Raw genomic sequence first — 111,451 nt, 5'->3', positions numbered from 1 at the left:
CCTCACCTCCAGCGGCGTGGTGGCCGACGCGGCCCTCGCCTTCTGCATCGGGGCCGCGCTGATGGTCGCCGCGGGGCTGGTGGCCGTCTTCTACGCGGTCGCCGCCGAGGGCCGCTCCCTGGAGGACATCGCGACCCCCCTCTCGGTCCGCACGCCGGAGCCGTCCGACATGGCGAAGGACCCGGCGTGACGGAGGGACGCTCGCGCCGCCGCGAAACGGTGTGAACCTCGACGCGGGGGGCCCGGTGGGGCGCGGATTCCGCGCCCCACCGGGCCCTTTTCGTGGGCGTCGCGTCGTCAGCGCCGGGTCAGGTCCCTGAGCGCGGTGTTGAGTTCGAGCACGTTCACGCGGGGCTCGCCCATGAAGCCGAACGTACGACCCTGGGTGTGGTCCGCGACCAGCTTCGCCACCCGGTCGACGTCGAGGCCGCCGCGCTCCGCGACGCGGTGGACCTGGAGCGCGGCGTACGCGGGGGAGATGTTCGGGTCGAGCCCGGAGCCGGAGGAGGTGACGGCGTCGGCCGGCACGTCCCGGGGGCTGACGGTGTACGAGGCCGTGGTGTTGTCCGCGACGACCGCGGCCTTGGCGTCCTCGACCAGCTTCACCAGGTCCGGGTTGTCGGCGGCCTTGTTGGTGGCGCCGGACAGGATGAGTGAGTACCGGGTGTTGACGCTGTTGGTTCCGAGGCCGTGGGACGGGCGCGGCTGGAACCACCGGAGGTCCGGCTCGGGGGCCTTGGCCGGGTCGCCGGTGTCCTCGTCGGGCAGGTCGTAGGTCTGGCCGATGAGCGCCGAGCCGACGACCCGCCCGCTGCCGTCCTCGATCCGCGAGCCGTTCGCCCCTTCGTGGAAAGCGGCCTGCGCGATGCCGGTGACGGCTAGCGGGTAGAGCACCCCGCACAGCACCGTCAGCACGAGGAGCGCGCGCAGGCCCGCGCCGAGGAGCCGTGCGGTGTTTCCTGCAGAACTGTTCATGGTGTCAGCACGTTCCTGTTTCAGCGCAGTCCGGGGACGAGGGAGAGGAGCATGTCGATGAGCTTGATCCCGATGAACGGGGCGATCAGGCCGCCCAGCCCGTAGATCCCGAGGTTGCGGCGGAGCATCCTGTCGGCGCTGGTGGGCCGGTACCGGACGCCCTTGAGGGCCAGCGGCACGAGCGTGATGATGATCAGCGCGTTGAAGACGACGGCCGAGAGGATCGCGGACTCGGGGGAGGCCAGGCCCATGACGTTGAGCTTGTCGAGGCCCGGGTGGACCACGGCGAACATCGCCGGGATGATCGCGAAGTACTTGGCGACGTCGTTGGCTATGGAGAACGTCGTCAGCGCGCCGCGCGTGATCAGGAGCTGCTTGCCGATCTCGACGATCTCGATGAGTTTGGTGGGATCGGAGTCCAGGTCCACCATGTTCCCGGCCTCCTTGGCGGCCGAGGTACCGGTGTTCATCGCGACGCCGACGTCCGCCTGAGCCAGGGCCGGGGCGTCGTTCGTACCGTCCCCCGTCATCGCGACGAGCTTGCCGCCCGCCTGCTCCCGCTTGATCAGGGCCATCTTGTCCTCGGGAGTGGCCTCCGCGAGGAAGTCGTCGACGCCGGCCTCCTCGGCGATGGCCCTGGCCGTCAGCGGGTTGTCGCCCGTGATCATGACGGTTTTGATGCCCATGCGGCGCAGTTCCTCGAACCGCTCCCGCATGCCGTCCTTGACCACGTCCTTCAGGTGGACGACGCCCAGGATCCGGGCGCCCCGCGCGTCCTCGACGGCGACCAGCAGCGGCGTACCGCCGGCCTCGGAGATCCGATCGGCCAGGGGCCCGGCGTCCTCGGCGACCTGCCCGCCCCGCTCCCGCACCCAACCGATGATCGAACCGGCCGCGCCCTTACGGGTTTTCCTGCCGTCGGCGTCGACGCCCGACATCCGGGTCCGGGCGGTGAAGTCGATCCACTCGGCGTGCGCGAGCTCGCTCCGGTGGCGTTCGCGCAGCCCGTACGCCTCCTTCGCGAGGACCACGATCGAGCGACCCTCGGGCGTTTCATCGGCCAGCGACGACAACTGCGCGGCGTCCGCCAGTTCGGCCGCCGTGGTGCCGCTGACGGGGACGAACGCGCAGGCCCGGCGGTTGCCGAGGGTGATCGTGCCGGTCTTGTCGAGCAGCAGGGTCGACACGTCACCCGCGGCCTCCACGGCCCGCCCCGACATCGCCAGGACGTTGCGCTGGACGAGCCGGTCCATGCCGGCGATGCCGATGGCGGAGAGCAGCGCGCCGATCGTGGTCGGGATCAGGCAGACCAGCAGCGCGGTGAGCACGATCATCGATTGCTCGGCGCCGGCGTGGATCGCGAACGGCTGGAGGGTGACGACCGCGAGCAGGAAGACGATCGTGAGGGACGCCAGCAGGATGTCGAGTGCGATCTCGTTCGGCGTCTTCTGCCGGGCCGCGCCCTCCACGAGGGCGATCATGCGGTCGATGAAGGTCTCGCCCGGCTTGGTGGTGATCTTGACGACGATCCGGTCGGAGAGCACCTTGGTGCCTCCGGTCACGGCGCTGCGGTCGCCGCCCGACTCCCGGATGACCGGCGCCGATTCGCCGGTGATGGCCGATTCGTCGACCGAGGCGACACCCTCGACGACGTCGCCGTCGCCCGGAATGACGTCGCCGGCCTCGCACACCACCAGGTCGCCGACGCGCAGTTCCGTACCCGGAACCGGCTCCTCCCCGCCGCCGGGGAGCAGTCGCCGGGCCACGGAGTCGGTCTTGGCCTTGCGCAGGGTGTCGGCCTGGGCCTTGCCCCGGCCCTCGGCGACGGCTTCCGCGAGGTTCGCGAAGATCGTGGTGAGCCACAGCCAGACGGTGATCGCCCAGCCGAACCAGTCCGTCGGGTCCGCCAGGGCCAGCAGCGTCGTGACGACGGAGCCGACGAGGACGACGAACATGACCGGGGACTTGACCATGACGCGCGGGTCGAGCTTGCGCACCGCGTCGGGGAACGCCTTGACCAGCGCTTTGGGTTCGAACAGGCCCGCGCCGACGCGTCCGGCCGGCGTGCGACCGGCGGGCCGGTCCTCGTGCGGGGCACGGGTGGGGGTGATGGTGCTCATGACGCGAGCCCTTCGGCGAGCGGCCCCAGCGCGAGGGCGGGGAAGTAGGTGAGTCCGGTGATGATGAGGATCGTGCCGACGAGGAGGCCCGCGTAGAGCGGCTTGTCGGTGCGCAGGGTGCCCGCCGTGGCCGGCACCGGCTGCTGCTCGGCGAGCGAGCCGGCCAGTGCCAGGACGAAGACCATCGGCAGGAAGCGGCCGAGGAGCATCGCGATGCCGATGGTGCTGTTGAACCACTGGGTGTCGGCGTTCAGGCCCGCGAAGGCGGAGCCGTTGTTGTTGGCGCCCGATGTGTAGGCGTAGAGGATCTCGGAGAAGCCGTGCGCGCCGCCGTTGGCCATCGACCGGCCCGGCGTCGGCAGCGCCATCGCGGCGGCGGTGAAGCAGAGCACCACCGTCGGCGTGACGAGGATGTAACAGGCGGCGAGCTTGATCTGGCGGGTGCCGATCTTCTTGCCCAGGTACTCGGGGGTGCGGCCGACCATCAACCCGGCGATGAACACCGCGATGATCGCCATGATCAGCATGCCGTAGAGGCCCGAGCCGACGCCTCCGGGCGCGATCTCGCCCAGTTGCATGCCCAGCATGGTGATCCCGCCGCCGAGGCCGGTGTAGGAGGAGTGGAAGGAGTTGACCGCGCCGGTCGAGGTCAGCGTGGTCGCGACGGCGAAGATCGACGATCCGGCGATGCCGAAGCGGGTCTCCTTGCCCTCCATCGCCCCGCCGGCGGCCTGGAGCGCCGGGCCGTGGTGCGCGAACTCCGTCCACATCATCAGCGCGGTGAAGCCGATCCAGAGGGCGGCCATCGTCGCCAGGATCGCCCAGCCCTGGCGCAGGTTGCCGACCATCCGGCCGAAGGTGCGGGTCAGCGAGAAGGGGATCAGCAGGATCAGGAAGATCTCGAACAGGTTGGTGAAGGGAGTCGGGTTCTCGAAGGGGTGCGCGGAGTTGGCGTTGAAGTAGCCGCCGCCGTTCGTCCCGAGTTCCTTGATGACCTCCTGCGAGGCCACCGCCCCGCCGTTCCACTGTTGCGTGCCGCCCATGAACTGGCCGACCCCGTGGATCCCGGAGAAGTTCTGGATGACTCCGCAGGCGACCAGGACCAGCGCGCCGATCACGGACAGCGGCAGCAGGACGCGTACGGTCCCGCGCACCAGGTCGGCCCAGAAGTTGCCGAGTTCACCGGTGCGGGAGCGCGCGAAGCCCCGTACGAGGGCCACCGCGACGGCCATGCCCACGGCCGCGGAGACGAAGTTCTGCACCGCCAGGCCGCCGGTCTGCACGACGTGGCCCATGGCCTGCTCGCCGTAATAGGACTGCCAGTTGGTGTTCGCCACGAAGGACGCGGCGGTGTTGAAGGCCTGGTCCGGGTCGATCGACACGAAGCCGAGCGACCCGGGCAGGCTGCCCTGGAGGCGCTGCAGGCCGTACAGGAAGAGGACGCTCACGGCCGAGAACGCCAGCACGGCGCGCAGGTAGGCGGGCCAGCGCATCTCGGCCCCCGGGTTGGCGCCGATGGCCTTGTACATCCACTTCTCCGGCTTCCAGTGCTTCTCGGAGGAGTAGACCCGGGCCATGTGGTCGCCGAGCGGTCGGTAGGCCAGTGCGAGGGCGGCGATCAGCGCGAGCAGCTGGAGCACACCAGCGGTTACGGGGCTCATGGCGGTGCTCAGAACCTCTCCGGGAACAGGAGGGCGAGGATCAGGTATCCCAGCAGGGAGACGGCGACGGCGAGGCCGACGAAGTTTTCCACGGTCACAGCTTCGTCACCCCCTTGGCGATGAGGGCCACCAGCGCGAAGACCGCGATCGTGGTGGCGACGAAGGCCGGATCGGCCATCGTGAGCTCCTGGATGAAGTGATGAAATGGAATGGGCCTGTGTGGCCGAAGACGAGCAAACCGCGAGCTCAGCCGGGTGTTGAGCCACCTTGACGGGCTCCATACGGGGGTACCGGAACTCTTGACGCGGCCCTGACGCGACAGCCGGCCGGGCGGAGTCGAAGGGGCAGCTCAGTGCCCGACGTCCCGGCTGCGGAAGTCGGCCAGGGCCTCCCGGCGGACCAGCAGCCGGGCCCTGCCGTCCCCGACGGCGACCACCGGGGGACGGCCGACCATGTTGTGGCCGGACGCCATCGACAGCTGGTACGCGTTCGCCACCGGAACGGCGAGCAGGTCACCAGGGTCGACGTCGCGCGGCGGCGACCGCTCCGCTCCGGCGCGGCTTCGGAGATCCACCACCACGGCGGCACCCGAAACGGCCACGAGGACGATGCCGACGTTCGCGGTCCGGCCGATGCGCTCGCCGAGGATCAGCAGCCCCACCAGGGCCCCGTGTCGATGTGACGCGGGTCACAAAGCCTGGTCGATGAGTTCTCCGCGCGGGCCGGGTCAACCCTGGGACCGCACCGACAGCGACAGCGAAGGACACGACGCCATGACCGACACCGTGAAGGGCCCCGCCTCCTACTTCCCCTCCATCGAGAAGAAGTACGGCCGCCCGGTGGCCGAGTGGAAGGCGCTCATCGGCGCGTCCCCGCTCACCCGACACATGGAACTCGTCTCCTGGCTCAAGACGGAGCACGGCCTGGGCCACGGCCACGCCAACGCCCTCGTCGCGCACACCCTGGCCGAAGCCGACGGAAAGTGACGCGGCGCCTCCCGTCGGCGGCACCGCCGGCGACCGTCAGGGGCATTGGAGTGGCGCCGGTACGGCCGATGGCGTGGCTTCCGCGCCCGCCGGAACGCCTTCCTAAGGTCGGCGGGTGACGGGGGCCGGTCGCAACAGGTGGGTGAGTCGTGGAACGCATGACGGCACGAGCACGAGCACGAGCAGGAGCAGGAGCACGAGCGGGTACGCGCGGACGGCTTACGGCCGGTACCCGCCCTACGGCGACGTGGACACGGACCCGGCGGCTGGCGGCCGTGACCGGCCTGCTGATGCTCTGCGCCCTGCCGACCGCACCCGCCGGCGCGACGGACGCGGTCGACGGACGCTCCCCGGCAGGTCCGCCGCTGTACGTCAGCGACTACGGCAACAACCGGGTCGTCACCCTGCCGGTGGACGGGGGCGAGCAGATGACCGTACCCCTCGACGGGCTGGTGCGCCCGACCGGCCTCGCCTGGGACGCGGCCGGCGCGCTCTACGTCTCCGACACCGGGAACAACCGGGTGGTGACACTGCCCCCGAACGGTGGCGGGCAGGTCACCGTGCCCACCGTCGACCTGTCCCGCCCGCTCGGCCTCGCCGTCGACGCCGCCGGGAGCCTCTACATCGCGGACAGCTTCAACGACCGGGTGGTGAAGGTGCCCGCCGGCGGCGGCCCCCAGACGACCGTCCCCACCAGTGGCCTCCTGCACCCCTGGGGCCTGGCGCTGGAGCCCGACGGTGACCTGTACGTCTCCGACTTCGTCAACGACCGCGTCGTCAAGGTCGCCGCGGACGGCAGCGGCCAGACCACGGTGCCCACGGTCGGTCTGTCCCAGCCGACCGGCCTCGCGCTCAACGCGGCGGGCGACCTCTACGTCTCCGACAGCGGCAACAACCGCGTGGTGAAGGTGTCCGCGGCCGACGGGCAGCAGAGCACGGTTCCCGTCACCGGCCTGAGCGATCCGCTGGGTCTGGCGCTCGACGGCTCCGGCGGCCTCTACGTGGCCGACGGCTTCGACAACCGGGTCGTCCGCGTACGGGAGACGGGCGGCGGCCAGGTCACCCTCGCCTCCGACGGGCTCAACACGCCGACCGGCCTCGCCTTCCCGCCGAGGAAGCCCCGGCCGGGCGCGGACGGTGCGCGGGGCACGGTGGACAAGGGGCTCTCGAAGCTCCGCTGACCCGTCTCCGCACCGCGGGGCACCCGGGCCGGTACCGAACGTCCGGTCAACGGGCCGGGCGGCCCCCCTCGCGAACCGCGTCGGGGGCGTCCGGAAGCCGCACCGTGACGAGGAGTCCCCCGGACGGCCGGGGGACCAGGTCGAGGCTTCCGCCGTGGGTGCGGACGATGCTGTGCACGAGGGCGAGACCGAGGCCGACACCGGCGTGCTCGTCGGTGCGCACGCGTTCGGCTCCCCGTCGGAAGGGCTCGGTGAGGGTCGGGACCACGTCGGCCGGCACCGGACGGCCGGTGTTCTCGACCCGCAACACGCTCGCGTCGTGCTCCGTCCCGGTGTGGACCGTCACGGAGCCGCCTGCGGGCAGATTGTGGACGACGGCGTTCTGCACGAGGTTCGTCACCATGCGCAGCAGCAGTTCCGCGGAGCCGGGCGTCCGGGTCGCTCCACCGGTTACGTCGAGCGTGATGCCGCGCTGTTCGGCGAGGGGGAGCACGGTTTCGGCGGCCTCCTCGGCGACGAGGGAAAGGTCGACGCTCTCGCGGGCGAAGTTCCCGCGGTCGCTGCGGCTGAGCAGCAGGAGGGCCTCGATGAGGTCGATCGCGCGCGTGTTGACCACCTGCAGGCGTGCGAGCAGCGCGTCCCGGTCCCGGGTGGGATCCCGGCGGGCGACGTCGAGCAGCGTCCGGGAGACGGCCAGCGGGGTGCGCAGTTCGTGCGAGGCGTTCGCGGCGAACCGCCGCTGCTCGGCGTCGTGCGACTCCAACTGTTCGAGCATCGCGTCGAACGTGTCGGCGAGTTCACGGAACTCGTCCAGGCGGCCCTCCATGCGGACCCGGTGGGACAGTGACCCGGAGCCGGCCGTCCGGGCCGCGGCCGTGATCCGGTGGAGCGGCGCGAGCATCCGTCCGGCGAGTACCCACCCCCCGACGAGACCGAACACGAGCAGGAAGGCCATCGCCACGGCCGCCGCGGGCGCGAAGGTGCGCACGAGGAGGTACCGGTTGGGCGAGATCCCGAGCAGGCCCTTGGTGTTGTCGGGTACGTACCGCAGCAGGAACACCCACACCACGGCCAGCAGGAGGGCCCCGGCGACGGCGAGGAACCCGGCATAGCTGAGGGTGAGCTTCAGCCGAGCACTGGGCCCCGGTCGCCTAGGCATCCGTACCGTCGGGGCCGGTGATGTCGTGGTCGGCCGCGATGCGGTAGCCGACGCCCGGCGCCGTGGCGATGGCCCATGGTTCGCCGAGCCGTTTGCGCAGGGCGGAGACGGTGATGCGGACGGCGTTGGTGAAGGGGTCGGCGTTCTCGTCCCAGGCCCGCTCCAGCAGTTCCTCCGTACTGACGACACCCCCCTCGGCGGCGACGAGCACGTCGAGCACGGCGAACTGTTTGCGGGTGAGCGCGACGTACCGTCCGTCGCGGAAGACCTCCCGGCGGAAGGGGTCGAGCCGCAGGCCCGCGATCTCGCGCACCGGGGGACGGGCGTACGCGCGCCTGCGGTCGAGCGCCCGCAGCCGCAGGACGAGCTCCCGCAGCTCGAACGGTTTGGTGAGGTAGTCGTCGGCACCGAGCCCGAACCCGGACGCCTTGTCGTCGATCCGGTCGGCAGCGGTGAGCATCAGGATCGGGATGCCGCTGCCGGAGGCGACGATGCGCCGCGCGACCTCGTCGCCGGAGGGGCCGGGTATGTCGCGGTCGAGGATCGCGAGGTCGTAGGAGTGGACGCCGAGCAGTTCCAGGGCGGAGTCGCCGTCGCCGGCGATGTCGGCGGCGATCGCCTCCAGCCGCAGGCCGTCACGGACGGCCTCGGCGAGGTACGGCTCGTCCTCCACGATCAGTACGCGCATGCCGCCAGCCTAGGTGGTCGCCCCCGCCCGGCTGCGCCACCAGCGGCGTGACGCCAGCCCGGCGAGGACGGCGCCGACGGCGTTGACCAGTACGTCGTCCACGGAGGACACCCGGTCCAACCGCAGGACGTACTGCGCGGTCTCGACCACCACCGAGCAGCCCGCCCCGAGGGCGAGCAGTCGCGGTACGGACGCGACGGCCGCGCACCGCATCGGGGCGAAGAACCCCAACGCCGCGAAGACCAGCAGGTTCCCGGCGATGCCGAGCGGCCCCATCGTGACCAGGTCCAGCAGCGGCACCAAACTCACCCGACCGGGGACGACGCCCGCGCCGGCGCCCGGCATCAGGATCATCCAGACGAACGGCACCGTCCCGTGGACCATCCCCACCTCGGCCAGCGACGTCCGCCACGCCGCCGTGATCCCGGCGGCGCGCCGCCGGCGGGCCAGCGCCCACACCAGCAGCAGGGACAGCGGCAACGTGAGCAGGGTCATGAACACAACACCGTTGAAGGTGTCGAAGCAGCCGTGCCACCGACCGGACAGGCACCTCGGGGCGGACATCAGGAGCATTCGCCGCATCAGGAACGCGGCGCCGACCACACCGAGGAACGCCAGGCCGAGGAACACGAACCCGCGCCGGCGGCGGGGAGGCGCGGACAGGGACAGGGACACGTCGTGGGTCATGGGCCCATGGGACACGAGGGGTCGTTGCCCGGGCGTATGCGGTTTTCGATACGCCCGCGATACACGGCCGCCGCGTGCGCCGGGGACGCACCGCCTGCGACCTTCAGCCGCGCCCGGTCAGAACGTCCACCGGGTGTGGCTGTACACCCCGTCGTCGCGGCCGAAGCCGTACGCCGCGGTCGGCGCCACCGCGAACACCACGGCGTTCCCCGTGCGGAACGCGTCCCCGATGCCGTGGAAGGTCCCCTCGGGGGAGGTGATGTGCGCACCGTACTTCGCCTCGTACGCCGCGATCACCTCCTCGAGCGCCGCCGGATCCGAAACCGGCTCCGCCATCCCCTCGATGACCAGGTCGAGCCCCTCGGAGAGGGAGTTCCCGCCGGTGGTCACCGCGCAGTGGCCGTCGTGGGCGAGGTTCCTCGCCTTCTGTTCCCCCGGACCGGTCGAGAAGTACAGCACTCCCTCGTGCCAGGCGGCGATGACGGGGGTGACGTGCAGGCGGCCGTCGGGCCGCACCGTGGACACCCAGAAGATCTCGGCGGCGGCCAACTGCCGACGCGCCCGCTCCCAGTCGGTGGCGGTGACGTCCTCCGCGCCCGGGCGGGGGTTGAGAGCCGAGCTGTAGCGCGCGTCGAGTTCGGTGGTGCGGGGGGTGTTGGGTCCTTGATCCGGCATGGCGGGCTCCTTCCTCACCCCATGGTCGACCGACCGTCCCCGCGGCGGCCACCGACACGCCCGCGCCCGCCCTCCTCGCGGACCGTCCGCCGCTCCGATCCGCATGCCCGCGCCGACCGACTCGCGGGTAGGTTGGACGCGTGATCGATTTTCTGCGGGACACCCCGGTCGAAGGCCGCCTCGACGTCGTCTGGCACGCGGGGTGGCCCTCGCCCCGGCATGACCCGGCGCCGGAGATCCAGGTCCACGCGTACACCGAGCACACGGTGATCCTGCGCCAGAACAAGTCCGTGCACTACGAGGCTCCGTTCCTGTTCCTCCTCTTCGGCAATGACCGCGCCCTGCTCCTGGACACGGGCGCCTCCGCCGAAGCCGCCCACTTCCCGCTGCGGGCAACGGTCGACACCCTCGTGGCGGACTGGTTGGCTCGCCACCCGCGGCCCGGATACGGCCTGCTGGTCGCCCACACCCACGGGCACGGCGACCACACCGCGGCGGACGGCCAGTTCGCGGACCGGCCGCTCACCACGGTCGTGGGCGCGGGCCTGGACGAGGTCACGTCGTCCTTCGCGCTGGTGGACTGGCCGCACCGGACCGGGGAGCTCGATCTGGGCGGCCGGATCCTCGACCTGCTGCCCGGCCCCGGCCACCAGGAGGCCGGACTGGTCTTCCACGACCGGCACACCGGGCTGCTGCTGACCGGCGACTCCGTCTACCCGGGCCGGCTCTACATCGAGGACCGGGCGGCGTACTCGGCCACCGTCGACCGGCTGTTGGACTTCTGCGCGACCCGCCCCGTCCGTCACGTCCTCGGCTGTCACATCGAGATGACCACCAGGCCGGGCGAGGACTACCCGCGCGGCACCACGCACCAGCCGGACGAGCCCCCGCTCCAGCTCACCACCGGCCACCTGCACGCGCTGCGCCGGGCCCTCGACGAGACGGCGGACGGCCGGGGCGCCCACCCGTACGACGAGTTCGTCCTCGTCTACCGGGACTGACGGGACCGGCCGGCGGGCCCGGCCGCCACGCGGTCCGCCTCCGGTGCCGGTTCGGTCGCGTCCCTGTCGGCCGGCCTCCCCCCGGTCGATGCCGGCGCGTCCGGGCCCTCGTACACACCGGGACGCTCCGTCCAGAACGCGCCGGACACCGCGCGCCGGGCCAGCATCACCACGGTGCCGACGAGGCTCAGGCCGAGGGCGATGACCAAGGGCGGCCCGAGGCCGAACCAGGACGTCCCGCCGGCCGAGTTGGCCGGGTCCGCCATGTCGGCGACCGCTTCGACGAGCAGCCAGATCAGCATCACCGCGCCGATGACGGGACCGGCGCCGATGAACAGGAACTCGCGTACTCCCGCCGTCAGCCGGCGCCGGTGGTAGACGGCGCAGGCGATGCCGGTGAGGGCGTAGTAGAAGGCGATGAGCAGGGAGAGCGCCGTCAGGGAGTCGGCGAGGGCGTTCTCGCTGATCCGGTGGATGAGCAGGTACCAGACGGTGGCCGTGCCGGCGACCCACCACGTGCTGACGGCAGGGGTGCGGTAGCGGCCGTGGATCCGACCGAACCGGCTGGGCAGGGCGTGCCTGCGCGCCATGGACAGCGCGGTACGGGAAGCCGGGATGATCGTCGTCTGGGTGGAGGCGAGCGCCGAGGTCGCCACGGCGAGGAGGACGACCCAGTCCCAGCCGCCGAGGACCTCCCGGGCCAGCGAGGCGAACACGGCCTCCTCGTCGTCGGCGTGCGCGCTCAGATAGGCGGTGCCCGCGAAGGCGACGACGGCGAACGCCACCGAGACGTACGTGGCCAGCAGCACCACCGTCGACCAGATGCCGGCCCTGCCCGGGGTGGAGGAGGGATCCGTCGTCTCCTCGGAGAGGTTGACGGCCGACTCCCAACCCCAGTACACGAACACGCCGAGCAGCAGCCCGCCCGTCAGCGCCGTGCCCCCGGCCCCGAACGGGTTGAGCCAGCCGGCGGCGGGACGTACCGCGTCGAGGGAGCCGGTACCGGAGAAGACCTTGTGGAGGGCGACGGCCGCGAAGACGAACAGGCAGACGGTCTGCAACAGGACGAGGACGTTCTGCAGACGCGCCGCGGTCTGGGTGTCCCGTACGCACAGCGCGGCCATCGCCACGATCAGCAGCACGGTCAGCGACTGGCGGACCAGGGTGTTCGCGGCCCAACCGTCGAGTCCGACGGCCAACAGGCCGAAGTTCACGGCCACGTCCGCCAGCGAACCCACCACCAGGACGCCGGTCATCGTGATCGCCCAGCCGCCGAGCCAACCGGCCGTCGGCCCCAGGGCGCGGGTCACCCACGAGAAGGTCGTGCCGCAGTCCGGATCGGCCCGGTTCAGGTAGTAGAAGGCGGAGGCGATGAGCACCATCGGCACGAATGAGGCGAGCATCACCCCGGGAGCGTGGACGCCGACCAGGGCGACGATCGGTCCGATGACGGCGGCCAGTGAGTACGCCGGCGAGGTGGCGTTGAGCCCGATGGCGAGGGCGTCGACGAAACCGATCGCATCGGGTCTGAGCGTGGCGGCCGGCGTCCGCGGGGTGTCTTCGACCATGGTCCCTCACTGTGCGGTGTGAACGGGGCGTGAATGCGACGAGGAAACCCGTGTCCCGTACAGGGGGTCAATGGTGTTGGCATAAGCGAGCCCCGGCTCAGCGCGCGGGCAGGTCGCCCAGTTCGCGCGCGGCGCTGTCCAGGAGCATCTCCAGCGCGACCGGGTAGGCGCTGTGCGGCATCCGGGCGGCCAGCAGCCCGACGGTGGCCGCGATGTTCGGGTACGCGTCGGCGGGCAACCGGGCGTACGTCGACTCCCAGCGCTCCTCGTCCGCCTCGCGGGCTTTCGCCGTCAGCGCGAACGGGCCGGCGTCGAGCGCCGCGAAGGCCAGGCACTGGTCGATGTAGGCGTGGTAGATCCGTACGGCGTCGTCGTCGGGGAACCCCGCGCCGCGCAGGCTGCCGAGGATCGCCTCGTCGGCGGCGATCTCCCGCGGCCGACCGGTCACCCGGCTCGCGGTCAGCAGCGCCGCCTGCGGATGCGCGAGGTACGCGCCGTGAATGCGGAGCCCCAGGGCGCGCAGGTCATCACGCCACCGCCCGGTCGGCACCCACCCGGAGAGCGCCCGGCCGATCAGCTCCTCGCCCATGGCCAGGGTCAGGCCGTCCATGCCGTCGAAGTACCGGTACAGGGTGCTGGGGTCCGCGCCCAGGGCGGCGCCGAGCCGCCGGGCCGACAGCCCCGCGCTGCCGTGCTCGCGCACCATCCGCAGGGCGGTTTCGACGATCAACCGCTCGGAGAGCACCGTCCCCTGCCGGGTCGGACGCCGCCGCCTGCGCGCGTCCTCCGGGACCACGTCCTTCGCCATCGCCCGCCCTCTCCGTCGTTTTCCCTACGGCCGCGCGCCACGCCGCGGGCGCCCGGCCGAGCTTATGCCAACAGCATTGACCTTAGCTCGTGGCGGCGGGTTCCATCAGACCCCGAGGCACACGCCTCACAGAGAAAGGACCTCGCCATGCGTGTTCTGCTCGTGGGTGCCGGCGGTGTCGGCAGTGCGATCACCCGGATCGCCGCCCGCCGCGACTTCTTCGACCACTTCGTCGTCGCCGACTACGACCTCGGCCGCGCGCAGGCCGCCGTCGCGGCCCTCGGGGACGCGGAACAGCGCTTCAGCGCCTGCCGCGTCGACGCCTCCGACGAGGCGGCGGTCACCCGACTGCTGACCGAGCACGGGTGCGACGTCCTGATGAACGCGACCGACCCGCGCTTCGTGATGCCCCTGTTCAACGCGGCGCTGGCGGCGGGCAGTCACTACCTCGACATGGCCATGTCCCTCTCCCGCCCGCACCCCGAACACCCGCACGGCGAGTGCGGGGTGAAGCTCGGCGACGAGCAGTTCGAACGGGCCGAGGAATGGGAGAAGTCGGGCCGGCTGGCGCTCGTCGGCATGGGCGTGGAGCCGGGACTCTCCGACGTCTTCGCCCGCTACGCGGCCGACGAACTCTTCGACGAGATCGAGGAGATCGGCATCCGTGACGGGGCGAACCTGGCCGTCGAGGGCTACGACTTCGCCCCGTCCTTCAACATCTGGACGACGATCGAGGAGTGCCTGAACCCGCCCGTGGTGTACGAGCGCGAGCGCGGCTGGTTCACCACCGAGCCGTTCAGCGAGCCGGAGGTCTTCGACTTCCCGGAGGGCATCGGTCCCGTCGAGTGCGTCAACGTCGAGCACGAGGAGGTCCTCCTCATCCCGCGCTGGGTGGGGGCGCGTCGGGTCACCTTCAAGTACGGCCTCGGCGACGACTTCATCGGCAAGCTGAAGACGCTCCACGCCCTGGGCCTGGACTCCACCGAGCCGGTCACCGTCCGCGGCGAGCACGGCCCGGTCCGGGTCTCGCCCCGCGACGTGGTCGCGGCCTGCCTGCCCGACCCGGCCGGTCTCGGCGACCGGATGACCGGCAAGACCTGCGCGGGCACCTGGGTCAAGGGCACCAAGGACGGCCTGCCGCGCGAGGTCTACCTCTACCACGTGGTCGACAACCAGTGGTCCATGCGCGAGTACGGCTCCCAGGCCGTCGTCTGGCAGACCGCCGTCAACCCGGTGGTGGCCATGGAACTCCTGGCCGGCGGCGTGTGGTCCGGGTCGGGCGTCCTCGGCCCCGAAGCGCTGCCGCCCCGACCCTTCCTCGACCTGCTCACCGCGTACGGCTCGCCCTGGGGCCTGCGCGACCAGGCCGCCGCGACCCCGGCGGCGCCGGGCCGGTGAGTCGGGCGTAAGGATCTCGTCGTCGTTTCCCTGTGGCGACGCCGTCCGCCCACCCCGTTGAATGGGGGAAACGATCAGTGGGTTCGGCAGGGGAGCGGCAATGGTGAACGGCAAGCGGCGCGGACGGTTCTTCATCGCGGGACTGGTGACGGCCCTGGTGCTGTTGGGCGTGGGCGTGTACTGGTTCCAGCCGTGGAAGCTCTGGCAGGACGACCGCGTGGACGAGGCCCTGCCGACGGCCATGAAGCCCGCACCGTCCGCGCCCGCCCCACCGTCGGGCGCCGCCGCCCCCGCCGCCCCGCCGCTGCGGACCGTGGCCCGGGGTGACCTGATCAGCCACGAGCACACCACCACGGGCACGGCGAAGCTCATCCGCCTCGCGGACGGTTCGCACACGCTCCGGCTGGAGAACCTCGACACCAGCAACGGGCCGGACCTGCGCGTGTGGCTGACGGACGCCCCGGTCAAGGAGGGCACGGCCGGCTGGCGCGTCTTCGACGACGGCAAGCACGTCAGCCTCGGCAAGCTGAAGGGCAACAAGGGCGACCAGAACTACGAGGTACCGCCCGACCTCGACCTGTCCGCGTACAGCAGCGTCGCCATTTGGTGCGACCGCTTCGACGTCTCCTTCGGCGCGGCGGAACTGACCCGGGCCTGAGGACTGCGGTTGCGGAGGAGCCGTGGGGGCGACAGCGTGGAGCCGCAGGCAACCCATCCCAGCCGTTGCGAGGAGTCGCCGATCATGGGCGGTATGCAGGACAAGCGTCAGGAGCCCGGCAAGGGCCGCGAGGAGCAGCAGCAGGAGCGCACCGGGCGGGAGCGCACGGACCGCCCCGAGCAGGACCCCGTTCACCCCGGCACGAGCGCGGTGAAGGCCCGGGGGAAGAGCCCCGAGGAGCTCAAGTACCCCCGCCAGGACGAGAACCCGCGCGAGCGGGACGAGGACGAGAGGCGCGACGGGGAATCCTGACCCCGCACACGGGCCCGTACCGTCGTGCCGTACCGGTGAAGCAGTCATCGGCACGGCACGACGGCGTTCGGGGACCGCTACCCGGTCGCCGGGGCGCCCGGGTTGAAGGTCACCGGCAGGCTCTGGGGGCCGCGCAGGCCGCCCGGCCGCCAGGGGATCTCGTCCGGCGGTACCGCGAGGGCGAGGCCGGGGAGCCGGCGCAGCACCGTACCGATCGCGATCTGGCCCTCCAGTCGGGCCAGGGGGGCGCCCAGGCAGTAGTGGATGCCGTGCCCGAACGCCAGGTGGGCGTTGTCCTGTCGGGTGATGTCCAGGCGCTCGGGATCCGGGAAGCGCGCCGGGTCGCGGTCGGCGAGGGCCGAGCCGATCAGTACGGTCGCGCCGCGCGGCACGCTCACGCCCGCGATCTCGACGTCCTCCCGCGCGAACCGGGCGATGCCGGGGCTGACCGGGCCGTCGTAGCGCAGGAACTCCTCGACCGCGTCCGGCAGCAGGGACGGATCCGAGCGCAGCAGGTCGAGCTGGTCGGGGTGGGCGAGCAGGGTGGAGATGCCGCCGCCGATCAGGTTGACCGTGGTGACGTAGCCCGCGGCGAGCAGCAGGAACACCATCGCGACCAGCTCGTCCTCGGTGAGCCGCTGTTCCTCGTCCCGGGCCGCCACGAGGTCGCTGAGCAGGTCGTCGGCCGGGCGGGCCCGCTTGTCCCGGATGAGTTCGGTGACGTAGGCGCGCATGTGCAGCCACGCCTCGTTCACCACGGCGGGATCCGGCGGCCCCGCACCCCGCATGATCAGGCGATCGGTCCAGTGCTGGAAGTCGTGGCGGTCGTCCACCGGCACCCCCAGCAGTTCACTGATCACCGTGACCGGGAGCGGCAGCGCGAAGTCCGCGACGAGGTCGGCGCGGCCGGTCGGTACGACCGCGTCCAGCAGCCGGTCGGTGAGGGCCTGGATCCGCGGCCGCATCCCGGCCACGCGACGGGCGGTGAACGCCTTGGAGACCAGGCGGCGCAGGCGCGTGTGGTCCGGCGGATCGCTGCGGAGCATGTTGCTCAGCATCGACTCGCGCTCGGTGCCGGGCAGCTGCCGCAGCAGCCGGGTGTCGGCGGCGTCGCGTACGTCGCTGCTGAGGCGGGGGTCGGACAGGGCCGCCAGGCCGTCCTCGTAGCGGGTGACGAGCCACGCCTCCAGGCCGCCCGCGATGACGGTCCGGCGCACGGGGCCGTCCTCACGCAGTTGCCGGTACAGCGGGAACGGGTCCGCGACGAAAGCCGGGTCGGCGTAGGGCAGGTGGACCGGCCGCTCAGTCATGGTGCCTCCCAGGGTGTCTTCCACGGATCAGCGGGTGCGTCGGTTCGGTGGGCGCCGGGCAGCGGGCGTGCCGGCTCAGCGGAGCGACTCCTTCGGGGGACGCTCGCGCAGGGCCCCGTAGGCGAGGAAGTACGCCGGGACCCGGTTCAGCCACCGGGAGTCGGTGATCAGATCGGTCATCCGCCGGGCCCGCCGGGGGTCACCGAACGCGGTGCGGCCGGCCAGCAACGGCTCGATGACCTGCCGGTGGGCCATGCGCTGGAGCCCCTGGGTGACCACCGTGGTGGGCAGCCGGCGCTGCTGTACGCGGCGCACGTCCCGGAGCCCCACGGCGCCCTCCCGCAGCGGCCGTACGAGGTGGCGGGCGGCGGCGACGGCGTCCTGGACGGCGAGGTTGATGCCGATGCCGAAGACCGGCGACATGGCGTGGGCGGCGTCACCGATGCACAGCAACCCGGGTCGGTGCCAGCGCCGCAGCCGCTCCAGCCGGACGTCGAGCAGTTTGACCTCGTCCCAGGACGTGAGGGCGTGGGCCCGGTCCGCGAGCCAGGGGGCCGCCTGCGCGAACCGGGCGTTGAACCGCTCCAGGCCCTCGGCGCGCCGCCCGGCATCGGTCCCCTTGGGAATCAGCGCCGCGCACTGCCAGTAGTCGCCGCGGTCGATGAGCGCGGTGAAGAACCGGTCTCCCACGCCCCCCACCAGCCCGCTGGGATCGTCCTCGTGACGCGGCAGGCGGAACCACCAGGCGTCCATGGGGCACGGAAAGCGCTCCAGCCCCAGTTCCGGCAGCGCCCTGGCCAACGAACCGCGGCCGTCGCAGGCCACCGTCAGATGGGCCCGGATCTCGCCGGCTCCGCCGTCCGCGGTCCGGTACCGCACGCCCACGACGCGTCCGCCCTCCATCAGGAAGGACGTCGCCCCGGTGTTCATGCGCAGCCGGAAGGAGGGCTCGCGGCGTGCCTCGTCGGCGAGGAGGGCGAGCAGGTCCCACTGCGGCACCATCGCGATGTAGTTGTACGGGCCCGGCAGCGCCCCGATGTTCCCGACCGTGACGAGCGAGCCGTCCGGGCCGAGGGGCAGCAGGACGGAGGTCACCCGGCGCTGCGGCAGCCGGGCGAACCGTTCCGCGAGACCGATGTCGTCCAGCAGCGACAGGGTGGAGGGGTGCACGGTGTCGCCGCGGAAGTCGCGCAGGAAGTCCCCGTGCTTCTCCAGTACGGTCACCTCCACCCCCGCCCGCGCCAGCAGCAGGGCCAGCACCATCCCGGCCGGTCCGCCTCCCACCACGCAGCACGTCGTGCGTTCCACGGCCATCACTCCCTCCGCGGGACCGGGCGGGCCCCACAGGACATATACCGCAATCGGGGCTACTGGGCCCGTAAGGCGGTGGGGCCGGGCGGCCCGGTGCCGTGCCCGACCGCACCCGGGAGGCAGCAGGCCGCCCCGGTACGGAACCGAGGCGTGCCGGGGTGGGGCGTGGGTAGGCGCCGGGCATCCCGGGCTCTCGGAGCCACCCGCGTCAGCGCGGGGCGCGTCGCCGAGGGTGCGGGGAACGGACGTGGCCGTCGAGATGAGGAGGACCCATGTCCGCACACATCCCGGACCCGGAGCCGTCGGACCCGGCGTCGTCGGATCCGGCCGTGGGGCCCGCGTCCCCCCTGCCCACCGCTGGTGGGGTGCCGCCGGGAGAGACCCCGCCGGGGGAGTCCAGCACCGGCTCGGGGGCGGGTCCGTACCGGCCGCTCACCCGCGGCTGGGGCATGGGGCCGCTCGTGGTGATCTGCCTGCTGGCGTTCGCCTGCGCCCTGTTCTTCCTGGCCTACGCGGTCTTCCTGGACCTCTGAGCAGCGTCGTCCGCCGCGTCCGAGCCCGAGACCCCCGGTTCGCCACAGGTCCGGGACGGATGAAGCCCGTGCCGCGTACCCGATCGCGGCGGACCCCGGCATATGTTTCATGAGCACCCGGAGCCCGGGAGCCCCGGAGCATCCCCGCCATGCCCGCCATCCCGGACTCCCCCCGCTGCCGCCTCGGAACGAAAGGGCAACGCATGTCTGAGCCCGGTCTTCGGACACAGCAACCCGCCCCCGCGCCGGCCCGATCGGCGAAGCCGTTCCCGGGACACTTCCCGGGCCACGACGCGGTCGCGCGCGCCCTGGGCCTGCTGATGGCGTCGACGCCGTGCACGGCCCGGCACGCGCGCCTGATCCTCGCGACGGCCGCAGACCTCGCCCAGGTCACCGTCGCCGAGCTGGCCTGCGCGATGGCGACGGCGCCCGGCGAGGGCCCCGCGTCCGCACCGGGACGCGTCGTGCGCGCCCTCCACCGCGCGGTGGCGGCGGCCCGCACCCCGGCCGCGCCGACGCCGGGCGCTACACCGCCGCCCAGCCGGACCCGGACCGAGGAGGTCCTCTCCCGGCTGCGGGGCTGCCAGGCCCGCCTCACGCACACCCCGCACGACCCCGGCGCCCTACGCGCCATGGACGACGCCGCCCACACCCTCTGCGTCCTCATGGGCCGCCCCAGCGCCCACGAAGCGGTACTGGCGGCGGAGCGCCACCTGGCCGAGGCGACCTGAAACGCGCCACCGCCCCATGAGCCCCCACCCGGCGGCGCTCAGAACGTCAGTCGGAACAGCGCGCCCCCGACCGGTGGCCCTCAGAACGTCAGTCGGAACAGCGCGCCCCCGCCCGGAGCGGCCTCCGCCGTCAGCTCGGCGGCGTGGGCCCGGGCGATCTGCCGGGCCATGGCCAGGCCCAGCCCCGACCCCGGCAGGGCGCGGGCCGCCCCGGCCCGGTAGAACCGGTCGAATACGTACGGCAGGTCCTGCTCCGAAATCCCCGGCCCGTGGTCGCGGACGGTCAGCTCCGCGCCCCCACCGGTGCCGGCCGCCACCAGCTCCACCTCCACGGGCAGCCCCCCCCGGCTGAACTTCGCCGCGTTGTCGAGCAGGTTCCCCAGCAACCGGCTCAACCGCGCCGGCACCCCCGGCACCACGACCGGCTCGGCGGGCACCCGTACCCGGAACGGGACGTCCGGCCAGTGCGTCCGCGCGGCCTCGGCGCAGTACTCCACCAACGCGCCGAGCCGGACCTGCTCCACCAGCGGCTGCGGCTCCTCGTCGCGCGCCAGCTCGATCAGGTCGTTGACCAGCCCCGTCACCTCCCGGAGCTGGCGGCCCAGCGCGGCCGACGCCCGCTCCCGCTGGTCCCCGGTGAGCCGATCGCCGCGCGCCAACAGCTCGGCGTTGGTGCGCAGCGCCGTCAACGGGGTGCGCAACTCGTGCGAGGCGTCCGCGACCAGCCGACGCTGGGCGGTGACCGACGCCTCCAGCTCGCCCAGCATGGTGTTGAAGCTCCCGGCCAGCCGGGTGATCTCGTCCTCCCGCCCCGGTGGCGGCAGCTCGATCCGGTGCCGCGGGTCCCGGGTGGCGGCGATCCGCTCGGCCGTCGCGGTCAGCCGGGTCACCGGCGCCAGCCCGGTCCGCGACACCCAATGGCCGAGGACGGCGGCCAGCAGCACCCCGGCCGCCGCCGTCGCCACGAGCCACCGGGCGGCGTCCTCGATGCCGTCCTCGACCGTGTCCGCCCGCAGCGCCACCTGGAGCGCCCGCCCCTTGGCGTAGTCGGTGGTGAGCATCCGGGCGGGATACCCGGACAACGTGATGTTCGTGTAGTACGGGGCCCGCCGACCGGCGGCGACCTCCCGCGCGGCCGGGCTCACGGGCAGCAACCCCCGCGCGGCCGGGTCGGCGGCGGGATCCGCGGCCACCACCTCCGCGCACGCCGGAGCCGCCAGGTAGCGGCACTCCCCGGCCAGGGTGCCCGGCGCCGCCCCCGGGTCGCGCTGGGCGGCGAGCCGCGCCGACTGGGTCAGGCTGAGGTCGAGCTGCTGGTACAGCGCGGAGCGCACCACGACGAACGCCGCCGCGCACACCCCGACGGCCACGAAGGCAACGGCGGCGGTGACGGCCAGCGCGAGCCGGGTCCGCAAGGGACGCCGCCTGCGCCAGGCACCGCCGAGCCGCCGACGCCCGCCGCTCACGCCGCGTCCAACCGGTAGCCGACCCCGTGCACGGTGTGGACCAACCGCGGCTCCCCACCGGCCTCCAACTTCCGGCGCAGGTACCCGACGTAGACGGCCAGCGAGTTGGAGTCCGGCCCGAAGTCCCGCCCCCACACCAGCTCCAGGATCGACTCGCGCGGGAGCACCTGACCCGGGTGACGCAACAGGAGTTCCAGCAGGGCCGCCTCGGTACGACTGAACTCCAGCGGCCGCCCACCCCGCCGCCCGGTCCGGGTCGCCGGATCCAGGACGAGGTCGGCGAACCCGAGCGGGGCGCCCCCCGCCGGCCCGGGTGAGGCCCGGCGCAGCAGCGCCCGTACCCGGGCGACCAGCTCGTCCAGCGCGAACGGCTTGACGAGGTAGTCGTCCGCCCCGGCCTCCAGCCCGTCGACGCGCTCGCTGACGGAGTCGAGCGCGGTCAGCACGAGGACCGGCGTACGGTCACCCAGCGCCCGCAGCCGCCGGCACACGGCCAGCCCGTCGAGCACCGGCATCATCACGTCGAGGACGACCGCGTCGGGCTCCCAGGTCGCCACCCGGGAGAGGGCCGCGAGACCGTCCGCCGCGCCCCGGACCTCGTACCCCTCGACGGAAAGACCATCCTCGACGGCCGCCCGCACCTCGGGCTCGTCATCGACGACGAGGATCCGCGGCCCGGGGGCGCCGCCCGCGCCGCCGGCGACTCCCGTACTGCCGGCGACTCCCGTACTGCCGGGCTCGTCCGTGTTGTCCGAACTGTTCATGGGGGACAGCCTGCCAAAGCCGTCTGAGAGAACCTCTTAGAACCTTCTTAGGGCGCACCGGGAGTGTGCGGCCATGACCACACCACAGACACCCGCGGCACTCTCCGTCGTGATCGGTGCGGGCGGCACCGGCGGCCACATCTATCCCGGCCTCGCCCTCGCCGAGGCACTGCGCGCCGCCGTGCCGGGCGCCGTGGTCTCGTTCATCGGGACCGAGCGGGGCCTGGAGACCGAGCTGATCCCAGGCGCCGGATACCGCCTGCACACCGTCGACATGATCCCCTTCGACCCCGCCCTGGGGGCCAAGCGCTACCTGTTGCCCGCCGCCCTGCTGCGCTCCGCGCACCAGGCCCGCGCCGTGATCCGCGCCCAGGGCGCCCAGGTCGCCGTGGGCATGGGCGGCTACCCCAGCGCGCCCGCCGTCCTCGGGGCCCGCCTGGCCGGGCTGCCGGCCGTGATCCACGAGTCCAACGCCGTCCCCGGCCGCGCCAACCAGTTCGCGGCCCGCCTCACCCCGCACATCGCCGTGGCCTTCGACCGCAGCCGCGGCCACCTCTCGGGCGGCGCCGGGGCACTCACCACCGGAATGCCGATCTCCGCCGCCCTCTCCGGCCTCGCCGAACTGCCCGGAGCGGACCGGACGGCCCTGCGCGCCGACGCCCGGCGGGCGCTCGGCGTCCCCCGAGGGCGACGGCTCGTCGTCTTCAACGGCGGCAGCCTCGGCGCCGTCCGCCTCACCCGCGCCGCGACCGCGCTCGCCGGGTTGTGGCAGTACCGCGACGACGTACAACTCCTGGTCAAGACGGGCCCGGCCACGCTCCCCGACACGATCGCCGACCTCGCCGCCTCCGGCGGGCAGCGCATCGCCCGCGCGGTGCCGTACCTGGACCGGATGGACCTCGTCTACGCGGCCGCCGACCTCGTGGTGTGCCGCGCCGGCTCGGCGACCGTCGCCGAGCTGGCGGCCACCGGCGTCCCCGCCGTCCTGGTGCCCTACCCGCACGCCCCCGGCGACCACCAGACCCACAACGCGCGGGTCCTGACCGACGCCGGCGCCGGACTGCTGCTGTCCGACGCCGAAACCACCGCCGAACGCCTCGCCGGCCTGATCGGCCCGCTGCTGGCCGACCCGGCCCGGCTGAGGGCGATGGCCGGCGCCGCCGACCCCGGCCCGCACGCGCGGGCCGCCGAACTGCTGGCCGCGGAAGTCCTCCGCGTCGCCGGCTTCGTCCCCACCCCCCACCTGGAGCGCATATGAACCAGAACAGCTGGACCGGCCGCACCGTCCTCGTCACCGGAGCCGAAGGCTTCATCGGATCGACACTGGTGGACCTGCTGGTGGCCCGGGGCGCACGCGTACGGGCCTTCGTGCACTACAAGCCGTACGCCGAGAAGGGCCACCTGGCCCGCTACCTCGCCGACCCGGACGGCCCCGTCGAAATGTGGGCCGGTGACGTCCGGGACGCGGGCCGGGTCAGCGACGCCGTCGAAGGCTGCGACACCGTCCTCCACCTGGCGGCGCTGATCGGCATCCCGTACAGCTACGCCTCACCGGGCGCGTACGTGCAGACCAACGTCACCGGCACCCAGAACGTCGCGGAGGCCTGCCGCCGGCACGGCGTACGCCGCCTCGTGCACACCTCGACCAGCGAGGTCTACGGGACGGCGCTGACCGTCCCGATCTCCGAGAGCCACCCCCTGCAACCGCAGTCCCCGTACTCCGCGTCGAAGATCGGCTCGGACATGATGGCACTCTCCTTCCACCACGCCTTCGAACTTCCGGTGACGGTGGTGCGCCCCTTCAACACGTACGGGCCGCGGCAGTCGGCCCGCGCGGTCATCCCCACGATCCTCGCCCAACTCCACGCCGGCTCCCGCGAGATCCGCCTCGGCTCGCTCACCCCGACCCGGGACTTCACGTACGTCACGGACACGGCCGAGGGCTTCCTGGCGGTGGCCGAGTGCGACCGGGCCCTGGGCGAGGTCGTCAACCTCGGCACCGGCGAGGAGATCTCCGTCGGCGACCTGGCCGAGGCCCTGATCAAGGCCTCCGGCCGGGACGCCGAGGTGGTCGTCGACCCGGCCCGACTGCGCCCCTCGGGCAGCGAGGTCCAGCGCCTCCTGTCGGACAACCGCCGCGCCCGGGACTGGGCGGGCTGGCAGCCCCGGGTCGGCCTGGAGGAGGGCCTGCTGCGCACCTCGGACTGGATCGCGGCGAACCCCGGTCTCTTCGCCCCGAACCGCTACGCGGTGTGACTCCGCGGCGGGGCCGACGCCGACCCCCGTGCTTGACGACTTGTCAGATCGCCGGTCAAGCTGCGGGGCCTCGGGTGCTGACAAGCTCGGGGCACGGCCGACGGCCGCGTCCGCCCGGCCCCTGCTCGGAGCGGGGTACGTCTCATGACGGGCGCCGTCGGCCGCTCGCCGCCCGCGCCGCGTGACCAGGTGGCAACCGCGCCGGGCGGGCCGCCGGGCTCAGAGGGGCTTGAGGCGGGTGCGCAGGAGGCAGAACTCGTTGCCTTCCGGGTCGGTCAGGACGTGCCAGCTTTCGGTGCCGCTCTGGCCGACGTCGGCGGGCCGGGCCCCGAGGGCCAGGAGTCGTTCCAGCTCGGCGTTCTGGTCCCGGTCGGTGGGGTTGACGTCGATGTGCAGGGGGAGTTTCCCGGACCGGGGGTTGCTGCTGGGGCTGAGGACGAGCGTGGGCTGCGGACCACCGAAACCGGTGCCGGGCGGCCCGATCTCGATGCTTCCGTCGTCCTCCCGGCCCAGTTCGACGTAGCCGAGGACCTCGCCCCAGAACGCGGCGAGCCGCTCCGGGTCGGCGGCGTCGATGACCAGCTCACTGATGCGGGATGCCATGACGGCCAGTGTAGGTGGTCGGGGTCCGCACGTGCCGTTGGCCGACGGCGACATCGCGGCGCGTGCGGCACCCATGGTTCGACCCGTGCGGCGCGGCACGGCGCGGGACGATACGGCGGGGTGCACGGCGGCCGCGGGCGGCTGAAGCGTCGCGTGCGGTCAGGAGTTCCCGAGACACGTCTCCGTCCCTCCGGGGTCAGGACGGAGGAACTGAGCCCCGGGCGGGCCCGGTTATGGGTGGGCCCGCCCGGCGGTCGGACGTCCGGTCAGTCGTCCAGGGCGTCCAACACCCGACCCAGGTCCACGAACTTGAAGCCCGTGGCGGTGCGCGGCCCGTCCTCGGGGCCGTCGTGGCCGTCCTGCACCACGAGGAGACCGCGGGGGAACGCGCGGCCGAGGGGCTGGTTCAAGGCCGCGGCCCCGTCGCATTCCTCCGAGCCGTCGAGGGTGCGGGAGCGTGCGGTGATCCGTACGCCGCCCTCGTAGGCGTGCTCGTCCTCGCGCTCACGGTCGTAGAAGGCGAAGGTGTCGTCGCCCTGGCTCGACGCCATGAGGTAGCCGTCACCGTCGCCCTCGTCGACGATGGTCAGCCCCTCCACGTCCGCGGACAGGCGACGGCCGCCGAAGCCCGGGTCGGCGCCCGCCGTGCACTCCTCGGTCGCCTCGTCGTAGACGGCGGGAACGCCGTACTCGCGGACGCGGTCCACCAGCACCGGCGCCGACGTCAGATCGGCGGGCATCCGCCAGATGCCGACGTCCTCCTGGCCGGCGTAGAGCGTGCCGTTGGCCGGGTCGACGACCATGCCCTCGACCTGCGGCCGTTCGCCCGGCTCACCGCAGGGGGTCCAGGACGATCCGTTCGGCAGCCGGAAGGAGGAGGGCAGGTCCAGGGTCCGCACCAGGCGGTATCCGACCGTCCCGCCGGCGGAGGCCGTCAGTTCGAGGAGGGCGACGCGGGTCTCGTGGCGGCGGCTGACCAGGGCGTAGACGCGGCCGGTGGCGCGGTCCGTCCAGGTCGCCAGGCCGTACGCGGTGCGCTGGTCGTTGATCTCCTCCTGCGAGCCGGAGAAGACCGCGGGGACGCCCGGAGCGGTGACGTCGGTCAGCGGGCCACCGGGCCGGTCGCGGTCGACGCGGTAGACGCGCAGCCGGTCGTTACCGCGGTCGGTGACGACGGCGAGGTCCGCCCGGCCCGTGGACAGGCGCATCCTGTGGACCAGGTCGACGTTGTTGAACCGCCCCGGCGCGTCGTCGGTGCCCGGCCCGCCGGGCGCGGCCAGCGCCTGCACCTGGCGCGCGGCGAGGTCGTAGACGCGGAGCCCGCCCTCCTTGGCCGTGGCGACGACCAGGCTGCGACCGGGATCGGCGTCGTTGCGCCAGATGGCGGGGTCGTCGGCGTTGGCGTTGCCGCCCTCCTCGTCGTCGAACAGCGTGGCGGTCTCGGCCACCGGGGTGACGGCGGGCAGCGAGCCGCTTCCGCGCCCCTGCGCCGCGGCCGGGGCGGCCACGGTGAGACCGGCGAGCACGGCCAACGCCGCGGTCAGCGCGAGGGCGGTCGCGACGGGGCGGGCGGGACGGGTACGACGAGGGCGATCAAGACGGTGAAGTTCCACCAGGCGTCTCCAGCGGTCGGTCGACACGTACGGGCAATGGCGGCTGAAGACTGGAGCCCGCGCGTTACGGGCTCGTCGTCACCGGGCGACGAACAGCCAAGTACGACATGAACATGACGTGCCGGGGTGCCGTGTCCCTTGCCGACGCTGCGGACCACCCTCGGTGCGAGGCCGCGCGGTGGGTCATGCCGCCGGCCGAAGGGCTGCCCGGTGGCTCCGTACCCACGACGCCCTCGCCCGCGCCCTGGGCGGCCGGCCCGACTGAGCGTACGCACGAACCACGGGGGCTCCGCGCCCCCGTGGTGTCCGTCCGTCCGGTTCTCAGTACGTGTGTCCGACGTGGGCGAGGGCCTGCTTCAGCAGCACCCCGTGGCCGCCGGGCATCTCGTTCTGCACGGCCGGGGAGGCCGCCTCCTGGGGGCTGAACCAGACCAGGTCGAGCGCGTCCTGGCGGGGGCGGCAGTCACCGGTCACCGGGACGATGTAGGCGAGGGACACGGCGTGCTGGCGCGGGTCGTGGTACGAGGTGATGCCCGCGGTGGGGAAGTACTCGGCAACGGTGAAGGGTTGGAGGGAAGAGGGGATCCGGGGGAGGGCGACCGGTCCGAGGTCCTTCTCCAAGTGCCGCAACAGCGCGTCCCGTACCCGCTCGTGGTGCAGGACGCGGCCGGAGACCAGGGTCCGGCTTACCGTTCCTGCCTGACCCATGCGCAGCAGCAGCCCGATGCTGGTGACTTCGCCGCTGTCGTCCACACGTACGGGCACGGCCTCCACGTACAGGATCGGCATCCGGGTCCGGGCTGTTTCCAGTTCGTCGGAGGTCAGCCAGCCGGGCGTGGTTTCGGTCGTGTCAGACATTGCTTGAGCATACGTTCCTGGTGGGGCGCCCGCAGTATTCGGGGCCGGTTCGCACAGGGCAGTTCGAGCAGCGTTCGGGCGGCGCCGAATTCGGCCTGACGGAGCGGCAGCCGCACGGCGCTCGCTCGCCGCCCTTGCCTCGCCCGGCCCGGGCGCCGACGTGGACCACGACGTGCCGGTGGCCCGCACGGGCCGTGACGGATACGGCCGCACGAGCCGGGCCCGGCCGTACGTGATGACGCGGCCGCCCCTTGACTACCGGGTCTCCGTCGACACGGGGTCGAGGAAGAAGAGGCACTGCTTCGCGTGGAACTCGCCCACCACGGCGACGAAGCGGAACGTATCGCCGGCACGGATGGCGGTGGGGACGTTCCCGCCGGTCAGCTTCAGTTCGAGGACGTTGACGTCCTCGAACTTGAAATCCGGGCCGGTCACCGTCTTCGGTCCCTGGTCGCCGGGGCCCAGGAGGACGTCGTAGCGCGTGTCGTGGTCACCGTGGGGCGCCATGTGCACGATCGAGCCGTCGAAGGCGACCGTCCTGCCCCTGTACTTGGTAGCGAAGTCCGGGTTCGCGCTGTCGCAGGAGTCCGCCGTCTTCAGCAGCGCCGCGAACTCCGGGTTGTTCTGCGGCGTGATCACCTCGGGGGCAGCCGACCCGGCCGGGGTCGGAGTCGACGTGCCGGACGGTCCCGCGCTCGCGGTGGCCACGGCCGGCTGCTTCGACTCGTCCTTCTTCCCGCCTCCCCCCTCGAACGCCGCGCCCACGCCGATGACGACGGCCAGCAGCACGAAGCCGCCGATCGCGGCGCCGATCAGGAGCCGCGGCAGGGGCTTCTTCGGTCGGCGGAACTCGAGGGTGGAGCGGAGCATGCCGGGGGTCTGGTCGACGAGTTCCCAGCCGTCCTTCCGCAGTTTCGAGATCACCGAGCCGTCGGTGCCGCGAACCGTCTGCACGGTCTTGTACTCGTACCTGATCTCGTCGGCCATGCGGCTCCGCGCCCCCTGAATGAACTGCTCGTACCAACTGCCACGCGAGCATAGGGGACTTCGGGAGGAAGGCGGCATCGTCGGATCGCATTCCACCCCGAGCTCGCGTTGCGATCGAGGAGCACCCGGACGCCATTTCACCCCCCGGATGCCTCCGGGCGGGGTCATGCCGGTCGGGGGTCATGCCGGGCGGGCCGGAGCGGGTGCGGCGAGTTCGGTGTCGGCCCGGGCGGTGACGTGGGTCAATGCGCGGGCGGCGACTTCACGTTCGGACGTCGGGAGGTCGCCGTACAGCCGCTCGGTCAGCGCGGCCACCGCGTCGGTGAACGCTCGCTGGAGCTCGGCGCCCCGATCGGTGAGGGACGGCCGGGCGCCGGCGAGCAGCCCCGCATCGGTGAGTTCGTCGAGCAGGGTGTGAGCCCGCGCCGGGTCGATCTTGAGCGTGGCGGCCACGCGGTCGACGGCGCCGGCGCGGTCGAGTCCGTCGGCGATCGCCTTGAGGGCGACGGACCGGTGGAAGGTCAGGCCGTGGGAGGCGAGGAGCCGGTCCCGCACGGCGGCGATCGCGTGGTAGGCGATGCCGATGGTCCGGCCGTCGAGGAGAGGAACGGGGGAGGGGGAGGTGGAGGGGGAAGGGGAAGGGGCCGTGGTCATGGGGCGAATCTCCCTGTGGGCTTGGCTTGTTGGAATGCCGGTGTCCCCAAGCGGAGGAATCTCCGGTTGGCTGGTCGCCACTCTAGGTGGAGAGTTCTCCGATTCTCAAGGGGGAACCGGAGAACTCTCCGCTCCGTCCGTTAGGCTGCTCCGCATGACCGCCCCCACCGAGCGCGCCGATGCCGCCCGCAACCGCCTGCGCATCCTCGACGCCGCCCGGCGGCTGCTCGCCGCGGACGGCTTCGCCGGTCTGTCCCTGGACGAGGTGGCCAAGGAGGCCGGGGTCGGGGTCGGCACCGTCTACCGGCGGTTCCACAACCGCGCCGGGCTCGTCTACGCGCTGATCGAGGACAACGAGACCGCCTTCCAGGAGGCGTTCGCGCTGCGCTGCGCGGACGGGTCCGCCCCGTCGGCCCCCGATCGCCTGCGCGCCTTCCTGCACGGCATGGTGGAACTCGTGGACGACAACCGGGAGTTGTTGCTCCTGGCCGAGGCGAGCGCGCCGGCGGGACGCTATCGCAGTGCCCCGTTCCGTCGGCACCACGAGCAGGTCGTGGGCATGGTCACGGAAATCGCCCCCGGCGTGGACGCCGCCTACCTGGCCGACCTGCTGCTCATGGCGTACACGCCGGGCCTCTTCAACCACCAGCGCACCGCGCGCGGTTGGGACGCGGACCGCGTCAAGCGCGGACTCGACGTGGTCGTCGCGGGCATCGGGGCCGTCGGAGCGGGCGATCCCGACCAGCCGCGGTAGCGGCCGGCCCGGCGGAGGTCTCCCGGACCAGCGCTCCGCGGCGCCCGCGGGAACGGAGCGGGCCCGGGAGGGCGAGTGATCCGCCTTCCCGGGCCGCGAGCCGCGACGGGTCAGCAGGCGAGGGTGCCCTTGCGGAGGGCGTGGCCGCTCGTGTTGCTGTCGTCGGACCAGTGGACGGGCTTGGTACCGGCGACGCATTCGGATGCCGGGGCGATCGCGAAGCCCTCGTTGTTCAGGTTCGACAGGCCGGTGGGCCGGTCGTGGACGGCCGTCGTGGCGAAGGCGCCCGAGGCGTCGACCCGCAGGGTGCGGTGCCGGCCGTCGCAGGTGTCGTCACAGACGGCCCACAGCCGGGAGGCCTGCGGTTCCCACTGTAGTTCCATCACCGCGGACAAGCCGCTGGGCAAGGCCGCCACCCGGGTGTAGCCGCCCGAGTCGGCGAGGACGTAGCCGTAGATCATGCCGGTGCCCTCGACGCCGACGAAGAACACGCCTCCGGAGTGGGCTCCGTAGCGGGCGGGGTCGTACGCGGCGCCCGTCGAGGCGTCCTTGAAGCCGGTGCCGGTCAGGTAGCCGTCCGGGACCCAGGTGACCGCTTCGAGGCCGAGGTTGGAGCCGACCGAGGGCAGGTCGGAGGTCAGGTTCCACTCCCGGCCGGCGGTCAGGGTGGCCGCCGAGCCGCTCACGTCGTAGCGCAGGACGGACAGCCGGCTGGTGCCGGAGGCGTCGCCGTTGCGCTCGGAGGCGACGTACACCCCACCCGCGGCGCCCGAGCCGGTGACGGTGACGCCCTCACCGTCCGGCGCGCCCGAGCCGCCGGGGAAGCGCAGGGTCTTGCCGGCGGACCAGCCGCCGGTGGTGTCGGGGGCCCAGCCGCCCGAGCCGTTCGGCACCAGGCGCCACAGCTTCCCGGAATTCTGGGCCCCCCACATCACGGCGCCGTCCTGCTGGAGTCCGCTCAGGTCCTGGCCGAACACGTTGGAAGCGTCGGCGTTCGCCACCGAGGCACCGCCGGGCCAGGCCGTCGGGGTGGTGCCGCCGCCGGTGCCGCAGGAGTTGGCCGCGCCCAGGGTCGGGGCGGCGGCCTTGAACGCTCCGGTGCCGTCGGGGCAGCGCGACCACGACGGATCCGAGTGCTTGCTCCAGGTGAAGCTGTCGACGAGGTTGCTGCCGTCCGGCAGGTACAGGCGCGCCTTGTCGGAGGAGCCGAGACCGAAGGCCGAGTGGACGTCGAAGGAACGGAAGGCCCCGGCAGCCAGGGTCGTGCCCGAGGCGATCTTGTACTTCGAACTGTTGCTGTCGTCCTTGAGGATCCAGCCCGAGACGTCGACTGCGGCGGCGCCCTTGTTGTACAGCTCGATCGAGTCGTCGACGTCGCCGGTCGTCACCACCTCGTTGACGCGGATGTCATCGGCGGGCGCGGCTTGGGCGGGGGCGCCCGTCAGGGTGACGGCCAACGCCGGGGCGGCGACGGCGAGCCGGAGGGCAAGGGTGCGGCGCCGACGGGGTGCGCGCGATGCGGTCACGGTGTACTTCCCGAGGATCGAAGAGCTCGTTCGTGAGCTCAGGACCGCCCGAGGTTCGCGGCCCGGACCGAACAACCGCCCCCCGCGACATGGGCGGATCATGAACGCCGACGGAACGCGTCGTACGGCGGCATGACCCCCGCTCTTCTTCGGGACGGACGCGGCGGACGCCGGCCGGCGCCGTGCGCCCTGACGTGCGCCCGCGCGCCTCCGCACGCCCCCACGGGAGGGATGGCCGCCGTACGCAACCGCCCTGACGATGAACTGCCGTCGCGTTCCGGCCGGCCGGAACGCGACGGTTCGCCTTCGGACGGTTCGCCTTCCGACCGCTCGCCGCCCGGCGGTTCGCGCGGCACGCCGCGATCCGGCCCGCCGGGCATCGCGGCGCACCACTCCTTCCGGCACCACGACCACGACGGGGGAACGATGGGACGACGCTGGCTGATCACGGGATGCTCCTCAGGACTCGGGCACGCGCTGGCCACGGCCGCCGCCCGGGCCGGGGACGAACTCGCGGTCACCGCCCGCAAGACCGCCGACCTGGAGGAACTGGCCGCCGCCTGGCCCGGCCGCGTCATCCCGGTCCCGCTGGAACTACGGGACGCCGCCTCCTGCGAGGACGCCGTCCGTACGGCGCTGGACCGTCTCGGTGGCATCGACATCCTCGTCAACAACGCCGGCGTCGGACTGTTCGGCGCGGTGGAGGAGGTGTCGGACGCCGAACTGCACGATCAACTGGAGACCCTCGTCGTCGGCCCCTGGCGGCTCACCCGCCTCGTCCTGCCCCTCATGCGGGCGCAAGGACACGGCCACATCGTCAACGTCTCCTCCGTGGTCGGCCGCATGGCCTTCCCCGGCCTGGCCGCCTACGTCGCCGGGAAGCACGCCCTCGAAGGCATGAGCCTGGCCCTCGCCGTCGAGGCCGCCCCGCACGACATCCGCGTCACCGTACTGGAACCGGGCATGTTCGCCACGCGCTACGGAACCTCCATGGCCGAAGCCCGCCACCGGGTCCCCGCCTACGACGCCACCAACCGCGAGATGCTCGAAGGAGCGCGCGGCCTCGCCGACAACCCGGAGACCGGCCGTCCCGAGGACTTCGCGGCGCGGGTACTCGCCATCGTCGCCGCCGACACCCCCACACCCCTGCGCATCCCGATCGGCGACGACGCGTTCGGCTACCTCGACCTGGCGGAGCAGGCCGCCCGCGAGGAGTTCGCCGCGGCCCGCACCCTCGTACAGGGGCCGCCGCCGGCGTGATGGCCGTCGCGACGCGCCGGGGCGCTCAGCCCGCGGTCCCGCCCGGGCCCCCGCCCGGCCCCGGGAGCCCCTTCCCGCCCGTCCCGCGGCGCCGCTCGGCCGCCCGCGCCGCCCAGGCGGCCGAGTCGACCTCCGGGCGGGCGCCGCCCTCGCGCTCCGACGCGTCCAGCTGGACCGCCCACACCCACATGACGAAGGCCGCCGGCAAGAAGGAGCCCGCCAACCCCAGGCTCGAATCGATGTCCTCGGACAGGGACTCCAGACCGGCCACCGGCCTCACCTCCTCACCCGATCGGCCCCCGGGCGTTTCCCCCAGGACGGCCTCCCTCCAGCCTGCGTCCCCCACGGCGGCCCTACCGCTCCGCACGGCCGATCGGGTGGGCCCGGGGAGGAACACCGCCTCCACCGCCCCGGCGTCCGTACGACGGGCTGCCCGTGCTCTGGGAGGATGAGCCCCATGGGTGTCCGGAGCAAGAACCATGTGAAGGTCAGCGGCCGCGCGGGGGGCCCCGTCGTGGTGCTCGCGCACGGCTTCGGCTGCGACCAGAACATGTGGCACGCGGTACTCCCGGACCTGGAGCGCGACCACACGGTCGTCCTGTTCGACCACGTGGGGGCCGGCCGGTCCGACCCGTCGGCGTGGAGCCGGGAGCGGTACTCGGCGATGGACGGGTACGTCGAGGACGTACTGGAGATCTGTCGGGAGGCGGCGGCAACCACCCCCGTGGTCTTCGTCGGCCATTCGGTGAGCGCCATGATGGGCGTCCTCGCCGCCGCCCGCGAACCCGAACTGTTCGCGGGGCTGGTCCTGTTGGCCCCCTCGCCGTGCTTCATCGACGACCCGGCCACCGGTTACCGGGGCGGGTTCAGCGCCCCGGACATCGAGGAACTCCTGGAGTCGCTCGACGCCAACTACCTCGGCTGGTCGGGGGCGATGGCCCCCGTCATCATGGGCAATCCGGAGCGCCCCGAGCTGGCGGAGGAGCTGACGAACAGCTTCTGCCGCACCGACCCCGAGGTCGCCCGCGTCTTCGCCCGGGTGACCTTCCTCTCCGACAACCGGGCCGACCTCGCGCGGGTGACCGTACCCACGCTCGTCGCGCAGTGCTCCCACGACGCGATCGCCCCGCCGGAGGTCGGCCAGTACGTCCGCGACCGGATTCCCGGCAGCCGGCTGGTCACGCTGACCGCGACGGGACACTGCCCCCAACTCAGCGCTCCCGCCGAGACCACGGCCGTGATCAGCGCCTTCGTGGACTCCCTCCGCTGATGCGCGGAGCCGCCTGATGCGCGCGGAGGGCGATGCGGCGGCGGACCCCGGGCCCGGGCCCGACGCGTCCGGGAACCCCGAGCCGCAACCGTTCTCCGCTTTCCTGGAGGACAGCGTCGAGGACCTGTACGAGAACGCCCCCTGCGGCTACCTCTCCACCCTGCTCGACGGACGGATCGTCAAGGTCAACGGGCGGCTCCTGAGCTGGCTGGGCCACGCCCGCGAGGAACTGGTGGGCCGCCGGACCTTCTCCGACCTGCTGACGGTGGGCGGCCGGATCTACCACGAGACGCACTTCGCCCCGCTGCTCGCCATGCAGGGCGAGCTCAGCGGGATCGCCCTCGAACTCAAGAAGGCCGACGGCGGCCGGCTGCCCGTCCTGGTCACCTCGACCGTCAAAACGGGCAGCGACGGACGGCCGCTGCTGATCCGCACCACCGTCTTCGACGCCCGCGAGCGCCGCGCCTACGAGAGCGAACTGTTGCGGGCGCGCCAAGAGGCCGACCGGGAACGCGAGCGCCTGAAGCGCCTCAACGCCATCCTCCAGCAGACGTTGCTGCCCCCGGCCCTGGCGAACGTGCCCGGTCTCGACGTCTGCGCCCACTACCACGTGGCCTCCGCCGACGAGGTCGGCGGCGACTTCTACGACCTCTTCCCCCTCGCGGCCGACCGCTGGGGCATGTTCCTCGGCGACGTCTGCGGAAAGGGCGCGGGCGCCGCGGCCGTGACCTCGTTGACGCGCTACACCCTGCGCGCCGCAGCCGTCTACGACTCCGATCCTGCGGGGGTGCTCGGCAACCTGAACACGGTCCTCACCCACGAGTACAACCAGCACGACCCGCGCTTCTGCACCGTCGTCTTCGGCCTCCTGACCCCCGACACCGCCCGGGGCGGATTCCGGATCACCCTCGCCGGCGGCGGACACCCACCGGCCCTGCTGATGCGCGCCGACGGCGGCGCCGACTACGTACCCACCCCCGGAGGGCAGCTCATGGGCGTCCTGCCGGACGCCCAGATCGTCACCACCGAGGTCCACCTGGCGCCCGGCGACACGCTCCTGCTGTACAGCGACGGCCTGACCGAGGCCCACACCGCCCTGGCCGGTGACCGCCACGGGGACCGGCACGACGACCGCTACGGCGACGAGGCCCTCCTGGACTTCGCCGAGAGCCTGGCGCCCACCACCGCCGACGAAGCCGTCGCGGCGATCCGCGGCCTGCTCGACACGTTCGGCGCCGGGGTGGACGACGACACGGCCGTCCTCGCCGTCCACGTACCCCGACCCACCGACGAAGAGCAGCCGTGAACCAGCTGATCATCCGAACCCGCGCCACCCCCGCCGGTCCGGTCGTGGAGCTGACCGGAGCCCTGGACCACCGCAGCGCCCCCGAGGTACGGGCCCTGCTGCCCGGCCTGGCGCTCGACGCGGGGCAGCAGCTCGTCATCGACCTGTCCGGCCTGACGTTCTGCGACTCCAGCGGCATCACCGTGATGATCGCGGCGCGCAACCACGCGGTGGGAGCCGGCGCCGGCATCGCCCTGGCGGCCGTTCCCGACCGGGTCCACCGCGTCTTCCGCATCGTCGGCCTGGACCGGGTCTTCACCACCTACCCGACGGCGCGGGCAGCCGAGGCCGCGTGGCGACCGCCGGGCTGCTGAAACCCGTCGATCAGGTCGCCGGGTACGGGGCGGCCTTGAGGCGGCGCGCCAGGTGGGCCGTGTTCGCGGCGAGGGTGGCCGTGGTGCCGGCCGTGGCCTCCGGGGTCTTGTCGAGGTCCTGGTAGTCGGTGCCCTGCATGGCTTCGCCGACCCAGTAGGTGACGGCGTTCGGGGCGAGGCTGAACCCGACGTCGTTGAGGCCCTGGAACAGGTCGGCGCTGACCTTGTGGGCGCCGTCCTCGTTGCCGACGACGCAGACCGCGGCGACCTTCCCGTAGGTGAGCAGCCGGCCCTCGTCGTCGGTCTCGGAGATCTCCGCGTCCAGGCGCTCCAGGACCCGCTGCGCGATGCTGGAGGCGTGCCCCAGCCAGATCGGCGTCGACAGGATCAGGATGTCGGCGCCCAGGATCGTGTCCCGGATCCCCGGCCAGGCGTCACCGTCGCCCATGTCGGTCTCCACCCCGGGCTTCACGTCGTGATCCGCGATCCGGATCGTCTTGCCCGTCACCCCGTGCTCGGACAGGGCGGCCATGGTCTGCTCGGCCAGCAACTGGGAACTCGACGGGGCCGGGGACGGGGACAGGGTGCAGACGAGCGCGACAGCGCGCAGCGGAGTGGTTCCAGTGGTGTCCATGGGGCGCGGCTACCCGCGCCCCGGGCAAAGATGTCAGCCGGTGGGGGAGTGCCCCATGAAGGTCAGCCGCACCTGGCGCCGCGGATTGTCCCGGTTGGTGTCGACCAGGGTGACCGACTGCCAGGTACCCAATTGGAGGACCCCGCCCATCACGGGAAGCGTCGCGTGGGGCGGGACGATCGCGGGCAGGACGTGGTCCCGTCCGTGCCCGGCCGACCCGTGCCGGTGCCGCCACCGGTCGTCCGCCGGCAGGAGGGTGCCCAGGGCGTCCAGGAGGTCCTCGTCGCTGCCCGCGCCCGTCTCGATGACGGCGAGGCCGGCCGTCGCGTGGGGCGTGAAGACGTTGAGCAGCCCGTCCCGGTCCGGGGCGACCTCCCGGAGGAAGGAGCCGATGACCTCGGTCAGGTCGAGGACGGTCTCCCGGCCCCCGGTGGTCACGTCGACGGTGCGCGAAACGAAGCTGTCGGCCATGGATCCATCCTCGCGGCACGGGCCCGTACGCGTACGGAGCCGCGGCCCGTGTCGACCTACGGGGTGCGGGCTTCCCACGGGGGAGGGGCGCTCTGGTCCGTCCAGGCGGCCAGCCCGTCCGCGTCGACGCACAGGATGTCGCACGTCGCGGCGTACTCCGCCGCGGGCGAGGTGAAGGAGCTGGTGGTGACGACGATCGCGACGTCCGCCTCGTGGACGGCGAAACAGGTGCCGCCGAAGCGCTGGAGGTCCTGCGAGCCGACCCGGTTGTCCTCGGCGTAGTGCTTGCACTGGATCACGATCCGCTGGCCGTCCGCGGCCGTGGCGATCACGTCGGCGCCCAGGTCACCGGCCCCGCCGACCACCTCCACCGGGGAACAGCCGTCGCGCGCGCACAGCGCGGCCACCGTGTGCTCGAAGCCGTCGGCGTCGACCGCGGCGTGGTCCAGCGCCTCGCCCCCCACGTCCGGGAGGTCGGCGAGCGGGGCGACGTACGGGTCCGGGCCGTTCGGGAACCGCCGGCGCGGGCGGCGGCGGACGGGTGCCACGCTCCACTTCGCCAGGGCCACGCCGATCACCAGGACGGCGACCGTCGCGACCGGGACCAACGGCAGCCCGGTCCCGGCCGAGGCCGTGGTCTTCAGGAAGACGGCCAGCCCGCCGGCGCATATGCCCAACAGGCCCACCGCGAGCACCATGTCCCGGCCCACGGAAGCGGATCCCCGCACGGACGCCCTCGCGTCCTCCTCAGGTGTCGTCATCCGGAAGTCCCCCATCTCGATCACGCGCACCAGGAGGGCGCACTTCCTCGTGTGACCGGGAAGCCGCCGCTGAAACGCGGAGGAGGAGGAATCAGCGCAGGTCGGGGAAGTCCGCGGGACGGTCCGCCGCGTCCAGCGGCATGACGACCTCGATGCGCTTGCCGCCCTGCGGCGTCGGCCTGATCGTCACGCTCCGCGTCAGGCGGCGGATCAGGGGCCAGCCGAACCCGCCGGCGCCGACGGAACCGGGCGGCCTGCGCAGCGTGACGGGGTGGTCGGCGTTGGCGTCCGTGACCGCGAGCCGGAGCCCGTCGGGCGCGACGGCGGCATGGAAATCGACGATCCCGCCCCCGTGCCGGATCGCGTTCGTCACCAGCTCCGACGTGACGAGCAGCGCGTCGGTCAGGGTGTCGGCCGCCGCCCCGCCGTCATCCACGATCCCGGACGCCTCGATGAGCGACCGCACATGGTCCCGAGCCTGCATGGCGTTGATCGGTACCGGGTACGGCGGTGTGCCGTTGTCGGACAGCACCGTTCACCTCCTCATCGGGCTCGTCACGGGCGGACCGTGTCCGTCTGCCCCGCACCGGCCCCGGCAATCGCAGAGGCAAACACCTTCGCCGCCGCGCTCGATGCGGACACGGCTCAGCCCCGGCGGGGCGGGAGCGTCACGACCGTCGCCTCGGCCACGCTGGGAGAGGTGGCGAACGCCCGACCGGCGCCCGTGACCTCCAGCAGCCGTGCGAGGCGGCTCGGCACCGTCCCCGCCAGTACGACCGGCCGGTTCAGGGCGGGTTGCAGCATGATGCTGAGGGCGGTCGAATCCACGAAGGTCACACCGGATACGTCCAGGACGAACCGTTCGATGCCGACGACCTCGGGATCCATCGCCGTCCGCAGTTCCCCCACCGTGTCCATGTCGAACTCGCCGGCCATCACGACGATCCGTACGTTTCCGTCGGCCCGCGTCTCCACGTAGTTGCGGGCGTCGCCGCTGTGCGTGTCCATGTTCCCCACTTCCGTTTTCCTCGCTTTCAGATGGCCCGGGGCAACTTCACCACGGTGACGAAGAAATCGTCGATCTGCTGGATCGCCTGAATGAACTGGTCGAGGTCCACCGGCTTCGTCACGTAGGCGTTGGCGTGCAGCTTGTAGCTGCGCAGGATGTCCTCCTCGGCCGCCGAGGTGGTGAGCACGACCACCGGGATGTGGCTCAGCTCCGGGTCCGTCTTGATCTGTTCGAGGACCTGCCGACCGTCGTACTTGGGCAGGTTCAGGTCCAGCAGGATCAGGTCCGGGCGGGGCGCCCCGGCGTGCGCGCCGCGGCGGTAGAGGAAGTCCAGCGCCTCCAGCCCGTCGCGTACGACGTGCAGGACATTGCCGATCTTGTTGTCCTCGAACGCCTCGCGGGTCATGAGTTCGTCGCCGGCGTCGTCCTCGACGAGCAGGATCTCCGCGGGCGCCGTCGACTCCCTGGAGGGGGGTGTGGTCATCAGTTGGTTCCTTCGTCGACTGCGGATTCGGGTGCGGAGGACGGTCCGGTCACGACCTCGTCCGCGGCGAGCACGGGCAGGGTGAACAGGATCCGGGTGCCCGGAGCGTGGGCCGTGTCGATCCAGATGCGCCCCCCGGAGTGCTCGACGATCTTCTTGCAGAGCGAGAGACCGATTCCGGTGCCACCGTACGTCTCCCGGGCGTGCAGTCGTTGGAAGATGACGAACACCTTCTCGGCGAACTCGGCCGGAATGCCGATGCCGTTGTCCGTGACGGCGAAGGTGTGGAAACCCGGCTCCGTCGCGTCCCCTTCGAGCAGCGAGACCTCCACGTGCGGGACGAGCCCGGGGGAGTGGAACTTGACGGCGTTGGCGACCAGGTTCTGCCAGAGCATCGTGAGCAGGGTCGGATCGCCCAGCACCTCGGGGAGCCGCTCCGGCCGGGTGACCTCGGCGGAGTGTTCCTCCACGGCGGCGGCCAGGTTGCGCATGGCCCGGTCCAGGGTGGAGTCCAGGGCGACCGTCTCGCGGGCGTCCTGGACCCGACCCACCCGGGAGAAGGCCAGCAGGTCGTTGATGAGCACCTGCATCCGCTTGGCACCGTCGACGGCGAACGCGATGTACTGGGTACCGCGCTCGTCCAACTGCTCCCCGTAGCGCTTCTCCAGCAGCTGGCAGAACGAGGCGACCTTGCGCAGCGGTTCCTGCAGGTCATGGGAGGCGACGTACGCGAACTGCTCCAACTCGGCGTTCGAGCGCCGCAGCTCGCCCGCCTGCGCGTCGAGTTCCGCGGCCGTGCGGTTCAACTCCCGTTCGTTGAGCTGCGAAGCCGTCAGCTCCGTGACGGTCCGCCGGCGCATGGCCTCGACGGCCTCGGCGAGCGAACGCAGATCGGCCGGGCCGCGGACCGGAATCTCCTCGTCGAAGGCGCCGTCCGCCACCCGCTGGGAGGCCGACCGCACCAAGGAGAGGGGACGCAGGACGCCCACGTGGAGCAGGAACCCGAGGCAGGCACCCGCCAGCAGGAACAGCACCACCATCGCCAGCAGGACGCGGTCGCGTTCGGTGCGGGCCTCACCGAAGGTGGTGCGGGCGTCCGTCTGGACCCGGTCCAACCGGGCCTGCTGCTCCGCGAGCCGCACCCGGACCGCGTCGAACTTCTCCTTGCCCACCTGGACCGAGGGCGGCTCGCCGCCGCCGCGCACCGCGGCGATGGCCGGGGTCGCGAACTCGTCCTGCCAGACGCGCACGGCGTCCTGTACGGCCACCAGGTCGTCCCGCACCCCGCCGTCGTCGTCCAGGACCCGTGACAGCCTCCTGCTCGCCTCACGCCCACTCTCCAGGCCGCGGTCGTACGGATCCAGCAGGGCCGGATCGCGGGCCAGCAGGTAACCGCGGACCCCGGTCTCCTGGTCCAGCAGGGCCGCCTCCAGCCGGAGCGCGTCCCGCTGGGCCGGGAGGATCCCGTCGACGAGCCGGTTACCGGCCTCGGTGGTGTTCGACAGCAGGGCCGCTCCGACCATGCCCGTACCGACGACCATGAGGGCCAGCACGGCCAGGACGGTCGTGAGCCAGGCCCGCAGGCTCGGACCGCCGTGACCGGACCCGGCGGGCGCGGCCCCGGCCGGTGCGGCGCCCGCGGCGGGCGGCTCGGTGACAGGGGTCTCGGCGTCCGGGGTCTCGGCGTCCGGGGTCTCGGTTCGTTCTCGGGCGTTCACGAGGGGGTGTTCCATTCGAGGTGGAGTACGGCGACGTCGTCGGCCAGCCCGCCCCAGTCCGCGGCCGCGCTCTGCGCCGCGTGGATGACGGTGTCGACGAAGGTCTCGGCGGGCAGCCCGGTGTACTGGCGGGCGATGGCGAGCAGACCCGTCTCGTCGAGGCGTTCCGAGCCCGGGCCGACGCGCCCCTCGATCAAGCCGTCGGTGAAGAGCACCACGGCGCCGTCCGGCTCCATGGCGACCTCGGTCACGGGCCAGACCGCGCCCCAGCCGGGCATGATGCCGAGGGCGGGCCCCCCGGGCACCTCCAGCAGGTCCACGCCGGCCGCCGACCTGACCAGGAAGCCGGGGTGCCCGGCGCGCTGCACCGAGATGCCGGTCGCGCCCGGAGAGCGGGTGACGGCGATGAGTGTGGCGAAGATCTCGGGACCGGACCGCTCCGCCAGGAGGATCTCCTCCAGCAGCTTGAGCAGTTCCTCACCCCGTGCGCCCGCCATCACGAAGGCGCGCCAGGCCACGCGCAGGCACACCCCGAGGGCCGCCTCGCCCGGCCCGTGCCCCGAGACGTCGCCGACCACGGCGTGGGTGGCCCCGTCGCGGGTCTGGACGACGTCGTAGAAGTCCCCGCCGAGCAGTGCCTGGGCTCGGCCGGGCCGGTACCGGGCGCACACCGTGACGGCGTCGTCCAGGAGCAGCGGCGTCGGCAGCAGGCCACGCTCCAGACGGGCGTTCTCCTCGGCGCGCAGCTTGCTCGCCTGGAGGGAGACGGCGGCCAGCTCGGTCCGCTTGCGCTGGATCGCGTACCGGATGGCGCGGACGAAGACGTCCGCCTCCAGGCGGCCCTTGACCAGGTAGTCCTGGGCCCCGGCCGCCACGGCGGCGAGCCCCGCCTGTTCCTCGGAGAGACCGGTGAGGACGACCACGGCGGCCTCGGCGGAGGCGGCCAGCACCTTCGTGAGGCCGTCGAGCCCTTGGGCGTCGGGGAGGTGCAGGTCGAGCAGGACGCACTGGGGCGGTTCGTTCTCCAGCAGCGACAGGGCGTCCGCGAGGGACCGGGCCCGGCCGAGACGCAGGTCAACCCCGCTGTCCTCGACCAGTTCCTCGACGAGGAGGGCGTCGCCCTCGTCGTCCTCGATCAGCAGGACGTACGGCGGGAGGCCGCTCCACAGGGCCAGGGACCGGTCCTCCTCGACGGAGGTGGCGGGCCGGGGCGGGGTCGCCGCAGGCGGCGTCTGGCCGGCGGAATGCGTTGATCCCAGGCCGATCGTGCTCCCCATGGCGCGCCTTCCCCTTCTCGCCACGGAGCGCGTGCGTCCGGGGGACGCCCGGTTGCGTCGGGGGTGAGCTTAGAATGATCATTTGCCGTTAGGCAATATTTGAACCGGTCAATTACCCTGTGCGCTGCTCCCGTGCGCCCGCGCGCCGGGGCGGCCGTGCCAGTCGAGGCAGAGGACCAGGGCGTCGTCCGAGGCCTGGATCTCGCCCCGGTGCCCGGCCAGCTCCTCCAGGATCGCCTGGGGCACCTGGGAGGGCGGAAGCAGCCGGGTGTTCATGATGGCCCGGCCCAGCGCCTTCAGACCGTACGGCTCCCCGCCCGGCGAAGCGACATCGTAGACGCCGTCGCTCAGCAGGAAGAGCCGGTCCCCGGGTCGTACGCGGAAGCGCTCGCAGGTGTAGACGGTGTCCTCGAACATGCCGAGCGGGAGCTGGGCCTCCAGCTCGACGCGCTCCACCACGCCCTGCCGGAGCCGCCAGATCCGCGGTGACCCCGCGTCGATGACCTCGACCGCCCCGGTGGCCAGCTCGAAGCGGAGCAGGAGCATGGCCAGGTGCAGGCGCCCCCGGTACTGGCCGTGGATCGCCTGGTCCGCGAGGGAGGCCTGGTCGACGAGGTCGAGGCCGCTCCGGCGGGCATTGCGCACGGCGCTGACGGCGAGGCTGGTCAGCAGGGCCGCGTCGATGCCGTCGCCCATGCCGTTGTTGACGGTCAACGTCAGGTGCTCGGCGGACGCCGACCAATCGAAACAGTCACCGAAGATCGCGTAGGCGGGCTCCAGCTGGCCCCCCAGCGCGTACTCGGGCCGGGAACAGGACCGGCCGGGCAGCAGCTCCCACTGCATCTCTGCGGCCAGGGTGAGCCGGGTGGCCCGTCTCGCGCGCAGGAACACGTCCGTGTCGCGATCGGCGACGAGGATCTCGTGTCCCAGGGCGTCGGCCACGTCCCGCAGCCCGTCGAGCAGCCCGGGCGCGTACGCGTCCGCCGGGAAGTCCACGCTCAACACCGCGAGGCGGTCGCCCCGCACGCTCACCGGCAGGTGGACGCTCACCTCGGCCCCCCGGGTGACCACGTGTGCCTCCTGCGAGCCGAAGGCCCGCCCCGGAGCGCCCGTACGCACCGACACGGATCGCGCGTCGTCCGGGCCGTCCGAGACGGGGCGCAGGCGGGCCAGGGCGTAGTCCGCCATCAGCAGCTCGGCGGCGGACGCGCGGTAGCGACGGGCCAGCAGCTCGCGGACCTCCTCGACCAGCGCGTGCGGCGCGGCACGCCGCAAAGTGCCCTCCACGTCCTCGGGTCGTACCACCGTCCTGGATCCTGCCTCTCCGGTGAGCTGTTTAGATGGGGGAGCCACGAAGCCGCCGGGTCCGCCCGTGAAGGGCCGCCAGTACGTCCGGTAGGGAGTGTCACATGAGCCAGGGGCCGAACCACTCCCCCCGCGCCCCGTCGGCGGTCGTGGGGATGAGCGATCTGATCGAACTGCTGGAAATCGTCTGGGAACGGGGCCGCGACTCGGTTTGCGCGCCTCCGGTCTCCTCCTCCCAGGCCAGGGTCCTGTTCCTGATCGAGCGGAACGAGGAGATGAACCTGCGCATGCTCGGCGAACTGCTGGGCGCGGCCCCGCCGTCGGTGACCCGACTGTGCGACCGCCTCCAGGCCGCCGGGTTCCTGGAACGGCACACGCGGGCCGACGACCGCCGCGAACTGCGGCTGGAGCTGACGCCCGCGGGGCGCAGGTACCTCGACGAGCTGCGGGCCCGGCGGGAAGCCGCCCTGACCGAAGCGATGGCCACCATGCCGGCTGCCTCCCGCGCCGCCCTGGCCCTCGGTCTCGCCGACTTCCACGCCGCCGTCGCCGGACCGCTGCGGCTGGCGCCCCCGCAGAGCCCGACGGCCCGGAGCGCCTGACGGCGCGGACCGGGCCGCTCGTCGCGGAGGACCGACGGGGGCTCAGTCGGCGGTGCGCAGGCCCTGGGTGTGCTCCCGTACCTGCGCCGGCGTCAGGTAGCGGTCGGTCCGCTCGAACTCCCGCAGCGTGGGCGGCCGACCCGACTGGAAACCGGTCCGCACGAAGTCGTCCCCGGCGACCGCGTTGAGCAGCCAGTTGGTCATCACCCGGGTCTTGGCCACGTTCGTACGGAGCGCCGACCAGTGGTACCCCCGCGCCACCGCCTGGGCGGCGATGCCGCGCAGCGGGATGCCGAGCGGCTTGGACACGGCGTCGGTGCCCCCGAGGTCGACCACCAGGCCGAGGTCCTTGTGCACGTACGGCCGCAGCGGCCGGTCGCGCAGCGAGGCGATCACGTTGTCGGCCAGGGTGCGGCCCTGCCGCAGGGCGTGCTGGGCCGTGGGCGGGCAGATCGCGGCGCTCCCGCCCTTGGCGAGGTCGGGTACGGCCGCCGCGTCGCCCAGGGCGAAGACCCCGGGAGCGTTCGGCACGGTCATTTCGGGGGTCACCACCAAGCGTCCCCGCTCGGTCTCCGCGTCCAAGGTGGCGATCAGGGGGCTCGCGGCAACGCCGGCCGTCCAGATCAGGGTCCGGCTGGGCAGGACGCGCCCGTCGGTCAGCGTCAGCTCCTCGGGCCCCGCCTTGGCGACGCTGACCCCCAGCGACACCTCGATGCCGCGGCGCCGCAGGATGTCCAGGGCCGCCTGCCCCAACGACTCGCCCAGTTCGGGCATCAGCCGGGGCGCCATGTCCAGCAGGTGCCAGCTGATCTGCCGCCGGTCCAGCCGCGGGTAGCGCTTCACCGCGTGGTCGGTCAACCGCTGGAGGCACGCCGCCGTCTCGGTGCCCGCGTACCCGCCGCCGACCACGACGAAGCACAGCCGGGCCGCCCGCTCGGCCTCGTCCTGGCTGGCGTCCGCCAGGTCGAGCTGCGCGATCACGTGGTCGCGCAGGTACGCGGCCTCCGCGAGGGTCTTCATGCCCCGCGCGTGCTCCAGCAGCCCCGGGATGTCGAAGGTGCGGGTGACGCTGCCGGGCGCCAGGACGAGGTGGTCGTACGCGTGGTCGGTCACCTCGCCGGTGATCTTGCGGACGACGCAGACCTTGGCCCTGGTGTCGATGCCGATGGCCGTCCCCGGGACGATCCGGGTCCGGTGCCGGCTGCTGCGGCGCAGGGAGACGGCGATGGACTGGGGCGTCAGGACCCCGGAGGCCACCTGGGGCAGCAGGGGGAGGTACAGCTGGTAGGAGTTCGGCGTGACGACGGAGATGTCGGCCTCACCGGGGGACAGCTTGCGCTCCAGCCGGCGTACGCATTCCACCCCCGCGAAGCCTGCGCCCACCACGAGGATCCTCGGTCGTGTCACGGTTCGCGTCCTTTCTCGGGGCAGCCGGGTCACCGCACGCCTGCCCAGTCCCACGGGGTTCAGTTGTCGAACGGCACCACGAATGCGACGGCGCCCACGGGACCGCCGCGCCGGAAGTGCAGGACGAACGGGACGGTGTCCCCCACGCGCAGCGGGGTCCGTACCTTCACCACCAGGTCCAGGGAGTTCGGCGTCATGGTGAGGGTGCGGCCCGCCGGGACGGTCACCGACGTCACCGGGCGCGCCCCGTCGGCCCGCTCGCCCGTCCCCGCGTCGACCTGATCGTGGCGGGTCAGCACGGCCTCCTCGGCGGCCGGGGAACTCACGGAGAGCAACTGGTCGGGGGCGTCACCGAGGTTCGTGATCCTGAAGACCGCGGTACTGCGGTCGTCGTCGGCCCGCGGGAGACGCAGGTGACCGACGCCGGCTTCGATCCGCGGCGGGCTGCCCGCCGCCCCCGCCGTGGTCCACGCCGTCAGACCGACCAGCGCCGCCAGACAGACCGTCACGGGGACGACGGCCGCGACCAGACCGTCGCGTACGCGACGGCGGACGAACGGCCGCCCGTCGGTCGTCGGCGTCGAGTCGGGGGAGCCGGTCGTCGTTCCGGGGGAGTCGGTGGTCGTCGCGAGGGGCTCGGTCGTCGTTCCGTGCGGGTCGGTCATCGTCCCAAGGCCTTTCGTACGGGGGCCGGCAGGCGGTGCGGCGTGGGCTGCCAGGCCCGCAGGCGCAGGCTGTTGGCCACGACGAGCAGCGAACTGGCGGACATGGCGGCGGCGGCGACCATCGGCCCCAGCCACCCCACGGCCGCCAGCGGGAGCGTGACCGCGTTGTAGCCGAACGCCCAGACGAGGTTGAGGCGGATCGTCGACAGCGTGCTGCGGGCCAGCCGGACCGCGGCGCCGACCACCTCGACGTCACCCCGTACGAGCGTGACGTCGGCCGCTCCGATGGCCGCGTCCGTGCCGGAGCCCATCGCGATCCCGAGATCGGCCTCCGCCAGCGCCGCCGCGTCGTTGACGCCGTCCCCGAGCACGGCGACCCGGCGGCCCCGCCCCTGCAACTCCCGCACCAGGGCCGCCTTGCCCTCCGGGGAGCAGTCGGCGTGCACCTCGGTGATGCCGAGCACCGCCGCGACGGCGCGCGCGGCGCCCTCGCGGTCGCCGGTGGCCAGGACCGGTTCCACGCCGAGCGCCCGCAGCCCGTCCACGGCCCGGCGGCTGCCGGGGCGCAGGACGTCGCCCAGCGCGATGAGGGCCTCGTCGACACCGTCCACCCGAACCAGGACCGGGGTCAGCGCGGCGGCCTCCGCTTCGGCCAGAGCCGCCGCCAACGCGTCGGACAGCCCGTCGCCCGGGGCGCGGACCTCGACGTGGTGACCTTCCACGACCCCGGTGACGCCGGCGCCGGGGGTGGCCAGGAAGCCGGTGACGGCGGGCAGCGGGACCCCGGGCAGGGCGCGTCGCGCGTATGCGACGAGGGCGCGGCCCAGCGGATGTTCGGACCCCTGCTCCACCGCCCCGGCGAGCCGGACGACCTCGTTCCCGGCGGTGCCGCCGGCCGGGACGGCCTCGTTCCCGCCGGTCGGGCCGCCGTCGGCGCGCGTGACGCGCACGACCGACAGTCGGCCGGTGGTGAGGGTGCCCGTCTTGTCCAGGACGATCACGTCGACGTGCCGCAGGGCCTCCAGCGCCCGCGGCCCCCGGATCAGGATGCCGAGCCGGGCGCCCCGGCCGGTGGCGGCCATCAGCGCGGTCGGGGTGGCCAGGCCCAGCGCGCACGGGCAGGCGACGACGAGGACCGCCACGGCCGCGGTGACGGCCGCCTGCGGATCCGCGCCGGCGCCGAGCCAGAACCCGAGGACCGTGGCGGCCAGGGCGAGTACGGCCGGGACGAAGACGCCCGCCACCGTGTCGGCCAGCCGCTGCGCGCGCGCCTTGCCCGCCTGCGCCTCGGTGACCAGGTGCGTGATCCGCGCCAGCCGCGTGTCGGCGCCGACCGCGGTGGCGCGTACGAGGAGCAACCCGCCCGCGTTGACCGCGCCCCCGACCACCGCCCGGCCGGGGCCCACCTCGACGGGGTCGCTCTCCCCGGTGACCAGCGAGAGGTCCAGGGCCGAGTTCCCCGCCACCACCACCCCGTCCGTGGCGACCCGTTCGCCGGGCCGGACGACGAACTCCTGGCCCCGCAGCAGCGCTTCGATGGGCCGCCGGTGCTCCTCGCCGCCCTCCCGGACGATCACGTCCTTGGCGGCGAGCCCCGCCAGGGACCGCAGGGCCGCGCCGGTGCCGTGCCGGGCCCGCGCCTCCAGGTGGCGGCCGAGCAGGACGAACAGGGGGACGCCGACCGCCGCTTCGAGGTAGACGTGCGCGACCTCCGACCCCGCCGAGGGGAGGAGGGTGAACGGCATCCGCATGTCCGGCTCACCGGCGCCGCCCAGGAACAGCGCGTACAGGGACCAGCCGAACGACGCGAGGACCCCGAGGGAGACCAGGGTGTCCATGGTCGCCGCGGAGTGCCGCAACCCGCGCGCCGCCCGGCGGTGGAAGGGCCAGGAACTCCACACCGCGACGGGGGCGGCCAGCACCAGGCACAGCCACTGCCAGGAACGGAACTGCAGGGCGGGCACCATCGACAGGACCAGGACGGGCAGGCAGAGCGCGGCGGTGATCAGCAGGCGTTCGCGCTCGGCGCGCGCGGGGTCGTCGCTGCCGTCGCCGTCGCTCTTGCCGTCGCTCTCGCGGCTGTCGGGCGGTGCGGTGGGCGGGGCTGCGGACGCCACCGGTTCCGCGGTGTACCCGGCGCGCTCCACGGCGGCCACCAGCTCCGCGACGGTGACGTGCGCCGGGTGACGCAAACGGCCCCTCCCCGTGGCGAGGTTGACCGTCGCCGTGACGCCGTCGAGCCGCGCCAGCCTCTTCTCCACCCGGCTCACGCAGGCGGCGCACGTCATGCCCCCGATGACCACGTCGGTGGTCATCGGGGTCGCGCGCGTCGCTTCCGCGCGCATCGCTTCCCCGGTCGGCGCCGTCGCCGCGGTACCCGCCGCCCCCGTGGTGCCCGCCGTGTTGGCCGTCACCGCTCACCGCCGGCGGAGCCCGTACCGGCCGGGCCCGCGCCGCCCATGTCGCCCTCGTGCGGGACGGAACTCCCGGGGGTGCCGGTGCGGTCCGGTCGGATGCCCGGCGCCACGGGGCCGGCGGCCGCTCCGACCCCGTACGACAGGGCGAACACGGCGAGCAGCAGCAGCACGAACCCGGTCAACGCGGGTGGTGGCGACCACCGTTGGACGCGAGCGGACAACCGGGCTGCCGCTACGGACAGTTGCTCTTCGACCATCGACGTTCCCAGCTTCGAGGACACGAACGCGGAGCCCCCACCCGATGGGCTCCGCGCAGGTGGTCGTCCTGTGGCGGCGAGGAGTTCCCGGCGGGGTTCAGCCGATGCCGCGGCCGTCGACGGCCGCGGCGGTGGGATCGGCGATGAACCAGTAGTCGCCCGCGGCGAGCGGCCGCTCACCGCGGCCCGCCTCGCGGGGCAGCCGGAGGGTGACGGCGCGGGTGTCTCCCGGTAGGACGACGGTGATGGCGGTGGGCTGGTCCTCGTACGGCTTTCGTTCCGGCACGCTGTGCTCCTCGGGGACGCAGGAGAGACCCAATGGTCACTCCGGGTGTCGTTCCAGTGTGCGCCCTGTGACTTTCCGTGTCAGTTTGGAGGTCTGGACCACCGGCACACCAAGGAGAGTCCGATGGGCGGCACGCACGACGCGCTCACCGACGACATCGTCGACGACGCCCGGCGTCGCGACGACGACGATCTTCCCCCCGACGACCCGGAGGACGGCGCGGAGGATCCCTACGACGCCCCCTGAGGCGTCCCGAACCGGGTGTCCGGCCGGCGTCGACCACCCGGCCGGGCATCCGCTCCGTCACCCGCGCGGCGGCTCCGGTGTCCCGAGTCGGCGAACCGCCGAACTGCCGAGAATAGGTGACGTGAACTGTCACCTTTGGCGTTCACCGTGGAGACATGCAGACCCACAAGGACACCCAGCACACCGACGGCCACGGCCCGCTCACCGGCCGGATCGCGCTCGTCGCCGGCGCCACCCGCGGAGCGGGACGCGCCCTCGCCGTCGAACTCGGCCGAGCCGGCGCCACCGTCTACGTCACCGGCCGCACCACCCGCGCGAGCGTCAGCGAGGTCGGCCGGAGCACGGAGACCATCGAGGAGACGGCGGAACTGGTCACGGCGGCCGGCGGCGTCGGCATCGCCGTCCCCACCGACCACCTGGCCGAGGACCGGGTGCGCGCCCTCGTCGAGCGGATCGACCGCGAACAGGGCCGGCTCGACATCCTCGTCAACGACCTCTGGGGCGGCGAACACCTCCTGTCCGGATCGGTCTTCGGCAAGAAGAGCTGGGAGACGCCGCTCGCCGACGGGCTTCGGATCCTCGAACTCGGCGTGCGCTCGCACGTGATCACCGCGGCCCTCGCCCTGCCGCTCCTGATCCGCTCCGACGCACCGCTGCACGTGGAGGTCACCGACGGCACCGCGGTCTCCAACCGTCGCTACCGGGAGAACCTCTACTACGACCTCGCCAAGAACGCCCCGATCCGCATCGCCTTCGGGCTGGGCGAGGAACTCGCGGAGTACGGGGGCACGGCGGTCGCCGTCACCCCGGGCTTCCTGCGCTCCGAGCAGATGCTCAGTCACTTCGGCGTGACCGAGGCCAACTGGCGCGACGCCCTGGCCCAGGAGCCCGCCTTCGGCATCGCCGAATCACCGCACTACCTCGCGCGCGCCGTCGCCGCGCTCGCCGGTGACCCGGACCGGGCCGCCCGCTGGAACGGGAAGTCCACCTCCAGCGCGGAACTGGCCAAGACCTACGGCGTACGGGACGTGGACGGTAGCCGACCGGACGCCTGGGCGTACTTCGAGGACGTCGTGTACGGCGGCGGGAGCGGCTCGCCGGACGACTACCGCTGATCGGCCGGGTCGGCCGGCTCGACCGGGTCGGTCGGATCCGCCGGAACCTTCGGATCCGCCGCGTACAGGGCGGTGAGGGCCCGGGCGCGCTCGCGGAAGCGGGCCCGCAGGCCCTCCGGGGCCAGTACCTCCGCGTCCGCGCCCAGTTCGGCCAGCGTGGCGAAGGCGACGTCCTCGGACTCCACCGGCAGATCGAGCGTGACGCGCCCGGCCGGGTCGGGGGCTCCCGCGCCGGCCAGCGCCTCGCCGATGCCCGCCGGGTCCGCCACGGCGGGCAGTCGGCGCAGCCCGCGTTCGCTCAGGCGCAGGGTGACGGTCGCCCGCAAGAGCGCCCTGGCGAACCCGGCGGAGTGGGCCTCCCAGTGCGCGGCGAGGTCGAAGGACGGGTCCCGGACGAAGGGCGCGGCAGGATCGGCGGCGCCGGTGGGGGAGGGTTCGGTGAGCGCCGTGACGCGGTCCACGCGGTACGTGCGCCAGGCGCCGCCGGACCGGCCCGCGCCGGCGCCGTCCGCCTCGTCCGGTACGCGGCCCACGACGTACCAGACCCCCGCCTTCAGGACGAGCCCGTACGGCTCCAGCAGGCGGGTCACCGCGCGGGGCGGTGCGGCGTCCCGGCCCGGCCGGGCGTACGCAAGCTCGACGCGGCGGTCGGACCACACGGCGCGGGCCAGCTCCGGCAGCAGTTCCGGCGCGGCCGGCTCGCGGAACCAGGCGGGCGCGTCGAGGTGGAAGCGCCGTGCCGAGGACTCGGCCGCCGCGCGCAGGGACGGCAGCATGGTGGCCGACAACTTCAGCCGGGCCGTGCTCGCGGCGTCCGACAGCCCGAGATCGCGCAGGGCCGAGGGCAGGCCGGAGAGGTAGAGCGTTTCCGCCTCGGTGGGGTGGAGCGTGGTGAGTCGGGTCCGGTGGCCCGGTGCCAGGTGGTAACCACCCGACCGGCCGCGCTCGGACCGGATGGGGACACCGGCCTCTTGGAGGGCCTGCGCGTCGCGGATCACGGTGCGTTCGGAGACCTCCAGCTCCCGCGCGAGGGCGGCTGCGGTCAGCCCGGGGCTCGACTGGACGAGGAGGGCCATGCGGATGAGACGGGCGGCACGCATGCTCCCCATGATCGTCGAAGTGGGGGCCGGGGGCCGGGGGCGGCCCGGCGCGGCTCGCGGCCAACGCCTCCTGTTCGATGACCGGGGGTCGTCGGCGATGTCCGGGAAGCGGTGCGCGAGCCGATCGGCGACGGACAGCGCAGCCGGGCGTACGCCATCCGGGCGAGGCCGCCGCGCTTCACCGGGAGGCGCCGCTTCGTGACCGTGCCGCGCACTCCTCGTTCCGCGCACGGTGGCCGGGACCGGACGGCGAACGCGTCCTCCACGACCGGACGCGGACGCCGGTCGAGTGCCCACCGGGCGGCGGGGTGGCCCTCGTGCCGGATCGGGGTCCCGGCCGGCGGGTTGTCCCGACCCACCCGCTTGCCCCGCCGGACGGGAGTCGGGCGCCCGTCCGGGCGGTGCGGCACATATGTCGGGCGGTCAGGGGCAAACGGGCGGTAGTGACGGTCGGTTGCTGAGGAGGTGGCGGCGGTGCGCCGTGCGAAGGTGTTGGAGTCCTTTCCCGCCGGTGATCCGTACGGCAGTTGGCCGGCGGAGGAGTACGCGGCCCGCTGTCGATCGCGGGGCGAGCGGGCGAGCGTCGTGATGGATCTGGAGCGGGACGCCTTCCTCGTCGTCGCCGCCGACGTGGACGCGGCGGAAGCGGCGGCCGCGTAGCGAACGAACCCCGCCCCGGTCCTGCCGGGGCGGATCTCTTCTCCTCGGTCAACTCGCCCAGTGCGCCCGTCCAAGGTGGATCAGACGGAGCTGCTTGCGGGCGGTGCCGGTGACGGTCGCCCAGTCCTCGCCGCGCAGTGACGCGGCCAGGCACGCCGAGGCCGTCATGAACATGTGGTCCACCAGGAGCCGCGACAGCATCGTCAAGTCGTCGGCGTTCCAGTCCGAGCTGACCGGATCGGCCGCCAGCGCGGAGCCGATCTCGCCTGCGAAGGCGTCCAGTTGACCGGCGATGGCCTCCCGTACCGCCGTGACTCCACCGTGCCGCTCGCGGACGAGGAAGCGTACGTGCGTCGGCCGGCTGCGGACCAGCTCGGCGACCAGGCGCACCGCGGCATCGCCGCGCTGGTCCGCGTCGCCGGTCGAGTCGAGGATGTCCCGCACCGTCTCGTGCAGGCGGGCCAGCGCTTCCTCCACCAGTGCGATTCCGAGCTCGCCCATGTCCCGGAAGTGGCGGTAGAAGGCCGTGGGGGTGACTCCGGCCGCCCGGGTCACCTCCCGGAGTCCGAGGCTGCTCAGGCTCTGCTCCTCCAACTGCGACAACGCCGCGTCGAGCAGGGCGCGTCGGGTGCGGCGGCGCTGGGCCTCGCGGACACCGGTGTTCTGGCTCATGAGGGTAGTCAACCGCGTCACACTCGCGGTCCGCCGGCATGAGTCGTACTGTACTGGGTAGTCAGTGGACAACTGTTACCTCGAAGTGGGAGGAACTCTCGTGCTCTTCCTCGTAGCCGCACTGCTCGTCATGGGCGTCGCCCTGGGAGCAGTGGCCCACGTACCGGTGCCGGTCAGTTTGGCGGCGGGCCTCGCGATCGCCACCTGGCTCGCCCTCTTCGCCGCCCGCGAGCGCCTGTCGGGCCGCCGACACGGCCGCGTCCGCCACAGCCGAGGAGGTCTGTGATGCACACGGACACCGACATGCACGCGGACGCGGACACGGAAACGCGCCCGGACGCGCGGACCACGGGCGAGGCCCCGGCCGCCCCTCTTGCCAGCACCCGCACCCGCACCCGCTCCCGTGCGCGTGACGCCGACGCGATGGCGGTCACCGCGTTCGTGCTCGGTTTGGCCGGGCTCCTGGTCATGAACCTGATACTCGGTCCGACCGCCGTCGTCCTCGGCTCCCTCGCCCTGTGGCGGAACACCGCACGGCCCGGCCGCGCCCGCCTCGGCATCGCCCTCGGCGTCGCCGACCTCGTGATCCTGGCCTGTCTCGTCACCGCCGACGGCACCTGGTCCTGGAGTCTGTCCTGACCCCTTGCGCCCCCGCGTGCGTCAGGCGCCGTTCCTGAGCCGGTCGCGCTGGACCTGACGCGCGCGAGCGCGCGGCGTACGGGGGCCGCGCCGGCCCGCGAGGGGGTCACTCTTCGATGCGCGAGGGGAGTCGAGCGGTGTCGGAGAGCGGGCTCAGGCGTCGGCCGGGCGGCTCCGCGCGCGGAAGGTGCGGCGGTAGGCGTCCGGAGGGACGCCTACCGTGCGGTTGAAGTGCCGGCGCAGCGTGGTGGCGGTGCCCATGCCGGTCGAGTCCGCGATGGCGTCGACGCTCGCGTCGGTGGTTTCCAGCAGCTCCTGCGCCCGGCGGATGCGTTGGGTGAGCAGCCATTGCAGCGGGGTCGTCCCCGTCGCCACCTTGAAGTGCCGGCCCAGGTTGCGCGAGCTCATCCGGGCCCGCCGGGCGAGGTCCTCCACGGTCAGCGGCCGGTCGAGCCGCTCGATCGCCCACGGGAGCAGCTCGGTCAGCGGGTGGTCGTCCTGGGCGGGTACCGGAGCGGTGACGAACTGGGCCTGGCCCCCGGCCCGGTGCGGGGGTACGACCAGTCGCCGGGCGACCTTGTTGGCGACCGCCGAACCGTGGTCGAGGCGCACCAGGTGCAGGCACAGGTCCATCGCGGCCGCCTTGCCGGCGGAGGTGAGGACCCTGCCGCTGTCCACGTAGAGCACGTCCGGATCGACCTCGACGCGGGGGTGGCGGGTTGCCAGGACCTGCGTGTGCGCCCAGTGCGTGGTCGCACGTCGGCCGTCCAGCAGCCCGGCGGCGGCCAGCACGAACGCTCCCGTGCACAGGGAGGCCACCCGCGCACCCGCCTCGTGGGCGGCGCGCACCGCGTCGACCAGATCGGCGGGCGGATCCACGTCGACATCGGCCCAACCCGGGACGATCACCGTGTCCGCGCGGGCGAGTCGGTCCAGCCCGTGGTCCGGCTCCAGCCGGAACCTGCCGAACCGGACCGGGCCCGGTCCGCAGACCGTGACGTCGTACGCGGGGTCGGCCGCGCCGGCGGAGTCGGCGCCGAAGACCTCGTAGGCAACGGAGAGTTCGAAGTGCAGCATCCCGTCGGTGACGGCCAGCGCGACAGTGTCCATGTCCGAAAGTGTACGGGTCACGGCGTTCCGGACACTGGTGGAGGATCATCCCCGGCGAGAGGATGTTGACAGTTGAACAAGCGGGACCGGGCGAGCGAGAACAGTGGGAGAACGCGATGGGATCCAGTCACACGGTTGCGGTGTTCGGCGCCTACGGGCACACCGGACGCTTCGTGGTGGCGGAGTTGCTCAACCGGGGATTCGTCCCCGTCCTGACCGGACGGGACGCGGCCGAGCTGCGCGCCTTCGCGGCGTCCCTCCCGGGGCCGGAGGCCGACGTCCGACCGGCCGCGGTCGACGACCCGGCGGCCCTCGACCGGGCGCTGGCCGGAGCCGCCGCGGTCATCAACTGCGCGGGGCCCTTCGCCTCGACCGCCGCCCCGCTGATCGAGGCGGCGCTGCGCGCCGGGATCCCGTACGTGGACGTGGCCGCCGAGATCGAGGCCAACCTCGACACGTTCGCGCACTTCGCGGACCGGGCGAGCGCCGCGGGAATCGCCGTCATCCCCGCGATGGCCTTCTTCGGCGGCCTCGGCGACCTGCTCGTCACCGCCGCGATGGGCGATTGGACGACGGCCGACGAGGCGCACATCGCGTACGGGCTCAGCGGTTGGCACCCCACCGCCGGGACCCGCACCGCGGGCACGGTGTCCCGGGAGCGCCGGGACGGCCGACGCCTCGTGTACGGCAACGGGCGGTTGGAGTACCGCGACGACGCCCCACCGATCATGCGGTGGGCGTTCCCCGAGCCGATGGGAGTCCGCTCCGTGATCGGGGAGTTCACCATGGCCGACGTCGTCACCGTCCCCAGTCACCTGGCCATCCCCGAGGTGCGCACCTACATGACGGTCGAGGCGGCGCGCGACCTGGCGGCTCCGGAAACACCGGCACCGGCCGCGGTCGACGACCACGGGCGCTCCGCCCAGACGTTCCTCGTCGACGCCGTCGTCCGCTCGGGCGGCGAGGAACGACGCGCCGTGGCCACGGGGCGGGACATCTACGCCGTCAGCGCGCCCCTCGCGGTGGAAGCGCTCCACCGGGTCCTCACGGGCCGGACCAAGGCGGTCGGCGTGGCCTCCGCCGGCGCGATGTTCGACGCACCCGCCTTCCTCCGCGCCCTGGCACCGCACATCACGCTCGCACCGCCCGGGGTGACCGGTGCCGCCGACCCGGCCGGGTCGATCGCCGACCTCCCCTCCACCGAGGCGCCCGAGGCGCCGTGAATCTCGCTGGTGGGGCCCGGCACCCCCGGCTAGCATCCGACGATGATCACGCCGGAGCACGGACCCTTCCACGACGCGGTGTGCCGAGCCGACACCAGCCGGCTGACCGACCACCTCGATCCGCGGCTCTGCTCGCCGGCCGCCTTCGAGACCCTCGTACGGCACGAGGACCCACACGTGCGGCACCTGGGGCTGGTACTCCTCGCCGAGCGCGTCGCCTCCGGCAGCGCCGGCGGTGAACGGGAGACGGTCGAACTCGCGGAGCTGCTGCCCGCGCAGGTCGACGGACCGCCGGAGGCCGCCCTCGTCCTGGCGCGGCTGCACGAACGACTGTGGCCGTACCTCCCGCCGGAGCGCCGGCCGGCATGGCGCACGGCCGATCTGCCGGCGCGGGTACGGATGGCGTGGCTGCGCGCCGAGTTGCTGAACGAGCCGACCGTGCTCCGCCGGGAGCCGCCGAGCGAGCTGCTGCACCAGGCCGTACGGGAAACGAAGGCCACCGAAGCCCGCCGACCCGAGCAACTCGTCGGCGAGCTGCTGGCGACCGGCGATCCCGAACTGCACGCCGCGGCGCTGCGGCTGGCCCGGGAGGGGCTGCACGCCGGAGTGCTGGGTCCCGCCCTGGTCCGCGGCCACCTGATCGGCCTGCTCGGCGCCGACGGCGCATCCCTCGTCGTCGCGGCCCTGAACGAACTCGGCGAGCCGTGGGCGGTGTTGGAAACCCTGCCGGCCGGGCTCCTGTTCCCCCTCCTCGCGGCCGACGCGGTGGCCGCACGCCCCCAGCCGGCCGCCGCAGCGCTCGTGGCCGCGGCCCGGCACGGGCACAGCGAGCTGCTGTGGCAGGTCATCGAGGACACGCAGTCGCCGCCGGCGCTCCGTCGGCGCGGGATGGAACTGCTGGGCGACCTGGCGGACCGCGGTGACATCGACGCGTTGACGGCCGTCGCCGCCCGCGATCCGCTGTTGTTCGGCGGCCCCGCGCTGACCTGTCTGCGCGGGCTCCACCGGCGCGGGCACTTCCCCGACGCGCCGCTCGTCCCGTCCCTCATCGACCTGGCCCTGGCCGACCACTCGATCCCGGCCCAACAGGTCGCGACGATCCTGTTCACCTGTCGACGGGCGCTGTTCCAAGCCCTCGTGGAGGCGCCCGCGGACGACCCGAACTGGCCCCGCCGACTGGACCTGTTGGTGGCACTGGCGGGCCAGGGGACCGGCGAGCTCCCGATCGGGGACGCGATCACCCGACTCCTCGCCTCGGCGCCCGCGCCCGTACCCTTCCTCCGTGCGATCCGCGCCGTACGCCACACGGACGCCGAGGACGCCGTGATCGCCCTCCTGCCGACAGCGCCCGCGGCGGCCCTGGACGCCCTGGAGGCCATCGGCGGCGACCGTACGGTGACGGCGCTGCGCGACGGACTCGGCCTGACCGCGCAGGACGGCGCGGGCGTGATCGCGCCGCACCTGCGCACCGTCCGCAACCGGGCCCTCGAAGTGCTGTGGCACCTGACCCACGAACCGGCGCAGCGACGCGCCCTTCTCGTACGCCTCGATCCCACCGACCTCCCGGTACGCGTCGCGGCGGACCTCGCAGGCCCCGACGAGCGGGAACTCGCCCTCCTCAGCTCCCACTTGGACCCGGACGAGCCGGTGGCGTCCCTGTGTCGACTGGCCGCCCACGGCAGCGCCGCCACCCTGCCCGCCATCGCGGACCTGCTCCTGCGCGTCGTGACCGATCTGGCCGCCGCCGCGGAACCCGGAGCGAGCGAACTCCCGCGCCCCGAGAACGGCGCGCCGGCCGGGGAACCGGTCGTACCCCGGGAGATCGTGGACGCCGTCCACGGCCTCGGACGCCGTCTCCACGACCGGGGACGCGTCAGGCCGTCCTGCCTGCTCGACGTGTCGACCGCGCAGGAGGCCGGACACGCGATCGTCGCGACGACGGCCCTGGACCTGCTGGACCGGCCCGGACTGACGAACGCCGAGCAGGCGATCCTGTGCGAACTCCTGCTCCGCGCCCCTTGGACGGGCACCCGGGCGCGGGCGCACCACCTCCTGCGCCACCGCGACCGCCACGTGCGCAAGCACGTCATCGCCCTCCTCGCCCGCGACGCCGACGGGGACGGCGCGCAGGCACTGTCGGCGTCCCTGATCGCGCTCACCGCCGCCGGCGACGTCCAGACCGTCCGGCAGGCGCTGTGCGCCCTCGGGCAGGCAGGGGCCCGCTGGGCCGCCGGCGCGATCGCCGCACGTCTCGACCACCCGAACATGAACATCAAGAAGACCGCCGCCGAGGTCCTGGTCCACGCGGGAGCGCCCGACGCGGTACCGGCACTGCTCCGGGCGCTCGGACGATACGACAATCCGGCTCTGCGCGACGCGCTCGTCAAGGCGTTGCGCGCCGTTCTCGGTCCCGCGTACCCGGCGACCGTCCTCGCCGCCGCCGAACACGGCGAGGGCGGCCGCGGTCGTGAACGGCTGCTGGAAGGACTGGACGGCGCACTGTCGGCCCGGGCGGTCCTCGCCCTGCACCGCCAGGCGTCCCCGGTCGCCCCCGGTCTGCTCGCCCTGGTGGCCGAAGCCCGGCTCACCCTCGCGTCCGGGAGGGTCGAGGAACTGTCGACGGCCCTGGCCGGGCACGGGATCAGCAGGCCCGCCGCACCGTGGACGGCCCCGCGCTGGGCAGCGGACCCCGACGTCGACTCGCTACGGACCGCGGGTTGGGATCCGCTCATCGCCCTCCGCATCGCCGCGAGGGACGAGCTGCCGCGTTCCGGGCGGCTCTACGGGCTGCGGGACATGCTGGCGGACTGCCTCCGCCTCGCCGCGTCCGAACCCCTGACCCGGGGCCGCGTACTGCGCCTCACGCTGCGGCTCTGCTCCGCACCGTGGACGACGGACGAACTGGCGGCCTTCGCGCGGTGCGTCGGCGTCCTCCTCGACGGACTCGCCGAGGTCGGGGCCGCCGACCGGGACGACCTCGTCGACGTACTGGAAGCGGTCGCGCCGACCCTGCCGGCGGTCGCGCGGCCGGCCGTCGTCGAAACGGTACGCGCGTTGCCCGCCGTACCCGGGGCACGCCGGTCCACCCTGCCGCTCCTGCGCGGCCTCGGCGCCGTACTGGTCCGCGCCGACCTGGACCGGGCCCTCGCCTCGGCCGCGCTGGACACCGACCCCCGGCGGGCCGGGACCGCCGTGCTACGGGAGGCGTTCGCCACCGCGCAGGAGACCGCGCAGGAGACCGCGCACGCCGGGCCCGCCCCGGCCGAGGCCGACGCCGCAGCGGCCGCCCGGACTCGGGCGTGGCGGGCCGCGCTGGCCGGCGCCGCGCGCACCCCCGCCGCCCTGGAGGAATTCCGTCGCACCTGCCGCCCGGGGGAACAGGACGAGGTCCCGGGCTCCAGGGACCGCCTGGCCGCCCTGATCGAGGCGCACGGCTCCGCGGGCCCCGAAATCCGCTCCGCCCTCGTCGACTGGATGACCTCCCTCCAGCCCCTCGACGCACCACCCTGGACCCTCACCGAGCCCGTCCGCGCGCCGGCCCGCCGACCTCGTACCGTGCACATCGACGACCTGGACCAACCCCGATCGACCGCCCTGCGGGAGCGGCTGCTGGCCATGCTCCGGGCACCCGACCCGGACCGCCGGCACACCGCGGCCCGGACGCTCATGGAGTGGCCCGAGCCCGCCGCCGGGCTCCCCGTGCTCCGGGCGTTCCTGCGCGGCGACATCGACGTACCCGTCGGCGCCGACCTCGCCCGCCACCTGCACGCCATCGGCGAAGCCGAACTCCGCGCGGACGGCGTCCTGCACGACAGGGTGGCCCTCGTGGCGGGTCGCCTCGACCCGGAAGACCTCGAACCACTGGTCCCGCTGCTGCTGCAATGGTGGGAGTCCGATCCACCGGCCACCGGCGCCGCCGCCGGCCTGGCCCTGCGCCAAGTACCCGCCGACGCGCTGGCCGAACACCTGCGGCCCCGCATCGACGCCGGCGCCCGGGGACTCCTCGACCTGCTCCGCGGACGCCCCCTGCTGCGCACCCCCGCGCTGACCCGGACCTGCCGGCGGCTGCGCGCCGAGGGCCGGGACGACCTCGCGGACGGACTGCTCCTCGTCGACGGCCCGCTGCGCCACCCGGACTCCGCCCGCCAGGACGCCGCCGCGCAGGCCGCGCTCCGGGACCGGACCGCGGCCGCCTCGGCGGCGAGCCGACAACCCCCCTCCCGGCAGGAGCTGTTCGAGCTGGCCCGCACGGGCGACCCGGTACGGATACGCCGCGCGCTCACGCGACTGGCCGAGGGACACAGCGGCCCGGACGCCGACTTGGACCCCGAACTGCGCGAGCTGATCGGCGTGTTGCTGCGGCACCCTCAAGCCAAGGTGCGCGTGCACGCGCACCGGACCTCGCGGGCCATGCTCGATCGGCCGACCCACCTCCACCACACGTCGATCCTGCTGGACGATCCCCGACCGGATCTGGTGCGCACCGCGATCCGCACCCTCTGCCACGCGACGTGGGAACCCGCGATCCCCGCCGTGACCGGGCTGCTGGACCACCCGCATCCCGTCGTGCGCAAGGCCGCGGTCGAGGGACTGGTCGCCCTGGGCGGGCCGGCGGTCCCCGCCCTTCGCTACGCGGTGGACCACGCCCGTCCCGACAAGCGGCCCCGCTACACGGACGTGCTCGACCGGATCACGGGCGCCGAGGATCAGACGCCGGGAGTCATGTCGTAGGTGACCCACATGGTCCGCGTGGCCACCTGGTCGTACTTCGACCGCGCCCGGTGGTTGTCGTCGGCGGTGATCCAGCGCACCACGCTCCAGCCGCGCTCGGCGGCGATCCCGCGGAGCGCGCCGAGGAGCAGGTCGGCGGCGCCCGAACCGCGGTGTTCGGGCGCCACGAACAGGTCGTCGAGGAAGCCGCCCACGGTCGCCGACAGCGGCCGGGCGTACGGACGGAAGTGGGCGAGTCCGAGGAGCCGTCCGTCGGCGTCCTCGGCGACGAGCGCCTCGACCTCGTGGCCGGGATCGTTCACCCACGACCAGACCGTCCGGGCCGCCTCCTCGGTCTGCTCCACCCGGTAGAAGTCCGCGTAACCGCGGTACAGGGCGCGCCACTGCGCGAAGTCCTCGGATCGGACGGCTCGGACGGTGATCTGCGGCATGTGCGGGACTCCAGGTGGGACGGGTGGGGCATGACCTCCCCTTCGGCAAGGGCAATCGATCATCCTGCAATCGGTGTGCCGCCGGATGTGCCACGGTGTCGAAAGGCCGCCCGCGCAAGCACCTGAATGGACAGGTGAGGGGCCCCTCCCGCGGTGTCGTCGACCGTCCCGCGCGTCAAGGTACCCGGCCGTCGGGCCCCACACCGGATGGCAGGATGGAGGGATGCCGTCGAACCCGCCCTGGACAGGAATCCACGACGACTTGATGGAGGCGAAGTCACGGGTGTACGACCCCGGTGGCTTCACCTGCTCACCGCCGGTGTCCGAACCGGAGGGCGCCGAGTACGCGGCCCGGGCCTTCACGCTCGACGGGCTGGCCGTGAGGTTCCGCGTGGCCAGGACCACTCCGACGAAGGCAGGCCAGTTCGTCACCGTGTGGGTGAGGTCCGTCGAAGGACCGATCCGGCCCTTCGACGCCGAAGACGGAGTCGATCTCGTCGTCATCAGCTGCCGGGACCGGGGCGGCTTCGGACAGTTCGTGTTCCCGAGGGACGTGCTGTGCGAGCGCGGCGTCATGTCGCGGAACCGCATCGGCGGCAAGCGGGGCTTCCGCGTCTACCCGCCCTGGGTGACGACGACCAACCGCCAGGCCGACAGCACTCGGAGTTGGCAGGTGGAGCACTTCCTGGACCTCGGCGGACAGGGCCCCGCCGACCTGGTACGTGCCCGGAGTCTGCACCGGTCGTAGCCACGTGCCCCAACGCTCCTCACGCCCCCGGGATTCGGTGGGGAGCTGCGGGGTAGACGACGCCCGGCGGGGCGGAGCGGTGCGGACGGAGGGATCGGTCATGGCGCGGACGGGGCTCGACGCATTCGCCGAGGTCCTGGACGGCCCCGTGTACGTGGTCACCGTCGCCTCGGCCGGCGAACGGTCCGGTTGTCTGGTGGGCTTCGCCTCGCAGTGCTCGATCCGCCCGCCGAGGTTCATGGTGTGGCTGTCCACGCTCAACCACACGTTCCGCGTGGCCCGCGGCGCCTCCCACCTGGCGGTGCACGTCCTGGACCAGGACCAGCGCCCGCTCGCGGAACTGTTCGGTGGCGAGACGGGCGACGCGGTGGACAAGTTCGCCGGAGTCGACTGGCGCCCCAGCGCCGACGGAAGCCCCCTGCTGGCCGACGCCTGCGGCTGGTTCGTCGGCCGGATCGAGTCCCGGATCGACGGGGGAGACCACGTGGGCTTCCTCCTGTCGCCCACCGAGGTGTCCGAGCCGGCCCCGACCGCGCCGACCCTGCTGCGCTACGGCGACGTGCGGGACATCGCCCCGGGTCACCCCGCCTGACAGCGCCCCCGCCCGCCGGCGGGCGCTGCCCTCGGCTCCACAGGGGCTCCGTCGGCTTCTTCTACCTCGCGGGGCGCTGCGACTCGTCGTGGAACAACGGGCCCAGGAGCGCGCCACCGAACACGACGACGCCGACCCCGACGAGCCAGTACGTCGGCATCCGACCGCCCCGGGCCCGGCGTCGGAAGGGGCTCAGATGCCGATGTTGGCCAGACTGACGCCGAGGTTGCGCAGGGCGGCCGACAGCGAGGGGTGCTTCACCTCGAACCGTTCGGCGCTCTGGTTCAGCGACTCACCCACACCCGTGTGGCTCGCTTCCCGGTCCGCTTCCCGGTCCGCCTCCAGCTTGTCGAGGAGGGCTTCCAGGTGATCGCGTTCCTGCGGGGGGAGGTGGGGGCCCGAGGTCAGGAGTTCCGCGCGCAGGGCCCTCAGCCGCTCGTCCGTCGTCATCACGTGCTCCGACACGGTGTCTCCTCGTCGTTCTCCGCCCGTGCGACGGGGTCTGTCCCCGGGGCGGCTACGGCTCGCATGCCCCGTCGCGGGGTCCGCACGCGCGGCCGGCCCGTACGGATCACCCGGTGGCCGGGTCTGGGCCCGTGCGGGTCAGGCCACCGTCCGCGCCCGGGCGTACGCCGTCGCAGGCACGCCGACCAGGGCGACCGGCCAGGACGGCGGGGGCGCACTGGACGCTCCGGGGACGGAGAGGGGTCCCACCGCCGGCAGGTGCAGATGTTCGCGGAACCCTTCCGGGCGCCGACCGGAGCGACGGCGCATGGGCGCGCGGACGGGGCGGAATCGCTCGCCCCGTACGGCGGGGGGTGCGCCGGTCCGGGCCCGCGCGGGTTCGGCGGCGTCCGGGGGCCGGCCGACAACGGCCGCGCGCCGGGGCCGCCGGCCGGGCGCGCGGGCGCGCGTGCGCCCGCGTCCCGGCGCCCTCCGTCGCGTCCGGTCAGCCCGGCCAGGTTCCCGTCACGCGCCGGGTGGCGACGGCGCCCGACCGGTCGACGGCGGCCTTGACCACCGCGAAGATCGCGCCCTGGATCGCGGCGGCGATCAGGATCTCCTGCCAGCTGCGGTCCTCGTCGGTGGCGTCGGGGGCGTCGCCCTCCCCTTCGATCAATTTCCAGGCCTGCTTGAAGGCCATGCCGGCGAGCATGCCGCTGACAGCGCCCAGGGCCAGCCCGACCGGACGGTAAGCGATCTTCGTTGCGTTCACTTGCGGCCCCGGCCGCGGCGGATCAGCAGGAACACGACGACAACGGCGCCGACGGCGAGCAGCGGGGTCCGATTGGCCCGCACCGTCGTCGCGGCGTGACCGGCTCGTTCGAGGATGGGATCGGGCGTCTTCTCGGACGCCAGCGCGCCGGCCCGGGCCGTGGTCTCGCGGACCTGCGCGGCAGCCCGGGAGGCCTTCTCCAGGATCGGGTCGGGCGTCTTCTCCCGTACGAGGTCCGCTGCCTGCTCGGCCTTCTCCCGGATCTGTTCGGTGACCAGTGCCGCCTTCTGCGCCGCCTCGTGCTTCACCGCCGCCGTCTTCTCCTTCGCCTGGGCCTTCACGTCCGCCTTGGCCGCCAGGGCCTCGACGGTCTGTCCCAGCTCGTCGCGCGTGTGCGCGATCTGCTCCCGCAGCTCGGCGGGGGTGGGAGCGGCGGTCGTGGTGGGCTCGTTGTGGGCCTGTGCCCGGTCGAACTCGTTGCTCATCGGTGTGCCTTCTCCCTGATCACGGCCACATCGGCCTTGACGCTGTCGATGGTCTGTTCCGGCGCGGCCGGGACGGCCCGCGCGATCTGCTTCTTGCCCGCCAGGCCCAGCACGGCCGCTGTCGCGGCCAGCACCACGGCGACGATCAGGGCGGAGAGCCACCAGGGCATCACCAGGGCCAGCGCGGCGATGCCCGCCGCCACCAACGCCTGCGCCGCAAGGATGCCGAGGAGGCCGGCCCCGCCGAACAGGCCGCCGCCGGTTCCGAACCGCTTGCCCTTCTCCGTCATCTCCGCCCGGGCCAGGCGCATTTCCTCCCGGACCAGTTCCGAGATCTGTTGTGAAGCCCGCGAGACCAACACGCTCACCGACGGATCGGCGGCGTGTGCCCGCTGTTCGGTCGTAGTCACGATTCGTCCCTCTCGTCCTCGTCTTGTTCCGGCCCCGCTCGACCGCCGGACGGTACGGGCCGAGGGGCGCGGGGTGGTGCGTGGCGTCATGTGCCTGTTCATCACGCGGCTACCCGGTAACCGGGCGGCCATCCGTCCGGTTACCGGCAGGTGCGGGTGCATCGCCGGCCGGCTCGTGGGTCACTCCATGCGGCGGCGTTGCGCGTCGCTCCACGCGGCGGTGTCGCGGGGCCGTACGTAGGGCTCCTCGTCCGCGGGCAGCCCGCCCGCGATGGCGCGCTGGCGGGCCAGCTCCGCGTCGAATTCGAGGCCCAGGAGAACGGCCAGGTTGGTGATCCACAACCAGACGAGGAAGACGATGACGCCGGCGACCGTGCCGTACGTCTTGTTGTAGGAGGCGAAGTTCGCCACGTAGAAGGCGAAGCCCGCCGAGGCGAGCATCCAGATGGCCAGGGCCAGGAAGCTGCCGGGGGTCACCCAGCGGAATCCCCGGCCCTTGGCGTTCGGGGCCGCCCAGTACAGCAACGCGATCATGATCGTGACGAGGAGCACCAGGACCGGCCACTTGGCGATCGACCACACCGTCAGCGCGGTGTCGCCGATGCCCAGGGCGGAACCCGCCCGCCGGGCCAGACCGCCGGTGAAGACCACGATCAGCGCGGCGGCGCAGGCGAGCAGCATCAGGATCACCGTCAGCGCGAGGCGCAGCGGCAGGACCTTCCACACCGGCCGCCCCTCGGGCACGTCGTAGACGGCGTTCGAGGCGCGGATGAACGCGGCGATGTATCCGGAGGCCGACCACAGGGCGACGACCAGACCCACCACGGCCATGAGCGAGCCGATGCCGCTGCGGCCCCGCAGCTGCGTCACCGCGTCGCTGAGCACGTCGTTGACCGAACCGGGAGTCAACTGCTGCACGTTGTCGAGCACCTGCTGGGTCGTGGACTCGCCGGCGATGCCCAGCAGGGACACCAGGACCAGCAGGGCCGGGAAGAGCGCCAGCACCCCGTAGTACGTCAGCGCCGCGGCGCGGTCGGCCAGCTCGTCCTCGGTGAACTCCTTGACCGTCCCCCGCAGCACGGCGCGCCACGACCGTTTCGACAGCGAGGTCGGCTCGTCGGGAGCCCGGCGTTCGATCTCGTCGTCCGGCCCCGCGCCGGTGCTCCCGGCGGTGTCCCGGTCCGCGCCTGCGGTGTCCCGGTCCGCGTGTTCGCCACCGCGGCCTGTCTGCGAGATGCGTGTCATACCGCGCGGCTGTCCACCATCTCGCCACTCATGCCGCCCGGTGGAGCCCCGAACGTGCCGAGCGGGCTCGGGCACCGCCGCCATACACCCGTACGGGGAGACCCGTGAAGCCGACGGTGTTCGGGCGGCCAGGGCGGGCATACGCGGTCCGGGGACGACGGTCACCCGCGACGGCCGCCCCGCGGCCCGCGGACGGAGCCGCTTCCCCGCACCGAACGGCAACTCAACGCACACAGCAACGCAACCGCACACAGCAACGTCAACGGTCGGGGTGATGAGAGTGAACACGACGGGAGCAGCCAAGGGCGGACCTCCGGGCACGGTGGTACCGGTCATGGGCCAGAGCCGCAGGCTCACCCTGTGCAGCATCCGGGGCGCGGTCGGCAAGGGCCGCGACTTCACCCGGCGGACCCTGCGGGACTGGGGGTGGGACCACGAGGAGAGCGCCGAGGACGCCCTGCTCGTCGTCTCCGAATTGGTGGCCAACGCCACCCTGCACGCCGGTGGCTGCCACGAGCTCGTCCTGACGGCCGGCGAGACCCTGCGCATCCACGTGGTCGACGGTGCGCCGGTGCCGCCCCGCCCCCGTCCCGTGGCCCGGCCCGGCGTACCCGGTGGGCACGGCCTGCGCGTCGTGCAGGTGCTCTCCGACCGGTGGGGTTCCTACCGGCACGGCAGCGGCAAGGTCGTCTGGGCGGAGATCGACGGCTCCCGGTTGGCCGGCGGCCGGGGCCGGGCGGTGCCGGCCCCGGCGTGAGCCTCGGGAGGTTGCCCGAGGGGTTCAGGCGGCCCGCTGGAGGACTTGCGGCGTCCGCGCGCGTTCGGCGTTGAACTGGGCTCCGGTGAGCAGGGCCAGGTTGGCGAACCAGAGCCAGACCAGGAACACCACGATGCCGGCCAGCGAGCCGTAGAGCCTGCCGTACGTGCCCAGCTCCGTGTAGAGCGTGAAGAACCCCGAAGCGGCCAGCCAGAGCAGCGCGGCCAGGACGCCGCCGGGCAGTCCCCGCCGGGTACCCCGGCTCTGGGCCGGGCCGGTCCGGAAGAGGATCAGCACCAGGAAGGTCACGACCACCAGCAGCACGGGCCAGCGCAGGAACGCGACGACGTGCGGACTGTCCCCGCCCGTGGCCCGCACCACCCAGCGGCCCACCGGCCCGGACACGACCAGACCCACGGCGCCGGCGACGAGCAGCACCAGCAGCGACAGGGCGTTGACGATCAGCATGTGGGCGGCCCGCAGCGGAGGCCGCGTCTCGGGGACCCGGTGCATGGTGTGCAGGGCCCGACGGAACACCGCCAGGTAGCTGCACGCCGACCACACCGAACTGACGAGACCGCTGATCAGCAGCGCCACCATCGAGGAACGTTCCGCCAGCAGGCCACTGAGGGCGTCGCGCAGCACCTGCGCCGATTGCGGCGGTGCGTACGAGGTCAATCCGGTGATGAGCCGGTCCGTCGTGGCCCCGCCCAGCAGCCCCACCAGGGAGACCGCGATGGCGAGCGCGGGCAGCAGCGCGAGGACCGCGTAGTACGTGAGGGCGGCCGCGTGGTCGGCCAGGTTGTCGTTCCAGACACGGACGGCCGTGCGCCGCAGCTCGGCGCGGGTGCGCGCCGCGAGGCCGGCGGTGGGCCGGCCGACGGGGCGCGGGGCGGTGCGGGGGATCTCGGTCACGCTGCGCAGGTGCCCGACAGGGCCCCGCGCATGCGTCCGGTACCGGGCCCGCGCCGCCCCGGGGATCAGACCTCGCGCCAGCGGGCCATCGCCCAGGAGAACACCCCGAAGAGCATCAATCCGAGAGCGACCGCCACCAGCAGCCAGGGTCCCGCCGCGGTCTGGGTGAACGACCTCAAGGTGTCGTCCATCCCCTTGGCCTGCGACGGGTCGTAGCGGACCGCCGCGTACACGATGAAGCCGCCGACGGCCGTGAACACGGCGCCCCGGGCCAGCCCACCGGCCACGCCGACGAAAATGACGGCCTTGCGCACGCCCGGCGACACGCCGGTCATGGAGAGGTGCTTGCGGAAGTGACGCCGGGCCGCCTGCACCGCGATGACCACGCCGGCGATGGCGATGCCGAGTCCGGCCGCGCCGACCAGCCACTGACCGGCGGGCAGGTCGAGCGCCTTGGCGGTCACATCGCGCGACTGCTGGTCCCCGTTGCTGCCGCCGCGGCCCACCGCGAACGCCAGGACGGAGAACGCGACGACCGCGTAGAAGACCGTCCGACCGGCCGACGCCAGTCGCTTCGTCGCCTTGCCGCCGTCGGGTCCGGCGGCGCCGAACACCGCCTCGGACAGGCGCCACAGCATCATTCCGACCAGCCCGATGCCGATGGTCCAGATGAGGACGATGCCGAAGGGCTTCTCCGCGAGTTCCTGGAGGGCGCCCTGCCGGTCGGCTTCCTGGCCTCCGTCACCGAAGGCCACGCGCAGGGCCAGCAGCCCGATCAGCGCGTACAGCACCCCGCGCGCCACCAGTCCGCAGCGCGCGGTGACTTCCCTGCCGCCCCCGCCGCGAGCGGCGCTGCGCAGGCCCTTGTTCGCCGTGGTGTTTCTCATCCCTGTCGGACCTCGCCCCGCCGTGCGCCGGTTTCGGTTCCGCGCGCTTCGATGAACATCTTGAACCGCTTGAGATCGCCGGCCACCTGCCGCTTGACGACGCCGAGCTTGTCGGCGGCGGTCTCGGCGAGCCCCTCCGGCATCCAGGTCATGTGCAGGACAACCTTGGTGGTGGTCGCGTCGATCGGCTGGAAGGTGACCATGCCGGCCTGCCGCGGTTCACCGTCCACCGTCATCCACGTGACGCGCCGGTCCGGGAGCTGGTCGGTGATCTGTGCGTCGAACTCGCGGTGCACCCCGTTCACGTTCGTCACCCAGTGGGTGAGGGTGTCCGTGTGCTGCTCGACCCGCTCGACGCCTTCCATGAAGGCCGGGAACGCGTCGAACTGCGTCCACTGGTTGTAGGCCGTGCGTACGGGGACGTTGACCTCGACGTACTCCTCGACGTGCGACATGCGCACCCCTTCCGTGTCGTCGGCGACCCGCACCCGTGGTGCGGACAGTCGCGCTGAGGGTCCTCTCAAGGCCCGGCTACCCGTCCCGGTCCGCCGCATGCGCAGGTGGCGGGCCTCCGGGGCCCGGGTCGGCGTACCGGCGACGTACGTGCCCGGAACGCAGGACGGCGGCCGCACGCGGTGCCCGGGGGGACGGGACACCGGCGTGCGACCGCCGATCTCGGCGACTCGCCGCCCCGCTCGAGCGGTGACTCGCCGACATTGACCCGTATGGCCCCGATCCGCGGGGCCAAACGGCGGCACGGAAAAAAGATTTCGTGCCGATCTCCGCCTGATCCGCCGCAGTCCTCGCGCGCGGAGGGGCGTCCGCACCGTGTCGCGGCGCCCGCGGGCCGCGGCCGGACCCCCGGTATCGGCTCCGCTCGGACCGCCCCCCGGTGTCGGCCGCACTTGGTGGGGCAAGCGCGTGGAAGTCCATGCCGCCTACATTCGCTGAGGAGATATGAACGACGCTCTTCGCCTGCTGACCGTCCTGGGGGGCTCGCTGCTGCTGACCTTCGTGGCCGGCTGGGCCGTCGACCTGCTGCTGCGCCGAGCCGACGGGCGCCACCCCGAAACACCCCTGTGGAACCTGCTGCGCCGCTGCCGCCGCTCCCTGCAGATCGTGCTGCTCGCCGCCCTGCTCCGGGGCGCGTACCGGCAGATAGCCTGGCCGCCGCTGCAGGACAACGCCGCCACCGTCGGCCGGATCCTCTCGCTCACCCTGATCGGCGCGGGCGCCTGGTTGATCGTGGCCATGACCTCCGCCGTCGTCGAGTCGGCCTACGTCCGCTACGCGACCAGCACCCGTGACCCGGCCCGGGTACGCCGGGTCCGCACCCAGGTGACGCTGATCATGCGGGTCGTGACGGTCGTCGTGGCCGTCGTCGCCATCGCCGCGATGCTCCTCACCTTCCCGAGCTTCCGCGCGCTCGGCACCTCGATGCTCGCCTCCGCCGGAATCATCGGCATCGTGGCCGGCATCGCGGCCCAATCCACCCTCGGCAACCTGTTCGCCGGTTTCCAGATCGCGTTCGGCGACATGGTCCGCATCGGGGACACGGTCGTGGTGGCCGGTGAATGGGGCGTGGTGGAGGACGTCACCCTCACCTTCCTCGCCGTACGGACCTGGGACGAACGCCGGATCACGATGCCCGTCTCGTACTTCACCACCCGCCCGTTCGAGAACTGGTCACGGGGCGGCGTCCAGATGACCGGCACCGTCTTCTTCCACTGCGACCACTCGGCACCGGTCGACCTCATGCGCGACAAGGTGCACGAGATCCTGCACCACTGCCCGGAGTGGGACGGCCGAGGCTGGGACGTCGCCGTCACCGAGACGACCCCGTCCACCATGGTCGTGCGCGCGATCGTCACGGCCAAGGACGCCGACGACCTGTGGACGGTGCGCTGCGCGGTCCGGGAACAGGTGATCACCTGGCTCACGGAGAAGCACCCCGACGCCCTGCCCCGCCTGGCCTTCGCGGCGGCGCCGCGGTCCGGCGACGCGCCGCTCGACGGTTCCTTCGACGGACGGTCCGCGGATCGGTCGGACGGCGGGTCCGACGGCCGCTTCGACAGCCGGTTCGCGGAACGGTCCGCCGGCCGGTTCGAGGAACGGTTCGACGGGTCGGCCGCGCGCGGTGCGAAGGGCGGAAAGGCCTGACGCGTTCCGCGCACCACGGAGGGGGGCGGGGGTCCGACCGGACCCCCGCCCCCCCTCCGTCATGCGCGGACCCGTCGGCGCGGACCCGGTTCAGGACACCTCGGCGAGGGCCTGCCGGCCCGAGCGGAGGTCGGCCAACAGGCGCGCGGCGTCCGTGAGCAGCGTGCCCTGCACGGTATGGACGACCGGCGAGGCGTTCGGGGAGGTCAGCTCCCGCCGGGTCACCACATCGAGTTCCTCGGCCGCCCCGTCGATCCTCTCGTCGAGCCGGCCCGGGTCGGTGGGGGACGTCTGGCCGATCTCCCGCATCGCGGCGGCCAGCGCGCGCAGCACCGTGCCGTAGCCGGGCCGGAAGGAAGCCGGCAGGCCGCCGAGCTCCCGGCTACCGAGGGCGTGGTGCAGGGCCCGGGTCATCGAGCGCAGGTGATCCGTGGCACGTTCCGCGATGGTGATCGCCTCCCGCGCGCGGGTCAGCGCCAGGTTCGCGCCGTCGATGCTGCGCCGCGGGTTCAGGTGACCGTTCTCGATCTCGGCCTCGATGCCGTTCCGGATGCGCTCGCACTCGGCGGACAACAAGTGCCCGTCCCGGCGCCACCGGCCCAGCCGCTCCCGATCGGGGTCGCTCGCTTCGAGGGCGTCGGCCAGGTCGTCCAAACGCTCGCTCATGGTGGCGTAGAGGTCCGCGACGGCCTGCTGCCGGTGACGCGCGTGCCGGGCCGGAGCGAGGACGAAGTGCGCCGTGAGACCGCAGAGCGCGCCGATGCCCACGGACCCGGCCAGGTGGCCGATGTAGCCGATCTGACCCTGGCCGGACGAGAACGCGAAGAACCCGACGATGGCGACCTGGGTGCCCTGCCGCCCCAGCCGTTCGATCCGCCCGACGCACAGCGCGAGCAGCGTGAGCAGGCCGAACGACCATCCGTGGATGCCGGCGACCGCAGCCAAGGTGGCGGCGAGCAGCGCACCGGCCGCCACCGCCAGCAGGTACTGGACGCAATCGCGCACCGAGCGGTACACGGTCGCCTGCAACGCCAGCAGCGCGGTGAACGGTGCGAACGTCGAGACCGCCGGCGGCAACAGGTACCGCGCCGACACCCAAGCGGCCATCGCCGCGACGACCGTCTTGGCGCCGAGTATCAGCTCGTCCCGTTCGCTCCCCGCCGCGCGCACGGCGCGCCGTACGTACCCCGCCCGATCCGCGGCAGCCGCCCTCAATCGATCCCGCACATCCACCCACTCGGGCAAGACGGACCACCTCCACGGGCCCGTATGCCCCGCACCCCGGAGGGAAACGTCGGGCGGCGGCGCACGACCCCGGTGTGCAGGACGTCACGCTCCTGAACGGGAGGTCCCCGAGTTCCGGGACGCCGTCCAGCCCCCGGCCCCGGTGCTGCCCGGGCTGCTGAGCGGACTGAACGGACGGGGGCGGGACGGAACGACCTGTGGGAAACGAGGTAGTCCAGCTGCTGCTTCGTCTGTTCCTCCGAAGATCGACGCGCGCTGGGTGATGTGCCCCGCGGAGGGCAGTCGCAGGGTGTCGCCCATCGCCGCGGCCCGCTCGGCGGGCCGCATACGCACCCGGAGGTACGCGGTGTCCGGTACGGCTCTGCCCTTGGCCACGCTCCCCGTCGGTCTGCTGGCCCTCCCCGGCGTCTACCAACCGCAGGCGGACACCCGGCTCCTGGCCGAAGCGCTCACCAACGAGGACCTGGGTCCCCACAAGCGCGTCCTGGAAATCGGTACCGGCACCGGGGCGCTCGCCCTGCACGCCGCGGGCAGGGGAGCACGCGTCACGGCGGTCGACGTCTCCTGGCGCGCGGTGGCGACGGCGCGGCTCAACGCCCTGCGCCGACGGCTCGCGCTGCGCGTGCTGCACGGGGACTTCGAAGCACGCGCCGCGGGCCACCGCTACGACCTGGTGATCAGCAACCCGCCGTACGTCCCCGCTCCCCAGGCCCGGCTGCCGTCGCACGGCCCGGAGCGGGCCTGGGACGCCGGTCTCGACGGACGCGGGGTCATCGACCGGATCTGCGCGGGCTCCCGGGACCTGCTGCATCCCGGAGGCGTCCTGCTGATGGTCCACTCCGCGATGTGCGGGGCGCAGGAGACCGTCGACCGACTGGCCCGCACCGGGCTGTACGCCGAGGTCACCGCGACGGCGACCGTGCCGTGGGGCCCCGTCCTGCGCTCCCGACGCGCCTGGCTGGAGCAGCAGGGCCTCGCGGCCGAGGCCGAGCAGTGGGAAGAGCTGGTGGTGATCCGTGCCCAGTACCTCTGACAGCGCCCCGAGCGGAACCGGTGGCAACCCGGCCCGTGACGCCGTCCCGCACGAGGCGCGCCGAGCCCCCGCCGACGGACGGGCCCGCCGGGTGTCGGTGGACCCCCAGGGCCCGGTCCTGGTAGAGGGGCCGGTCGAGATCGTCCTGGACGACGGGACGGTCGCCCGGTCCGACCGCTTCATGGTCGCGGTGTGCACCTGCCGCCGCAGCCGCACCTACCCCTGGTGCGACACCAGCCACCGCCGTCGCGAGCGCGCCGCCCCCCCGACGACAGGAACGCCCGATGACTCCTCCCGCCCCGAGCACGACGGCGACCGCCGCCGGACCCCGTCTCGTCGAGGGGCGGGGTGAGCTGTCCCGGGCCGTGATCGACGCCCTCCGATCGGGCGGGTCCCCGAGGTACACCCCCGGATCCGTAGGGCGGGCCGACCCCTGGGGCGACGACCTCCAGCTCGCCCTCTACCTCCTCTACGAGCTGCACTACCGGGGCTTCGACGGCGTGGACGACGAGCGGGAATGGGACCCGGACCTCCTGCGGCTGCGCCGGGAGCTGGAGGACCGCTTCCTGCACGCCCTGCGCACCGAGCTGCCCGACGTGCCCCGCTCGGTCGAGGAAGCCTTCGCCCCCCTGCTCGTCGAGCCCGTCGACCTCTCCGGCAGCCTCAGCCGCCACCTCGAAACCGACGGCGAGCTGTGGCAGCTGCGCGAGTACGCGGCCCTGCGCTCGCTCTACCACCTCAAGGAAGCCGACCCCCACGCCTGGGTTATCCCCAGGCTCACCGGACGGGCCAAGGCCGCCATGGTGGCCATCGAGTACGACGAGTTCGGGGCCGGCCGGGCCGACCGCGTCCACGCGCGGCTCTTCGCGGAGCTCATGACCGACCTGGGACTCGACCCCACCTACGGCCACTACCTGGACCAGGGGTCGGCCCCGCTGCTCGCCACCGTGAACCTGATGTCCCTCTTCGGCCTGCACCGGGCGCTGCGCGGAGCCCTCGTCGGCCACTTCGCGTGCGTCGAAGTCACCTCTTCGCCGGGATCCAGGCGGCTGGCCAACGCCATGCGCCGCTGCGGGGCCGGACAGGCCGCCGAACACTTCTACGCCGAGCACGTGGAAGCCGACGCGGTCCACGAGCAGATCGTCCGCCACGAGGTCATCGGCGGCCTCCTGGCCACCGAACCGGAACTGGAAGCGGACGTCGCGTTCGGCTGCGCGGCGACGGTGCTCCTGGAGGACCGCCTCGCGGACCACATCCGTGGCGCCTGGGACCAGGGACGCAGCGCCCTGCGCACGCCCCTGCCCGAGCACTGACGGCCCCTCCCCTGAAGAGAGACAGACGTCGGCGGCGCCCGGGGCTCACGCCCGGAGCGCCGCTTCGACGTCCGGCGTTCTGGACGAGGAGCCCGAGCAGACCGGAGTCGGCGTGGACGATGCCGGAGACGTCGACGATCGTCCGCGGGGCCGGCGCGGACCGGGCGGCGGCAACGGCCCTGCGCAGCGGCGCCACGGCGCCAGAACGAGCACGCGGCAGCCGTCCGCGCGGCTGGGCAACCGGGTCACCCCGCCCCTCGAGCACGGCGGCCCGCCAGGACCGGATCGGCCCACCGCCCCGACGGGGGCGCGCGGCCCGGCCGGGGCGGACGCCGAAGCGGCACCTCATGGTGCACCGGCTCCCACGGAGCCGGCGCGGGCCCGACGGAGAGCCCCGCCGGCATCCACCGTCGACGTCATCGGGGAGCCGCTCCGTGGCCGAACCAGTGACCACGACGCCGAGGCTCCTCCGCCACCGGCTCGCCGGTCGCGGGACGGACGTCGTCGCCGGTCCCGGTCATGGCGCGGGCCTCGTCACGCTGCTTGATCAGGTCTTCACGCTCGCGGTCGACGACGACCGACTCGCGTCGGGACGCGCCGAGCTCACGTCGGGCACGCGCACGGCGGGCCGAACGCCGGGCACCGAGCATCACCAGCGCCAGGCCCAGGAGGGCCGCGGCTCCCACGATGATTCCGATCAGGAACAGGGATCCGGTCGAGCCGGTGGCGTGGTAACCGAGGATCGAGAAATCACCACCGGCGTCGAGCGCGTGTCCCGCGCCGAAATTGCCGAAGATTCCGATCAGGCCGACGATGGCGGCCACGATCAGGATGATGAGTCCGAGGATGAGGATCATGAAGGTGCTCCTTTGATCCGTGCCCGGTAGGGGGCCGTACACGGCTGGCGCCTACCCCTGCTGTGCACGGTCAAGCCAAACCCGGCCCCGGATGCGGCGGCCGGGCCCGACACGGCAGCAGGGCCCGGACCTCGCGTCGTCGAGGTCCGGGCCCTGCCCCGTGCGGTGCCGCTCGTGGCGGCGCCACGTCAGGTCTGTGCGGTGTCGTCACCGGTCTGCTCGGCGCCCTCGGTCACGCCCGCCTTCTCGCGCATCTTGCGAACCAGCTCCGCCTTCTGGTCGGCGGCGTTCTTGCGGTCGAGGTTGCGGTGCGGACCGTTGTTCTGCCGCTCGGCGCGGGACAGCTTCTTGCGCTGGCCGCCGCCCTGGCCCACGGGGTTGTTGATGTTCTTGCTGTCGGTCACGGGTTCTCCCGGTGATGCGGTGAAGTGATCTGGGGATTCATCGGTGGGGGACGGGCGCGGCGACGTCGAAGGGCGTCAGCAGGGGCCCATCACGCGCTCACTCGTACATCGGGTTTTGGAAGAACATGACAAAGACATTACCCGTTCCCCCCGGCCCCGCACGCCACCCAGAACCCGTCGGAGCCCGCCCTCCACCCGGCCTCCCACTCCTTGGGGAGCCCCTGCGGCAGCGTCGAGAACCCACGACTCCTCGACCCCCGGCACGACGCGAATGCCGTGGGCCCGTCACGGTCCCGAGCCCGGCCCCCCACTCGTGGTCAGGCGGGCGAGGCGGCCCGCGCGGCGTGGTGTGTGTACAGTCGGCTCGCCCCTGCGCCGGACTGACGTCAGGGCGTGCGAGCCCGGCGACCGGTGAGGTGGAGTGATGACGAGCACATGTAGCGAATCAGAAGGAGCCGGAGTGTCGGCCGCGCCCGCCCCGGGATCGGACGACGCGAAGCAGCGGATGCGGCGCCGCCTCGAAAGACTGATCGGCATCGCCGCCACCGAGGGCAACTCCCTGGTCGTGCTGCGCAACGGGGACGAGATCTTCGCCGGGATGCTCGCCGCGATCAGCGCCGCCGAGCACACCGTCGACATGATGACGTTCGTGTACTGGCGCGGAGAGATAGCCCGCCGCTTCGCCGAGGCCTTGGCCGACCGGGCCCGTAGCGGTGTCCGGGTGCGCCTGCTGCTGGACGGCTTCGGCAGCCGGCTGATCGAACAGGACCTGCTGAAGATGATGGAGGACGCCGGGGCGGAGGTGACCTGGTTCCGCAAGCCGCTCCAGCTCTCCCCGCTCAAGCAGAACCACCGCTGTCACCGCAAGGTGCTGGTGGTCGACGAGGAGACGGCCTTCACCGGTGGCGTCGGCATCGCCGAGGAATGGTGCGGCAACGCACGGAACGCCGACGAATGGCGCGACACCCACGTCCAGGTGCGCGGTCCGGCCGTGGACGGGATCGCCGCGGCCTTCGCCCAGAACTGGGCCGAGTGCCACGACACCCTCTTCGACGACCGGGACCGCTTCACCGAGCACACCCCGTGCGGCGACGCGGTCGTCCAGGTGGTCCGCGGTTCGGCCAGTTTCGGCTGGCAGGACATGCAGACGCTGATGCGCGTCGCCATCGAGTCCGCCCAGCACCGGTTCCGCCTCGCCACCGCCTACTTCGCCCCCGACGCCTACTTCATCGAACTCCTCTGCGCCGCCGCCCGCCGCGGAGTCGAGGTGGAGATCCTGCTGCCCGGCCCCCACACCGACAAGCGCGTCTGCCAGCTGGCCGGTCAGCACTTCTACGCCGACCTCCTCGCCGCCGGAGTCAAGATCTTCCAGTACCAGCCGACGATGATGCACGCCAAGGTCATCACCGTCGACCGGATCGCCGCGCTGACCGGCTCCACCAACTTCAACCGCCGTTCCCTGGACCACGACGAGGAAGTCATGCTCGCGGTCCTGGACGAGACGTTCACGGCCACCCTCGACGGCCACTTCGACGAGGACCTCCAGGCCAGCGTCCGCATCGACGAGGCCCGCTGGAGCCGTCGCACCCCGGCCCAACGACTGCGCGAACTCGCCGTCACCCCCATCCGCCGCTTCCTCTGACGCCCACGGCGTTTCCTCGGGGCGGACGGTGCGGGGGAGCGGTCTCAGGGGACGAGTGCCGCGCGCAGGCGGGCCAGCGTCAGGCGGGCGGCGGGGGAGCGCAGGTCCGGGCGGATGGCGAGGCCGAGGCAGGCGTGCGTCGCCGCGTCGGTGATGGGCAGGGGGCGCATGCCCTCGTCGGCCCCCGAGGACGGACTCAGGACCGCGACCCCGGCCCCTCGTCGGGCCAGCCCCAGCAGCGTCAGTGGGGAACTGGCCTCGACGTCCACCCGCGGTTCGATCCCCGCCCGCAGGCACGAGCGTTCGTACGCCTCGCGGATGCCCGTGCCGTGCGGTAGGCAGAGCACCTTCTCCTCCTGGACGTCGGCGAGCCGCACCGGTGTCCGGCCGAGCCGGTGCCCCTCGGGCACCACCACGGCGATCGGCTCGTCGATGATGACGTTGACGTCCAACTCGGGCTCGGGCCGCCCGGCGAACGCGATCAGGGCGAGGTCGAGGGAGCGTGCGAGCACCTGGGACCGCAGGGCGCGGGAGTCGCCCTCGTGCAAGCTGAGGACGATGCCGGGGTGGGCGCTGCCGAGCTCGGCGACGGCGTCCAGGAAGCCGGGGATCGAGCAGCCCGTGATCATGCCCAGGCGCACCCGTCCCCGAGCGGCCTGGGCGAATGCGGCCGCCGTGTGTTCGATGCTGTCGAGCGTCGTCAGGGCCTCCCGGGCGAGTGGCAGCACCGCTTCGCCCGCGGCCGTCAGCCGTACCCTTCGCCCCGAGCGCTCCAGCAGCTGCTGCCCCAACTCCTTTTCGAGCTTACCGACTTGGGTGCTGATGCCCGACTGGCTGACATGCAGTCGCGCCGCCGCGGCCGTGAACGTGCCCTCGTCCACCACCGCGGCGAGGTACCGGAGCTGATGGATTTCCATAAGCAGTGATGATACTGCACATCGCAACCATCTATTGGACGGATGGGACGGGGTCCACCAGCATGGACGCATGACGACTCCGGCACAGCTTTCCGAGACGTACTTCTCCGCGTGGCAGGCGGGCGACTTCGACACCTTGCGCGCGATCCTGGCCGACGACGTCGAATTCGTCGGCACGCTCGGCCGCGCCTCCGGCGTCGAGGACTGCCTCGGCGGCCTGCGCGGCCTGCGCCGGATCCTGGAACGGATCGAGGTGCACGCCCGGGTGGCGAACGACACGGACGTGATCACCTGGTTCGACCTGCACACCGGGGGTGCGCAGCCCACCCCGACGGCGAACTGGAGCCACGTGGAGAACGGGAAGATCAGCAGGATCCGGGTCACCTTCGACCCGCGGGAGCTGCTCGCGACACTCGAACGGTGACCGACCGCCGCCGGGCGGGCGGCGCCCTCAGGGACTCGGTGGCGGGGCCGGTGGTGGGGCCGGTGGTGGGGCCATCGCCCAGCGGATGACCTTCGTCAGCGCGTGGCCGCTCGGGCGCACGCAGAACCGCTCGGCGCGGGGGGCGTGGGGCAGGTCGAGGGGGAGGCGGGCCCAGAGCGGCAGCAAGGAGACCGCGTTCACGGCCAGGAGGGCGTACGGCGCTCTGACCGGCCAGGGCAGCGGGGGCTCGCGCAGGATGAAACGCGCCGCGTCCCGGGCCTCGGGGGTGGCCCGCAGCTCGGACCGGTACGCCGTCAGGCGGGCGGCGAGCTCCGCCCGGTCGCGCGGGGGATCCGGTACGCCGAGCGCGCGGGCGACGCGCGCCGTGTCGGCGAGGTAGCCGTCGCAGTCCTCCGCCGTCAAGGGGTGGGCGCCGAAGCGCTGGTGGGCGCGGAGGAAGCTGTCCACCTCCGCCACGTGCACCCACCCCAGGAGGTGCGGATCGGCGGCGTGGTACGGCTCGCCGGAGGACGTCGTCCCGCGCACGCGTTCGTGCACGGCCCGCACCCGCGCAACGGCCTCCTCGGCGTCGCGGGCGGTGCCGTACGTGGTGACGGCCAGGAAGGTACTGGTGCGCTGGAGGCGGCCCCAGGGGTCGCCGCGGAAACCCGAGTGGGCGGCGACGGCGGCCATCGCGAGCGGGTGCAGCGACTGGAGGAGCAGCGCGCTCAGCCCCCCGATGAACATCGAGGCGTCGCCGTGGACGGTACGGATGGGCCGTTCGGGCCCGAACCAGCGCGGTCCGGGAGTGCCGTGGATGCGGGCACGGGTGGCGGGGCCGGAGGGGCCGGCCACCCGACCGAAGAGGCCCGCGCCGATCCGCTCCCGCAGGTTGCGGACCGGGGACACGGACGCGTTCATGCCCCCATGGTGCCTCCACACCCGCACCCCGCGCGGAGACATGCCAGTGATCCGCGACGAGGAACCCGGGCGCGGAGCGCGGAGAGGAAAACCGGCGGACCGTTTCCTGTTCCGTGAGACATAGACTGTCTCACTGCCGAACAGCCGAAAATCCATCTCGGCCGAAGTGCATATTCGCCGGGTCCGTAGCTACGGCGTCGGCGCCGCAACGACAGCCGCCGACCGCCTGACGGCGCCGCGCCGCGCCGCGAGGGCCCGCCGGGCCCGGGCCGTCCCGGCCGTCGGCGCTACTCCTCGCGCCTGGCGATCAGCCGGTACGCGTTCGTCAGCCGTAGCCGGCCCGCCAGTGGGCCCGCGGCCACCCGGTCCAGCAAGGTCGCCGCCAGCAGCAGCGGCACCCCGGCGAGCAGCACGGCCGTACGCAGCACCCGCCGCCCGGCCCCGGGCGGCGGGGACAGCCACGGGAGGTCCTCGCGCGGGGCGACCGAGTCCAGCGCCACCCACGCGGCGGCCACCAGGTCGACCGGGTCGTGCGCCTCGGCGTGTTCCTCGGCCAGGACCGTGAAGCCGGTCTCCGTCAGCCGCCGGCGCAGGCCCGCCACCGGCATGAGGTGCAGGTGTTGTGGCTGCAACCAGGGCAACCACCAACGGCCCAACAGTCGCGCGAACCTACTCTCGGGATCCGGCACGTCGATGACCAGCAGACCACCCGGCCGCAACACGGCGCGGGCGGCGTCCAGTTCGCGCTGCGGGACGTCGCAGTGCTCCAAGTAGTGGAACATGCTCACCACGTCGTACGAGCCGGGCAGCCGATCGGCCAGCTCGGGGAACGACCCCCTGCGCCCCAGGCGCACCCGACCGGCCCGTTCGGCGAGTTCCGCGCCGTCGGAGCGGTCGAGCCCGTCGAACGTCACCGCGGGGAGCACGGCGCGGGCGCTCTCGCAGAAGTGGCCGTGTCCGGTGCCGACGTCCAACCACTCGGCGGGCCCCACGAGGTGCCTCCGTACGGACAGCGCCCGGGACCGGTAGGAGCCGCCGCGGCCGCCGAACACGCCGCCGAGCCGCTCCTCGCCGAGGCCGTCGTAGAAGTCGCGGTAGTAGAAGGCGAGTCCGCGCTCGTTCAGCCGCGGGTTCTGGAACAGGTGCCCGCAGTCGTGGCAGCGGTCGAGGGCGAAGTCACCCGGCTTGTGCTGGAACAGGTCGGTGGTGCGCAGGTGCCCACCGAGCCGCGCCGAGCCGCACCAGGGGCACCGGTGGGCGCGCGGCGCGAAGAACACCTCGGTGCCGTCGGCCAGTTCCTTGCGGTAGGCGGCGCGCAGCTCGGCCACCCGGAGCGTACGGGCCTTGCGGGATGCGGCGCTCATGTCTCGTCCTTCCGACCGTCGGCGAGTCGTTCCAGGTGGCGGGCGGCGGCCGGGGCGCCCCCGGCGCCGCGGAAGGCCCGCGCGATGGTCCGGGCCGCCTCCCGGGGGCCCGGGTCCCGCAGGACGGTGTCGACGGCCGCTCCGATGGCGTCGGCCCCGGCCCGCGCGAAGCGGATCCGTACGCCCGCCCCGGCGTCGGCCACCTGTCCGGCGATCACCGGTTGGTCGTCGCGGATGGGCGCGACCACCAACGGGACGCCGTGCCACAGGGCCTCGCACACGGTGTTGTGCCCCGCGTGGCAGACGACGGCGTCGGCGCGGTCCAGCAGCTCCAGTTGGGGGACCACCGGCAGGACGATGACGTCCCGGTCCGCGGGATCCGCACCCGACCCCGATCCGGCCCCCGCCCCCGCCCCGAGCGTGCCCTTCGGGTCGACGACGACGGCCTGCACCCGGTCGGCCCGGGCCCGCAACGCCTCGGCCGACCGCGCCAGGAACCGGGCCCCCGCATCGGTGTTCGCCGTCCCCAAGGTGACCAGGACCAGCGAGCGCCCAGGATCGAGCCGCTCCCAGGGGAAGGGGGCGGACGGGCGGGCGGTCAGCGACGGGCCGACCCAGCGCACCCGGTCGCCGCCCCGCACGGCCCGCCCCGCCAGCTCCGGCGTGCTGAAGGCGAGCACGAGGTGCGGGGAGAAGCGGGGGTCGCCGCTCCCCGCCGGATCACCGATCCGGGAGCGCAGGTCACGCAGCAGGGTTTCGTTCCAGGCGGCGACCCGGGGCATGGTCGCCAGGACGTCCGTGAACTCCGCCGACGTCGTCGCCGAGGTCGCCCACGGCAGCCGCAGGTCCTCGGCGACGAGGGCGCCGGCCAGCGCCTGTTGATCGGCGACGACCACGTCCGGCCGGAAGGCCGCGACCGCCTGCCGCACCCCCGGCGCCATCGCCTCGGCGAGCGGTACGAGGAAGCCCTCCCACAGGAACCGCAAGGCCTCCGGCCCCCGGATGTCCGCGGGCCGGGCGACGGGCGGCTCCCCTCGCTGCCAGCGACCCGCGCCGGGGGGCGGGCAGGGATGGACGACCGCGTCCGGGCCCGCGAGGCGGCGTACGAGCGCGGGCTCGCCCGCCCACGCCACCCGGTGGCCCCGGGACACGAGGGCGGCGGCGACCCCGACGGCCGGGTTGACGTGCCCGACCAGCGGCGGCACCACGAACAGGAAGCGGCTCACCGGGCACGCACCCCGGGACCGACGGCCGGCCGGGAGTGCCGGCCGACCCAGTCCAGCACGAGGTCCCGTACCCGGCCGGGCGCCTCCACAAGGACCGAGTGCCGGTGGCCGGGTAGCAACTCGGTCGCGCAGTGCGGGAGCAGCGACCGCATGCGGGGTGCCTGCGCGGCGAGGTCGGAATCGGCTCCGTACACGGCGAGGACCGGGCAACGGATCGCCCGGATGTCGTCGTCGTCCAGTACCGCGCTCGCCGGGATGTCCCGGGCGAGGGTGGTGTCGCGCACGAGCCGTCCGGCGGACTTCGCCAACCGGGCGGTGTGGCCGCCGTGGTGGGTGGCGATCCAGTCGAGGGCAGCGTCCTCGTTCACGTCCATCTCGTGGCGGACCCGCTCCAGCAGCCCGGCCAGCTTGACCGCCCAGGCCGCGGTGGCGGGTTCCGACTCGATCACCACCATGCCGGCGACCCGCTCCGGCCGGCGCAGGGCCTGGCCGAACGCGACGGTCCCCCCGTACGAGTTGCCCACCAGGTGCACCGGGGTCCGTATGTCGAGCCGGTCCAGGAGCGCGTCCAGGTCGTCGACGAACGTCCCCAGGGTGTACCCGCGCCGCGGCCGGCCGCTGCGGCCGTGGCCGCGGTGGTCGTACATCACGACGTCCAGACCGGCCGCGGCGAACGCCGGGGCGACGGTGAAGTAGTAGCTGGCCAGGCTGTCGGTGAGCAGGCCGTGGAGCAGTACGACGGTGGCGGCCGGGGTCGGCCCGGTGCCGGTGGGGCGGGCGGGCAGGCGCTGGACGTGCAGCCGGACGTCACCGGTGTCGACGATCGCCATGGCTCAGTCCCGTCCCGCGGCCTTCAGGCACAGGCAGACGTACTCGACGAGCCGGCCCACGCTCAGTTCGATGATCTCCTCCAGCTCCATGGAGGCCACGAACTCGGCGAAGTTGACCAGACGGCCGTAGCGGTCCTCCAGGAGGCCGGCGAGGGTGACCAGGTCGATGCTCTCCAGTTCGAGGTCGCGGCCGAACCTGGTCTCCATCCCGATCTCGGTGTCGTCGAGTCCGTACTCCCCGAGGACCTGTTCGATCATGCCCGTCAGGTCGGCGAGGACCGACGCCTCGTCGGCGCGCACGGCGTCCCCGGGCGAGGGGACCACGGGCACGGGCGGGGAATCGGCGCGCACGCCGTCGGCGGGCCAGGGGTCGGCGGGCGCGGGGTCGACGGGCGCGGGGGCGCCGGGCCGGGTGGTGGTCACGTCTGGTTCCCTTCGTTGCGGATGGTGCCCGCCGCCGGCTGGTCCGGTTCCGGGCCGGTGGTCCAGGCCACGACGTACGCCCGGGTCGGCAACCCGGGTGGGTTCGCGACCCGCTCGCAACTCACCCCGTACGTCCGGGCGGGCGCGGGCGGTCCGGCCGGTGGGCCCGGTCGGCGCACGGTCACGGTCAGCCGGTCCGCCCGCGCGGCCGTCACCGCGAAATCGCGGGGCCGGCCGGCCAGGCCGGTGCCCTCGGCCTTGGCGACGGCCTCCTTCGCGGCCCAGAACCGGGTGAACCACACGGCCGGTGAGTCCTCGCCGCCGGCGGTCACGGTCGCCAACAGCTCCCGTTCGGCCGACGAGAGCGCGGTGGCGACGGTCGCCTCGGCGGGCTCGGAGATCTCCTCGATGTCGATGCCGGGGCCACCCCGGACGTCACCGTCGCGGGGCCCGGCGCCGCCCGCCCGGGGCCGGGCGAGGGCGACGCCCGCCTCGGCGCGGTGCGCGATCGACACGTCCAGCGGCGGAAGCTCCCGGCCGTGGCGCCCGGTGACGTACGGCCGACCCGACTCCTCGTTGCGGACGAGCAACTCGGCGGGGTAGACGGGCCCCTCGCCACCCTCCCAGAGCAGTCGGCGCACCGCGTCCTTGGCGGCGATCCGGCCCAGCAGCCACTGCCGACGACCCCGGGGCGGCCGCCGCGCGTACGTCGTGCGTTCCGGGCCGCCCAGCGCGTTGCGCATGATCAGCTCCCGGGAGGCGAGGTCCGGCCAGCGTTCGTACACCAGCGACCAGCCGCCGGGCCTCGCGGCGGAGAGGGTGTTGCGGTCCGGGAACCGTTCGACCGGTCGGGTGGTGGGATCGTTGTCGAAGCGGCGGTCCTGCCAGCCGGAGAGCCGGGCCCACACCCGGCCGGAGACGGTGAGCACCGCGTCCGCTTCGAGCACCGCGTCCGTCAGGGACACGATCCGGATCACGCACTCCACCGGTGTGCCGGGGGCCGGGTGCGGGCCGAAGAAGCGCATCTCCCGCATCCGTACCGGGAAGACCACGGTGCGCTCGGTGTGCGTGGCCATGATCCAGTAGCCGAGGACCTGCCCCACGTTGTCCAGCAGCGCGCCGGGCGCCGACGGGGTGGTCAACGTGGCGCGCACGTGCCGGTCGCCGATCGCGGACAGCCGGCTCATGCCCCGGTACGCCGGGCCGTGGAACATCCACCGCTCGCGGTAGACCTGCGCGGCGGTGTGCGCGGGCACCCGCTCGGAGCCGGGGTCGGGAGGCAGCGGCGCGGCGGGTGCCGGGGCGTGGCGCTCGGCGAGCTCCACCACGGCGCGGGCGTCGGGGCCGAACGACACGGCGACCCGGTCCGGACCCCGCGGGGTCACGGTGACGGGGACGTCGACGGGGTCGGCGGCCGTCAGCCAGCGGTCGAAGCAGGCGTCGTGCACCGCCACCGCCACGTGCCCCGGCGCCGAGCGCTCGGCCGCCGCCATCAGGTGGGCGACGATCGTGGTGGCGGGCACCACGGGCCACCGGTCGGCGACGTCGGGCCAGCCTGCGCGCTGCGGGAAGAAGCAGTGGTCGAGCAGGTACGGCATGCCGTCCACGCCGATCCGGACGGTCTCCTGCCGGACGCGCGCCTCCGCGGCCCGCGCCTCCGCGGCCCGCGGCGGCGGTGGGTCCGCGGCCACCGCGCGTCGGGGTGCGGGGCCCGCCGAGCCGGTGGGTCGCGGCGCCGGCGGGCGGCGCGGCGCGGGAGCCCGCCCCGCCGCGGCGGCGATCAGGGTCGCGGCCGTCCGCGCGGTCTCGTCCAGCAGGGCCGACAGTTCGGCCGCCACCGGTGAGGCGGACGCGGCCGACCCGAGGACGGCGACCGGATCACGGGTCAGTGCCGCCACGAGCGCGGGATCGGGCGGCAGGTCCACCAGCGCCGCGCCCAGGTCGAGACGGACGCCCCGCCGGGCCGGCCCGCCCGAGGGCGCGGAGCCGGCCGGCACCGACAGCCGTCCCGTACCGTCGTCGAGCCCGCCCCCGGGCCCGTCCCGCACCCGGGGGTCGGTCTCCGCCCCGGCGGTCCACAGCGCGGTGGCCACCCGCCGGAGCTGCGCCAGGCCGCTGCGGTGCGGGGAGTTGGCGGCGACGACCAAGTGGTCGCGCCCGGCCAGGGTGTCACCCACGAGGGAGCCGAGCTGCCCCGGACCGGCCTGCACGAAGGCGCGGAAACCGGCCGCGTACAGGGCCTCCGTCAGCGCGCGGAAACGCACCGGTTCGAGGAGGTGCCGGACGAACAGGGCGCGGACGGCGGCCTCCTCGGCGGGGAAGGGGGCCGCCGTGGTCCCCGACCAGACGGGGACGTGCGGGGCCCGCAGCCGCATCCGGTCGGCGGCCTCCCGGAACGGCGCCAGGCACGGTTCGAACATCGGGGTGTGGAAACCGGACCGGAAAGGCAGTACGCGCACGAGCACCCCCTCGGCACGCAGTCCGACCGCGAACGCCTCCACGGCCTCCGGAGGCCCGCACACCATCGACTGGTTCGGGGCGTTGTCGTGGGAGAGGACGACGGACGGGTGCCCGCCGCCGGCCAGCACCCGGGCCACCCGGTCGGCGTGGGCGCCCACGGCGGCGTACGCGAGGTCGGCGGCCCGCACCGCCTCCGGGTCGAGGGCCGCCATGAAGGCGTCCACGGCCGCCTCCTCGTACAGTCCGCCGACGACCATCGCGGTCCATTCGCCGACGCTGTGCCCGGCGACCGCGTCGGGGACGACGCCGATGCGGCGCAGGGCCGTGTCGAGCAACCGGCCGACGGCCACGACACCGAGCCCGTGCCGGCCGAGCCCGCCGGTCCCCTCGTCGGGGAGCGGCGGCCGGGGCAGCCCGAAGTGGTCGGCGACGTCGTCCACCCGGGGCGCGAACTCCCCTTCCAGCCCCGGGAACAGGAACGCGGTCCGGCCCCCCCGCGCGCCGCCCAGGAGCGGACGCGGGCTGAAGAAGACATCGCTGCGCCCCTGCCACGCCTCGCCCTTGGCGACCACCCGCCGGGCCAGCGCGAGCCGCTTGGGCGTGGGACCGACGATGCCCAGCCGTACGGGCCCGCCGACGCCCGGCGACGAAACCGGGTCGGGGGCGTCCAACAGGGCGGCGAGCGCCTCCGGCGTCCGCGCGCCCAGCAGCAGCACCCGTTCGCTCTCCTCGACCACCACCCGGCGGGTCGCCGGGGCGGGCCGGGACGCGGCCGCGCGGGAGGGGTGGTCGCGACCGACGGGGGCCTGTTCGAGGACGACGTGCGCGTTGATGCCCCCGAACCCGAACGCGTTCACGGCGGCGCGGCGCGGCCGGCCGGGCCCGCTCGTCCAGGGCTCCGCCTCGGCCAGCGGACGGAACCGGGTGGCGGCCAGCGCCGGGTGCGGGTCCTCGCAGTGCAGGGTGGGCAACAGCGTGCCGTGGTGGACGGCGAGGGCGGCCTTCACCAGGCCGGCCACCCCGGCCGCGGGCATGGCGTGCCCGATCATCGACTTCACCGAGCCGATCACCGGCCGGTCCGCCGGACCCGCCCCGGACGCCGGCGCCGGCCCGAACACGTCCAACAGGGTCGCCAGTTCGGCTGCGTCACCGGCCGGAGTGGCCGTGCCGTGGGCCTCCAACAGCCCGAGGGACCCGGGCTCGGCGGGATCGAGGCCCGCCGCCCGCCACGCGGCCCGCACCGCCCGGCTCTGCCCGGCGGGATCGGGATTGACCAACCCGGACGCACGGCCGTCGCTGCTGACCCCGGTGCCCCGGATCACGGCGTACACCCGGTCGCCGTCGCGCTCGGCGTCGGCGAGGCGCTTGAGCACCACCACGCCGGTCCCCTCACCGATGAGGATGCCGTCGGCGCCCCGGTGGAAGGGCCGGATGCGCTCGCTGGGGGAGAGGGCGCGCAACTGTGAGAAGACGCTCCACAACGTGATGTCGTGGCAGTGGTGCACGCCCCCGGCCAACATCACGTCGCAGCGTCCCGAAGCCAGCGCGGACACCGCCTGGTCCACCGCGAGCAGCGACGAGGCGCACGCGGCGTCGACGGTGTACGCCGGGCCGCGCAGATCGAGCCGGTTCGCGACCCGGGACGCGGCGAGGTTGGGCACCAGACCGATCGCGTCCTCCGGCCGATCGGGCCCGAGCCGCTCGGTGAACGCCGCCCGGACGCGCTCCAGTTGCTCCGCGTCCAGACCCGGCACGAGGTCCCCGAGGGTCCGGACGAGCTGGCGCGCCGTACGGACGCGCTGGTCGAGCCGGACCAACCCCGGCGTGAGGTAGCCGCCGCGCCCCAGCACGATCCCGACCCGGTCGCGGTCGGGCAGCCGCCGCGCGCCGCCCGCGTCCGCGAGGGCGCTCGCCGCGACGTGCAGGGCGATCAGCTGGTCCGGTTCGGTACCGGGCACCGAATGCGGCACGATCCCGAACCGGGTCACGTCCACCTCCGCGACGGCGTCGACGAAGCCGCCGCGCCGGCAGTACACCCGGTCGGCCGCGGCCGGCTCCGAAGCGCTGCCCGGGTGGTAGTAGTCGCGGTCCCAACGCCCCGCGGGCACCTCACCGATCACGTCGACGCCGGCCCTCAGGTTGTGCCAGTACGTCGCCAGGTCGGGCGCACCCGGCAACATCACCGCCATGCCCGTGATCGCGACGGGGGCGTGGGCGGCGCCCTCGTGGGAAGGGAGGGTCATCTCACCACTCCGAGGCGGTGTGGACGACCGCGCGGACGCTCTCCTCGCCCCAGGCGAGCTCCCGCAGCAGGGCCAGGGCGCCTTCCTCGGGGTCGATGAGCGCGATCCCGCGCTGCGCGTAGTGCCGCGCCAACTCGGGGCCGACCATGCCGGTGTGGTCCTCGGACGGAGCCCACGGCCCCCAGTGGACGGTCAGCGCGCGGCCCCCGGTCCGTGCGGCCCAGGCGGAACCGAGCGCCTCCAACGCGTCGTTGGCCGCCGCGTAGTCCGCCTGACCCCGGTTTCCGAGGACGGCGGCGATACTGCCGAACAGCACCACGAACGCGGGCCGCCCGGGCAACTGGTCCACGGCGGCGAGCAGCGCCGCGGCGCTCTCGGTCTTGGTGCCGAAGACCCGCTCGAACGAGGCGACGGACTTCTCCTCCATCAACCGGTCCTCGATGACCCCGGCGGCGTGCACCACCCCGTCGACGCGCCCGTACTCGGCGTGGATCTCCTTGACCGCCTGCAGCACGGCGGGCGCCTCCCGGCAGTCCACCCTGCGGTAGCGGGCCCGACCACCCGCCGCGTGCAGCGCGTCCAACGTCGCCGTCACCTCGCGCCGGGCCAGGACCAGGTCGGCGGCGCGGTCGACCTCGGCGGGAGCGCCGTAGCGGCCCGTGCCCGCGAGCACGGCCCGCAGGGCCGCCCGGTCGGCGGCGCCGGCGGTCTGCGGATCCTCGGGCCCCTCAGGCGCCGGAGTGCGGCCGAGGAGCTCGATCCGGCACCGGGAGGCGGTCGCGAGGGCGACCGCGCACCGCGCGGTGATCCCCCGGGCACCGCCGACGAGGACCACGACGCTCTCCCGGTCCAGACCCAGGGCCGCCACCTCGGCCGCGCCCTCCCCGGCCGGCCCCGCTCCCGTGCTGCCCAGGGCGCCCAGCGGCGCGGCGGTCAGCTCCGTCGTGAACCGGCCGGTCGCGGTGCGCAGCACCACGGGCGCGGCGTCGTCCGCGAGGAGTTCGGCCACCAGCGCGTCCGCCGCGCCGACCGGTGACGCGGCGGCGCCCAGGTCCAACCCGACGCCGCGCACGCCCACGGCCGGGTATTCCCGGGCCGCGGACCGCACCAGGCCGTCCACCCCGGCGCCCCGGATCCCGGGCACCGCGTGGGCGAGGAGCAGCCGGCGGGGCCCGCCGCGCAGGAGGTCCCGCACCAGCGGGAAAGCGGCCGGCAGGAACGGTGCGCCGTCCTCCCCGAGGGCCGCCAGCACGACGACGCCGTCCACCGGCCCGTTCGCTTCGTCCGGAACCTGCTCGGCCGCGAGCACCACCGGCTCGGCGCCGAGCGCGGCCAGCCGGGCGGACAGCTCCGCCGCCAGCCCGCGGAAGGCGCCGGTGCCGTCGCCGACGAGGGCGTACCGTGCTCCGGCGAGCGCGGCCCGTCCTGGGCCGGGCTCCGGCTCGGGCAGCGGGACCGGCAGCATCCGGAACCGGCGGGGGGCGGCGACCAGGAGCGGCCCGGCCGCCGTCGGCGCCTCGTGAGACGCCGGTACCGGCTCCGGCTCCGGCGTCGGCGGTTCCGGCTCCGGCGTCGCCGGTGCCGCCGTCGCCGCGACGTCGGAGGGGGCGACGACCCGGGTGGCCAACCAGTGCGCGATCGCCGAGGCGGTCCGGGCGCGGGTCAGTTCCTCCAACTCCGAGTCGTCCAGGGCGAGCGCGGCGGACCCGTCGAGAGCGCCGCCCAGGCGCCGGGCCAGCTCACCGGCGATCTCGGCGCGCTTGATGGAGTCGACACTGAGGTCGGCCTCCAGATCGAGGTCGGGCTCCACCATGTCCAGGGGGTAGCCCGTGCGCTCGCTGATGAGCTCCATCACCGTCCGCAGCACCCCCTCCTCGGTGAGCGCCCCGGACCCCTCGGAGCCGGCCGCGACCCCCGCCGGGACCACCTCCACCACGGCCGGCGTCGGCGGTACGGACCCGGCGTCCGGCACGGCGTACGCCGTGGGGGCCGCCGGGAGCTGCGGCGATGCGTGCGGCACCGCGTGCTGCACCGCCTGTGGCGCCGTCCCGCCCACCAGGGTTCCCGCCTCCGGGGCGGTCCCGAAGTAGGCGAGCAGCACGTCGCGTTGCGCCGCGATCATGTCCCGACTGGTCCGGAGGAACTCGGCGACGAGGGCGTCGGCCGTACCGGGCGCCGGCTGACCGGGGTTCGTTGTCACGGGGATCTCCACGACTCGTCGGGCGGGCGCGAGGGCGCCGGGGAGGGTGTCGCCGGCGGCGGTGCGTACGAGGTGTCCGTCCACCGTCCAGCCGGGCCGGCGCGGTGCGGCCGTCCGGTCGATGTCGACGGCGTCCCGGCCCCGGAACATCCAGTCCGTGACCACCGGCAGTCCGGCGACGGCGAGCCGGGCGAGCGCCTCCAGCAGGTCCGGGAGGCCGCTGCCGGGCCGGGGCTCGCAGGCGACGACGCGGTGCGGGCGCTCGCCGAGGATGTCGGCGACGAGTCGGGTCAGGACCCGGCCGGGACCCACCTCCACGAAGGTGCGCGCACCCGCCTCGTACATCGCCTCGATCTGTGCCACGAAGCGCACCGGGGAGCCGATCTGCGCGGCGAGTTCGTCGCGCACGGCCTCGGCGCCGGCCTCGTACGGGCGGGCGGTACGGTTCGCCCAGACCGGGAACTCCGGCTCATGGAGCGGTTGTTGCTGGAGCACCTGGCGGAATGCGGGGCCGGCGGAGGCGAGCAGCGGGCTGTGGAAGGCGCACGCGACCGGCAACCGCTTCGCGCCGAGACCGGCGTCGCGCAGCGACCGCAGCGCCGCGTCGAGGGCGTCGGTGGGGCCCGAAAGGACGCTCTGCCGGGGGGCGTTGTGGTTCGCGAGGACGAGTCCCTCCGGCAACCGCGGGCCGAGGACCCGCTCGATCTCCTCGGGTGTGGCCGCGACGGCGGCCATGGCGCCGGGATCGTCACCGGCCGCGCCGAGCACGGCGGCCGCGCGGGCCGCGCTGAGGTCGGGCAGGGCGTCGGCGTCGATGACGCCCGCGGCGCACAGGGCGACGAGCTCGCCGTAGCTGTGACCGGCGGCCAGGTCGGGGCGGACACCGGCCCGGGTGAGGACGTCGTACACGGCCAGTTCCACGATGCCGAGGGCCGGTTGGGCGGCCCGGGTGTCGGTCAGCGCCAACCGCGCCCGCTCCCGCCCGGCGTCGTCGAACGAGGCCGGCGGGTGCAGGGCGGCGGGGACGTGCCCGCCGCCACCCGTGTCCAGCAGCCGGCCGAGTTCCGGAAAGGTGGTGAACAAGTGCGCCGACATGCCGGGGCGTTGGCTGCCCTGACCCGGGAACAGGAACGCCGTGCGGCCGGGGTCCTCGCCCGCCCGCTCCGCGAGGTGGACCTCCGGCGACGGCCGACCGGCGGCGCCCACCGGAAGGCCTGCCGCGTCCGGGGCGGCGGTCGCGTCGGACGGCGCGTCGCCCGGGGCGTCGGACGGCTCGTCGTCGAGCGCGTCGAGGGCGTCGAGCGCGGCCCCGAGCCGCCGGCGCAGATCGGCCGTGTCGTGCGCGACGAAGGCGGCCCGTACGGGTCCCTGGGCGCGGGCGGCGCGGTGCGAGGCGGTGGCGGCCAGGTCACGCAGCCGCCACGGAGCCGTCCCGGCGTCGACGGCGACGACGAGGTCGAGCAACTCGGCGACCGCGCGGCGGGCCCCGTCCGCGGTGGTGCCCCGGAAGGTGAACAGCTCCGCCGGCCAGAGGTCCCGTGAGTGGACCGGCGGCGGCCCGTCGCCGCCGTGCGCGGCGAGCACGACGTGGAAGTTGGTGCCGCCGAAGCCGAAGGCGCTCAACCCCGCGAGCCGCCGCTCGGCCGGGCCGGGCCACGGCAGCGCCTCCCGGTGGAAGACGAACGGGCTCCCGCCCTCCTTCCAACCCGGGACCGGCCGCTCCAGGTGCAGCGTGGGCGGCCGGACACCGGTGTGCAGGGCGAGGGTGGTCTTGATCAGCCCGGCCAGCCCCGCGGCGCACTTGGTGTGCCCGATCTGCGACTTCACCGACCCCAGGACGCACGTGCCGCTCACCGCGCCCGCTTCGGCGAACACCTCGGTGAGCACGCCCAGTTCGGTACGGTCGCCCACCACGGTGCCGGTGCCGTGCGCCTCCACCAGGGCGACCTGCGCGGGCGAGACCCCCGCGTTGCGGTAGGCGCGCTCCAGCGCCGCGCGCTGCCCCTCCGGACGGGGCGCCGTCAGCCCGAGCGAGCGGCCGTCGCTGGAACTGCCGACGCCCTTGATGACCCCGTACACCCGGTCACCGTCGCGCTCGGCGTCCGCGAGCCGCTTGAGGACCACGCAGGCGACGCCCTCCCCGAGGACGATGCCGTCCGCGCCGGCGTCGAACGGACGTGACCTGCCGGTGGGCGAGAGCGCGTGCACGGAGGTGAACAGGGCGTAGTCGTTGATGCCGTTGTGCAGGTCGGCGCCCCCGCACAGCATCAGGTCGCTGGTGCCCAGCACCAGTTCCTTGCAGGCGGCGTCGACGGCGGCCAGCGAGGAGGCGCAGGCCGCGTCGACGGTGTAGTTGGCGCCGCGCAGGTCGAGGCGGTTGGCCACCCGTCCGGAGATGACGTTGGCGAGCATGCCGGGGAAGGTGTCCTCGGTGAACCGCGGCAACTGCTCGTCGAGTTCGGCGGGGACGTGTCCGTAGTAGGAGGGGAGCACCGCCCGCAGGGTGGTGGCGTTCGACAGGTCGCTGCCCGCCTCGGCGCCGAAGACGACACCCGTCCGCGTGCGGTCGAAGGTCCGGCCCGCCTCCCCGTACCCGGCGTCCTCCAGGGCGCGCCGGGCCGATTCGAGGGCCAGGAGCTGTACGGGCTCGATGTTGCCCAGCGAGGCCGGCGGGATGCCGTAGCGGAGCGGGTCGAAGGGGATCCGGGGCAGGAAACCGCCCCACTTCGAGGCGCTCGCGGCTCCCGGTTCGGGGGAGTGGTGCACGGCCGGGTCCCAGCGCTCCGGGGGGACTTCGGTGACGGCGTCCCGGCCGTCCAGCACCAGGGCCCAGAAGGCGGCCAGGTCCGGCGCCTGCGGGAACATGCAGGCCATGCCCACGATCGCCACGTCCAGCGGTGCGGGTACGGACTCGGCGGCGGCGGTCTCCGCGCCGGCCGGGCGGTCGGCGCGGAGTGCGGTGGAACGCCGGCCGAGGAAGGCGGCGGCCCCGTCGGTGACGGAGGCGTGCAGCGCGGCGACGGTGGTGGTCGTGTCGCGCAGCGCCGCCACCTCACCGGCCATGAACATGCCCTCGGCGTACTGGCGTTCCTCGTCCACCGGCGTCAGGACCCCGTCGGCGTCGCGTGCGACGCCCTTGCTGGCGATGCGCAGCCGGCCGACGTTGAGCCGCTCCAGGCGCTCCCAGATCTCGCGTCCGGGCACTCCCTCGGCGCGCAACCGGGCCTCCACGTCGCGGAAGCCGTCGCTGAACGGGCTGGGCACGCACCGGGTGGCGTGCCCGGGGGCGGTGCGCAGCAGCGCGGTCCGCTCCGCGGCGAGGACCTGCCGTTGGAAGAGGGGGCGTACGGCCCCGCAGGCGACGGCTTCCTCGGTGAACAGGTAGGCGGTGCCCATCAGGACACCCACCGCGCAGCCGCGAGCGGCGAGCGGGGCGGCCAGTGCGGCGACCATGGCCGCCGAGCGGGAGTCGTGGACGCCGCCGGCGAGGAACACCTCGATACCCGCCGCATCGCCCTGGCCCTGCTCCCCGGCCCCGTTCCGGTCCATCCAGTCGCCGATCACGGCGAGTTGGGCCTCCCAGAGCGGGAAGCTGTTGCGCGGCCCGACGTGGCCGCCGCATTCGGCGCCCTCGAAGACGAACCGCCGGGCGCCCTGCTCCAGGTACTGGCGCAGCAGCCCGGGGGAGGGCACGTGGAGGAAGGCCTTGATGCCGTCGGCGTCCAGCGCCCGTGCCTGCGAGGGTCGGCCCCCGGCGATGATGACGTGGGTGGGCCGGTGGGCGCGTACGGCCTCCAACTGGGCGGTACGGGTCTCCTCGGGGGCGAACCCCAGGACGCCGACCCCCCAGGGCCGGCCGGCCAGCGCGGCGCCCGCCTCGGCGAGCAGGGCATGGGCCTGGTCGCGTCCGGCGAGGGCCAGGGCCAGGAAGGGCAGGGCTCCGTCGTCGGCGACGGCCAGGGCGAAGTCCGTACCGTCGCTGACCCGGGTCATGGGGCCCTGGGCGATCGGCAGAGGGGTGCCCAGGGCCCGGCTCATGGGCGATCCGGGCAGCAGGACGTCCGCCGCGGCGTCCCCCTCAACGGCGGCCGACACCGCTTCGGACACGGCGCGTACGGCGCCCGCCGCGTCGCCGAAACGGTCCGCGAAACGGGCCGCAAGGAAACCGTCCTGGCCCACGGGCAGCAGCCGCGTGTCCGGGTCCCGGCCGCCGAGGAGAGCCGCCAACCGCCCCGGTTCGTCGGGTAGTTCGTCCACGGTCCGGGACCCGGGGGTGCGGCGGTGCAGGAATCGGTGGCCGGCCAGGACGCTGGTCTCGGAGCCGTCCATCCCCCGCAGCACGGCGGCGACGGATTCGGGAACCGCCGACTCGGCCAGGAGCGCGAGTTGGGTGTCGAGCACCACGCCCGCGGCCCCGCCCACCACGGCGGCGGCGGCCGTACCCGGCGCCATGCCGCCACAGGCCCAGACCGGTGGACCGTCGGGGCCGACCATCCGGAGCAGCTGTTGGAGCAGGACGAAGGTGCCGAGCTCGCCGATGCGGCCCCCGCACTCGCTGCCGCGCGCGATCAGACCGTGAACACCCCCGGCCAGCGCGGCCCGGGCCTCGTCCGCGCCGGTCACCTCGGCCAGGACGCGCACGCCGGACGGCAGCGCCTCGGGACGCCACGGCGCGCCGACGCCGAGCACGACCGTGTGGGGCGGCGCGCCGTCGCGGGCGAGGGCGTCGAGGGGTAATCGGCAGTGCGGACCGACGCGGACCCCGTGCCGGCCGGGCAGCCACCCGCGCAGGTCACCCCACTCCTTGCGGGCCGCGCGGTCCCCGCTCCCGAGATCCAGCACGCCGAGCCCCCCGCCGCGCGTCACCGCGGCCGCCAACCGCGCGTCGGGCTCACCGAAAGGAGTCAATCCAATGACCAGGTCCAGGACGTGCTCTGCCGACGTCATAATTCTCCGAATGTGCGATGCATTACCCGGGGGGAAATTTCGGTCAAACGAAAGCGCCGAAGGAAGGCATGGGGTCGCGCGCGCCCGCAACAGGAATTCGGGCAGTTCGGTGGACGTAGCGAAAGTAGCGGCAAGTTACTGAAGGGTCAACGCTGCGGCCCTGATCCGCAGGGGGCTCCAGGTCGCGGGCCCGCCCCCGCAACGCGTCCCATTCCGGAAATCGACGGTGCGCGTGTCATGCGACAGCAGGAATCAAAGGCGTGAATTCAACGGGCATCCGACTCGGGCACGACGCCGAAAGTACTGGTCAGTAGGGCTTTCGTCCGAGCATGATCGCATGTCGCCGTTCCGGACACCTGTCCGATTACCGTTCCCCGCCGGCCCGGGCCCGACCGCACACCGTCCGACACGGCGCCGCGCCGCCGGAGCCGGCGGGCATTGGAAGGGGGGAGCCGGGGCAGGAGGGACCCATGACCTCCTCCGCTGTCCCCGCCACACCTGACGAAGACCCGGCGTGCTACGTCGGCCTCGCATCGGCGGAAGCCGAACGCCGAGCCCGCCTGAACGGCTGGTCGCCGCTGCGCCTCCTCCCGCCGGGCTCGCTGGTGACCCTGGAGTACCTGGAAGGGCGCCTCAACTTCGAGGTCGAGGACGGTAGGGTGCGGCGCGCCTGGAAGGGCTGACGGGGCAGACGCCGGCCCGGCCGAGGGCCGCCCGCGCTCCGGTCGGGTTCGAGTCGCCTTCCGTCACCGTTCAGTCGAGGTCCAGGTCGGCGTGCACCATGTCGTGGTCCGAGTACCGGCTGGGGTGCACGCGCTGAGCCTGCGCGGTGACGTCCCGCAGGAAGACGTAGTCGAACTTGCTGCGCCAGTCGGTGGTCGGCTCGCACCCCTGGTCCGGCGACGGGTGGCACCGGAGGTCGGCGTCCGAGGCGAGCGCCCACATCCCGCCGAGTTCGGGGGCGTCCGGCACGGCGTTGAAGTCACCGAGGACGATCGCGCGGTCGTACCGGGCGACCTCCGCGGCGAGCACGCCGATCTGGTCCGCCCGGACCGCTTCCTGTCGCCGCTGGGCGAGGTGGGTGTTGAAGACGCGGACGGCCCGACCGTCCACGGTGGTGGTGACCGCCATGTACCCACGGTCCTCGGAGCCGCCGTCGGGGTATTCCGCTTGCTTGTGATCCGTCATCGGCGCCGCGGAAAGAATCGCCTGACCGAAGGCACCCGGGCTCCACGGCAATCCCCCGCAACGGTTCCGGTTCTGCAGAACCATGCCGTACTCGACGTGGTAGTCGAGCCCGTGGAAGTTCCGCAGGTACTGCCGGATCTTCTCGACGTCACGCACGCACGCCTCCTGCAGGCCGATGACCTGAGGCGCGTACGTGGCGATCTCCGCCGCCCGGCCCAGGTTGTGCCCCACCCGACCGCACGGGTTGCAGATGTTCCACGTGACCACGCGGTGCGGTACGACGTCCTCGGCGGCGTGGGCGGGCAGCGGCCCGGCGACGAGGGCGCTGCTCGGCGCACTGGGCCCCAGCAGCACCGCGCACACCGCGGCCATGGCGCCCGCGACCCACCACCGCATACCGGTTCCCCTCACCACGACCTCCTCGGCACGGATGCGCGCGGCGTCACCGGTGCCGGGCATCTCGTGAGCCGAGGGTAGGGGACGGGTCGCCGCCGACGCGTGCCCGCCCGGGGGTGAGGCGCACGCGCGCGACGGCCGCCGGGCACGTACTCCCGTGCCTCCGGTCCCCGCACCGGAACTGAGCGGCCGTCATACAACCGATCGTCCTGGTTCCGCGTCCTCCTCACAGAACCGTTCCTCTTCCTCCCGGCTCCCGGGACCCCACCTACCTGCAAGGACCCTTCATGGCGCGCTCGCTCGACGGCCTCACCTTCGCCCCCACCGCCGACCAGGCTCCCGGGCAGGTCGGCCGGCAGACCCTGTTCGCGTACCACGAGAGCGACGGACAGGTCTGGGCCGAGTACGCCGGCGGCGACGTGGTGCGGGGCCACCTGGTCGGCACCCGGGCCGGCGACGGCATCGACTTCCGTTACGTCCAGCTCCGCACCGACGGTACGACCGCCTCCGGGCACTGCGTCTCCCTCGTCACGGAGCTTCCCGACGGCCGCCTGCGGCTGGAGGAGACGTGGACGTGGGAGTCCCGGCCGGGAAGCGGCACCAGCACGGTCGAACAGCTCGGGTCCGGCAGCGGGCGGGGCGGGACCCAGGACAGCGGCTGACCGGCAGCGGAACGCGACGGGCCCCCGCGGGCCCGTCGCCGCCCCGAACCGCGGCCTGCCGGCCGGGGCGGCGGCCGATATCCTGAGGTCCTCGCTCGGGGCTCTCCCCACGAAGGACAACGCGATGAACGGGCAGACCAACCGGTATCGGTGCCTCGTGTTCCTCGCGGCTCCGCTCCTCGCCTCCTCCGTCGTCCTCACCCCCGCCCCGGCGGCTTCGGGCAGCACGGTGGCGCAGCCGGGAGCCGCGCCCGTGGCGCCCGCCTGCCAACTCCTGCCGAACGGCAACGGCGGGACGGGCGGCGCACCCTCCTACAAGCTCCACCTCGGCGGATTCCCCGCGAACCAGGCGGTGCGGGTGGAGGGGCCGAAGACGTCCCTGCAGGTCAAGGTGAACGGCAAGGGCGTACTGGACCGGCAGGGTCTGCGTCACGGCGCGTACAGCGTGAGCTACAAGGCCGCCGGATCCCAGCAGGCCAAGCGCGTCACCTGCGCCACACCGCCGGCGCAGAAACCGGGCGGCGGCACGAAGGACGTACGGGTCATCCACGTCGAGGTGGTCATCCTGACGCCGGCCGGAAGCGTCATCGACTGCGCCAAGGGCACCACGGCCGAGTTCGACGGCAAGATCACGGCCACCGGAACCGGCAAGGTCCGCTACTACTGGACGTTCGCCTCCAGCTCCACCCCGGTCTCCCCGGGCTCCGTCGACTTCGCCCCGCCCACCACCGGCCACGCCCTGTTGCACGTGGTCCAGGTGCCGCCCCGGCCGAACGCCACGACGGTGAGCACCTTCGTCACCCTGCACCTGCCGGACCAGAAGATGAGCGCGCGGAGCGGACAGGTGACCTTCACCTGCGACAAGAAGTGACCGCGCGCGGCGGTGCTACTGGCTGGTGAGCCGGCCGCCTCCCCGCTCACGGCCCCCGCGGTCTGTCCGGCCATCAGTCACACGGGTGCCACGCGCAGCACGGTGGACGCCGCCCGGCGCGCGCGGGAAGCCGGGGCCGAGGCGGCGCTGCGCCGCTCGGCGGCCGACGTCACCGTCGACCACTCGTACTGACGGGGCCGAGGGCGGGGCGGGGGCTCCCCACCGGAGGGCCAACAACAAAGGCAAGGAGGGGATACGCACTCCTTGCCACTCTCAAGTTATAGCGCGCAGGGGGGCTTGCGGCAAGGCCCCCGGGATGCAGCAAAATCACCGGTCCGAGCCCATGGGCACGGGCCGGGGGACGCGATCGACCGACCGAAGCCGTCGGCATCGCATCCGCGTCCCCGCACTCGCACACCCCCACCCGCCGCGCAGCAAGGTCGCGAGCGCGCGACCCCGAGATCGGAGCCGTATCCGTGCACCCGCTGACCACCAGCGTGTTCGACCTCCCCGACCACCTCTCGGCCAAGGCCGACCCCCAGCTGACCGCCGGGGACGAACAGCACTTCGCGGCCGTCGCCGAGGGCCTTCGGCAGACGATCGCCGAGGTGTCCGAGCGACTCGACGCCGCGCGCAGGGCGCCCGGCGGCATCGGCCGAGGGGCGATGGACCGGGACAGCGAAATCCACCGGCTGACCGCGCGGCTGCGCGTGCTGCGCCGCTTCGGGTGGGACCTGTGCCTCGGCCGCATGGTCGGCGCCGACGACGGCCGGCCCTTGTACGTCGGACGGTTCGGCCTCACCGACGGCGCGGGCGACCGCCTGCTCATCGACTGGCGGTCCCCGGCGGCCGAGCCGTTCTTCGCCGCCACCCACGCCGACCCGATGGGTCTGTCCAGCCGCCGCCGGTACCGCTGGACCCGCGGCCGGATCGGCGACTACTGGGACGAGGTGTTCACCGCCGAAGGGCTGGAAGGACATGCCGCGCTCGACGACCAGTCCGCGTTCATCGCCACTCTGGGCGGCGACCGGTCGTCCCGGATGCGGGACGTGCTCGGCACCATCCAGACCGATCAGGACGCCATCATCCGGGCCGGATCCCGCGGCGCGCTCGTCGTCGACGGCGGCCCGGGAACGGGCAAGACCGTCGTCGCCCTGCACCGCACCGCCCACCTCCTCTACTCCGACCCCAGGCTCGGGCACCGCCGTGGCGGCGTGCTGTTCGTCGGTCCGCACCGCCCCTACCTGGCCTACGTAGGGGATGTCCTGCCCAGCCTCGGCGAGGAGGGCGTGCAGACCTGCACCCTCGGGGACCTCGTGGCCGAAGGTGCCGCGGCAGCGGTCGAGAGCGACCCCGAGGTGGCCCGGCTGAAGTCCTCCGCGGACCTGGTGAAGGCGGTCGAGGCGGCCGTCAGGATGTACGAGGAGCCGCCCGCCCGGGGCATGACGGTCACCACCCATTGGTCCGACATCCCGCTGACCGCCGACGACTGGGCCACGGCGTTCGAGGCGGTGGAGCCCGGCACCGCCCACAACGAGGCCCGCGAGCAGATCCGGACGGAACTGATCACGATCCTGTTCGACAAGCACCGGTGGGACAACGACGGCGACGAGGAGGACGTCCCGCCCGAGCTGTTCCGCACGTCGCTGCTGCGGAACCGGGAACTGACCGCCGCCCTCGACCGGGCCTGGCCGACGCTCGAACCGGCCGAACTCGTCGCGGACCTCTGGTCGGTGCCCGCCTTCCTGCGCAGGTGCGCTCCCCACCTCAGCCGGGAGGAGGCGCGGACGCTCCAGCGGGCGGATGCCCACCGCTGGACGGTGTCCGACCTGCCGCTCCTCGACGCGGCACGCCGGCGGCTCGGCGACCCGGGGGCGTCCCTGCGCAAGCGCCGCCACGACGCGTCCGTCGCCGCCGAACGCGAGCGCATGGCCGGGGTCATCGACAGCGTGCTCGCCGCCGACGTCGACGGCGAGGGCGCGGTGACGATGCTGCGCGGCAAGGACCTCCAGGACAGCCTGATCGAGGGGACGGCGCCGGGCGACACCGACCGGGACCCGCTCGCCGGGCCGTTCGCGCACATCGTCGTGGACGAGGCCCAGGAACTGACGGACGCCGAGTGGCAGATGCTGCTGGAGCGTTGCCCGTCCCGGAGCTTCACCATCGTCGGCGACCGGGCACAGGCCAGGCACGGATTCACCGAGTCCTGGCGGCAACGGCTGGAGCGGGTCGGCCTGGACCGGATCACGATGGCCTCGCTGAGCGTCAACTACCGCACCCCGGAAGAGGTCATGGCGCGGGCCGAGCCGGTCATCCGTGCCGCGATCCCCGACGCCAACGTCCCGACGTCCGTCCGAAGCAGCGGACTTCCGGTCGTGCACGGGTCCGTGACGGAGCTGAAGTCGGCGGTCGACAACTGGCTCGCGGCGCACGCCGAAGGGGTGGCCTGCGTCATCGGCGCCCCCGCGTTCCGCGAGACCTCGCGCGTCCGCTCGTTGACCCCGGCCCTGGCGAAGGGCCTTGAGTTCGACCTGGTCGTCCTCGTCGACCCCCAGGACTTCGGCACGGGTGTCGAGGGCGCGGTGGACCGCTACGTCGCGATGACCCGGGCGACCCGACAACTGGTCATCCTGACCACCCCCGAGCAGCCCGCGCGTTAGAGGGTGTCACGGAACCTATTGCCCTTCACCACCGCGGAGTCGGCGTCGACCCCGACGCACGCGTCCGGCACCGGGCCGAGATCCTCATCGACGCGCCGCTGCGCACCGTCTGGAAGATCCAGACCGACATCGAGCGCCGGCCGTCCTGGCGACCTCAAGGCCACCGCCGAGGCCACCGCGCGCCCGCGGCCGTGATGTCGCCTCCTGGGGCGCCCGGCCCGCGACGGGACCGGGCGACGGGGTGCGGCCCGTGGCGAGCGGGCCGCACCCCACCGGTCACAGGCCGCGGGTCAACCGCTCGGTGAGGAGCCGGGTGAAGCGGGCCGGGTCGGGCAGGTCGCCGCCCTCGGCGAGCAGCGCGCTGCCGTACACGAGCTCCGCGATCTCCTTCAGGGAGGCGTCGTCCGCGTTCGCGCCGTGCGCCGCGCGCAACGCGGTGATCAGCGGGTGCGTGGGGTTGAGCTCCAGGATCCGCTTGACCGGGGGCATCTGCTGACCCATCGCCCGGTACATCTTCTCCAGGGTCGGAGTCATGTCGTCGGCGTCACCGACCACGCACGCGGCCGACGTCGTGAGCCGTGACGACAGGCGGACCTCCTTGACCTCGTCCGACAGCGCGGCGGTCAGCCAGGGCAGCAGGGCGGCGAACCCCTCGTCGCGCTTCGCCCCGGACTCGGCGTCCTCGTCGTCCCCGGTGGACCCGCCCAGGTCCACCTGACCCTTGGCGATCGACTGCAACCGGTGGCCGTCGAAGGCGGGCACCTGGTCCGTCCAGACCTCGTCGACCGGGTCGGTCAGGATCAGCACCTCGTAGCCCTTGGCGGCGAACGCCTCCATGTGCGGCGAGTTCTCCACCGTGGTGCGGTTCTCGCCCGTCAGGTAGTAGATGGTGTCCTGACCCTCCCGCATGCGCTCGACGTAGGCGCGCAGGGTGGTGGTCGTCCCCTTGTCGTGCGTGGAGTCCGCGGACACCAGCTCCAGCAGGGCCTCGGTGTTGTCGACGTCCTCCAGCAGCCCCTCCTTCAGCACCCGACCGTACTGGCCCCACAACTCCGCGTAGCGCTCGGCGTCGTTGTCGCGCACGGTCTTGAGGGCACCGAGCACCTTCTTGACCAGGCGTCGGCGCACGCTGCGGATCTGCCGGTCGTGCTGGAGGATCTCGCGGGAGATGTTCAGCGACAGGTCGTGGGCGTCCACCACCCCCTTGACGAAGCGCAGGTAGTTCGGCATCAGCGCTTCGCAGTCGTCCATGATGAACACGCGCTTGACGTACAGCTGCACCCCGCGCTTGCTCTCCCGGGAGTACAGGTCGAACGGCGCCCGCGACGGCACGAACAGCAGGGCCTCGTACTCGAAGTTGCCCTCGGCCCGCATGTGGATGGTCTCGGCCGGATCCTGCCAGTCATGGCTGATCTGGCGGTAGAACTCGTGGTACTCGGCCTCGGTCACCTCGCTGCGCGGCCGGGCCCAGATCGCCTTCATCGAGTTGAGCGTCTCGACGTCGCTCGTCGTGACGTCCTCGGCGTCGGTCCGCTCGACCGCCATCCGGATCGGCCACCGGATGAAGTCCGAGTACTGCTTCACGATCTGCCGGATCTTGTGCTCGGCCAGGTAGTCCGCCAGCCCGTCCTCACCGTCGACGGGCTTGAGGTGCAGGGTCACCGAGGTACCCACGGGCAGACCGTCGACGGACTGGATCTCGTAGGTGCCCTCACCGTCGGACTCCCACCGGGTCCCCTCTTCGCCGCCCGCCCGCCGGGTGTGCAGGGTGACCCTGTCCGCGACCATGAACGCCGAGTAGAAGCCCACGCCGAACTGCCCGATCAGGCTCTGCGCCGCGGCGGCGTCGTCGGCCTCCTTGATCTTCTCCAGCAGGCCGGCGGTGCCCGACTTGGCGATCGTGCCGATCAGCTCCACGAGGTCGTCGCGGGTCATGCCGATGCCGTTGTCCCGGACGGTCAGCGTGCGGGCGTCGGGGTCGGTCTCCAACGTGATGTGCAGATCGGAGGTGTCCGCGCCGAGATCGGCGTCGGTCAGTGACTCCAACCTCAGTTTGTCCAGGGCGTCCGAGGCGTTCGAGATCAACTCGCGCAGGAAGATGTCCTTGTTCGAGTAGATCGAATGGATCACCAAGCGAAGCAACTGACGCGTCTCGGCCTGGAATTCGAGCGTCTCGACACTGCTACCCACTCTGGGAGCTCCCTTCTTTCCGGTTCCCTCGCATGATAGACGCGCCGCCGGCCCTCCCAAGGCCCGTCGGCGCGACCGGCAGCCGCAGGACCAGGCGGGCGCCGTGCGCGGCGTCCTCGGCGGTCAGTGTGCCGCCGTGATGGGCCGACAGGTCCCGGGCGATGGCGAGGCCCAGGCCCGCACCCCCGTGATCGCGGCTACGGGAGTCGTCGAGCCGGGTGAAGCGCTCGAAGACCCGCTCCCGGTCGGCCGCCGGGATGCCGGGGCCGTCGTCGGTGACCTCCAGCACGGCCGTACGCGGGCCCGGGCCGCCCGTGGTGCGCAGGGTGATCTCCACCCGCCGGTCCGCGTAACGCTGGGCGTTGTCCAGCAGGTTGGTGACGATCCGGCCGATCCACAGGGCGCTGCCCGTGATCCGCACGCCCTCCTCCAGGCGCCGGCGTACGGGAACCCGGTCGCCCGGCCGCACCCCCACGGCTTCGTCCACCAACGCCGTCAGATCGAGATCGGCGGCGGCCACGGGCTGCGCCGCGTCGATGCGGGCCAACAACAGGAGGTCGGAGGCCAGGTGCTGCAGCCGCTCGACGTCCTGGAGGGCACCACCGATGAGCTCCGGCCACAGCTCCGGGTCCCGTACGGCCAGCGCCACCTCCAACTGCGTGCGCAGCACGGTGATGGGGGAACGCAGTTCGTGCGAGGCGTCGGCGATGAACTGCCGTTGACGGGCCCCGGAGGCCTCCAGCCGGTCCAAGGTGGTGTTCATGGTCTGCGCCAGGCGGGCGACCTCGTCGCGGGTGGCCGGGACCGGCACCCGGCGGTGCAGATCGCGGTCGGAGATCTCGGCCACCTCGGCGCGGATCGCCTCCACGGGCCGCAGCGCCCGGCCGGTCACCCGCCACGTCACCAGGGCCACGGTGGCCAGCAGCAGCGGCATGCCCATCACGAGGGCGGCGGTGGTCGTGTCGTCGGCGGCGTCCGCGTCGCGCAGGGACGCCCCGGCGTAGACGACGGCCGGGCCGCTCGGCGTGTCGGTGACCACCTGGACGACCCGCTGCCGGTGGTCGCCGCCCAACGGGCGCACCCGCCAGGTCTGGAAGCGGACCCCGGGCGGGCCGGGGTTCGCCGCGGAGAACGCGGTGAACGCGGGGACGTCGATGAGGTTGGGCGTGGCGAACAGCACGCGTCCGTCGGCGCCCACGACCTGGACGAACTCGACGCCGCGGGCCATCGGTCGGACCCGGTCCAGTCGGCCGGCCGCGGCGAGCTGCGCCACGCTGTCGGCCTGCCGGCGCGCGTCGTTCTCCGCGTTGCGCAGCAGGTTGGCCTCCAGCAGGCCGAGCAGGGCGAACGAGGCCAGCGACAGGGCCGCCGCCACGACGAGACACGCCCCCGCGGTCGCCCGGGCCCGCACCGTGGTGGGCCACAGCCGCCGCAGCCCCGGCCACCGCAGCAGCGCCGCGCCGCCGAGCGCGCGTACGCCGACGGCCGGGCGACCGTTGCGGAGCCGGTGCCGCAGGACGCGCCCGCGCGCCATCGACCCGTGGCCGAACAGATCACGGAACCGGAGGCCGCGCAGCCGCAGGCCGCGTACCGCCAGCGGACCGCGGCGGTCGGCGCCGGCGGGGGGACGCTCAGCCACCGTCGGCCGCCAGTCGGTAGCCCGCCCCGCGCACGGTCTCCAACGCGGCCCGCCCGAACGGCGCGTCGATCTTCCGCCGCACGGCGCTGACGTGCACCTCGACCACGTTGGGGTCACCCTCGAAGGCGCTGTCCCACACCTGCTCCAGGATGTCCCGCTTGGGCACCACCTCGCCCGAGCGCCGGGCCAGGCACTCCAGGACGGCGAACTCCCGGGCGGTGAGACGTATGTCGGTGCCGTCGCGGGCGCACGAACGCCGGGCGGGGTCGATCACCAGGTCGCCGCAGCGCAGCACCTGCGGGCTGCGGCGGCCCGTGCGCCGCGCGAGGGCCCGGAGCCGGGCGACGAGGACCAGGTAGGAGAACGGTTTGGACAGGAAGTCATCGGCGCCGGTGTCCAGCGCCTCCGCCTCGTCGTACTCGCCGTCCTTCGCGGTGAGCATCAGGATCCCCGACTCGTTGCCGGCGGCGCGCAGCTTCGCGCAGACGCGGTAGCCGTTCAGGCCGGGCAGCATGATGTCGAGCACGATCAGCTCGTAGTCGTGCTCCGTGGCCATCCACAGGCCCTGGAGGCCGTCGTGGGCCACGTCGACCGTGAATCCCTCGGACTGAAGCCCCCGCTGCAGGGCCACGGCCAGCCGCCGTTCGTCCTCCACCACCAGTACGCGCATGCCGAACAGGGTCTCAGGCCCGGGCCGCGGGAGGCTGAAGAGGTCTTCAGCCGGCTTCAGCAGGGCTTCAGGATCGGCTCGGCATGCTCGGGAACCCGCCGGGTGAAGCGCCCGGTTGTCCTGAGGAGCAACGGTATGTCTGACTCGTCCATCCCGCCGTCCGCGCAGCCCGAACCGTCCGGGAAGCCCGGCCCGTCCGGCCCGTCCGGCCCGTCCGCGCCGGAGGACGGCGCACCGGCCGCCGGCTCCCGGGGGCGTGCGGCCGTGGGCCGGCTGGTGCCCCGGGGCAACGGCGCCCGCTGGGCCGCGGTCGGCATCGCCGTGGTGGTCGTCGGTGGGGGAGTGGCGGCCCTGGCGGCGGCCGAGCACCACCACGACCGCCAGGACGGGCCGCGCCTGATCCGGACCGCGCCGGGCCCCGGCGGGCCGGGGGAGTACCGGGCCGAAGGCGCCCCCGGTCGCGGTCACCGGGCGGGCCCCGAGAAGCACGGGGCGTTCGGCGGCCCGGCGGCCCCGGGCGGGCGGGGCGGCGCCGCCCCGGCGGCCCCGGCGCCGCTGCCCTCCCTGGCCATCGGCGACGCGGCCGCGAAGGCGGCGGCCGCGGTGACCGGCGGGAAGGTGGAGAGCCTGCGCGTGGTCGCGCAGCAAGGCGGGGGCAGCGCCTGGCTGGCGGTGGTCCTCGGCCCGGACGGCGTCCGCCACTCCGTCACGGTGTCCGGCACGGACGGAGCCATCACCGGCAACACCCCCGTGGACCGGTAGGGCGAGGGCGGCAGGCCCCGGCCGCGGCGCGTGGTGGACGACTGCGACCGGGGGCCCGACCGCCCCGCGCGGTGGACGGGGTCGGGCGCCCCCGACGGAGGAGGACCGCGGTGGATCGTGCCGGCGCCCGTGCAGGCCTCGGAGGAGTACCTGGCGTGGCCGTGAAGGAGACCACGCAGCGGTGGCGACGATCGGGTGACCCTTCTGGTCGCGGGCGCGGTGCTACGGGGGAGCGGTGCGGCGGTAGGAGGCTGTTGAGCCCCAACTCCGCTCACTGATAGGGCAGTTCACTGGACGCACACCCTTGCCGGATGGGGCTGCGTGACCAATGATGCTCCGGGCGTTCGGATTTCGGCTCGGGACGGACCCCGTGCTCACGCCCGCGCCCGGCCGGCCAGGAGGCGTACCGTGCGGACGTACCGTCGTACGAGCAGATCGTTCGTGGTCGCCGGCGCGGCCCTCGCCCTCGTGGTCGGGGTCTCCCCACCGGCGTTCGCCGCGCCGCCGCCGGGCCTACCGGTCAACGCCGACGCGATCGAGCTGACGTACCAGCCCGCCTTCGACTACGACACCGACGGCTGCTACCCGACGCCGGCCATCGGCTCCACCGGAGCTCTGAACGGCGGACTCAGTCCCACCGGCGCCCTCAACGGCAACTGCCGGGACGCCTCGGACCTCGACAACACCAACAGCTACTCGCGATCGACCTGCAACAACGGTTGGTGCGCCGTCGTGTACGCGCTGTACTTCGAGAAGGACCAGGCGATCCCCGGCATCAGCCTCGGCGGGCACCGCCACGACTGGGAACACGTCGTGGTGTGGATCCAGGGCAACGAGGCGAAGTACGTGGCGACGTCGGCCCACGGGGACTTCGTCGTCCACGCGCGAGACCGGATCCGCTGGGACGGCAACCACGCCAAGGTCGTCTACCACAAGGACGGCATCGGCACCCACTGCTTCCGCGCGGCGAACACCAACGACGAACCGGCCGAGAACCACGAGCGCACCTGGCAGTTCCCGGCGCTCGTCGGATGGAACGGCTATCCGCCCGGCCTACGGGACACGTTGACCCGGGCCGACTTCGGCAGCGCCCACTTCGGCCTCAAGGACGGCTCGTTCTCCTCGCACCTGGCCAAGGCCAAACCGGCCGGCATCCCCTTCGACCCGAACGCGTAGGGCGTCCGCGCCCCGCCGGCTGCCGTCACCGCTCCGAAGACGGGCGGCAGTAACGGCGTACGAGTGCGGCGTGCTGGGGGAAGCGGCGCAGCAGGTCGGCGGTCCGGCCGAGGGTCATGTCGGCGTAGTCGAACCCGGGGGCGACGGCCTCGCTGATCAGTGCGTGGTCCCCGGCGGTGAGGTGCGACGCCTTCCACACGCCGCCGGGCACCGCGAGGGTGAGGGACTGCCCCCGGCCGGGGTCCTGGCCGAGGACCTCGGTGGTGTGCCGGCCGTCCGGGTGGATCAGGTGGTAGGTGATCGGTTCGCCGTGGTGGTGGAAGTGCAGGATGTCGGACTCGTTGAGGTGCCAGTGCCCGACGGGTGACCAACTGGTCAGCAGGTAGTGGATCGAGGTCAGGGTGTAGCGCTCACCGCGGGGCGTCCTGGTGCGCGGGCGGTGGTCGGCCTGGAAGGTGCGTCGGAAGTACCCGCCCTCCACGTGCGGTTCCAGGCCGAGGGTGTTGATCCAGTCCCGCGCGGTGGGCACACGGCCTCCTTCGATCGGTCGGCCTCCTCCACCGCGCCCGGCCGGCGCGAGCACCGCGCCCGACGGCGCGAGCCGGGGCCCGTCGCACAAACCCTACGGGGCCGCGGTGGACGGCCACCGCGGCCCGCGATCACCGGGCGGCGGCCGGCCCGGCGCGCCGCCGACGGCGACGCGCCCGCGCCCGGGGCGGCGCACCGCGTCAGCCGCCGTCCCCGGTCGTGATGCGCGCGCACTGTCGTACCACCGCTGCCAGGCTGCCCTCCGCGCGCAGCAAGGAGCGTTGGACGCGGGCCCCGTTGCCGCGTTCCAGGAGCTCGGCGATGCCCGCCCGGACGAGGTCGTCGTCGCCGAGGTCGACGAGTGCTTCGCGGACGTGCTGGTAGAGCGCCTCGACGGCGGCCTCCGCGGCGGCCTCCCGCATGGTCTCCGGGTGGAGGAGGGGCCCGTCGAGTCCGGAGCGGCCGGCCTGCCAGGAGGCCAGCCGCAGCAGGCTGGTGCTGATCCTCGCGGGAGGGTCCCCGGCCCGCCAGGCGCGGGCGGCGGTCTCCACCAGTCCCCGTGCCAGCGCCGCCAGGAGGACCGGGGTGGAGGCGTGCAGGGCGACGTCCGCGACCCTGATCTCCACGGTCGGGTACGAGGCCGACAGTCGGGCGTCGAAGTAGATCATCCCGGTGTCGTGGAGGACACCCGTGCCCACCATGGCAGCCACTTCTTCGTGATAGCGGTCCGCGGAACCGAACACGTCCACCGGGCCCGCGGAGGGCAGCCGGTTCCAGACCCGGCTGCGGTAGCTCGCGTACAGGCTGTCCTCGCCCTGCCAGAACGGCGAGTTCGCGCTCATCGCGGTGAGGACGGGCAGCCACGGCCGGATCCGGTCGAGGACGGCCACCCCCTCCTCGTCCGACTCGACCGACACGTGCACGTGGCAGCCGCAGGTCAGTTGCTCCTGCGCGGTCATGCCGAACTGCCGCGCCACCCATTCGTAGCGCGGTCCGGTACTGAGGGACGGCCGTACCGCCAACGGCGAGGTGCCGACCGCCACGACGAGCCCGCCGGCGGTGGCGGCGTGCCGGGCGGCTTCGCCGCGCCAGCGGACGATCTCCTCGTGGAGCTCGCCCATCTCCGTCACCGGCTTGGTCGCGAACTCGACCTGCTCCTTCTGGAGCTCCGCCTCGAAGGTGTGGCCCTCGGCCGCGTCCCCGCCCGTGCGGCCCTCCCCGTCGGCGGGCGCGCAGGCACGGTCGGCGGCGGCGAGCACCGCCCCCGACAGGGCCCGGGCCTCGCCGCTGTCGGCGTCCACCAACAGCAGTTCCTCTTCGACACCTACGCTGCGCATACGACCGCCTGTCTCGTCATGGATCGAACCGATCTCCGCCTGCCCCGCTCGCGGCCCGGTATACCCGAGAGACAGCGTTCCGTTTGTCGGCCGGTTCTCGCCGTCGACCCGCGGTCGATCCGTGGTGGACGTGCGGTGGACCCCTCGGTCGGCCCGTGGCCGACGCGCCCTCGACCCGAGCCGGCGCACTCGTGGCGTGGCGCTCGCGCCACTACCGGCGAGTAGTGCGGACGTTCGCGACATTGCTCCGGATGATTTCACCAAGAATTTACCGCCCCCTCGGGGCGCTATTCCTGTGTGACGAGCGCCACAAGTAATTCTCTGGACGCACCACGTCGGCACTGTCTCTAATGGGTCTTCGTGTCCGGCCGACGATCTTGGCCGGGTATCTACGGGGGAAATTCCCGAATCTTGTCGTTGGCAATGGTGCTGAACGAGAGGTCGGAGCGGTGTCAGTGATCCTGGCGGGCGAGAAATGGTCCGGACAATTCAATTCGAGTGACGTGGTACGGCAATGCTGACCCGGTTGCTCCCGAAGCGCGGCCCTGCCCGCACCCTCACCGGCATCACGCTGGTGCACACCCTCGGACAAGGCATGTGGATGGCGCTGAACGCCATCTACGCCACGTCCGTCCTGAAGCTCTCACCCGGCGAGTTCGGCATCGGAGTCGGTGTCGCCGCGGGCGTCGCGCTCGCCTTGAGCACTCCCAGCGGCCACCTGGCCGACCGGATCGGCCCGCGGGCCGTGCAGATCTGGTCCTTCCTCGCCCTCGGACCACTCACCGCCGCCCTGCTGTTCGTCGACGGGTTCCGCCAGTACCTGCTGGTGCTGTCCCTACAGGCCGTCGCGTACAGCGCCAGTCGCAGCGCCCGGATGGCCATGGTCGCCGGACTGATCCCACCCGAGGACCGGGTCTCCGTCCGCGCCTACCTACGGGCCACCAGCAACGTCAGCGTCTCCGTCGGGGCCGCCCTCGCCGGCCTGGCGCTCGTGGTCGACACGCCCGCCGGCTACCGGGCCGCCGTCGTGCTCAACGCCGCCACGTACCTGGCCACCGGCCTGCTCACGCTGCTTCTCCCGGCCGTGCCGCCACAACCGGCCCGACCCGGGCCCGCCCTGGTCGTCCTGCGCGACCGGCCCTTCCTCACGTTCGTCGTGCTGGACGGCCTGCTCTCCATGCACAACCTGCTGCTGGACGTGGTCCTGCCGCTCTGGGTGCTCCACCACACCGGCGCGCCCCGCTGGATGATCGCCGTCATCCTCATCACCAACACCGTCGCGGTCGTCCTGCTCCAGGTCAGAGCCGCGCGCGGAACCGACGAACCGGGCGCCGCGGCGCGGGCGTCCCGGGCCGGGTCACTGTGCCTCGGCGTCGCCTGCGTGATCTTCGCCCTCACCGAGGGCGCCTCCGCGGCCGTCGCCTGCGCCCTGCTCGTCGCCGGCGCGCTGGCGCACGTCCTCGGCGAGATCCGGCAGTCGGCCGGCAGTTGGGGCATGTCCTTCGGCCTCGCCCCGGAGCACGCCCAGGGCCAGTACCAGGGCACGGCCGCGATGGGCGCCGACCTCGGCAAGATGATCGCGCCCGCCCTGCTCACCTGGCTGGCCATCGAGCACGGCGCCGTCGGGTGGCTGATCATGGCCGTCGGATTCGCCGCGGTCGGAGCCCTGATGCCGCCCGTCGCGCGCTGGGCCGACCGCGTCGGACGATCCGCGCGCACCCGCGAGCCCGCCGCCTCGTAAATCCCGGCTGCTCTTCCCACCCTTTCGGACATTGCTCCGCCATTCCACCATCCGGTCCATCCGACATTCCACGCCGTGCACGCCCGCCCGGTTCCCGGGTTCCGTCGGCGTGCGCGCATTCCGGAAGGTCTGCGCACCGATCCGGACGGCTTTTCCGTGCACCGCACCGCGCGGGAATACCGCTCCTCATTGCCCGCAGTCCTGAAAAGCGCCATCGAACGAGGGGAATCACGTCCGTGGGCGAAATGCCTGCCGCCACATCCGCCGCGCCCGAAGAGACGCCGCACGCGGCTCCGGCCCTCCAGCTCCCCGTCCGGGACGACGCGGGCGGCGCGTCGCCGTCGACATCACAGCTCACGCACTCCTGGACCGACCACGCCTTCCAGCCGCTGAGCGAGTTCGTCGAGGCCCGGGGGCTCGACGCGGCCGACCTGTTCAACGCGGCGTTCACCGTGCTGCTGCACCGCTACAGCGGCCAGGACGACCTCGTCCTGGCCCGCGCCGGCGGCCCGAGGGACCCCGACCGGGTCCATCCCGTCGCCGTCCGCTCCCGCATCGGGGACGACGTCACCTTCGTGACCCTCACCGCCGCGCTCTCCGCCCGCCACCGCGCCGCGACGCGCGACGCCGAACGCGCCGACGTCCCCGCCGACCTCGGCACCGGACTGCGCGTCGGCTTCCTCAGCCGCGACACCCCGGACCGGGCCGGGGCGGCGGCCCCGCGGCCCGACGGCCTCGACCTCCTCCTGGAGGTCGAGCAGACCCCCGACACCGTCCGCTTCGCCCTGACGTACGACGCCGCCCTGTTCACGGAGGCGTTCGTCTCCCGCATGGCCGCCAACTACCGCACGCTCCTCCTCGACGCGTGCCGCCGTCCCACGGCCCCGGTGGGCGAGCTGGCCGTGATCTCGCCGGCGGAGACGCGCCACCTGCTCACGGAACTCAACGCCACCGCCCGCCCCTACCCCCACGACACGACGCTCCACGCGCACGTCGAGGCCCAGGCCGCCCGCACCCCCGAGGCCCCGGCCGTGGAGTGGCGGGACACCACCTTGACCTACCGCGAGCTCGACGAGCAGGCCAACCGGATCGCCCGCGCCCTGCTGGCCCACGGT

The 111,451-nt window shown here is 73.5% G+C and carries 105 protein-coding genes and 2 pseudogenes (2 of these 107 only partly in view); 42 read left to right on the top strand and 65 right to left on the bottom strand.

The window, feature by feature from the left end:
- Nucleotides 1-190, top strand: the 3' end of a protein-coding gene (locus ACZ4XJ_RS01340; RefSeq protein WP_362875599.1) for an MFS transporter. 1,301 nt of this gene lie to the left of the window's left edge; 190 of the gene's 1,491 nt are visible here — the last part of the coding sequence; its start codon lies beyond the left edge, outside the window; it ends in the stop codon at nt 188-190.
- 107 nt (nt 191-297) lie between these two features.
- Here the strand turns inward: ACZ4XJ_RS01340 and ACZ4XJ_RS01335 are convergent, their stop codons facing one another.
- The 5 genes and pseudogenes from ACZ4XJ_RS01335 to ACZ4XJ_RS01315 form a co-directional block, all read right to left on the bottom strand.
- Nucleotides 298-975 carry a potassium-transporting ATPase subunit C gene (locus ACZ4XJ_RS01335; protein WP_362875598.1) on the bottom strand — a complete coding sequence of 226 codons (678 nt, stop codon included), beginning with the start codon at nt 973-975 and terminating at the stop codon, nt 298-300.
- Between the two features lie 20 nt (nt 976-995).
- Nucleotides 996-3,095, bottom strand: coding sequence for a potassium-transporting ATPase subunit KdpB (kdpB, locus tag ACZ4XJ_RS01330; RefSeq protein WP_468494872.1), 2,100 nt, complete (start codon nt 3,093-3,095; stop codon nt 996-998).
- Complete coding sequence (kdpA, locus tag ACZ4XJ_RS01325) at nt 3,092-4,756, bottom strand: potassium-transporting ATPase subunit KdpA (protein WP_468494871.1); 1,665 nt, start codon at nt 4,754-4,756, stop codon at nt 3,092-3,094. The genes kdpB and kdpA overlap by 4 nt, the downstream gene beginning before the upstream one ends.
- Nucleotides 4,757-4,764: 8 nt before the next feature.
- Nucleotides 4,765-4,854, bottom strand: a complete 90-nt coding sequence (gene kdpF, locus ACZ4XJ_RS01320; RefSeq protein ID WP_362875595.1) for a K(+)-transporting ATPase subunit F — start codon at nt 4,852-4,854, stop codon at nt 4,765-4,767.
- 251 nt (nt 4,855-5,105) lie between these two features.
- A pseudogene (locus ACZ4XJ_RS01315) lies at nt 5,106-5,291 on the bottom strand (diaminopimelate decarboxylase); the annotation flags it as partial.
- A 238-nt stretch (nt 5,292-5,529) separates the two neighbouring features.
- On the opposite strand from ACZ4XJ_RS01315, the gene ACZ4XJ_RS01310 reads away from it, so the two are divergent.
- Together ACZ4XJ_RS01310 and ACZ4XJ_RS01305 are read left to right on the top strand one after the other, a co-directional pair.
- Nucleotides 5,530-5,742, top strand: coding sequence for a DUF4287 domain-containing protein (locus ACZ4XJ_RS01310; protein WP_362875594.1), 213 nt, complete (start codon nt 5,530-5,532; stop codon nt 5,740-5,742).
- Between the two features lie 275 nt (nt 5,743-6,017).
- Nucleotides 6,018-6,923: a virginiamycin B lyase family protein gene (locus ACZ4XJ_RS01305; protein ID WP_362875593.1), complete on the top strand. Its 906-nt coding sequence runs from the start codon at nt 6,018-6,020 to the stop codon at nt 6,921-6,923.
- A gap of 46 nt (nt 6,924-6,969) precedes the next feature.
- Here ACZ4XJ_RS01305 and ACZ4XJ_RS01300 read toward each other — a convergent pair whose 3' ends face one another.
- The 4 genes from ACZ4XJ_RS01300 to ACZ4XJ_RS01285 all read right to left on the bottom strand — a co-directional run bounded on the left by ACZ4XJ_RS01300 (nt 6,970) and on the right by ACZ4XJ_RS01285 (nt 10,132).
- Nucleotides 6,970-8,082, bottom strand: coding sequence for a sensor histidine kinase (locus tag ACZ4XJ_RS01300; RefSeq protein ID WP_468494870.1), 1,113 nt, complete (start codon nt 8,080-8,082; stop codon nt 6,970-6,972).
- Nucleotides 8,075-8,770: a response regulator transcription factor gene (locus ACZ4XJ_RS01295; RefSeq protein WP_362875591.1), complete on the bottom strand. Its 696-nt coding sequence runs from the start codon at nt 8,768-8,770 to the stop codon at nt 8,075-8,077. The genes ACZ4XJ_RS01300 and ACZ4XJ_RS01295 overlap by 8 nt, the downstream gene beginning before the upstream one ends.
- 9 nt (nt 8,771-8,779) lie before the next feature.
- A complete protein-coding gene (locus ACZ4XJ_RS01290; RefSeq protein ID WP_468494869.1) occupies nt 8,780-9,457 on the bottom strand; it encodes a VanZ family protein in 678 nt (225 codons plus the stop codon).
- Between the two features lie 117 nt (nt 9,458-9,574).
- Nucleotides 9,575-10,132 (bottom strand): pyridoxamine 5'-phosphate oxidase family protein, encoded by a 558-nt coding sequence (locus ACZ4XJ_RS01285; protein WP_468494868.1) that lies wholly within the window; start codon nt 10,130-10,132, stop codon nt 9,575-9,577.
- A 140-nt stretch (nt 10,133-10,272) separates the two neighbouring features.
- On the opposite strand from ACZ4XJ_RS01285, the gene ACZ4XJ_RS01280 reads away from it, so the two are divergent.
- Nucleotides 10,273-11,133: an MBL fold metallo-hydrolase gene (locus ACZ4XJ_RS01280; protein ID WP_362875588.1), complete on the top strand. Its 861-nt coding sequence runs from the start codon at nt 10,273-10,275 to the stop codon at nt 11,131-11,133.
- On the opposite strand, the gene ACZ4XJ_RS01275 is transcribed toward ACZ4XJ_RS01280, so the two are convergent.
- Together ACZ4XJ_RS01275 and ACZ4XJ_RS01270 are read right to left on the bottom strand one after the other, a co-directional pair.
- Nucleotides 11,121-12,701, bottom strand: a complete 1,581-nt coding sequence (locus tag ACZ4XJ_RS01275; protein WP_468494867.1) for an APC family permease — start codon at nt 12,699-12,701, stop codon at nt 11,121-11,123. The two genes, ACZ4XJ_RS01280 and ACZ4XJ_RS01275, sit on opposite strands and share 13 nt — an antisense overlap.
- A 97-nt stretch (nt 12,702-12,798) precedes the next feature.
- Complete coding sequence (locus tag ACZ4XJ_RS01270; protein ID WP_383996568.1) at nt 12,799-13,509, bottom strand: TetR/AcrR family transcriptional regulator; 711 nt, start codon at nt 13,507-13,509, stop codon at nt 12,799-12,801.
- A 147-nt stretch (nt 13,510-13,656) separates the two neighbouring features.
- Here ACZ4XJ_RS01270 and ACZ4XJ_RS01265 point away from each other — a divergent pair, with 147 nt between their 5' ends.
- The 3 genes from ACZ4XJ_RS01265 to ACZ4XJ_RS01255 all read left to right on the top strand — a co-directional run bounded on the left by ACZ4XJ_RS01265 (nt 13,657) and on the right by ACZ4XJ_RS01255 (nt 15,877).
- The gene (locus tag ACZ4XJ_RS01265) at nt 13,657-14,907 is read left to right on the top strand and encodes a saccharopine dehydrogenase family protein (protein WP_362875585.1); all 1,251 of its coding nucleotides are present in this window, start codon (nt 13,657-13,659) and stop codon (nt 14,905-14,907) included.
- Between the two features lie 100 nt (nt 14,908-15,007).
- Entirely contained in the window at nt 15,008-15,565 is a 558-nt protein-coding gene (locus ACZ4XJ_RS01260) for a DM13 domain-containing protein (RefSeq protein ID WP_362875584.1), read from the top strand.
- 84 nt (nt 15,566-15,649) lie between these two features.
- Nucleotides 15,650-15,877 (top strand): hypothetical protein, encoded by a 228-nt coding sequence (locus ACZ4XJ_RS01255; RefSeq protein ID WP_468494866.1) that lies wholly within the window; start codon nt 15,650-15,652, stop codon nt 15,875-15,877.
- A gap of 77 nt (nt 15,878-15,954) precedes the next feature.
- On the opposite strand, the gene ACZ4XJ_RS01250 is transcribed toward ACZ4XJ_RS01255, so the two are convergent.
- The gene (locus ACZ4XJ_RS01250) at nt 15,955-17,187 is read right to left on the bottom strand and encodes a cytochrome P450 family protein (RefSeq protein WP_468494865.1); all 1,233 of its coding nucleotides are present in this window, start codon (nt 17,185-17,187) and stop codon (nt 15,955-15,957) included.
- Nucleotides 17,188-17,262: 75 nt separating this feature from the next.
- Complete coding sequence (locus tag ACZ4XJ_RS01245; RefSeq protein WP_468494864.1) at nt 17,263-18,495, bottom strand: FAD-dependent oxidoreductase; 1,233 nt, start codon at nt 18,493-18,495, stop codon at nt 17,263-17,265.
- A gap of 275 nt (nt 18,496-18,770) precedes the next feature.
- Here ACZ4XJ_RS01245 and ACZ4XJ_RS01240 point away from each other — a divergent pair, with 275 nt between their 5' ends.
- Nucleotides 18,771-19,031 carry a DUF6480 family protein gene (locus ACZ4XJ_RS01240; protein ID WP_362875580.1) on the top strand — a complete coding sequence of 87 codons (261 nt, stop codon included), beginning with the start codon at nt 18,771-18,773 and terminating at the stop codon, nt 19,029-19,031.
- Nucleotides 19,032-19,234: 203 nt separating this feature from the next.
- Entirely contained in the window at nt 19,235-19,762 is a 528-nt protein-coding gene (locus ACZ4XJ_RS01235; RefSeq protein ID WP_362875579.1) for a DUF5133 domain-containing protein, read from the top strand.
- 80 nt (nt 19,763-19,842) lie between these two features.
- On the opposite strand, the gene ACZ4XJ_RS01230 is transcribed toward ACZ4XJ_RS01235, so the two are convergent.
- Nucleotides 19,843-21,228, bottom strand: coding sequence for a sensor histidine kinase (locus tag ACZ4XJ_RS01230; protein WP_468494863.1), 1,386 nt, complete (start codon nt 21,226-21,228; stop codon nt 19,843-19,845).
- Nucleotides 21,225-21,992 carry a response regulator transcription factor gene (locus ACZ4XJ_RS01225; protein WP_468494862.1) on the bottom strand — a complete coding sequence of 256 codons (768 nt, stop codon included), beginning with the start codon at nt 21,990-21,992 and terminating at the stop codon, nt 21,225-21,227. The genes ACZ4XJ_RS01230 and ACZ4XJ_RS01225 overlap by 4 nt, the downstream gene beginning before the upstream one ends.
- A 73-nt stretch (nt 21,993-22,065) precedes the next feature.
- Between ACZ4XJ_RS01225 and ACZ4XJ_RS01220 the strand changes: the two genes are divergently transcribed.
- Both ACZ4XJ_RS01220 and ACZ4XJ_RS01215 read left to right on the top strand, forming a co-directional pair.
- Nucleotides 22,066-23,250 (top strand): UDP-N-acetylglucosamine--N-acetylmuramyl-(pentapeptide) pyrophosphoryl-undecaprenol N-acetylglucosamine transferase, encoded by a 1,185-nt coding sequence (locus ACZ4XJ_RS01220; RefSeq protein WP_468494861.1) that lies wholly within the window; start codon nt 22,066-22,068, stop codon nt 23,248-23,250.
- A complete protein-coding gene (locus ACZ4XJ_RS01215) occupies nt 23,247-24,248 on the top strand; it encodes an SDR family NAD(P)-dependent oxidoreductase (RefSeq protein ID WP_468494860.1) in 1,002 nt (333 codons plus the stop codon). The genes ACZ4XJ_RS01220 and ACZ4XJ_RS01215 overlap by 4 nt, the downstream gene beginning before the upstream one ends.
- Nucleotides 24,249-24,467: 219 nt before the next feature.
- On the opposite strand, the gene ACZ4XJ_RS01210 is transcribed toward ACZ4XJ_RS01215, so the two are convergent.
- From ACZ4XJ_RS01210 to ACZ4XJ_RS01190, 5 genes are all read right to left on the bottom strand, one after another.
- On the bottom strand, nt 24,468-24,851 hold the full coding sequence (locus ACZ4XJ_RS01210) for a VOC family protein (protein WP_362875574.1): 384 nt from the start codon (nt 24,849-24,851) through the stop codon (nt 24,468-24,470).
- A 266-nt stretch (nt 24,852-25,117) separates the two neighbouring features.
- Complete coding sequence (locus tag ACZ4XJ_RS01205; RefSeq protein WP_468494859.1) at nt 25,118-26,464, bottom strand: phytase; 1,347 nt, start codon at nt 26,462-26,464, stop codon at nt 25,118-25,120.
- A 321-nt stretch (nt 26,465-26,785) separates the two neighbouring features.
- Nucleotides 26,786-27,322, bottom strand: a complete 537-nt coding sequence (locus ACZ4XJ_RS01200; protein ID WP_362875572.1) for an NUDIX hydrolase family protein — start codon at nt 27,320-27,322, stop codon at nt 26,786-26,788.
- 255 nt (nt 27,323-27,577) lie between these two features.
- Nucleotides 27,578-28,309: a DUF4839 domain-containing protein gene (locus ACZ4XJ_RS01195; protein WP_362875571.1), complete on the bottom strand. Its 732-nt coding sequence runs from the start codon at nt 28,307-28,309 to the stop codon at nt 27,578-27,580.
- Between the two features lie 180 nt (nt 28,310-28,489).
- Entirely contained in the window at nt 28,490-28,963 is a 474-nt protein-coding gene (locus tag ACZ4XJ_RS01190) for a hypothetical protein (protein ID WP_468494858.1), read from the bottom strand.
- A 154-nt stretch (nt 28,964-29,117) separates the two neighbouring features.
- Here ACZ4XJ_RS01190 and ACZ4XJ_RS01185 point away from each other — a divergent pair, with 154 nt between their 5' ends.
- The gene (locus ACZ4XJ_RS01185) at nt 29,118-29,717 is read left to right on the top strand and encodes a TetR/AcrR family transcriptional regulator (RefSeq protein WP_468494857.1); all 600 of its coding nucleotides are present in this window, start codon (nt 29,118-29,120) and stop codon (nt 29,715-29,717) included.
- 110 nt (nt 29,718-29,827) lie between these two features.
- On the opposite strand, the gene ACZ4XJ_RS01180 is transcribed toward ACZ4XJ_RS01185, so the two are convergent.
- Nucleotides 29,828-31,243 carry a lamin tail domain-containing protein gene (locus ACZ4XJ_RS01180; RefSeq protein WP_468494856.1) on the bottom strand — a complete coding sequence of 472 codons (1,416 nt, stop codon included), beginning with the start codon at nt 31,241-31,243 and terminating at the stop codon, nt 29,828-29,830.
- A 426-nt stretch (nt 31,244-31,669) separates the two neighbouring features.
- On the opposite strand from ACZ4XJ_RS01180, the gene ACZ4XJ_RS01175 reads away from it, so the two are divergent.
- The gene (locus ACZ4XJ_RS01175; RefSeq protein ID WP_468494855.1) at nt 31,670-32,503 is read left to right on the top strand and encodes an SDR family oxidoreductase; all 834 of its coding nucleotides are present in this window, start codon (nt 31,670-31,672) and stop codon (nt 32,501-32,503) included.
- 25 nt (nt 32,504-32,528) lie between these two features.
- Here the strand turns inward: ACZ4XJ_RS01175 and ACZ4XJ_RS01170 are convergent, their stop codons facing one another.
- A complete protein-coding gene (locus ACZ4XJ_RS01170) occupies nt 32,529-32,774 on the bottom strand; it encodes a hypothetical protein (RefSeq protein ID WP_468494854.1) in 246 nt (81 codons plus the stop codon).
- Nucleotides 32,775-32,960: 186 nt separating this feature from the next.
- On the opposite strand from ACZ4XJ_RS01170, the gene ACZ4XJ_RS01165 reads away from it, so the two are divergent.
- The 3 genes from ACZ4XJ_RS01165 to ACZ4XJ_RS01155 are packed head-to-tail and all read left to right on the top strand — an operon-like array spanning nt 32,961 to nt 35,432.
- Nucleotides 32,961-33,773, top strand: coding sequence for an alpha/beta fold hydrolase (locus ACZ4XJ_RS01165; protein WP_468494853.1), 813 nt, complete (start codon nt 32,961-32,963; stop codon nt 33,771-33,773).
- Between the two features lie 16 nt (nt 33,774-33,789).
- Nucleotides 33,790-35,079 (top strand): PP2C family protein-serine/threonine phosphatase, encoded by a 1,290-nt coding sequence (locus tag ACZ4XJ_RS01160; RefSeq protein ID WP_468494852.1) that lies wholly within the window; start codon nt 33,790-33,792, stop codon nt 35,077-35,079.
- On the top strand, nt 35,076-35,432 hold the full coding sequence (locus ACZ4XJ_RS01155; protein WP_362875563.1) for an STAS domain-containing protein: 357 nt from the start codon (nt 35,076-35,078) through the stop codon (nt 35,430-35,432). Before ACZ4XJ_RS01160 ends, ACZ4XJ_RS01155 begins: the two co-directional genes overlap by 4 nt.
- 10 nt (nt 35,433-35,442) lie before the next feature.
- On the opposite strand, the gene ACZ4XJ_RS01150 is transcribed toward ACZ4XJ_RS01155, so the two are convergent.
- The 9 genes from ACZ4XJ_RS01150 to ACZ4XJ_RS01110 form a co-directional block, all read right to left on the bottom strand.
- Nucleotides 35,443-36,066: a flavodoxin family protein gene (locus ACZ4XJ_RS01150; protein ID WP_468494851.1), complete on the bottom strand. Its 624-nt coding sequence runs from the start codon at nt 36,064-36,066 to the stop codon at nt 35,443-35,445.
- A 33-nt stretch (nt 36,067-36,099) separates the two neighbouring features.
- Nucleotides 36,100-36,537 (bottom strand): YjbQ family protein, encoded by a 438-nt coding sequence (locus ACZ4XJ_RS01145; RefSeq protein WP_468494850.1) that lies wholly within the window; start codon nt 36,535-36,537, stop codon nt 36,100-36,102.
- A gap of 56 nt (nt 36,538-36,593) precedes the next feature.
- Complete coding sequence (locus ACZ4XJ_RS01140) at nt 36,594-37,298, bottom strand: restriction endonuclease (protein ID WP_468494849.1); 705 nt, start codon at nt 37,296-37,298, stop codon at nt 36,594-36,596.
- A 91-nt stretch (nt 37,299-37,389) separates the two neighbouring features.
- Nucleotides 37,390-37,830: an ATP-binding protein gene (locus ACZ4XJ_RS01135; RefSeq protein ID WP_468494848.1), complete on the bottom strand. Its 441-nt coding sequence runs from the start codon at nt 37,828-37,830 to the stop codon at nt 37,390-37,392.
- Between the two features lie 113 nt (nt 37,831-37,943).
- Nucleotides 37,944-38,306, bottom strand: a complete 363-nt coding sequence (locus ACZ4XJ_RS01130; protein ID WP_362875558.1) for an STAS domain-containing protein — start codon at nt 38,304-38,306, stop codon at nt 37,944-37,946.
- 26 nt (nt 38,307-38,332) lie between these two features.
- A complete protein-coding gene (locus ACZ4XJ_RS01125; protein WP_362875557.1) occupies nt 38,333-38,791 on the bottom strand; it encodes a response regulator in 459 nt (152 codons plus the stop codon).
- Nucleotides 38,791-40,524, bottom strand: a complete 1,734-nt coding sequence (locus ACZ4XJ_RS01120) for a sensor histidine kinase (protein ID WP_468494847.1) — start codon at nt 40,522-40,524, stop codon at nt 38,791-38,793. The genes ACZ4XJ_RS01125 and ACZ4XJ_RS01120 overlap by 1 nt, the downstream gene beginning before the upstream one ends.
- Nucleotides 40,506-41,786, bottom strand: a complete 1,281-nt coding sequence (locus tag ACZ4XJ_RS01115) for a PP2C family protein-serine/threonine phosphatase (protein ID WP_468494846.1) — start codon at nt 41,784-41,786, stop codon at nt 40,506-40,508. The genes ACZ4XJ_RS01120 and ACZ4XJ_RS01115 overlap by 19 nt, the downstream gene beginning before the upstream one ends.
- 108 nt (nt 41,787-41,894) lie before the next feature.
- A complete protein-coding gene (locus ACZ4XJ_RS01110; protein ID WP_468494845.1) occupies nt 41,895-43,091 on the bottom strand; it encodes a PP2C family protein-serine/threonine phosphatase in 1,197 nt (398 codons plus the stop codon).
- A 104-nt stretch (nt 43,092-43,195) separates the two neighbouring features.
- On the opposite strand from ACZ4XJ_RS01110, the gene ACZ4XJ_RS01105 reads away from it, so the two are divergent.
- Complete coding sequence (locus ACZ4XJ_RS01105; protein WP_362875554.1) at nt 43,196-43,693, top strand: MarR family winged helix-turn-helix transcriptional regulator; 498 nt, start codon at nt 43,196-43,198, stop codon at nt 43,691-43,693.
- A gap of 42 nt (nt 43,694-43,735) precedes the next feature.
- Here the strand turns inward: ACZ4XJ_RS01105 and ACZ4XJ_RS01100 are convergent, their stop codons facing one another.
- The 5 genes from ACZ4XJ_RS01100 to ACZ4XJ_RS01080 form a co-directional block, all read right to left on the bottom strand.
- On the bottom strand, nt 43,736-45,100 hold the full coding sequence (locus ACZ4XJ_RS01100) for an NAD(P)/FAD-dependent oxidoreductase (protein ID WP_362875553.1): 1,365 nt from the start codon (nt 45,098-45,100) through the stop codon (nt 43,736-43,738).
- Nucleotides 45,101-45,159: 59 nt separating this feature from the next.
- Nucleotides 45,160-45,765 (bottom strand): copper chaperone PCu(A)C, encoded by a 606-nt coding sequence (locus tag ACZ4XJ_RS01095; RefSeq protein WP_468494844.1) that lies wholly within the window; start codon nt 45,763-45,765, stop codon nt 45,160-45,162.
- Complete coding sequence (locus ACZ4XJ_RS01090; RefSeq protein WP_468495431.1) at nt 45,762-48,110, bottom strand: heavy metal translocating P-type ATPase; 2,349 nt, start codon at nt 48,108-48,110, stop codon at nt 45,762-45,764. The genes ACZ4XJ_RS01095 and ACZ4XJ_RS01090 overlap by 4 nt, the downstream gene beginning before the upstream one ends.
- 65 nt (nt 48,111-48,175) lie before the next feature.
- Nucleotides 48,176-48,463, bottom strand: coding sequence for a hypothetical protein (locus ACZ4XJ_RS01085; RefSeq protein ID WP_468494843.1), 288 nt, complete (start codon nt 48,461-48,463; stop codon nt 48,176-48,178).
- 73 nt (nt 48,464-48,536) lie between these two features.
- Nucleotides 48,537-48,725 carry a hypothetical protein gene (locus ACZ4XJ_RS01080; RefSeq protein ID WP_362875550.1) on the bottom strand — a complete coding sequence of 63 codons (189 nt, stop codon included), beginning with the start codon at nt 48,723-48,725 and terminating at the stop codon, nt 48,537-48,539.
- Between the two features lie 123 nt (nt 48,726-48,848).
- On the opposite strand from ACZ4XJ_RS01080, the gene ACZ4XJ_RS01075 reads away from it, so the two are divergent.
- Together ACZ4XJ_RS01075 and ACZ4XJ_RS01070 are read left to right on the top strand one after the other, a co-directional pair.
- Nucleotides 48,849-48,971 (top strand): hypothetical protein, encoded by a 123-nt coding sequence (locus ACZ4XJ_RS01075; protein ID WP_362875549.1) that lies wholly within the window; start codon nt 48,849-48,851, stop codon nt 48,969-48,971.
- Nucleotides 48,972-49,126: 155 nt separating this feature from the next.
- Nucleotides 49,127-50,086 (top strand): SDR family oxidoreductase, encoded by a 960-nt coding sequence (locus ACZ4XJ_RS01070; protein WP_468494842.1) that lies wholly within the window; start codon nt 49,127-49,129, stop codon nt 50,084-50,086.
- On the opposite strand, the gene ACZ4XJ_RS01065 is transcribed toward ACZ4XJ_RS01070, so the two are convergent.
- Nucleotides 50,077-51,186 (bottom strand): helix-turn-helix transcriptional regulator, encoded by a 1,110-nt coding sequence (locus ACZ4XJ_RS01065; RefSeq protein ID WP_468494841.1) that lies wholly within the window; start codon nt 51,184-51,186, stop codon nt 50,077-50,079. The genes ACZ4XJ_RS01070 and ACZ4XJ_RS01065 overlap by 10 nt on opposite strands.
- Nucleotides 51,187-51,660: 474 nt before the next feature.
- Here ACZ4XJ_RS01065 and ACZ4XJ_RS01060 point away from each other — a divergent pair, with 474 nt between their 5' ends.
- Nucleotides 51,661-51,846, top strand: coding sequence for a hypothetical protein (locus tag ACZ4XJ_RS01060; protein ID WP_468494840.1), 186 nt, complete (start codon nt 51,661-51,663; stop codon nt 51,844-51,846).
- A 48-nt stretch (nt 51,847-51,894) separates the two neighbouring features.
- On the opposite strand, the gene ACZ4XJ_RS01055 is transcribed toward ACZ4XJ_RS01060, so the two are convergent.
- Nucleotides 51,895-52,518 carry a TetR family transcriptional regulator gene (locus ACZ4XJ_RS01055; protein WP_468494839.1) on the bottom strand — a complete coding sequence of 208 codons (624 nt, stop codon included), beginning with the start codon at nt 52,516-52,518 and terminating at the stop codon, nt 51,895-51,897.
- A gap of 100 nt (nt 52,519-52,618) precedes the next feature.
- Between ACZ4XJ_RS01055 and ACZ4XJ_RS01050 the strand changes: the two genes are divergently transcribed.
- Both ACZ4XJ_RS01050 and ACZ4XJ_RS01045 read left to right on the top strand, forming a co-directional pair.
- On the top strand, nt 52,619-52,804 hold the full coding sequence (locus ACZ4XJ_RS01050; protein WP_362875544.1) for a hypothetical protein: 186 nt from the start codon (nt 52,619-52,621) through the stop codon (nt 52,802-52,804).
- The gene (locus ACZ4XJ_RS01045) at nt 52,804-53,157 is read left to right on the top strand and encodes a DUF4190 domain-containing protein (RefSeq protein ID WP_468494838.1); all 354 of its coding nucleotides are present in this window, start codon (nt 52,804-52,806) and stop codon (nt 53,155-53,157) included. The genes ACZ4XJ_RS01050 and ACZ4XJ_RS01045 overlap by 1 nt, the downstream gene beginning before the upstream one ends.
- Before the next feature lie 153 nt (nt 53,158-53,310).
- Here ACZ4XJ_RS01045 and ACZ4XJ_RS01040 read toward each other — a convergent pair whose 3' ends face one another.
- A complete protein-coding gene (locus ACZ4XJ_RS01040; protein ID WP_468494837.1) occupies nt 53,311-54,267 on the bottom strand; it encodes a helix-turn-helix domain-containing protein in 957 nt (318 codons plus the stop codon).
- Nucleotides 54,268-54,383: 116 nt separating this feature from the next.
- Here ACZ4XJ_RS01040 and ACZ4XJ_RS01035 point away from each other — a divergent pair, with 116 nt between their 5' ends.
- Together ACZ4XJ_RS01035 and ACZ4XJ_RS01030 are read left to right on the top strand one after the other, a co-directional pair.
- Nucleotides 54,384-55,490, top strand: coding sequence for a saccharopine dehydrogenase family protein (locus ACZ4XJ_RS01035; protein ID WP_468494836.1), 1,107 nt, complete (start codon nt 54,384-54,386; stop codon nt 55,488-55,490).
- A gap of 42 nt (nt 55,491-55,532) precedes the next feature.
- Complete coding sequence (locus ACZ4XJ_RS01030) at nt 55,533-60,221, top strand: HEAT repeat domain-containing protein (protein ID WP_468494835.1); 4,689 nt, start codon at nt 55,533-55,535, stop codon at nt 60,219-60,221.
- On the opposite strand, the gene ACZ4XJ_RS01025 is transcribed toward ACZ4XJ_RS01030, so the two are convergent.
- A complete protein-coding gene (locus ACZ4XJ_RS01025; protein WP_468494834.1) occupies nt 60,197-60,652 on the bottom strand; it encodes a GNAT family N-acetyltransferase in 456 nt (151 codons plus the stop codon). The two genes, ACZ4XJ_RS01030 and ACZ4XJ_RS01025, sit on opposite strands and share 25 nt — an antisense overlap.
- A gap of 223 nt (nt 60,653-60,875) precedes the next feature.
- Here ACZ4XJ_RS01025 and ACZ4XJ_RS01020 point away from each other — a divergent pair, with 223 nt between their 5' ends.
- A complete protein-coding gene (locus ACZ4XJ_RS01020) occupies nt 60,876-61,400 on the top strand; it encodes a MepB family protein (protein WP_468494833.1) in 525 nt (174 codons plus the stop codon).
- A 100-nt stretch (nt 61,401-61,500) separates the two neighbouring features.
- Entirely contained in the window at nt 61,501-61,992 is a 492-nt protein-coding gene (locus ACZ4XJ_RS01015; protein WP_468494832.1) for a flavin reductase family protein, read from the top strand.
- A gap of 192 nt (nt 61,993-62,184) precedes the next feature.
- Here the strand turns inward: ACZ4XJ_RS01015 and ACZ4XJ_RS01010 are convergent, their stop codons facing one another.
- From ACZ4XJ_RS01010 to ACZ4XJ_RS00990, 5 genes are all read right to left on the bottom strand, one after another.
- Entirely contained in the window at nt 62,185-62,457 is a 273-nt protein-coding gene (locus tag ACZ4XJ_RS01010) for a DUF4404 family protein (RefSeq protein ID WP_362875536.1), read from the bottom strand.
- A 484-nt stretch (nt 62,458-62,941) separates the two neighbouring features.
- Nucleotides 62,942-63,208, bottom strand: a complete 267-nt coding sequence (locus ACZ4XJ_RS01005; RefSeq protein ID WP_362875535.1) for a DUF4235 domain-containing protein — start codon at nt 63,206-63,208, stop codon at nt 62,942-62,944.
- Nucleotides 63,205-63,693, bottom strand: coding sequence for a DUF3618 domain-containing protein (locus ACZ4XJ_RS01000; RefSeq protein WP_362875534.1), 489 nt, complete (start codon nt 63,691-63,693; stop codon nt 63,205-63,207). The genes ACZ4XJ_RS01005 and ACZ4XJ_RS01000 overlap by 4 nt, the downstream gene beginning before the upstream one ends.
- The gene (locus ACZ4XJ_RS00995; RefSeq protein ID WP_468495430.1) at nt 63,690-64,106 is read right to left on the bottom strand and encodes a phage holin family protein; all 417 of its coding nucleotides are present in this window, start codon (nt 64,104-64,106) and stop codon (nt 63,690-63,692) included. Before ACZ4XJ_RS00995 ends, ACZ4XJ_RS01000 begins: the two co-directional genes overlap by 4 nt.
- Nucleotides 64,107-64,283: 177 nt before the next feature.
- A complete protein-coding gene (locus ACZ4XJ_RS00990) occupies nt 64,284-65,348 on the bottom strand; it encodes a YihY/virulence factor BrkB family protein (protein ID WP_468494831.1) in 1,065 nt (354 codons plus the stop codon).
- Nucleotides 65,349-65,622: 274 nt separating this feature from the next.
- Here ACZ4XJ_RS00990 and ACZ4XJ_RS00985 point away from each other — a divergent pair, with 274 nt between their 5' ends.
- A complete protein-coding gene (locus tag ACZ4XJ_RS00985) occupies nt 65,623-66,105 on the top strand; it encodes an ATP-binding protein (protein WP_362875531.1) in 483 nt (160 codons plus the stop codon).
- 24 nt (nt 66,106-66,129) lie between these two features.
- On the opposite strand, the gene ACZ4XJ_RS00980 is transcribed toward ACZ4XJ_RS00985, so the two are convergent.
- The 3 genes from ACZ4XJ_RS00980 to ACZ4XJ_RS00970 form a co-directional block, all read right to left on the bottom strand.
- Nucleotides 66,130-67,020: a YihY/virulence factor BrkB family protein gene (locus tag ACZ4XJ_RS00980; RefSeq protein ID WP_468494830.1), complete on the bottom strand. Its 891-nt coding sequence runs from the start codon at nt 67,018-67,020 to the stop codon at nt 66,130-66,132.
- Between the two features lie 65 nt (nt 67,021-67,085).
- Entirely contained in the window at nt 67,086-67,907 is an 822-nt protein-coding gene (locus ACZ4XJ_RS00975; RefSeq protein WP_468494829.1) for a DUF1206 domain-containing protein, read from the bottom strand.
- On the bottom strand, nt 67,904-68,362 hold the full coding sequence (locus ACZ4XJ_RS00970; RefSeq protein ID WP_468494828.1) for an SRPBCC family protein: 459 nt from the start codon (nt 68,360-68,362) through the stop codon (nt 67,904-67,906). Before ACZ4XJ_RS00970 ends, ACZ4XJ_RS00975 begins: the two co-directional genes overlap by 4 nt.
- A gap of 502 nt (nt 68,363-68,864) precedes the next feature.
- On the opposite strand from ACZ4XJ_RS00970, the gene ACZ4XJ_RS00965 reads away from it, so the two are divergent.
- A complete protein-coding gene (locus ACZ4XJ_RS00965) occupies nt 68,865-70,067 on the top strand; it encodes a mechanosensitive ion channel family protein (RefSeq protein ID WP_362875527.1) in 1,203 nt (400 codons plus the stop codon).
- 90 nt (nt 70,068-70,157) lie between these two features.
- Here ACZ4XJ_RS00965 and ACZ4XJ_RS00960 read toward each other — a convergent pair whose 3' ends face one another.
- On the bottom strand, nt 70,158-71,312 hold the full coding sequence (locus ACZ4XJ_RS00960; RefSeq protein ID WP_362875526.1) for an aromatic acid exporter family protein: 1,155 nt from the start codon (nt 71,310-71,312) through the stop codon (nt 70,158-70,160).
- Nucleotides 71,313-71,679: 367 nt separating this feature from the next.
- On the opposite strand from ACZ4XJ_RS00960, the gene ACZ4XJ_RS00955 reads away from it, so the two are divergent.
- Genes ACZ4XJ_RS00955 through ACZ4XJ_RS00945 form a run of 3 tightly spaced genes read left to right on the top strand, consistent with a single transcriptional unit; the run spans nt 71,680 to nt 73,658 of the window.
- Nucleotides 71,680-72,345, top strand: a complete 666-nt coding sequence (locus ACZ4XJ_RS00955; protein ID WP_362875525.1) for a HemK2/MTQ2 family protein methyltransferase — start codon at nt 71,680-71,682, stop codon at nt 72,343-72,345.
- A complete protein-coding gene (locus tag ACZ4XJ_RS00950) occupies nt 72,329-72,697 on the top strand; it encodes a CDGSH iron-sulfur domain-containing protein (RefSeq protein ID WP_468494827.1) in 369 nt (122 codons plus the stop codon). Before ACZ4XJ_RS00955 ends, ACZ4XJ_RS00950 begins: the two co-directional genes overlap by 17 nt.
- Entirely contained in the window at nt 72,630-73,658 is a 1,029-nt protein-coding gene (locus ACZ4XJ_RS00945; protein ID WP_468494826.1) for an iron-containing redox enzyme family protein, read from the top strand. Before ACZ4XJ_RS00950 ends, ACZ4XJ_RS00945 begins: the two co-directional genes overlap by 68 nt.
- 416 nt (nt 73,659-74,074) lie before the next feature.
- On the opposite strand, the gene ACZ4XJ_RS00940 is transcribed toward ACZ4XJ_RS00945, so the two are convergent.
- Together ACZ4XJ_RS00940 and ACZ4XJ_RS00935 are read right to left on the bottom strand one after the other, a co-directional pair.
- Nucleotides 74,075-74,515, bottom strand: coding sequence for a hypothetical protein (locus tag ACZ4XJ_RS00940; RefSeq protein ID WP_362875522.1), 441 nt, complete (start codon nt 74,513-74,515; stop codon nt 74,075-74,077).
- Nucleotides 74,516-74,703: 188 nt separating this feature from the next.
- Complete coding sequence (locus tag ACZ4XJ_RS00935; RefSeq protein WP_468494825.1) at nt 74,704-74,919, bottom strand: DUF6243 family protein; 216 nt, start codon at nt 74,917-74,919, stop codon at nt 74,704-74,706.
- Nucleotides 74,920-75,424: 505 nt separating this feature from the next.
- Between ACZ4XJ_RS00935 and ACZ4XJ_RS00930 the strand changes: the two genes are divergently transcribed.
- Complete coding sequence (locus tag ACZ4XJ_RS00930) at nt 75,425-76,561, top strand: phospholipase D-like domain-containing protein (protein WP_362875672.1); 1,137 nt, start codon at nt 75,425-75,427, stop codon at nt 76,559-76,561.
- Nucleotides 76,562-76,605: 44 nt separating this feature from the next.
- Here ACZ4XJ_RS00930 and ACZ4XJ_RS00925 read toward each other — a convergent pair whose 3' ends face one another.
- Nucleotides 76,606-77,478 carry a LysR family transcriptional regulator gene (locus ACZ4XJ_RS00925; RefSeq protein ID WP_468494824.1) on the bottom strand — a complete coding sequence of 291 codons (873 nt, stop codon included), beginning with the start codon at nt 77,476-77,478 and terminating at the stop codon, nt 76,606-76,608.
- A 70-nt stretch (nt 77,479-77,548) separates the two neighbouring features.
- Here ACZ4XJ_RS00925 and ACZ4XJ_RS00920 point away from each other — a divergent pair, with 70 nt between their 5' ends.
- A complete protein-coding gene (locus ACZ4XJ_RS00920; RefSeq protein ID WP_362875519.1) occupies nt 77,549-77,902 on the top strand; it encodes a nuclear transport factor 2 family protein in 354 nt (117 codons plus the stop codon).
- 27 nt (nt 77,903-77,929) lie between these two features.
- Here the strand turns inward: ACZ4XJ_RS00920 and ACZ4XJ_RS00915 are convergent, their stop codons facing one another.
- From ACZ4XJ_RS00915 to ACZ4XJ_RS00885, 7 genes are all read right to left on the bottom strand, one after another.
- Nucleotides 77,930-78,823 (bottom strand): oxygenase MpaB family protein, encoded by an 894-nt coding sequence (locus ACZ4XJ_RS00915; RefSeq protein WP_468494823.1) that lies wholly within the window; start codon nt 78,821-78,823, stop codon nt 77,930-77,932.
- Nucleotides 78,824-79,110: 287 nt separating this feature from the next.
- Nucleotides 79,111-80,187, bottom strand: a complete 1,077-nt coding sequence (locus tag ACZ4XJ_RS00910) for a class I SAM-dependent methyltransferase (RefSeq protein WP_468494822.1) — start codon at nt 80,185-80,187, stop codon at nt 79,111-79,113.
- On the bottom strand, nt 80,184-81,413 hold the full coding sequence (locus tag ACZ4XJ_RS00905) for a glycosyltransferase (protein ID WP_468494821.1): 1,230 nt from the start codon (nt 81,411-81,413) through the stop codon (nt 80,184-80,186). Before ACZ4XJ_RS00905 ends, ACZ4XJ_RS00910 begins: the two co-directional genes overlap by 4 nt.
- Nucleotides 81,410-82,243 carry an alpha/beta fold hydrolase gene (locus tag ACZ4XJ_RS00900; protein WP_362875515.1) on the bottom strand — a complete coding sequence of 278 codons (834 nt, stop codon included), beginning with the start codon at nt 82,241-82,243 and terminating at the stop codon, nt 81,410-81,412. Before ACZ4XJ_RS00900 ends, ACZ4XJ_RS00905 begins: the two co-directional genes overlap by 4 nt.
- Before the next feature lie 3 nt (nt 82,244-82,246).
- Nucleotides 82,247-82,501, bottom strand: coding sequence for an acyl carrier protein (locus tag ACZ4XJ_RS00895; protein WP_281204746.1), 255 nt, complete (start codon nt 82,499-82,501; stop codon nt 82,247-82,249).
- Nucleotides 82,502-82,662: 161 nt separating this feature from the next.
- Nucleotides 82,663-87,369: a beta-ketoacyl synthase N-terminal-like domain-containing protein gene (locus ACZ4XJ_RS00890; RefSeq protein ID WP_468494820.1), complete on the bottom strand. Its 4,707-nt coding sequence runs from the start codon at nt 87,367-87,369 to the stop codon at nt 82,663-82,665.
- A gap of 1 nt (nt 87,370) precedes the next feature.
- On the bottom strand, nt 87,371-94,516 hold the full coding sequence (locus tag ACZ4XJ_RS00885) for an SDR family NAD(P)-dependent oxidoreductase (protein ID WP_468494819.1): 7,146 nt from the start codon (nt 94,514-94,516) through the stop codon (nt 87,371-87,373).
- A 470-nt stretch (nt 94,517-94,986) separates the two neighbouring features.
- Between ACZ4XJ_RS00885 and ACZ4XJ_RS00880 the strand changes: the two genes are divergently transcribed.
- Nucleotides 94,987-95,199 (top strand): I78 family peptidase inhibitor, encoded by a 213-nt coding sequence (locus tag ACZ4XJ_RS00880; protein ID WP_362875512.1) that lies wholly within the window; start codon nt 94,987-94,989, stop codon nt 95,197-95,199.
- A 70-nt stretch (nt 95,200-95,269) separates the two neighbouring features.
- Here ACZ4XJ_RS00880 and ACZ4XJ_RS00875 read toward each other — a convergent pair whose 3' ends face one another.
- A complete protein-coding gene (locus ACZ4XJ_RS00875) occupies nt 95,270-96,163 on the bottom strand; it encodes an endonuclease/exonuclease/phosphatase family protein (RefSeq protein ID WP_468494818.1) in 894 nt (297 codons plus the stop codon).
- A 224-nt stretch (nt 96,164-96,387) separates the two neighbouring features.
- Between ACZ4XJ_RS00875 and ACZ4XJ_RS00870 the strand changes: the two genes are divergently transcribed.
- From ACZ4XJ_RS00870 to ACZ4XJ_RS00855, 4 genes and pseudogenes are all read left to right on the top strand, one after another.
- Entirely contained in the window at nt 96,388-96,762 is a 375-nt protein-coding gene (locus tag ACZ4XJ_RS00870) for an avidin-fold protein (protein ID WP_362875511.1), read from the top strand.
- Nucleotides 96,763-96,886: 124 nt separating this feature from the next.
- A complete protein-coding gene (locus tag ACZ4XJ_RS00865) occupies nt 96,887-97,633 on the top strand; it encodes a hypothetical protein (protein WP_468494817.1) in 747 nt (248 codons plus the stop codon).
- 476 nt (nt 97,634-98,109) lie between these two features.
- Nucleotides 98,110-100,293, top strand: a complete 2,184-nt coding sequence (gene helR / locus ACZ4XJ_RS00860; protein WP_468494816.1) for an RNA polymerase recycling motor ATPase HelR — start codon at nt 98,110-98,112, stop codon at nt 100,291-100,293.
- 32 nt (nt 100,294-100,325) lie between these two features.
- Nucleotides 100,326-100,445, top strand: a pseudogene (locus ACZ4XJ_RS00855) (SRPBCC family protein); the annotation flags it as partial.
- Between the two features lie 124 nt (nt 100,446-100,569).
- Here ACZ4XJ_RS00855 and htpG read toward each other — a convergent pair.
- The 3 genes from htpG to ACZ4XJ_RS00840 form a co-directional block, all read right to left on the bottom strand.
- Complete coding sequence (gene htpG, locus ACZ4XJ_RS00850; protein WP_468494815.1) at nt 100,570-102,483, bottom strand: molecular chaperone HtpG; 1,914 nt, start codon at nt 102,481-102,483, stop codon at nt 100,570-100,572.
- Complete coding sequence (locus ACZ4XJ_RS00845; RefSeq protein ID WP_468495429.1) at nt 102,476-103,918, bottom strand: sensor histidine kinase; 1,443 nt, start codon at nt 103,916-103,918, stop codon at nt 102,476-102,478. Before ACZ4XJ_RS00845 ends, htpG begins: the two co-directional genes overlap by 8 nt.
- 196 nt (nt 103,919-104,114) lie before the next feature.
- Nucleotides 104,115-104,792, bottom strand: coding sequence for a response regulator transcription factor (locus ACZ4XJ_RS00840; RefSeq protein WP_362875506.1), 678 nt, complete (start codon nt 104,790-104,792; stop codon nt 104,115-104,117).
- Between the two features lie 135 nt (nt 104,793-104,927).
- Here ACZ4XJ_RS00840 and ACZ4XJ_RS00835 point away from each other — a divergent pair, with 135 nt between their 5' ends.
- On the top strand, nt 104,928-105,554 hold the full coding sequence (locus ACZ4XJ_RS00835; protein WP_468494814.1) for a hypothetical protein: 627 nt from the start codon (nt 104,928-104,930) through the stop codon (nt 105,552-105,554).
- A gap of 408 nt (nt 105,555-105,962) precedes the next feature.
- Entirely contained in the window at nt 105,963-106,730 is a 768-nt protein-coding gene (locus ACZ4XJ_RS00830) for an NPP1 family protein (RefSeq protein WP_468494813.1), read from the top strand.
- Between the two features lie 25 nt (nt 106,731-106,755).
- Here ACZ4XJ_RS00830 and ACZ4XJ_RS00825 read toward each other — a convergent pair whose 3' ends face one another.
- Nucleotides 106,756-107,259 (bottom strand): cupin domain-containing protein, encoded by a 504-nt coding sequence (locus ACZ4XJ_RS00825; RefSeq protein ID WP_468494812.1) that lies wholly within the window; start codon nt 107,257-107,259, stop codon nt 106,756-106,758.
- 199 nt (nt 107,260-107,458) lie between these two features.
- Complete coding sequence (locus tag ACZ4XJ_RS00820; protein WP_362875503.1) at nt 107,459-108,595, bottom strand: glutamate--cysteine ligase; 1,137 nt, start codon at nt 108,593-108,595, stop codon at nt 107,459-107,461.
- A gap of 514 nt (nt 108,596-109,109) precedes the next feature.
- Between ACZ4XJ_RS00820 and ACZ4XJ_RS00815 the strand changes: the two genes are divergently transcribed.
- Together ACZ4XJ_RS00815 and ACZ4XJ_RS00810 are read left to right on the top strand one after the other, a co-directional pair.
- Nucleotides 109,110-110,336 (top strand): MFS transporter, encoded by a 1,227-nt coding sequence (locus tag ACZ4XJ_RS00815; RefSeq protein ID WP_468494811.1) that lies wholly within the window; start codon nt 109,110-109,112, stop codon nt 110,334-110,336.
- A 245-nt stretch (nt 110,337-110,581) separates the two neighbouring features.
- Nucleotides 110,582-111,451: the 5' end (the start) of a non-ribosomal peptide synthetase gene (locus ACZ4XJ_RS00810; protein WP_468494810.1), read on the top strand. It continues 3,006 nt past the right edge of the window; 870 of the gene's 3,876 nt are visible here — the first part of the coding sequence; its start codon is at nt 110,582-110,584; its stop codon lies off the right edge, out of view.

This window comes from Streptomyces sp. NPDC029836 (assembly GCF_055574495.1).
Note: the sequence above shows the minus strand (reverse complement) of the source record. Positions and strands in the feature narration are given on the sequence as shown.

Bases quoted from the DNA above. Each gene is read 5' to 3' on its own strand.
- ACZ4XJ_RS01335 (WP_362875598.1), bottom strand. From the start codon at position 975: ATGAACAGTTCTGCAGGAAACACCGCACGGCTCCTCGGCGCGGGCCTG.
- kdpB (WP_468494872.1), bottom strand. From the start codon at position 3,095: ATGAGCACCATCACCCCCACCCGTGCCCCGCACGAGGACCGGCCCGCC.
- kdpA (WP_468494871.1), bottom strand. From the start codon at position 4,756: ATGAGCCCCGTAACCGCTGGTGTGCTCCAGCTGCTCGCGCTGATCGCC.
- ACZ4XJ_RS01310 (WP_362875594.1), top strand. From the start codon at position 5,530: ATGACCGACACCGTGAAGGGCCCCGCCTCCTACTTCCCCTCCATCGAG.
- ACZ4XJ_RS01300 (WP_468494870.1), bottom strand. From the start codon at position 8,082: ATGCCTAGGCGACCGGGGCCCAGTGCTCGGCTGAAGCTCACCCTCAGC.
- ACZ4XJ_RS01295 (WP_362875591.1), bottom strand. From the start codon at position 8,770: ATGCGCGTACTGATCGTGGAGGACGAGCCGTACCTCGCCGAGGCCGTC.
- ACZ4XJ_RS01290 (WP_468494869.1), bottom strand. From the start codon at position 9,457: ATGACCCACGACGTGTCCCTGTCCCTGTCCGCGCCTCCCCGCCGCCGG.
- ACZ4XJ_RS01285 (WP_468494868.1), bottom strand. From the start codon at position 10,132: ATGCCGGATCAAGGACCCAACACCCCCCGCACCACCGAACTCGACGCG.
- ACZ4XJ_RS01275 (WP_468494867.1), bottom strand. From the start codon at position 12,701: ATGGTCGAAGACACCCCGCGGACGCCGGCCGCCACGCTCAGACCCGAT.
- ACZ4XJ_RS01270 (WP_383996568.1), bottom strand. From the start codon at position 13,509: ATGGCGAAGGACGTGGTCCCGGAGGACGCGCGCAGGCGGCGGCGTCCG.
- ACZ4XJ_RS01265 (WP_362875585.1), top strand. From the start codon at position 13,657: ATGCGTGTTCTGCTCGTGGGTGCCGGCGGTGTCGGCAGTGCGATCACC.
- ACZ4XJ_RS01260 (WP_362875584.1), top strand. From the start codon at position 15,008: ATGGTGAACGGCAAGCGGCGCGGACGGTTCTTCATCGCGGGACTGGTG.
- ACZ4XJ_RS01255 (WP_468494866.1), top strand. From the start codon at position 15,650: ATGGGCGGTATGCAGGACAAGCGTCAGGAGCCCGGCAAGGGCCGCGAG.
- ACZ4XJ_RS01250 (WP_468494865.1), bottom strand. From the start codon at position 17,187: ATGACTGAGCGGCCGGTCCACCTGCCCTACGCCGACCCGGCTTTCGTC.
- ACZ4XJ_RS01240 (WP_362875580.1), top strand. From the start codon at position 18,771: ATGTCCGCACACATCCCGGACCCGGAGCCGTCGGACCCGGCGTCGTCG.
- ACZ4XJ_RS01235 (WP_362875579.1), top strand. From the start codon at position 19,235: ATGTCTGAGCCCGGTCTTCGGACACAGCAACCCGCCCCCGCGCCGGCC.
- ACZ4XJ_RS01225 (WP_468494862.1), bottom strand. From the start codon at position 21,992: ATGAACAGTTCGGACAACACGGACGAGCCCGGCAGTACGGGAGTCGCC.
- ACZ4XJ_RS01220 (WP_468494861.1), top strand. From the start codon at position 22,066: ATGACCACACCACAGACACCCGCGGCACTCTCCGTCGTGATCGGTGCG.
- ACZ4XJ_RS01215 (WP_468494860.1), top strand. From the start codon at position 23,247: ATGAACCAGAACAGCTGGACCGGCCGCACCGTCCTCGTCACCGGAGCC.
- ACZ4XJ_RS01210 (WP_362875574.1), bottom strand. From the start codon at position 24,851: ATGGCATCCCGCATCAGTGAGCTGGTCATCGACGCCGCCGACCCGGAG.
- ACZ4XJ_RS01200 (WP_362875572.1), bottom strand. From the start codon at position 27,322: ATGTCTGACACGACCGAAACCACGCCCGGCTGGCTGACCTCCGACGAA.
- ACZ4XJ_RS01195 (WP_362875571.1), bottom strand. From the start codon at position 28,309: ATGGCCGACGAGATCAGGTACGAGTACAAGACCGTGCAGACGGTTCGC.
- ACZ4XJ_RS01190 (WP_468494858.1), bottom strand. From the start codon at position 28,963: ATGACCACGGCCCCTTCCCCTTCCCCCTCCACCTCCCCCTCCCCCGTT.
- ACZ4XJ_RS01185 (WP_468494857.1), top strand. From the start codon at position 29,118: ATGACCGCCCCCACCGAGCGCGCCGATGCCGCCCGCAACCGCCTGCGC.
- ACZ4XJ_RS01175 (WP_468494855.1), top strand. From the start codon at position 31,670: ATGGGACGACGCTGGCTGATCACGGGATGCTCCTCAGGACTCGGGCAC.
- ACZ4XJ_RS01165 (WP_468494853.1), top strand. From the start codon at position 32,961: ATGGGTGTCCGGAGCAAGAACCATGTGAAGGTCAGCGGCCGCGCGGGG.
- ACZ4XJ_RS01160 (WP_468494852.1), top strand. From the start codon at position 33,790: ATGCGCGCGGAGGGCGATGCGGCGGCGGACCCCGGGCCCGGGCCCGAC.
- ACZ4XJ_RS01150 (WP_468494851.1), bottom strand. From the start codon at position 36,066: ATGGACACCACTGGAACCACTCCGCTGCGCGCTGTCGCGCTCGTCTGC.
- ACZ4XJ_RS01145 (WP_468494850.1), bottom strand. From the start codon at position 36,537: ATGGCCGACAGCTTCGTTTCGCGCACCGTCGACGTGACCACCGGGGGC.
- ACZ4XJ_RS01140 (WP_468494849.1), bottom strand. From the start codon at position 37,298: ATGACGACACCTGAGGAGGACGCGAGGGCGTCCGTGCGGGGATCCGCT.
- ACZ4XJ_RS01130 (WP_362875558.1), bottom strand. From the start codon at position 38,306: ATGGACACGCACAGCGGCGACGCCCGCAACTACGTGGAGACGCGGGCC.
- ACZ4XJ_RS01125 (WP_362875557.1), bottom strand. From the start codon at position 38,791: ATGACCACACCCCCCTCCAGGGAGTCGACGGCGCCCGCGGAGATCCTG.
- ACZ4XJ_RS01120 (WP_468494847.1), bottom strand. From the start codon at position 40,524: ATGGAACACCCCCTCGTGAACGCCCGAGAACGAACCGAGACCCCGGAC.
- ACZ4XJ_RS01115 (WP_468494846.1), bottom strand. From the start codon at position 41,786: ATGGGGAGCACGATCGGCCTGGGATCAACGCATTCCGCCGGCCAGACG.
- ACZ4XJ_RS01105 (WP_362875554.1), top strand. From the start codon at position 43,196: ATGAGCCAGGGGCCGAACCACTCCCCCCGCGCCCCGTCGGCGGTCGTG.
- ACZ4XJ_RS01095 (WP_468494844.1), bottom strand. From the start codon at position 45,765: ATGACCGACCCGCACGGAACGACGACCGAGCCCCTCGCGACGACCACC.
- ACZ4XJ_RS01090 (WP_468495431.1), bottom strand. From the start codon at position 48,110: ATGCGCGCGGAAGCGACGCGCGCGACCCCGATGACCACCGACGTGGTC.
- ACZ4XJ_RS01075 (WP_362875549.1), top strand. From the start codon at position 48,849: ATGGGCGGCACGCACGACGCGCTCACCGACGACATCGTCGACGACGCC.
- ACZ4XJ_RS01070 (WP_468494842.1), top strand. From the start codon at position 49,127: ATGCAGACCCACAAGGACACCCAGCACACCGACGGCCACGGCCCGCTC.
- ACZ4XJ_RS01065 (WP_468494841.1), bottom strand. From the start codon at position 51,186: ATGCGTGCCGCCCGTCTCATCCGCATGGCCCTCCTCGTCCAGTCGAGC.
- ACZ4XJ_RS01055 (WP_468494839.1), bottom strand. From the start codon at position 52,518: ATGAGCCAGAACACCGGTGTCCGCGAGGCCCAGCGCCGCCGCACCCGA.
- ACZ4XJ_RS01045 (WP_468494838.1), top strand. From the start codon at position 52,804: ATGCACACGGACACCGACATGCACGCGGACGCGGACACGGAAACGCGC.
- ACZ4XJ_RS01040 (WP_468494837.1), bottom strand. From the start codon at position 54,267: ATGGACACTGTCGCGCTGGCCGTCACCGACGGGATGCTGCACTTCGAA.
- ACZ4XJ_RS01035 (WP_468494836.1), top strand. From the start codon at position 54,384: ATGGGATCCAGTCACACGGTTGCGGTGTTCGGCGCCTACGGGCACACC.
- ACZ4XJ_RS01030 (WP_468494835.1), top strand. From the start codon at position 55,533: ATGATCACGCCGGAGCACGGACCCTTCCACGACGCGGTGTGCCGAGCC.
- ACZ4XJ_RS01025 (WP_468494834.1), bottom strand. From the start codon at position 60,652: ATGCCGCAGATCACCGTCCGAGCCGTCCGATCCGAGGACTTCGCGCAG.
- ACZ4XJ_RS01020 (WP_468494833.1), top strand. From the start codon at position 60,876: ATGCCGTCGAACCCGCCCTGGACAGGAATCCACGACGACTTGATGGAG.
- ACZ4XJ_RS01015 (WP_468494832.1), top strand. From the start codon at position 61,501: ATGGCGCGGACGGGGCTCGACGCATTCGCCGAGGTCCTGGACGGCCCC.
- ACZ4XJ_RS01000 (WP_362875534.1), bottom strand. From the start codon at position 63,693: ATGAGCAACGAGTTCGACCGGGCACAGGCCCACAACGAGCCCACCACG.
- ACZ4XJ_RS00990 (WP_468494831.1), bottom strand. From the start codon at position 65,348: ATGACACGCATCTCGCAGACAGGCCGCGGTGGCGAACACGCGGACCGG.
- ACZ4XJ_RS00985 (WP_362875531.1), top strand. From the start codon at position 65,623: ATGAGAGTGAACACGACGGGAGCAGCCAAGGGCGGACCTCCGGGCACG.
- ACZ4XJ_RS00975 (WP_468494829.1), bottom strand. From the start codon at position 67,907: ATGAGAAACACCACGGCGAACAAGGGCCTGCGCAGCGCCGCTCGCGGC.
- ACZ4XJ_RS00970 (WP_468494828.1), bottom strand. From the start codon at position 68,362: ATGTCGCACGTCGAGGAGTACGTCGAGGTCAACGTCCCCGTACGCACG.
- ACZ4XJ_RS00965 (WP_362875527.1), top strand. From the start codon at position 68,865: ATGAACGACGCTCTTCGCCTGCTGACCGTCCTGGGGGGCTCGCTGCTG.
- ACZ4XJ_RS00945 (WP_468494826.1), top strand. From the start codon at position 72,630: ATGACTCCTCCCGCCCCGAGCACGACGGCGACCGCCGCCGGACCCCGT.
- ACZ4XJ_RS00940 (WP_362875522.1), bottom strand. From the start codon at position 74,515: ATGATCCTCATCCTCGGACTCATCATCCTGATCGTGGCCGCCATCGTC.
- ACZ4XJ_RS00930 (WP_362875672.1), top strand. From the start codon at position 75,425: ATGCGGCGCCGCCTCGAAAGACTGATCGGCATCGCCGCCACCGAGGGC.
- ACZ4XJ_RS00925 (WP_468494824.1), bottom strand. From the start codon at position 77,478: ATGGAAATCCATCAGCTCCGGTACCTCGCCGCGGTGGTGGACGAGGGC.
- ACZ4XJ_RS00920 (WP_362875519.1), top strand. From the start codon at position 77,549: ATGACGACTCCGGCACAGCTTTCCGAGACGTACTTCTCCGCGTGGCAG.
- ACZ4XJ_RS00915 (WP_468494823.1), bottom strand. From the start codon at position 78,823: ATGAACGCGTCCGTGTCCCCGGTCCGCAACCTGCGGGAGCGGATCGGC.
- ACZ4XJ_RS00910 (WP_468494822.1), bottom strand. From the start codon at position 80,187: ATGAGCGCCGCATCCCGCAAGGCCCGTACGCTCCGGGTGGCCGAGCTG.
- ACZ4XJ_RS00900 (WP_362875515.1), bottom strand. From the start codon at position 82,243: ATGGCGATCGTCGACACCGGTGACGTCCGGCTGCACGTCCAGCGCCTG.
- ACZ4XJ_RS00895 (WP_281204746.1), bottom strand. From the start codon at position 82,501: ATGATCGAACAGGTCCTCGGGGAGTACGGACTCGACGACACCGAGATC.
- ACZ4XJ_RS00890 (WP_468494820.1), bottom strand. From the start codon at position 87,369: ATGACCCTCCCTTCCCACGAGGGCGCCGCCCACGCCCCCGTCGCGATC.
- ACZ4XJ_RS00885 (WP_468494819.1), bottom strand. From the start codon at position 94,516: ATGACGTCGGCAGAGCACGTCCTGGACCTGGTCATTGGATTGACTCCT.
- ACZ4XJ_RS00880 (WP_362875512.1), top strand. From the start codon at position 94,987: ATGACCTCCTCCGCTGTCCCCGCCACACCTGACGAAGACCCGGCGTGC.
- ACZ4XJ_RS00875 (WP_468494818.1), bottom strand. From the start codon at position 96,163: ATGCCCGGCACCGGTGACGCCGCGCGCATCCGTGCCGAGGAGGTCGTG.
- ACZ4XJ_RS00870 (WP_362875511.1), top strand. From the start codon at position 96,388: ATGGCGCGCTCGCTCGACGGCCTCACCTTCGCCCCCACCGCCGACCAG.
- ACZ4XJ_RS00865 (WP_468494817.1), top strand. From the start codon at position 96,887: ATGAACGGGCAGACCAACCGGTATCGGTGCCTCGTGTTCCTCGCGGCT.
- ACZ4XJ_RS00840 (WP_362875506.1), bottom strand. From the start codon at position 104,792: ATGCGCGTACTGGTGGTGGAGGACGAACGGCGGCTGGCCGTGGCCCTG.
- ACZ4XJ_RS00835 (WP_468494814.1), top strand. From the start codon at position 104,928: ATGTCTGACTCGTCCATCCCGCCGTCCGCGCAGCCCGAACCGTCCGGG.
- ACZ4XJ_RS00820 (WP_362875503.1), bottom strand. From the start codon at position 108,595: ATGCGCAGCGTAGGTGTCGAAGAGGAACTGCTGTTGGTGGACGCCGAC.
- ACZ4XJ_RS00815 (WP_468494811.1), top strand. From the start codon at position 109,110: ATGCTGACCCGGTTGCTCCCGAAGCGCGGCCCTGCCCGCACCCTCACC.